This is a genomic window from Pseudomonas koreensis, from assembly GCF_025447595.1.
Taxonomy (GTDB): domain Bacteria; phylum Pseudomonadota; class Gammaproteobacteria; order Pseudomonadales; family Pseudomonadaceae; genus Aquipseudomonas; species Aquipseudomonas koreensis_H.
Map to the genome: position 1 here is coordinate 1 of NZ_JAOEJU010000015.1, position 113,163 is coordinate 113,163.

The 113,163-nt window shown below is 60.9% G+C and carries 106 protein-coding genes and 4 tRNA genes; 56 read left to right on the forward strand and 54 right to left on the reverse strand.

The genetic code is table 11. The features are described from left to right. Positions 1-154 precede the first annotated feature (154 nt). A complete protein-coding gene (locus N8H71_RS18065) occupies positions 155-1,489 on the forward strand; it encodes a phosphate ABC transporter substrate-binding/OmpA family protein (protein ID WP_262195027.1) in 1,335 nt (444 codons plus the stop codon). Positions 1,490-1,627: 138 nt separating this feature from the next. Here N8H71_RS18065 and N8H71_RS18070 read toward each other — a convergent pair whose 3' ends face one another. Further along, the gene (locus N8H71_RS18070) at positions 1,628-2,857 is read right to left on the reverse strand and encodes an acyl-CoA dehydrogenase (protein ID WP_003223710.1); all 1,230 of its coding nucleotides are present in this window, start codon (positions 2,855-2,857) and stop codon (positions 1,628-1,630) included. Between the two features lie 176 nt (positions 2,858-3,033). On the opposite strand from N8H71_RS18070, the gene N8H71_RS18075 reads away from it, so the two are divergent. From N8H71_RS18075 to N8H71_RS18085, 3 genes are all read left to right on the forward strand, one after another. After that, on the forward strand, positions 3,034-3,978 hold the full coding sequence (locus N8H71_RS18075; RefSeq protein ID WP_011334997.1) for a LysR family transcriptional regulator: 945 nt from the start codon (positions 3,034-3,036) through the stop codon (positions 3,976-3,978). A gap of 55 nt (positions 3,979-4,033) precedes the next feature. Next, positions 4,034-4,435, forward strand: a complete 402-nt coding sequence (locus N8H71_RS18080) for a MerR family transcriptional regulator (protein ID WP_007951507.1) — start codon at positions 4,034-4,036, stop codon at positions 4,433-4,435. Positions 4,436-4,582: 147 nt separating this feature from the next. Beyond that, positions 4,583-5,482 (forward strand): hydroxymethylglutaryl-CoA lyase, encoded by a 900-nt coding sequence (locus tag N8H71_RS18085; protein ID WP_262195028.1) that lies wholly within the window; start codon positions 4,583-4,585, stop codon positions 5,480-5,482. 664 nt (positions 5,483-6,146) lie between these two features. Here N8H71_RS18085 and N8H71_RS18090 read toward each other — a convergent pair. Continuing rightward, positions 6,147-7,844, reverse strand: a complete 1,698-nt coding sequence (locus N8H71_RS18090; RefSeq protein WP_262195029.1) for an AMP-binding protein — start codon at positions 7,842-7,844, stop codon at positions 6,147-6,149. A gap of 201 nt (positions 7,845-8,045) precedes the next feature. On the opposite strand from N8H71_RS18090, the gene N8H71_RS18095 reads away from it, so the two are divergent. From N8H71_RS18095 to N8H71_RS18110, 4 genes are read left to right on the forward strand one after another with little or no spacing between them, the layout of a single operon-like run. After that, positions 8,046-9,209: an isovaleryl-CoA dehydrogenase gene (locus tag N8H71_RS18095; RefSeq protein ID WP_085712435.1), complete on the forward strand. Its 1,164-nt coding sequence runs from the start codon at positions 8,046-8,048 to the stop codon at positions 9,207-9,209. Positions 9,210-9,221: 12 nt separating this feature from the next. After that, the gene (locus N8H71_RS18100) at positions 9,222-10,829 is read left to right on the forward strand and encodes a carboxyl transferase domain-containing protein (protein WP_262195030.1); all 1,608 of its coding nucleotides are present in this window, start codon (positions 9,222-9,224) and stop codon (positions 10,827-10,829) included. 13 nt (positions 10,830-10,842) lie between these two features. Beyond that, on the forward strand, positions 10,843-11,658 hold the full coding sequence (locus N8H71_RS18105; RefSeq protein WP_262195031.1) for a gamma-carboxygeranoyl-CoA hydratase: 816 nt from the start codon (positions 10,843-10,845) through the stop codon (positions 11,656-11,658). Further along, the gene (locus tag N8H71_RS18110) at positions 11,658-13,607 is read left to right on the forward strand and encodes an acetyl/propionyl/methylcrotonyl-CoA carboxylase subunit alpha (protein ID WP_262195032.1); all 1,950 of its coding nucleotides are present in this window, start codon (positions 11,658-11,660) and stop codon (positions 13,605-13,607) included. Before N8H71_RS18105 ends, N8H71_RS18110 begins: the two co-directional genes overlap by 1 nt. Before the next feature lie 39 nt (positions 13,608-13,646). Here the strand turns inward: N8H71_RS18110 and N8H71_RS18115 are convergent, their stop codons facing one another. Then, positions 13,647-14,303 (reverse strand): LexA family protein, encoded by a 657-nt coding sequence (locus N8H71_RS18115; RefSeq protein ID WP_262195033.1) that lies wholly within the window; start codon positions 14,301-14,303, stop codon positions 13,647-13,649. 129 nt (positions 14,304-14,432) lie between these two features. Here N8H71_RS18115 and N8H71_RS18120 point away from each other — a divergent pair, with 129 nt between their 5' ends. After that, positions 14,433-14,771, forward strand: a complete 339-nt coding sequence (locus N8H71_RS18120) for a DUF6124 family protein (protein WP_262195035.1) — start codon at positions 14,433-14,435, stop codon at positions 14,769-14,771. 163 nt (positions 14,772-14,934) lie between these two features. Here the strand turns inward: N8H71_RS18120 and N8H71_RS18125 are convergent, their stop codons facing one another. Further along, a complete protein-coding gene (locus N8H71_RS18125; protein ID WP_143492966.1) occupies positions 14,935-15,153 on the reverse strand; it encodes a hypothetical protein in 219 nt (72 codons plus the stop codon). 97 nt (positions 15,154-15,250) lie between these two features. Between N8H71_RS18125 and N8H71_RS18130 the strand changes: the two genes are divergently transcribed. Together N8H71_RS18130 and N8H71_RS18135 are read left to right on the forward strand one after the other, a co-directional pair. Next, positions 15,251-16,402 carry a M14 family metallopeptidase gene (locus N8H71_RS18130; RefSeq protein WP_262195036.1) on the forward strand — a complete coding sequence of 384 codons (1,152 nt, stop codon included), beginning with the start codon at positions 15,251-15,253 and terminating at the stop codon, positions 16,400-16,402. Between the two features lie 145 nt (positions 16,403-16,547). Then, the gene (locus N8H71_RS18135; protein ID WP_262195038.1) at positions 16,548-17,756 is read left to right on the forward strand and encodes an MFS transporter; all 1,209 of its coding nucleotides are present in this window, start codon (positions 16,548-16,550) and stop codon (positions 17,754-17,756) included. 7 nt (positions 17,757-17,763) lie between these two features. Here N8H71_RS18135 and N8H71_RS18140 read toward each other — a convergent pair whose 3' ends face one another. The 5 genes from N8H71_RS18140 to N8H71_RS18160 all read right to left on the reverse strand — a co-directional run bounded on the left by N8H71_RS18140 (position 17,764) and on the right by N8H71_RS18160 (position 23,242). Then, positions 17,764-18,309 carry a cytochrome b gene (locus N8H71_RS18140; RefSeq protein WP_011335009.1) on the reverse strand — a complete coding sequence of 182 codons (546 nt, stop codon included), beginning with the start codon at positions 18,307-18,309 and terminating at the stop codon, positions 17,764-17,766. Continuing rightward, entirely contained in the window at positions 18,306-19,400 is a 1,095-nt protein-coding gene (locus N8H71_RS18145) for a catalase family peroxidase (RefSeq protein ID WP_262195039.1), read from the reverse strand. The genes N8H71_RS18140 and N8H71_RS18145 overlap by 4 nt, the downstream gene beginning before the upstream one ends. 120 nt (positions 19,401-19,520) lie before the next feature. Next, entirely contained in the window at positions 19,521-20,285 is a 765-nt protein-coding gene (locus N8H71_RS18150) for an enoyl-CoA hydratase-related protein (protein WP_262195040.1), read from the reverse strand. Between the two features lie 48 nt (positions 20,286-20,333). Further along, positions 20,334-21,668 (reverse strand): hypothetical protein, encoded by a 1,335-nt coding sequence (locus tag N8H71_RS18155; protein WP_262195041.1) that lies wholly within the window; start codon positions 21,666-21,668, stop codon positions 20,334-20,336. Then, on the reverse strand, positions 21,665-23,242 hold the full coding sequence (locus N8H71_RS18160) for an amino acid adenylation domain-containing protein (protein ID WP_431768315.1): 1,578 nt from the start codon (positions 23,240-23,242) through the stop codon (positions 21,665-21,667). Before N8H71_RS18160 ends, N8H71_RS18155 begins: the two co-directional genes overlap by 4 nt. A 256-nt stretch (positions 23,243-23,498) precedes the next feature. Between N8H71_RS18160 and N8H71_RS18165 the strand changes: the two genes are divergently transcribed. Both N8H71_RS18165 and N8H71_RS18170 read left to right on the forward strand, forming a co-directional pair. Continuing rightward, positions 23,499-24,005 (forward strand): RNA polymerase sigma factor, encoded by a 507-nt coding sequence (locus N8H71_RS18165; RefSeq protein ID WP_262195042.1) that lies wholly within the window; start codon positions 23,499-23,501, stop codon positions 24,003-24,005. Continuing rightward, positions 24,002-24,754, forward strand: a complete 753-nt coding sequence (locus N8H71_RS18170; RefSeq protein ID WP_262195043.1) for an anti-sigma factor family protein — start codon at positions 24,002-24,004, stop codon at positions 24,752-24,754. Before N8H71_RS18165 ends, N8H71_RS18170 begins: the two co-directional genes overlap by 4 nt. Before the next feature lie 5 nt (positions 24,755-24,759). Here N8H71_RS18170 and N8H71_RS18175 read toward each other — a convergent pair whose 3' ends face one another. The 7 genes from N8H71_RS18175 to N8H71_RS18205 form a co-directional block, all read right to left on the reverse strand. Beyond that, positions 24,760-25,731: a Csu type fimbrial protein gene (locus N8H71_RS18175; protein WP_262195044.1), complete on the reverse strand. Its 972-nt coding sequence runs from the start codon at positions 25,729-25,731 to the stop codon at positions 24,760-24,762. Beyond that, entirely contained in the window at positions 25,728-28,085 is a 2,358-nt protein-coding gene (locus N8H71_RS18180; protein WP_262195045.1) for a fimbria/pilus outer membrane usher protein, read from the reverse strand. The genes N8H71_RS18175 and N8H71_RS18180 overlap by 4 nt, the downstream gene beginning before the upstream one ends. An 84-nt stretch (positions 28,086-28,169) precedes the next feature. Then, positions 28,170-28,952, reverse strand: a complete 783-nt coding sequence (locus N8H71_RS18185) for a fimbrial biogenesis chaperone (RefSeq protein ID WP_007951531.1) — start codon at positions 28,950-28,952, stop codon at positions 28,170-28,172. A 24-nt stretch (positions 28,953-28,976) separates the two neighbouring features. Further along, the gene (locus N8H71_RS18190; protein WP_262195046.1) at positions 28,977-29,477 is read right to left on the reverse strand and encodes a Csu type fimbrial protein; all 501 of its coding nucleotides are present in this window, start codon (positions 29,475-29,477) and stop codon (positions 28,977-28,979) included. Positions 29,478-29,481: 4 nt separating this feature from the next. Then, a complete protein-coding gene (locus N8H71_RS18195; protein ID WP_007951533.1) occupies positions 29,482-30,018 on the reverse strand; it encodes a Csu type fimbrial protein in 537 nt (178 codons plus the stop codon). Between the two features lie 20 nt (positions 30,019-30,038). Beyond that, complete coding sequence (locus N8H71_RS18200; protein ID WP_262195047.1) at positions 30,039-30,572, reverse strand: Csu type fimbrial protein; 534 nt, start codon at positions 30,570-30,572, stop codon at positions 30,039-30,041. A gap of 101 nt (positions 30,573-30,673) precedes the next feature. After that, complete coding sequence (locus tag N8H71_RS18205) at positions 30,674-31,183, reverse strand: Csu type fimbrial protein (protein ID WP_262195128.1); 510 nt, start codon at positions 31,181-31,183, stop codon at positions 30,674-30,676. 287 nt (positions 31,184-31,470) lie between these two features. Between N8H71_RS18205 and zapE the strand changes: the two genes are divergently transcribed. Continuing rightward, the gene (gene zapE / locus N8H71_RS18210) at positions 31,471-32,604 is read left to right on the forward strand and encodes a cell division protein ZapE (RefSeq protein ID WP_262195049.1); all 1,134 of its coding nucleotides are present in this window, start codon (positions 31,471-31,473) and stop codon (positions 32,602-32,604) included. 61 nt (positions 32,605-32,665) lie between these two features. Beyond that, positions 32,666-33,979: a leucine-rich repeat-containing protein kinase family protein gene (locus N8H71_RS18215; protein ID WP_262195051.1), complete on the forward strand. Its 1,314-nt coding sequence runs from the start codon at positions 32,666-32,668 to the stop codon at positions 33,977-33,979. A gap of 129 nt (positions 33,980-34,108) precedes the next feature. Here the strand turns inward: N8H71_RS18215 and N8H71_RS18220 are convergent, their stop codons facing one another. After that, positions 34,109-34,813, reverse strand: a complete 705-nt coding sequence (locus N8H71_RS18220; RefSeq protein ID WP_007951538.1) for a YebC/PmpR family DNA-binding transcriptional regulator — start codon at positions 34,811-34,813, stop codon at positions 34,109-34,111. A gap of 220 nt (positions 34,814-35,033) precedes the next feature. Here N8H71_RS18220 and N8H71_RS18225 point away from each other — a divergent pair, with 220 nt between their 5' ends. Beyond that, the gene (locus tag N8H71_RS18225) at positions 35,034-36,440 is read left to right on the forward strand and encodes a type VI secretion system Vgr family protein (RefSeq protein WP_262195053.1); all 1,407 of its coding nucleotides are present in this window, start codon (positions 35,034-35,036) and stop codon (positions 36,438-36,440) included. A gap of 3 nt (positions 36,441-36,443) precedes the next feature. On the opposite strand, the gene N8H71_RS18230 is transcribed toward N8H71_RS18225, so the two are convergent. Further along, complete coding sequence (locus N8H71_RS18230) at positions 36,444-37,841, reverse strand: FAD-dependent oxidoreductase (RefSeq protein ID WP_262195129.1); 1,398 nt, start codon at positions 37,839-37,841, stop codon at positions 36,444-36,446. A 67-nt stretch (positions 37,842-37,908) separates the two neighbouring features. Continuing rightward, positions 37,909-39,234 (reverse strand): MFS transporter, encoded by a 1,326-nt coding sequence (locus N8H71_RS18235; RefSeq protein ID WP_262195054.1) that lies wholly within the window; start codon positions 39,232-39,234, stop codon positions 37,909-37,911. Positions 39,235-39,504: 270 nt separating this feature from the next. Here N8H71_RS18235 and N8H71_RS18240 point away from each other — a divergent pair, with 270 nt between their 5' ends. Continuing rightward, the gene (locus N8H71_RS18240; RefSeq protein WP_064380790.1) at positions 39,505-40,377 is read left to right on the forward strand and encodes a LysR family transcriptional regulator; all 873 of its coding nucleotides are present in this window, start codon (positions 39,505-39,507) and stop codon (positions 40,375-40,377) included. A gap of 104 nt (positions 40,378-40,481) precedes the next feature. Here N8H71_RS18240 and N8H71_RS18245 read toward each other — a convergent pair whose 3' ends face one another. After that, positions 40,482-41,342, reverse strand: coding sequence for a LysR substrate-binding domain-containing protein (locus tag N8H71_RS18245; protein WP_262195055.1), 861 nt, complete (start codon positions 41,340-41,342; stop codon positions 40,482-40,484). Between the two features lie 113 nt (positions 41,343-41,455). Here N8H71_RS18245 and N8H71_RS18250 point away from each other — a divergent pair, with 113 nt between their 5' ends. From N8H71_RS18250 to N8H71_RS18260, 3 genes are all read left to right on the forward strand, one after another. Next, complete coding sequence (locus N8H71_RS18250) at positions 41,456-42,565, forward strand: 2-aminoethylphosphonate--pyruvate transaminase (RefSeq protein ID WP_262195056.1); 1,110 nt, start codon at positions 41,456-41,458, stop codon at positions 42,563-42,565. Positions 42,566-42,710: 145 nt separating this feature from the next. Next, entirely contained in the window at positions 42,711-43,538 is an 828-nt protein-coding gene (gene phnX / locus N8H71_RS18255) for a phosphonoacetaldehyde hydrolase (protein WP_085690094.1), read from the forward strand. Positions 43,539-43,733: 195 nt separating this feature from the next. Beyond that, complete coding sequence (locus N8H71_RS18260; RefSeq protein WP_262195058.1) at positions 43,734-44,288, forward strand: cytochrome b; 555 nt, start codon at positions 43,734-43,736, stop codon at positions 44,286-44,288. On the opposite strand, the gene N8H71_RS18265 is transcribed toward N8H71_RS18260, so the two are convergent. Both N8H71_RS18265 and N8H71_RS18270 read right to left on the reverse strand, forming a co-directional pair. Then, the gene (locus tag N8H71_RS18265; RefSeq protein WP_262195060.1) at positions 44,285-45,193 is read right to left on the reverse strand and encodes a 1-aminocyclopropane-1-carboxylate deaminase/D-cysteine desulfhydrase; all 909 of its coding nucleotides are present in this window, start codon (positions 45,191-45,193) and stop codon (positions 44,285-44,287) included. The genes N8H71_RS18260 and N8H71_RS18265 overlap by 4 nt on opposite strands. A 173-nt stretch (positions 45,194-45,366) precedes the next feature. Then, on the reverse strand, positions 45,367-47,406 hold the full coding sequence (locus tag N8H71_RS18270) for an NADPH-dependent 2,4-dienoyl-CoA reductase (protein ID WP_262195061.1): 2,040 nt from the start codon (positions 47,404-47,406) through the stop codon (positions 45,367-45,369). A 205-nt stretch (positions 47,407-47,611) separates the two neighbouring features. Here N8H71_RS18270 and N8H71_RS18275 point away from each other — a divergent pair, with 205 nt between their 5' ends. Both N8H71_RS18275 and N8H71_RS18280 read left to right on the forward strand, forming a co-directional pair. Further along, entirely contained in the window at positions 47,612-48,742 is a 1,131-nt protein-coding gene (locus N8H71_RS18275) for a nitrilase-related carbon-nitrogen hydrolase (RefSeq protein ID WP_262195062.1), read from the forward strand. Positions 48,743-48,745: 3 nt separating this feature from the next. Beyond that, on the forward strand, positions 48,746-49,786 hold the full coding sequence (locus tag N8H71_RS18280; RefSeq protein ID WP_262195063.1) for an AraC family transcriptional regulator: 1,041 nt from the start codon (positions 48,746-48,748) through the stop codon (positions 49,784-49,786). A 4-nt stretch (positions 49,787-49,790) separates the two neighbouring features. Here N8H71_RS18280 and N8H71_RS18285 read toward each other — a convergent pair whose 3' ends face one another. The 3 genes from N8H71_RS18285 to N8H71_RS18295 form a co-directional block, all read right to left on the reverse strand. Continuing rightward, a complete protein-coding gene (locus N8H71_RS18285) occupies positions 49,791-49,979 on the reverse strand; it encodes a hypothetical protein (protein ID WP_139834508.1) in 189 nt (62 codons plus the stop codon). Between the two features lie 161 nt (positions 49,980-50,140). Continuing rightward, entirely contained in the window at positions 50,141-51,004 is an 864-nt protein-coding gene (locus tag N8H71_RS18290) for a DUF2242 domain-containing protein (RefSeq protein ID WP_262195066.1), read from the reverse strand. Between the two features lie 92 nt (positions 51,005-51,096). Then, entirely contained in the window at positions 51,097-51,996 is a 900-nt protein-coding gene (locus N8H71_RS18295) for a LysR family transcriptional regulator (protein WP_262195067.1), read from the reverse strand. Between the two features lie 122 nt (positions 51,997-52,118). Between N8H71_RS18295 and N8H71_RS18300 the strand changes: the two genes are divergently transcribed. Further along, positions 52,119-53,324: an MFS transporter gene (locus N8H71_RS18300; RefSeq protein ID WP_262195068.1), complete on the forward strand. Its 1,206-nt coding sequence runs from the start codon at positions 52,119-52,121 to the stop codon at positions 53,322-53,324. Positions 53,325-53,384: 60 nt separating this feature from the next. Here N8H71_RS18300 and N8H71_RS18305 read toward each other — a convergent pair whose 3' ends face one another. The 10 genes from N8H71_RS18305 to N8H71_RS18350 form a co-directional block, all read right to left on the reverse strand. Beyond that, positions 53,385-55,256, reverse strand: a complete 1,872-nt coding sequence (locus N8H71_RS18305) for a SurA N-terminal domain-containing protein (protein WP_262195069.1) — start codon at positions 55,254-55,256, stop codon at positions 53,385-53,387. Positions 55,257-55,487: 231 nt separating this feature from the next. Beyond that, entirely contained in the window at positions 55,488-55,760 is a 273-nt protein-coding gene (locus N8H71_RS18310) for an HU family DNA-binding protein (protein ID WP_002552737.1), read from the reverse strand. Positions 55,761-55,908: 148 nt separating this feature from the next. After that, positions 55,909-58,305 carry an endopeptidase La gene (gene lon / locus N8H71_RS18315; RefSeq protein ID WP_262195070.1) on the reverse strand — a complete coding sequence of 799 codons (2,397 nt, stop codon included), beginning with the start codon at positions 58,303-58,305 and terminating at the stop codon, positions 55,909-55,911. 163 nt (positions 58,306-58,468) lie between these two features. After that, entirely contained in the window at positions 58,469-59,752 is a 1,284-nt protein-coding gene (gene clpX / locus N8H71_RS18320; protein WP_085699001.1) for an ATP-dependent Clp protease ATP-binding subunit ClpX, read from the reverse strand. A gap of 113 nt (positions 59,753-59,865) precedes the next feature. Beyond that, entirely contained in the window at positions 59,866-60,501 is a 636-nt protein-coding gene (clpP, locus tag N8H71_RS18325; protein ID WP_007951559.1) for an ATP-dependent Clp endopeptidase proteolytic subunit ClpP, read from the reverse strand. A gap of 92 nt (positions 60,502-60,593) precedes the next feature. Continuing rightward, positions 60,594-61,904, reverse strand: a complete 1,311-nt coding sequence (tig, locus tag N8H71_RS18330; protein WP_262195071.1) for a trigger factor — start codon at positions 61,902-61,904, stop codon at positions 60,594-60,596. 401 nt (positions 61,905-62,305) lie between these two features. Then, positions 62,306-62,381, reverse strand: a tRNA-His gene (locus N8H71_RS18335). 76 nt (positions 62,382-62,457) lie between these two features. Continuing rightward, positions 62,458-62,542 (reverse strand) — tRNA-Leu (locus N8H71_RS18340). Positions 62,543-62,600: 58 nt separating this feature from the next. Next, positions 62,601-62,676: transfer RNA gene (locus tag N8H71_RS18345), tRNA-His, on the reverse strand. A 31-nt stretch (positions 62,677-62,707) separates the two neighbouring features. Further along, positions 62,708-62,784, reverse strand: a tRNA-Arg gene (locus N8H71_RS18350). 274 nt (positions 62,785-63,058) lie between these two features. On the opposite strand from N8H71_RS18350, the gene folD reads away from it, so the two are divergent. The 4 genes from folD (at position 63,059) to pbpG (ending at position 66,879) form a co-directional block, all read left to right on the forward strand. Then, complete coding sequence (gene folD / locus N8H71_RS18355) at positions 63,059-63,913, forward strand: bifunctional methylenetetrahydrofolate dehydrogenase/methenyltetrahydrofolate cyclohydrolase FolD (protein WP_262195072.1); 855 nt, start codon at positions 63,059-63,061, stop codon at positions 63,911-63,913. Between the two features lie 293 nt (positions 63,914-64,206). Further along, positions 64,207-64,782, forward strand: a complete 576-nt coding sequence (locus tag N8H71_RS18360; protein ID WP_262195073.1) for a DUF6932 family protein — start codon at positions 64,207-64,209, stop codon at positions 64,780-64,782. Further along, a complete protein-coding gene (locus N8H71_RS18365) occupies positions 64,769-65,677 on the forward strand; it encodes a hypothetical protein (protein ID WP_262195074.1) in 909 nt (302 codons plus the stop codon). Before N8H71_RS18360 ends, N8H71_RS18365 begins: the two co-directional genes overlap by 14 nt. Positions 65,678-65,742: 65 nt before the next feature. After that, positions 65,743-66,879, forward strand: coding sequence for a D-alanyl-D-alanine endopeptidase (gene pbpG / locus N8H71_RS18370; RefSeq protein ID WP_157222929.1), 1,137 nt, complete (start codon positions 65,743-65,745; stop codon positions 66,877-66,879). Positions 66,880-66,931: 52 nt separating this feature from the next. On the opposite strand, the gene N8H71_RS18375 is transcribed toward pbpG, so the two are convergent. The 3 genes from N8H71_RS18375 to N8H71_RS18385 all read right to left on the reverse strand — a co-directional run bounded on the left by N8H71_RS18375 (position 66,932) and on the right by N8H71_RS18385 (position 68,120). After that, positions 66,932-67,138 carry a hypothetical protein gene (locus N8H71_RS18375; protein ID WP_007951563.1) on the reverse strand — a complete coding sequence of 69 codons (207 nt, stop codon included), beginning with the start codon at positions 67,136-67,138 and terminating at the stop codon, positions 66,932-66,934. Between the two features lie 12 nt (positions 67,139-67,150). Next, positions 67,151-67,357, reverse strand: coding sequence for a DUF6021 family protein (locus tag N8H71_RS18380; protein WP_262195075.1), 207 nt, complete (start codon positions 67,355-67,357; stop codon positions 67,151-67,153). A 91-nt stretch (positions 67,358-67,448) separates the two neighbouring features. Then, positions 67,449-68,120: a peptidase C39 family protein gene (locus N8H71_RS18385; protein WP_262195076.1), complete on the reverse strand. Its 672-nt coding sequence runs from the start codon at positions 68,118-68,120 to the stop codon at positions 67,449-67,451. Between the two features lie 232 nt (positions 68,121-68,352). Between N8H71_RS18385 and N8H71_RS18390 the strand changes: the two genes are divergently transcribed. After that, positions 68,353-68,520, forward strand: a complete 168-nt coding sequence (locus tag N8H71_RS18390; RefSeq protein ID WP_007951566.1) for a hypothetical protein — start codon at positions 68,353-68,355, stop codon at positions 68,518-68,520. Positions 68,521-68,594: 74 nt separating this feature from the next. Here N8H71_RS18390 and N8H71_RS18395 read toward each other — a convergent pair whose 3' ends face one another. Next, positions 68,595-69,344: a TerC family protein gene (locus tag N8H71_RS18395; protein ID WP_085745910.1), complete on the reverse strand. Its 750-nt coding sequence runs from the start codon at positions 69,342-69,344 to the stop codon at positions 68,595-68,597. Positions 69,345-69,373: 29 nt separating this feature from the next. Beyond that, positions 69,374-69,613: a hypothetical protein gene (locus N8H71_RS18400; RefSeq protein ID WP_007951568.1), complete on the reverse strand. Its 240-nt coding sequence runs from the start codon at positions 69,611-69,613 to the stop codon at positions 69,374-69,376. Positions 69,614-69,759: 146 nt separating this feature from the next. Here N8H71_RS18400 and nhaR point away from each other — a divergent pair, with 146 nt between their 5' ends. Then, the gene (gene nhaR / locus N8H71_RS18405) at positions 69,760-70,659 is read left to right on the forward strand and encodes a transcriptional activator NhaR (protein WP_007951569.1); all 900 of its coding nucleotides are present in this window, start codon (positions 69,760-69,762) and stop codon (positions 70,657-70,659) included. On the opposite strand, the gene N8H71_RS18410 is transcribed toward nhaR, so the two are convergent. Then, complete coding sequence (locus tag N8H71_RS18410; RefSeq protein WP_007951570.1) at positions 70,656-71,816, reverse strand: MFS transporter; 1,161 nt, start codon at positions 71,814-71,816, stop codon at positions 70,656-70,658. The two genes, nhaR and N8H71_RS18410, sit on opposite strands and share 4 nt — an antisense overlap. A gap of 338 nt (positions 71,817-72,154) precedes the next feature. Here N8H71_RS18410 and sstT point away from each other — a divergent pair, with 338 nt between their 5' ends. Beyond that, positions 72,155-73,387 (forward strand): serine/threonine transporter SstT, encoded by a 1,233-nt coding sequence (gene sstT / locus N8H71_RS18415; protein ID WP_262195077.1) that lies wholly within the window; start codon positions 72,155-72,157, stop codon positions 73,385-73,387. A 64-nt stretch (positions 73,388-73,451) separates the two neighbouring features. Here sstT and N8H71_RS18420 read toward each other — a convergent pair whose 3' ends face one another. Then, a complete protein-coding gene (locus N8H71_RS18420) occupies positions 73,452-73,961 on the reverse strand; it encodes a DUF1993 domain-containing protein (protein ID WP_007951572.1) in 510 nt (169 codons plus the stop codon). A 126-nt stretch (positions 73,962-74,087) separates the two neighbouring features. Here N8H71_RS18420 and N8H71_RS18425 point away from each other — a divergent pair, with 126 nt between their 5' ends. Continuing rightward, entirely contained in the window at positions 74,088-74,738 is a 651-nt protein-coding gene (locus tag N8H71_RS18425; protein ID WP_262195078.1) for a YceH family protein, read from the forward strand. A gap of 16 nt (positions 74,739-74,754) precedes the next feature. Here the strand turns inward: N8H71_RS18425 and N8H71_RS18430 are convergent, their stop codons facing one another. Next, positions 74,755-75,273 carry a cupin domain-containing protein gene (locus N8H71_RS18430; RefSeq protein WP_262195079.1) on the reverse strand — a complete coding sequence of 173 codons (519 nt, stop codon included), beginning with the start codon at positions 75,271-75,273 and terminating at the stop codon, positions 74,755-74,757. Between the two features lie 188 nt (positions 75,274-75,461). Next, complete coding sequence (locus N8H71_RS18435; protein ID WP_262195080.1) at positions 75,462-76,280, reverse strand: shikimate 5-dehydrogenase; 819 nt, start codon at positions 76,278-76,280, stop codon at positions 75,462-75,464. 254 nt (positions 76,281-76,534) lie between these two features. On the opposite strand from N8H71_RS18435, the gene N8H71_RS18440 reads away from it, so the two are divergent. The 3 genes from N8H71_RS18440 (at position 76,535) to N8H71_RS18450 (ending at position 77,609) form a co-directional block, all read left to right on the forward strand. Next, positions 76,535-76,885 carry a hypothetical protein gene (locus tag N8H71_RS18440; protein WP_007951578.1) on the forward strand — a complete coding sequence of 117 codons (351 nt, stop codon included), beginning with the start codon at positions 76,535-76,537 and terminating at the stop codon, positions 76,883-76,885. A 244-nt stretch (positions 76,886-77,129) separates the two neighbouring features. Next, positions 77,130-77,324: a hypothetical protein gene (locus N8H71_RS18445; protein ID WP_007951579.1), complete on the forward strand. Its 195-nt coding sequence runs from the start codon at positions 77,130-77,132 to the stop codon at positions 77,322-77,324. A gap of 102 nt (positions 77,325-77,426) precedes the next feature. Further along, positions 77,427-77,609, forward strand: coding sequence for a hypothetical protein (locus N8H71_RS18450; RefSeq protein WP_262195081.1), 183 nt, complete (start codon positions 77,427-77,429; stop codon positions 77,607-77,609). On the opposite strand, the gene N8H71_RS18455 is transcribed toward N8H71_RS18450, so the two are convergent. Further along, the gene (locus tag N8H71_RS18455; protein ID WP_262195082.1) at positions 77,606-78,667 is read right to left on the reverse strand and encodes an AI-2E family transporter; all 1,062 of its coding nucleotides are present in this window, start codon (positions 78,665-78,667) and stop codon (positions 77,606-77,608) included. The two genes, N8H71_RS18450 and N8H71_RS18455, sit on opposite strands and share 4 nt — an antisense overlap. Positions 78,668-78,823: 156 nt before the next feature. Between N8H71_RS18455 and yegQ the strand changes: the two genes are divergently transcribed. Next, positions 78,824-80,152 (forward strand): tRNA 5-hydroxyuridine modification protein YegQ, encoded by a 1,329-nt coding sequence (yegQ, locus tag N8H71_RS18460; protein ID WP_262195083.1) that lies wholly within the window; start codon positions 78,824-78,826, stop codon positions 80,150-80,152. Positions 80,153-80,158: 6 nt separating this feature from the next. Here yegQ and N8H71_RS18465 read toward each other — a convergent pair whose 3' ends face one another. Further along, positions 80,159-81,022 (reverse strand): LysR family transcriptional regulator, encoded by an 864-nt coding sequence (locus N8H71_RS18465; protein WP_262195084.1) that lies wholly within the window; start codon positions 81,020-81,022, stop codon positions 80,159-80,161. A gap of 100 nt (positions 81,023-81,122) precedes the next feature. Between N8H71_RS18465 and N8H71_RS18470 the strand changes: the two genes are divergently transcribed. Next, positions 81,123-82,016 carry a DMT family transporter gene (locus N8H71_RS18470; protein WP_262195085.1) on the forward strand — a complete coding sequence of 298 codons (894 nt, stop codon included), beginning with the start codon at positions 81,123-81,125 and terminating at the stop codon, positions 82,014-82,016. A gap of 12 nt (positions 82,017-82,028) precedes the next feature. On the opposite strand, the gene N8H71_RS18475 is transcribed toward N8H71_RS18470, so the two are convergent. Beyond that, entirely contained in the window at positions 82,029-82,745 is a 717-nt protein-coding gene (locus N8H71_RS18475; RefSeq protein WP_102717055.1) for a FadR/GntR family transcriptional regulator, read from the reverse strand. A 364-nt stretch (positions 82,746-83,109) separates the two neighbouring features. Between N8H71_RS18475 and N8H71_RS18480 the strand changes: the two genes are divergently transcribed. Next, complete coding sequence (locus N8H71_RS18480; RefSeq protein ID WP_011335053.1) at positions 83,110-84,456, forward strand: MFS transporter; 1,347 nt, start codon at positions 83,110-83,112, stop codon at positions 84,454-84,456. A gap of 24 nt (positions 84,457-84,480) precedes the next feature. Further along, on the forward strand, positions 84,481-85,824 hold the full coding sequence (gene gudD / locus N8H71_RS18485) for a glucarate dehydratase (protein ID WP_262195086.1): 1,344 nt from the start codon (positions 84,481-84,483) through the stop codon (positions 85,822-85,824). Positions 85,825-85,945: 121 nt separating this feature from the next. On the opposite strand, the gene N8H71_RS18490 is transcribed toward gudD, so the two are convergent. After that, positions 85,946-86,818, reverse strand: a complete 873-nt coding sequence (locus tag N8H71_RS18490; protein ID WP_262195087.1) for a LysR family transcriptional regulator — start codon at positions 86,816-86,818, stop codon at positions 85,946-85,948. Positions 86,819-86,977: 159 nt separating this feature from the next. Here N8H71_RS18490 and ampC point away from each other — a divergent pair, with 159 nt between their 5' ends. Further along, complete coding sequence (ampC, locus tag N8H71_RS18495) at positions 86,978-88,144, forward strand: class C beta-lactamase (protein WP_262195088.1); 1,167 nt, start codon at positions 86,978-86,980, stop codon at positions 88,142-88,144. A 73-nt stretch (positions 88,145-88,217) separates the two neighbouring features. Here the strand turns inward: ampC and N8H71_RS18500 are convergent, their stop codons facing one another. After that, positions 88,218-88,784: a DUF4174 domain-containing protein gene (locus tag N8H71_RS18500; protein ID WP_007951594.1), complete on the reverse strand. Its 567-nt coding sequence runs from the start codon at positions 88,782-88,784 to the stop codon at positions 88,218-88,220. A 210-nt stretch (positions 88,785-88,994) separates the two neighbouring features. On the opposite strand from N8H71_RS18500, the gene N8H71_RS18505 reads away from it, so the two are divergent. Beyond that, positions 88,995-89,471 (forward strand): GNAT family N-acetyltransferase, encoded by a 477-nt coding sequence (locus N8H71_RS18505; RefSeq protein WP_192561696.1) that lies wholly within the window; start codon positions 88,995-88,997, stop codon positions 89,469-89,471. Here the strand turns inward: N8H71_RS18505 and N8H71_RS18510 are convergent. The 3 genes from N8H71_RS18510 to N8H71_RS18520 form a co-directional block, all read right to left on the reverse strand. Continuing rightward, the gene (locus tag N8H71_RS18510) at positions 89,453-90,238 is read right to left on the reverse strand and encodes a sulfite exporter TauE/SafE family protein (RefSeq protein WP_011335062.1); all 786 of its coding nucleotides are present in this window, start codon (positions 90,236-90,238) and stop codon (positions 89,453-89,455) included. The genes N8H71_RS18505 and N8H71_RS18510 overlap by 19 nt on opposite strands. 103 nt (positions 90,239-90,341) lie before the next feature. Further along, positions 90,342-91,556: an MFS transporter gene (locus N8H71_RS18515; RefSeq protein WP_262195089.1), complete on the reverse strand. Its 1,215-nt coding sequence runs from the start codon at positions 91,554-91,556 to the stop codon at positions 90,342-90,344. Positions 91,557-91,637: 81 nt separating this feature from the next. Further along, the gene (locus N8H71_RS18520) at positions 91,638-92,387 is read right to left on the reverse strand and encodes a hypothetical protein (RefSeq protein WP_262195090.1); all 750 of its coding nucleotides are present in this window, start codon (positions 92,385-92,387) and stop codon (positions 91,638-91,640) included. 246 nt (positions 92,388-92,633) lie between these two features. On the opposite strand from N8H71_RS18520, the gene N8H71_RS18525 reads away from it, so the two are divergent. The 3 genes from N8H71_RS18525 to N8H71_RS18535 all read left to right on the forward strand — a co-directional run bounded on the left by N8H71_RS18525 (position 92,634) and on the right by N8H71_RS18535 (position 95,195). Beyond that, entirely contained in the window at positions 92,634-93,782 is a 1,149-nt protein-coding gene (locus N8H71_RS18525) for an aldose epimerase family protein (protein WP_262195091.1), read from the forward strand. Between the two features lie 91 nt (positions 93,783-93,873). Next, positions 93,874-94,695, forward strand: coding sequence for an aldo/keto reductase (locus N8H71_RS18530; protein WP_262195092.1), 822 nt, complete (start codon positions 93,874-93,876; stop codon positions 94,693-94,695). Positions 94,696-94,724: 29 nt separating this feature from the next. Beyond that, on the forward strand, positions 94,725-95,195 hold the full coding sequence (locus tag N8H71_RS18535; RefSeq protein ID WP_262195093.1) for a DUF1810 domain-containing protein: 471 nt from the start codon (positions 94,725-94,727) through the stop codon (positions 95,193-95,195). Here N8H71_RS18535 and N8H71_RS18540 read toward each other — a convergent pair. After that, positions 95,160-97,520: a DNA polymerase II gene (locus N8H71_RS18540; RefSeq protein WP_262195094.1), complete on the reverse strand. Its 2,361-nt coding sequence runs from the start codon at positions 97,518-97,520 to the stop codon at positions 95,160-95,162. The genes N8H71_RS18535 and N8H71_RS18540 overlap by 36 nt on opposite strands. Before the next feature lie 189 nt (positions 97,521-97,709). On the opposite strand from N8H71_RS18540, the gene N8H71_RS18545 reads away from it, so the two are divergent. After that, on the forward strand, positions 97,710-98,150 hold the full coding sequence (locus N8H71_RS18545) for a CBS domain-containing protein (protein ID WP_008084932.1): 441 nt from the start codon (positions 97,710-97,712) through the stop codon (positions 98,148-98,150). A gap of 120 nt (positions 98,151-98,270) precedes the next feature. Here the strand turns inward: N8H71_RS18545 and N8H71_RS18550 are convergent, their stop codons facing one another. Beyond that, complete coding sequence (locus N8H71_RS18550; protein ID WP_262195096.1) at positions 98,271-98,894, reverse strand: glutathione S-transferase N-terminal domain-containing protein; 624 nt, start codon at positions 98,892-98,894, stop codon at positions 98,271-98,273. A gap of 1,078 nt (positions 98,895-99,972) precedes the next feature. Here N8H71_RS18550 and N8H71_RS18555 point away from each other — a divergent pair. The 12 genes from N8H71_RS18555 (at position 99,973) to N8H71_RS18610 (ending at position 113,151) form a co-directional block, all read left to right on the forward strand. Next, on the forward strand, positions 99,973-100,791 hold the full coding sequence (locus N8H71_RS18555; protein ID WP_262195097.1) for a TonB family protein: 819 nt from the start codon (positions 99,973-99,975) through the stop codon (positions 100,789-100,791). 49 nt (positions 100,792-100,840) lie between these two features. Next, positions 100,841-101,545 carry a MotA/TolQ/ExbB proton channel family protein gene (locus N8H71_RS18560; protein WP_085608298.1) on the forward strand — a complete coding sequence of 235 codons (705 nt, stop codon included), beginning with the start codon at positions 100,841-100,843 and terminating at the stop codon, positions 101,543-101,545. After that, complete coding sequence (locus tag N8H71_RS18565; protein ID WP_011335072.1) at positions 101,545-101,946, forward strand: ExbD/TolR family protein; 402 nt, start codon at positions 101,545-101,547, stop codon at positions 101,944-101,946. Before N8H71_RS18560 ends, N8H71_RS18565 begins: the two co-directional genes overlap by 1 nt. A 208-nt stretch (positions 101,947-102,154) precedes the next feature. Next, entirely contained in the window at positions 102,155-104,860 is a 2,706-nt protein-coding gene (locus tag N8H71_RS18570) for a TonB-dependent receptor (RefSeq protein WP_262195098.1), read from the forward strand. A 152-nt stretch (positions 104,861-105,012) separates the two neighbouring features. Next, entirely contained in the window at positions 105,013-106,884 is a 1,872-nt protein-coding gene (locus N8H71_RS18575; protein ID WP_262195099.1) for an extracellular solute-binding protein, read from the forward strand. A 1-nt stretch (position 106,885) separates the two neighbouring features. Next, positions 106,886-107,950 carry a microcin C ABC transporter permease YejB gene (locus N8H71_RS18580; RefSeq protein ID WP_262195100.1) on the forward strand — a complete coding sequence of 355 codons (1,065 nt, stop codon included), beginning with the start codon at positions 106,886-106,888 and terminating at the stop codon, positions 107,948-107,950. Then, the gene (locus N8H71_RS18585) at positions 107,950-108,972 is read left to right on the forward strand and encodes an ABC transporter permease (RefSeq protein WP_262195101.1); all 1,023 of its coding nucleotides are present in this window, start codon (positions 107,950-107,952) and stop codon (positions 108,970-108,972) included. The genes N8H71_RS18580 and N8H71_RS18585 overlap by 1 nt, the downstream gene beginning before the upstream one ends. 14 nt (positions 108,973-108,986) lie before the next feature. Further along, on the forward strand, positions 108,987-110,702 hold the full coding sequence (locus N8H71_RS18590; protein WP_262195102.1) for an ABC transporter ATP-binding protein: 1,716 nt from the start codon (positions 108,987-108,989) through the stop codon (positions 110,700-110,702). 103 nt (positions 110,703-110,805) lie between these two features. Beyond that, on the forward strand, positions 110,806-111,327 hold the full coding sequence (locus tag N8H71_RS18595) for a DUF3455 domain-containing protein (protein ID WP_085686629.1): 522 nt from the start codon (positions 110,806-110,808) through the stop codon (positions 111,325-111,327). Positions 111,328-111,489: 162 nt separating this feature from the next. Then, positions 111,490-112,023 carry a sigma-70 family RNA polymerase sigma factor gene (locus N8H71_RS18600; protein WP_262195103.1) on the forward strand — a complete coding sequence of 178 codons (534 nt, stop codon included), beginning with the start codon at positions 111,490-111,492 and terminating at the stop codon, positions 112,021-112,023. Beyond that, entirely contained in the window at positions 112,020-112,715 is a 696-nt protein-coding gene (locus tag N8H71_RS18605; protein WP_085745884.1) for an anti-sigma factor, read from the forward strand. Before N8H71_RS18600 ends, N8H71_RS18605 begins: the two co-directional genes overlap by 4 nt. Before the next feature lie 112 nt (positions 112,716-112,827). Next, positions 112,828-113,151, forward strand: coding sequence for a hypothetical protein (locus tag N8H71_RS18610; RefSeq protein WP_064597933.1), 324 nt, complete (start codon positions 112,828-112,830; stop codon positions 113,149-113,151). The last annotated feature ends 12 nt before the right edge of the window (positions 113,152-113,163 follow it).

The following is a 113,163-nucleotide window of genomic DNA, read 5'->3' on the forward strand; positions in this document are numbered from 1 at the left end:
TGCGCTGTTGAAGGGGCAAAGCGAATATCAGCCGAAGGCCGGTTGAGGGTTTCCCCTCAACCATAGAATCTCCCACATTGGATCACTGTCATTTTTCAGAAACGTCTTTGACTTAATCTCCCCGGCAATCCCCTTGGCTGCAATCGGTGCCGGCATGACCCTGCGTGTTCTGTTCGTCTTTCTCCTGAGCGCCTGGCTGCAGGTTGGGTTTGCGGCGTTGCCCATTTCCGAGAACGGCCCGGTATTGCGCATCCAGGGTTCCAACACCATTGGCGCGGCGCTTGGCCCGGCGCTGGTTGAAGGCCTGCTGCAAGATCAGGGGCTGTTGAAAGTCCACAGCGAAACCCCGGACACCGCTAACGAGCAACGGGTCGTCGGCCTGACGGCTCAAGGCCAAAGAGTCGTGGTGGAGATCGCCGCCCACGGTTCGAGCACCGGTTTCACTGCACTCAAGAACGCCAGCGCTGATCTGGCCGCCTCCTCGCGCCCGATCAAGGACAGCGAACTGCTGAACCTGCAAGCCCGGGGCGATCTGAAAAGCCCCGACGCCGAGCAAGTCATTGCCATCGATGGCCTGGCGATCATCCTCCATCCCGACAATCCGCTGAATCAACTGAACACCGAACAACTGGCACGGATCTTCAGCGGCGAGGCGAAGACGTGGGAAGACGTCGGCGGCAAGGGTGGGACGATTCATTTATATGCGCGGGATGATCAGTCCGGGACCTACGACACGTTCAAGGAACTTGTCCTCAGCCGTCGTGGGAAATCGCTGAGCTACGCCGCGAAACGGTTTGAATCCAGCGAGCAGTTGTCCGACGCCGTCAGTGCCGACCCGCAGGGCATCGGTTTCATCGGTCTGCCCTATGTGCGTCAGGCCAAAGCCGTGGCGATTGTCGACGGGCAATCCCAGGCGATGCTGCCGCTGGCCAGCCTGATTGCCACCGAAGACTATCCGCTGTCGCGGCGGCTGTTCTTCTATCTGCCGCCCGACAGCAACAATCCCTGGGCCAGGGCCTTGGTGGAGTTTGCGCAGAGCCGTCGGGGCCAGGCGATTGTCGCGGCCAACGGTTTTATCGCCCAGACCGTGCAGGCCATCGCCGTCACGCCGAATGCGCTGATGCCCGAGGGTTATCAATCCCTCAGCCGCCACGCCCAGCGTCTGACGGTAAACTTCCGCTTTGAAGAAGGCAGCGCCAGCCTCGACAACAAGGCTCGCCAGGATCTGGCCCGGGTGTTCGACTATATAAAGCACCACGAAAAGACCGACCGCGCGGTAACACTGGTGGGATTCGGCGACGCCAAGGACGACCCGGCGCGGGCGGATTTGCTGTCGAAACTGCGGGCGATGGCGGTACGTCGGGAGCTGGTGAAAAACGGCGTGGTGTTACGCGAGGTGCGCGGGTTTGGCGCGCTGATGCCGGTGGCGACCAACAGCGGGGATGAAGGCCGGATCAAGAACCGGCGGGTTGAGGTTTGGGTTTACTGAATCTGGTGTTGATGCGTTGCAGGCACTGACGCCTTCGCGGGCAAGCCCGCTCCCACAGGTGTTTCTGGTGTTCACGACAATGCGTTCACCGGAGATCCCTGTGGGAGCGGGCTTGCCCGCGATAGAAGCGCTGCGGTCTTAATGACCACTACGCAGCATTTCCTTCGGCACATACTTGCCGATCTCGAACTTGCCGATCGCCGCGCGGTGCACTTCGTCCGGGCCGTCGGCCAGGCGCAGGGTGCGTTGCATGGCGTACATGTAGGCCAGCGGGAAATCGTTCGACACCCCTGCCCCGCCATGAATCTGGATCGCCCGGTCGATCACCCGCAACGCGACGTTCGGTGCCACGACCTTGATCTGCGCAATCTCGCTCTTGGCGACCTTGTTACCCACGGTGTCCATCATGTACGCCGCCTTCAGGGTCAGCAGGCGCGCCATGTCGATTTCCATCCGCGAGTCGGCGATCTTGTCGACGTTACCGCCCAGACGTGCCAGCGGTTTGCCGAACGCAGTGCGGCTTACCGAACGTTTGCACATCAGTTCCAGCGCGCGCTCGGCCATGCCGATCGAACGCATGCAGTGGTGAATCCGGCCCGGGCCGAGGCGCCCTTGAGCGATTTCGAAGCCGCGTCCTTCACCGAGCAGGACGTTTTCGTACGGCACCCGCACGTTGTCGAACAGCACTTCGGCGTGACCGTGAGGTGCGTCGTCGTAACCGAACACCGGCAGCGGACGGACTATCTTCACACCGGGGGTGTCGACCGGCACCAGAATCATCGAGTGCTGGGCGTGGCGCGGGGCGTCGGGGTTGCTCAGGCCCATGAAGATCAGGATCTTGCAGCGCGGATCGCAGGCGCCGGAGGTCCACCATTTCTTGCCGTTGATGACCCACTCGTCGCCATCGCGCACGGCACGGGCGGCCATGTTGGTGGCATCGGAGGACGCGACGTCAGGCTCGGTCATGGCGAACGCCGAGCGGATCTCGCCGCGCAGCAGCGGCTCGAGCCAGCGTTGTTTCTGCTCTTCGTTGGCGTAACGCACCAGCACTTCCATGTTGCCGGTGTCCGGTGCCGAGCAGTTGAACGGCTCGGGACCCAGCAGCGAACGGCCCATGATTTCAGCCAATGGTGCGTATTCGAGGTTGGTCAGGCCGGCGCCCAGCTCTGACTCAGGCAGAAACAAATTCCACAGCCCTTCGGCTTTCGCCTTGGCCTTGAGTTCTTCCATGATCGCCGTCGGCTGCCAGCGGTCGCCCTCGGCAACCTGCCGTTCGAACACGGCTTCGGCCGGGTAAACGTAAGTGTCCATGAACGCGGTCACGCGCTCACGCAGTTCTTGCACCTTGGGCGAATAAGCGAAATCCATGAGCAATTACCTTTTTTCGGCAGGTTGTTTAAGTCATGCAATCGATGCTAGAACAGCGTTGATAATTTACCTAGCCTATTCTCGGCGTGTATAAACATTCATCACCGATATATGATTGGTTGATTTTCCTGGCCGCCCTGACCCGTGCCATCCACCTATAAGAAGAGAGCCGCGTAATGAATCTGAGCAAGGTCGACCTCAACCTTTTCATCGTCTTCGACGCGATCTACACCGAAGCCAACCTGACCCGCGCCGGGCAGATTGTCGGCATTACCCAGCCGGCGGTGTCCAACGCATTGGCGCGGTTGCGCGAGACCTTCAACGACCCGCTCTTCGTACGCACGGCCCAGGGCATGGTGCCGACGCCCATGGCGCAGAACATCATCGGCCCGGTGCGCAACGCGCTGTCGCTGCTGCGGGTATCGGTTCAGGAAAGCCGCATTTTCAACCCTTCGCAAGCGGTCAAGACCTACCGCATCAGCATGACCGACCTGACCGAAGCGGTGATTCTGCCCCCGCTGTTCCAGCGCCTGCGTCGTCTGGCGCCGACGGTGATCATCGAGAGCTTTCTGTCCAAACGCCGGGAAACCACCAAGGAACTCGCCGCCGGGCGCCTCGACTTTGCCGTGGATGCGCCGCTCAACACCGACCCGCAGGTGCGCCACGTCAAGCTGATGGAAGACCGTTACGTCTGTGCGATGCGCAAGGGCCATCCGCTGGCGACCAAGGAAAAATTCACCCTCGACGATTACCTGTCGCTGACCCACATTCATATTTCCAGCCGCCGCAGTGGCCTGGGCCATGTCGATCTGGCGCTGGGCAAAATGGGCATCCAGCGCAAGATCGCCCTGCGCTCACAGCACTATCTGATGGCGTCCCAGGTGTTGCAGCAGACCGACATGGTGATGACCGTGCCGGAGCGTTTTGCCCGTCGCCATGACCTGCATGCGTTCAATCTGCCGGTCAACGATGTGCCACCCGTGGAAACCCATTTGTACTGGCACGAAAGCACCGATCAGGACCCGGCCAACCGCTGGATGCGCGAGCAGATGATCGAGCTGTGCCAGCAAGTGACAGCCCACGAGAAGAAGCTCGACAAGCTGCAGGCGCCCGCCACTTGACGTAAACGTCAACCTGCCATTAGCTTAGCGCCAAGACCCTTCTTCGAGCGCTTTCATGAGCAGCCAGACCTACAGCATTTCCGACCTCGCCCGCGAGCTGGACATCACCACCCGGGCGATCCGCTTCTATGAAGAACAAGGCCTGCTCAGCCCCGAGCGCCGAGGCCAGGAACGCATCTATTCGCCACGCGACAAGGTCAGCCTGAAGCTGATCCTGCGGGGCAAGCGCATCGGTTTTTCCCTGGCTGAGTGTCGCGAGCTGATCGAGCTCTACGACCCGTCCAGCGGTAACACCAAACAACTCAACAGCATGCTGGCGAAAATCAGCGAGCGTCGTGAACAGCTTGAACAGCAACTGCTGGACATCGAACAGATGAAGCTGGAGCTGGATACCGCTGAAGAGCGCTGCGTGCAGGCGCTGGAGCAGACGCTCAAGAGTCAGCAAGTCGCGCAGTAACAGCCACAATTCAACTCCTGTGGGAGCGAGCTTGCTCGCGATGAGGCCGGAACATCCAGTATTGATGTTGACTGACCCAACGCCATCGCGAGCAAGCTCGCTCCCACAGGGTTCTCGATACAGTCAGATAATGAGCAGGTTCAGCCCATGTCCCTCCCCTCCCAAGTACGCCTGATCGAAGTCGGCCCGCGTGACGGCCTGCAGAACGAAGCCCAGCCCATCAGCGTCGCCGACAAGGTGCAACTGGTCGACGCGCTGAGCGCCGCCGGCCTCGGCTATATAGAAGTCGGCAGTTTCGTTTCGCCCAAATGGGTGCCGCAGATGGCTGGCTCCGCCGAGGTGTTCGCGCAGATCCAGCGCAAGCCCGGCGTGACCTATGGCGCATTGGCACCGAACCTGCGCGGCTTTGAAGATGCGCTGGCAGCCGGGGTCAAGGAAGTCGCGGTGTTTGCCGCTGCGTCCGAAGCGTTTTCGCAACGCAACATCAATTGCTCGATCAGCGAAAGCCTGGCGCGGTTCGCGCCGATCATGGAATCGGCGAAACAGCACGGCGTTACCGTGCGCGGTTACGTGTCCTGCGTGCTGGGCTGCCCTTACGAAGGCGAGGTCGCCCCGGAACAAGTGGCCATGGTGGCCCGCGAGCTGTACGCGATGGGCTGCTACGAAGTGTCGCTGGGTGACACCATCGGCACCGGCACCGCTGGCGCCACTCGCCGGCTGTTCGAAGTGGTCCCGAAGCAGGTGCCGCGAGAGAAACTCGCCGGCCACTTCCACGACACCTACGGCCAGGCCATGGCCAATATCTACGCCAGCCTGCTGGAAGGCATCGCGGTGTTCGACAGCTCGATCGCCGGCCTCGGCGGCTGCCCGTACGCCAAGGGCGCCAGCGGTAACGTCGCCACCGAAGACGTGGTGTACCTGCTCAACGGCCTGGGCATCGAGACCGGTATCGACCTCGACGCCTTGATTGCCGCCGGCCAGCAGATCAGCGCCGTGCTGGGTCGCCCGACCGGTTCGCGCGTGGCCAAGGCTCGCAGCGCACAGTGAGGGGATGGTGTTACCGCCGAGCGCGAAACGTGGGCACAAGCGAGTAACACGGAAACAAATTGTCTGGTTTTGCCTGAAGGAAAAATCCTTCAAAAATCTCAAACCCTTGATTTACAAGGGTTTTGAAAAGTTGGCACGGCTTCTGCTATCTCTATGGCATAACAAGAATAAAAAGCAGCAAACCAATAAAAATAAGACGTACCGACTCTGACATAACAAAAACAACACGGCAGAGACGCAGCTAACAGATTTTTTTGGAGAAGGTGTGCTTTTCAGGGTATTCCTCGGAATGACCCGCAACCGGGCAGAGAACAATAAAACTACCTTCAGGTAGCTCCCGAATCGGTTGGATCGCTAGACGAGAAAGCAGATCAGCGCTCAAAAAAATACGTTTGCTCTTGACCCCGGATGGGGGTCGCCAAAAACAGCGGTAAAGGGCCACGGTTGCCAAAAACAACAACAGACCGCCCCTCAATAATAAAAAAGAGCACGCGACGACAAAATTAAAGGGGAGCTTCGGCTCCCCTTTGTGCTGTCTGTGATTTGAGTTTCCACCGCTGAGCCCCTGTGGGAGCGAGCCTGCTCGCGATGCGGTGATTCAGTCAGCCGATCTTCTGAATGCTAATCCGCTTTCGCGAGCAGGCTCGCTCCCACAGGGGAAGTGTCAGGCCTGCTTTTCTCGCAACTCCTCGATACTGATCTCGCGCATCCGGAATTTCTGGATCTTGCCCGTCACCGTCATCGGAAACTCCTCGACGAATTTAAAGTAACGCGGCGTCTTGAAGTGGGCGATGCGCTCCTTGCACCACGCTTGCAGTTCTTGTTCGGTGGCGCTGTGGCCGGGATGGAATTTGATCCAGGCGACGATTTCCTCGCCGTAACGCGAGCACGGAATGCCGATCACCTGCACGTCCGCCACCGCCAGGTGGGTGAAGAAGAACTCTTCCAGTTCACGCGGGTAAATGTTTTCGCCGCCACGGATAATCATGTCCTTGTTACGGCCGGCGATGCACACGTAACCCTCGTCGTTCATGCTCGCCAGGTCGCCGGTGTGCATCCAGCCGGCCGCGTCGATTGCCTCGGCGGTGGCATTCGGGTTGTTCCAGTAGCCGAGCATCACGCTGTAGCCACGGGTGCACAGTTCGCCGATGGTGCCGCGTGGCACCGGATTGCCGGCCTCGTCGATGATCTTGCTTTCGAGTTGCGGCTGGGTGCGGCCGACGGTGGTGACGCGCAGTTCCAGTTCGTCGGATGGCCCGGTCTGCAGGGACACGGGGCTGGTTTCGGTCATGCCGTAGGCGATCTGCACTTCGCTCATGTGCATTTCGTTGATGACCCGGCGCATCACTTCGATCGGGCAGGTGGCGCCGGCCATGATTCCGGTGCGCAGGGTCGACAGATCGAACTCGGCACGCTGAGGCTGATCGAGCATGGCGATGAACATGGTCGGCACGCCGTACAGCGCGGTGGCCTTTTCTTCGGCGACGGTGCTCAGGGTCAGCAGCGGATCGAAGGCATCGTTGGGATAAATCATGGTGCTGCCGTGGGTAATGCAGCCCAGGTTGCCCATGACCATGCCGAAGCAGTGGTACAGCGGCACCGGGATCACCAGGCGATCGGCGGCGGTCAGGCCGAGGCTTTCGCCGACCATGTAACCGTTGTTGAGGATGTTGTAATGACTGAGGGTCGCGCCCTTGGGGAAACCGGTGGTGCCGGAGGTGTACTGGATGTTGACCGGCTGATCGAAGTGCAGGCTGTCGCTGCGTTCACGCAATTGTTCTGGAGAGACACTGGCGGCCAGATCTGCCAGTTGCGACCACGGGAGAAAACCCGAAGGCGGCTGGGGATCAAGGCTGATCAACCCGCGCAGCTCGGGCAGACGCTCACTGCGCAGTTCGCCGATGGATTGCTCGGCCAGTTCCGGCAGCAAGCCTTGCAACATGCCGTGATAGTTCGAAGATTTGAAGGCGCCGGCGCAAACCAGCCATTGGCAACCGGATTGCTTGAGTACGTATTCGAGTTCGGAGCTGCGGTAGGCCGGGTTGATGTTGACCAGGATCACGCCGATCTTCGCGGTGGCGAACTGTGTGATGCACCATTGCGCGCAGTTCGGCGCCCAGATGCCGAGCCGGTCACCGGCCTGCAAACCCAACGCCAGCAGCGCTCTGGCATGCACGTCCACCGCGTCGGCCAGTTGCCGCCAGGTGTAACGCAGCTGCTGATGACGCACCACCAGCGCCTCGCAGTCCGGGTACTGCGCGACGGTCTCGTCGAACTTCTGCCCGATGGTCATCGCCAGCAAGGCTTTGTCCTGGGAACCACGGGTATAGCTGCGCTGCGGGTTTGCACTGGGTTGATCCATGACGACCCCTATTGTCTTTATTAGTGGGTGTTGGAACGGAGCTACAGCAGCTCCGACCATTCAGAACTGGCTCTACTCTCGCTCAAGTTGACGTTAACGTAAAGGGTGATTGACAGCCATTCGTCACAGGCTTACGTTAACGTAAAGGTGAGAACTGAAACGCCCTTCTCCCCACCCTACAAAAAAGCCAAAAGGTGACCCATGAGCTACCCATCCCTGAACTTTGCCCTCGGTGAAACCATCGACATGCTGCGCGATCAGGTTCAGTCCTTCGTCGCCAAGGAGATCGCCCCGCGTGCCGCGCAGATCGACAGCGACAACCTGTTCCCGGCCGATCTGTGGCGCAAGTTCGGTGACATGGGCCTGCTCGGCATCACCGTCCCGGAAGAGTACGGCGGCGCTGGCCTGGGTTACCTGGCGCACGTCGTGGCGATGGAAGAAATCAGCCGTGGCTCGGCTTCCGTGGCGTTGTCCTACGGCGCCCACTCCAATCTCTGCGTGAACCAGATCAACCGCAACGGCAACCACGAACAGAAATCCAAATACCTGCCGAAGCTGATCAGCGGCGAACACGTCGGCGCTTTGGCGATGAGCGAGCCGAACGCCGGTTCCGATGTGGTTTCGATGAAACTGCGCGCTGATAAACGCGGCGACCGTTTCGTGCTCAACGGCAGCAAAACCTGGATCACCAACGGCCCAGACGCCAACACCTACGTGATATACGCCAAGACCGACCTGGAAAAAGGCCCGCACGGCATCACCGCATTCATCGTCGAGCGTGACTGGAAAGGCTTCAGCCGCAGCAACAAGTTCGACAAGCTCGGCATGCGCGGCTCCAACACCTGCGAGCTGTTCTTCGATGACGTCGAAGTGCCGGAAGAAAACATCCTCGGCGTACTCAACGGCGGCGTGAAAGTGCTGATGAGCGGCCTCGATTACGAGCGCGTCGTGCTGTCCGGTGGCCCGACCGGGATCATGCAGTCGTGCATGGACCTGATCGTGCCGTACATCCACGACCGCAAGCAGTTCGGCCAGAGCATCGGCGAATTCCAGCTGATCCAGGGCAAAGTCGCCGACATGTACACCCAGCTCAACGCCAGCCGTGCCTACCTCTACGCCGTGGCCCAGGCCTGCGAGCGCAACGAAACCACGCGCAAGGACGCCGCCGGCGTGATCCTCTACACCGCCGAACGCGCCACGCAAATGGCCCTGGACGCGATCCAGATTCTCGGCGGCAATGGTTACATCAACGAATTCCCGGCCGGCCGTCTGCTGCGTGACGCCAAGCTGTACGAAATCGGCGCCGGCACCAGTGAGATCCGTCGCATGCTGATCGGTCGCGAACTGTTCAACGAAACCCGCTAAACGGAGCTGTCCATGGCTATCCTGCATACCCAGCTCAACCCCCGTTCAGCGGAGTTCGCCGCCAACAGCGCGGCGATGCTCGAACAAGTCGACGCCCTGCACACCCTGCTAACCCAAGTGGCCCAGGGCGGCGGCGCGAAAGCTCAGGAACGTCACACCTCGCGCGGCAAACTGCTGCCGCGTGAGCGGATCAACCGCTTGCTAGATCCGGGCTCGCCGTTTCTGGAAATCAGCCAGTTGGCTGCCCACGCCGTTTATGGCGAAGACGTGCCGGCCGCTGGCGTGATTGCCGGGATCGGCCGTGTGGAAGGCGTCGAGTGCATGATCGTCGCCAACGATGCGACGGTGAAAGGTGGCTCGTACTACCCGCTGACCGTGAAGAAACACCTGCGCGCCCAGACGATCGCCCAGCAAAATCGCCTGCCGTGCATTTATCTGGTGGACTCGGGCGGCGCCAACCTGCCGCGTCAGGATGAAGTGTTCCCGGATCGCGAGCACTTCGGGCGAATCTTCTTCAACCAGGCGAACATGAGCGCCATGGGCATTCCGCAGATTGCCGTGGTCATGGGTTCCTGCACTGCCGGCGGCGCTTACGTGCCGGCGATGGCTGACGAAGCAATCATGGTGCGTAATCAGGCAACGATTTTCCTCGCTGGCCCGCCGCTGGTGAAAGCCGCGACCGGTGAAGTGGTCAGCGCCGAAGACCTCGGTGGGGCCGATGTGCACTGCAAGACTTCCGGGGTCGCCGACCATTACGCCGAAAGCGACGAGCACGCCCTCGCCCTCGCCCGCCGCAGCGTCGCCAACCTCAACTGGCGCAAGCTCGGCGAAGTGCAGCAGCGCACGCCGATTGCTCCGCTGTACGCCAGCGATGAGTTGTACGGTGTAGTTTCGGCAGACGCCAAGCAGCCGTTCGATGTGCGCGAAGTGATTGCGCGACTGGTCGACGGTTCGGTGTTCGATGAATTCAAAGCCTTGTTCGGCACCACGCTGGTGTGCGGTTTCGCCCATCTGCACGGCTACCCGATCGCGATCCTCGCCAACAACGGCATCCTGTTCGCCGAAGCTGCACAAAAAGGTGCGCACTTCATCGAACTGGCCTGCCAGCGCGGCATCCCGCTGCTGTTCCTGCAGAACATCACCGGCTTCATGGTCGGTCAGAAATACGAGGCCGGCGGCATCGCCAAACACGGCGCGAAACTGGTGACCGCCGTGGCGTGCGCCAAGGTGCCGAAATTCACCGTGATCATCGGTGGGAGCTTCGGTGCCGGTAACTACGGCATGTGCGGGCGGGCCTACGATCCGCGCTTTCTGTGGATGTGGCCGAACGCGCGGATCGGCGTGATGGGCGCCGAGCAGGCGGCCGGCGTACTGGTCCAGGTCAAGCGCGAGCAGGCCGAACGCAGTGGTCAGGCGTTCAGTGCCGAGCAGGAACGCGAAATCAAACAACCGATTCTCGACCAGTACGAAGAGCAGGGTCACCCCTACTATTCCAGCGCACGGCTGTGGGACGACGGCGTCATCGACCCGGCGCAGACCCGCGATGTACTGGCCCTGGCCTTGTCCGCGTCGTTGAACGCGCCTATCGAACCGAGCCGCTTCGGCGTGTTCCGGATGTGATCGGGAGAACCTCATGAGCGACTTCAACACCCTCGAATTGCAGAGCGATCCACGGGGTTTCGCGACCCTGTGGCTCAGCCGCGAAGAAAAGAACAACGCGTTCAACGCCGAGATGATCCGCGAACTGATCCTGGCGCTGGACAGGGTCGCCAGCGATGCCAGCCTGCGCTTTTTGCTGGTACGCGGACGCGGCAAGCACTTCAGCGCCGGCGCCGATCTTGCCTGGATGCAGCAATCGGCCGAACTCGATTACCACACCAACCTCGACGACGCCCGGGAACTGGCGGAGCTGATGTACAACCTCGCCAAACTGAAAATTCCGACCGTGGCCGTGGTGCAAGGCGCGGCGTTCGGCGGCGCGCTGGGTCTGATCAGTTGCTGCGACATGGCGATTGGCGCCGATGACGCGCAGTTCTGCCTGTCGGAAGTGCGCATTGGCCTGGCGCCAGCGGTGATCAGCCCGTTCGTGGTGCAAGCCATCGGCGAGCGCGCGGCGCGGCGTTATGCGCTGACGGCCGAACGTTTCGGCGGGCAGCGGGCGCGGGAAATCGGTTTGTTGTCGGAAAGCTATCCGGCAACCGAGCTTGAACAGAAAGTCGAACAATGGATCGACAACCTGCTGCTCAACAGCCCAGCCGCCATGCGCGCCAGCAAGGATCTGCTGCGTGAAGTCGGCAACGGTGCGCTGACCCCGGCCCTGCGCCGCTACACCGAAAACGCCATCGCCCGCATCCGCGTCAGCCCGGAAGGCCAGGAAGGTCTGCGGGCCTTTTTGCAGAAGCGTCCACCGAGCTGGCAAGCCGCAACCACCACCAAGGAGCCGCGTTGATGAGCGCACCTGTTCTCACCACCCTGCTGGTGGCCAACCGTGGCGAAATCGCGTGCCGGGTCATGCGTACCGCCAAGGCGCTGGGCATGACCACCGTTGCTGTGCACAGCGCCACCGACCGCGAAGCGCGGCACAGTCGTGAAGCGGATATCCGCGTCGATCTGGGCGGCAGCAAAGCGGCCGGCAGCTATTTACAAATCGACAAGCTGATCGCAGCGGCCAAGGCCAGTGGCGCTCAGGCGATTCATCCGGGTTATGGCTTTCTGTCGGAGAACGCAGGTTTTGCGCGCGCCATTGAAGCCGCCGGCCTGATTTTCCTCGGCCCGCCCGCTTCGGCCATCGACGCGATGGGCAGCAAATCCGCCGCCAAGGCATTGATGGAAACTGCCGGCGTGCCGCTGGTGCCGGGTTATCACGGCGAAGCCCAGGATCTGGACACCTTCCGTGACGCGTGCGAGCGAATCGGTTATCCGGTGCTGCTCAAGGCCACGGCCGGCGGTGGTGGCAAGGGCATGAAGGTTGTTGAAGGCGTCAGCCAGTTGGCTGAGGCGTTGGCCTCGGCCCAGCGTGAAGCGCAGTCGTCGTTTGGCGATTCGCGGATGCTGGTGGAGAAGTACCTGCTGAAGCCGCGCCACGTGGAAATCCAGGTGTTTGCCGATCAGCATGGCAATTGCCTGTATTTGAACGAGCGCGACTGCTCGATCCAGCGTCGGCACCAGAAGGTTGTCGAGGAAGCGCCGGCACCGGGCCTGAGTCCGGAACTGCGTCGGGCGATGGGCGAAGCGGCTGTGCGTTCGGCGCAGGCCATCGGTTACGTCGGCGCTGGCACGGTGGAGTTTTTGCTGGATGCTCGCGGCGAGTTCTTCTTCATGGAAATGAACACGCGGCTACAGGTCGAACACCCGGTCACCGAGGCCATTACCGGCCTTGATCTGGTGGCCTGGCAGATTCGCGTCGCCCGTGGCGAAGCGTTGCCGATCACTCAGGATCAGGTGCCGCTGAACGGGCATGCGATTGAAGTTCGGTTGTATGCGGAAGATCCGTCGAATGACTTCCTGCCGGCGACCGGGCGTCTGGATCTGTATCGCGAATCCGCCGCAGGGCCGGGGCGCCGGGTGGACAGTGGCGTTGAGGAAGGCGATGAGATTTCGCCGTTTTATGACCCGATGCTCGGCAAGCTGATTGCCTGGGGCGAGGATCGTGAGCAGGCGCGGTTACGGCTGCTGAGCATGCTCGATGAGTTTGCGATTGGCGGGTTGAAGACCAACATCAACTTCCTGCGGCGGATCATTGGCCATCCGGCGTTTGCGGCGGCAGAGCTGGATACCGGGTTCATTCCTCGCTATCAGGAACAGTTGCTGCCAACGCCCGCTGCGCTGAGTGATGAGTTCTGGGAGGCGGCGGCGCAGGCTTTTGCGCAGAGTCTACCGGGGGCGGCTCGGGCAGATGATCCGGCTTCGCCTTGGGCGCTTCACAGCGGTTTGCGTGCGGGTCTGCCACGTGAAATCACTTTGCATTTGAGCTGCGAGGGGCAGGATCGGGCGTTGACGCTCGGTGCTGACGGCAATGCAAAACTGGTCGGCGAACAACTGGTGGTCGAGCACGATGGACTGCGCCGACAGCTGAGGGCGATTCGTCGTGGTGAGGTTCTGTTTCTGCAATGGGACGGCGAGTTGCGACGTGTTGAAACGTATGACCCGATCAGCGCTGTCGAAGCCAGTCACAGCCATCAGGGCGGTCTGACGGCGCCGATGAACGGCAGCATCGTTCGAGTGTTGGTGGAGGCCGGGCAATCGGTTGAAGCCGGTGCGCAACTGGTGGTGCTGGAAGCGATGAAGATGGAGCACAGCATCCGCGCGCCCCACGCCGGCGTTATCAAGGCGCTGTATTGCCAGGAAGGCGAAATGGTCAGCGAAGGCAGCGCACTGGTCGAACTGGAAGAAGCGTGAAAGGTGGATCGATCCTACGCCTGGCGAGGATCGATCTGACTAGTATTTGGCCGTTGCCTGAACCACGACACCGATAATTCGGCACTCGTCGGTCAACAAGGCTTTCGGCCAGGTCGGGTTGAGCGGTACCAGGTAACGCTGGCCGCCCTCTTCGATCAGCTTGCGGAAAATCGCCTCGTCGCTGTCGGGCCACTGGGCGATCACCAGTTTGCCGGGCTCGGCTTCCTGGGCCGGATCCACCAGAATCATCATCCCTTCGCCGATGCTCTGCCCCGTGGGTGCAGTCATCGCATTCCCCGTCACGGTGAGCCAGAACGCCGGGCCACGGGCGTGGTAATCCGTCAGTTCGAAACGTCGCTTGTCCTTGGCACTCGAATACGCTGGCTGGCTCTCGCGGGCCTCGACCGGCGCATTCCACTCGCTGACCGGATAGCGAAAGTAAGGGTTGTACTTCTGCGCCAGGGGCATTTCGTCATCCGCATCGATCTGCGGTTCACGAATCACCACTGCGACTTCGAGATACTCCATGCCCAGCGCTTTCAGCACGCGGTTCATCTGCGTGATGCCGGGCTCGCGGCGCTTGTTCAGCCAATGGCCGATACCGCCCTGAGACATGCCGACACGCTCGCCGAGCTCGACTTGAGTGACGTTGAGTTCACTCATTTTGGCCTTGACCAACTCAATCCATTTATCCATGTGCGGCACCATACGTGGACGCCTGCGGCCGGCAAAACACATATTGTAGTATTTAAATTCTGGTCACAAATACTGATAGTACTATGCTTGAGTCACGGATTTGAATCGACCAAGGAGTGACCTTTCACCATGAACATCACCAGTAAAGACCTGCCCGACCTGCAAATGGACACCACCTTCACGTCCCCGCAAGGGTGCGCGGCTGCGCAACGGGCGTTGGACTATTACTTGAAACCAGCCGTGTCAGAACCGGAAGTGGATGAGCGCTTTTTCGGCGTGAACAACAACCTGAGTGGCGAAGAATCCCTGGTCCATGCCTCCGATCTGCTGCGATGTGCAGCAGCGACGGCGTTCAAAGCGGCGGACGGCTTGCAGGGCGTGAGTCGGGATCTGGCGTTTTCAGTCGTGCACATGGTGGACATGGCGCGGGCGATGGTTGATCACTCGCTCGATGGCGCGGTTCGCTGAAAACGGGAGTTCGGACGGACGGGAAAGAATTTTCCAATCGCGCAGATAAAAACATTTGACTTGCAAATGATAATGATTATTATTGCAAGCAGCTGATCGCGAGATCAGTCGATGGACCAGAGACCTTAGGTCGGTCTTCTGGACTATCTCCTCATCAGGCTAATCACGGTTTTTGACCCGGCTTTTTGCCGGGTCTTTTTTTTGCCAGTTTTCTGGCTTGTGGCTTCAGGCTAATGAAGTCTTTGGGTGCTGCAAATTCGATGGCGCGGATAATATCAAAAGAATATTGCTTGGCAAGCGGACCCCGGCCACATTGGGGCAAAGTAATGCCAATTAGCACTTGAGAATCAATCGCACAGCCACTAAGCTGCATCCGCGTCATGGAGGACGCCCCCCGCCACAACCCGCAATTTCCCTCGGTTTCACCCCTGTCTTGCGTGTAAAGTAGCCGCCATAAAAATCATATTCAGGAACCGATTATGACCGTGGCCAAATCTTCGTTCGACATCAGCGCCAACTTCGACAGCGGCAACATCCAAGTCATCGACATCAGCAATCCGCTCAACCCGGTTCTGGCAATTCGGCCAGATACCCGCAGCGCCCATTTCCAGTGGTTCCACTTCAAAGCCAGCGGCCTGCATGTTCATCAGGAACACTGGTTCCGCCTGGTCAACGCCAGCCAGTCCTCCTATAACAAGGCCTGGACGGGCTATCAGGCGGTCGCCTCTTACGATCACGTCAACTGGTTCCGCATTCCGACTCAATTCGAAGGCGACAGCCTGCGCTTCTGCCTCGAAGCCGAGCAGACCCACGCCTGGTTCGCCTACTTCGAACCTTACAGCCGTGGCCGTCATGACTGGCTGATCGAGCAAGCGCTGGCCAAGGCCGGCACCGAATTGCTGGCCACCGGTAAAAGCGTCGAAGGCCGCGACATCCAGCTGCTGCGCAAAGGCACCGGCGCCGAAGGACGACGCAAAATCTGGATCATCGCCCAGCAACATCCCGGCGAGCACATGGCCGAGTGGTTCATGGAAGGCGTGATCGAACGCCTGGAACATCATGACGATCCAGTACTGAACAAGCTGCTGGCCAGCGCCGATCTGTATCTCGTGCCGAACATGAACCCGGACGGTGCCTTCCACGGTCACCTGCGCACCAACGCCATGGGGCAGGACCTGAACCGCGCCTGGCAGAACGCCAGTCACGAAGTCAGCCCGGAAGTACTTTTCGTACAACAGCAGATGGAAAAGTACGGCGTCGATCTGTTCCTCGACGTACACGGCGACGAAGAAATTCCCCACGTGTTCACCGCAGGCTGCGAAGGCAATCCGGGCTACACCCCGCGCCTGGAGAAGCTCGAAGAGCACTTCCGCAGCCACCTGAAGCACACCACCAAAGACTTCCAGACCAAGTACGGCTATACCCGCGACGAACCGGGCCAGGCAAACATGACCCTGGCCTGCAACAGCGTCGGCCAGAAATTCGACTGCCTGTCGCTGACCCTGGAAATGCCGTTCAAGGATCACGATGACGCGCCGAACCCGCTCACCGGCTGGTCGGGCAAGCGCTCGAAGCAACTGGGCAAAGACGTGCTGACCACCATCGCGGACATGGTCGACACCCTGCGCTAATCCCCTCGGATTTTCGCTTCACGAAAGATCGCAGCCTGTCTGCGATCTTTTTTTGCACCGACTTTTATCCAATCAGGTTGCAAATCAAAACCGGATTACTTACCGCCAATCAAGTTTCAACTTGAAACCTGAAAGGATCCGGGACATGAACACCGCAACACTCGATCAAGGTGTCGTACTGCTTTTCGCCATCGCTTGCGGCCTCGCGGTGGGTAACGTGTATTACGCCCAGCCGCTGCTGGATGCGATGGCCGACGCCTTCGGCCTGTCGCCGGGCAGCATCGGCATCGTCATGACGCTGACCCAGGTCGGTTACGGCATCGGTCTGTTATTGCTCGTGCCACTCGGCGACCTGCTCAACCGCCGCCGACTGATCGTCACCCAAACGCTGTTGTCCGCCGCAGCCTTGCTGATGATTGCTCTGGCCTCGAACAGCGCCTGGCTGCTGATCGGCGTCACCCTGACCGGCCTGCTTGCCGTGGTCACCCAGGTACTGGTCGCCTACGCAGCAACCCTCGCGCTCCCGGCGCAACGTGGAAAGGTGGTCGGTGTGATCACCAGCGGCATCGTCGTTGGCATTCTGCTCGCGCGCACCGTGGCCGGCGGCATGGCCGATCTGGCCGGCTGGCGCTCGATCTATCTGCTGTCGGCGGGATTGACGCTGGTGATGGCCGCGCTGCTGTTTCGGGTGTTGCCCAAAGATGAAGACGCACGACCGACCACGCGCTACGTGGCACTGATCGCTTCAGTGTTCACTCTGTTCCGTGAGGAGCCGGTGCTGCGCCAACGAGCGATCCTCGCCCTGCTCACCTTCGCCAGCGCCATGGTGCTGTGGACGCCGATGGTGTTGCCGCTGGCCGCCCCGTCGCTGTCGCTTTCCCACAGTGAAATCGGATTGTTCGGACTTGCCGGCGCGGCAGGCGCACTGGCCGCCGCCAGAGCCGGACATCTGGCGGATCGAGGATTGGGGCAATGGGTCAGCGGCCTGTCGCTGCTGCTGATGCTGGGCTCGTGGCTGCCAATCGCACTTACCCAAACTTCGTTATGGGCACTGCTGCTTGGCGTCATCACCCTGGATCTGGGCTTGCAGGCCGTGCACGTCACCAGCCAGAGCATGATCTACAGCGTCCGCCCGGAGGCGCAGAGCCGACTGACCGCCGGCTACATGCTGTTTTACTCCATTGGCAGCGCCTTGGGCTCAATCGCCTCGACGGCCATGTATGCCTGGGCAGGATGGTCGGGCGTGTGCTGGCTGGGTGCAGCAATCAACATGGCCGCGTTGCTGTACTGGTGGCGAACGCTGGCCATACAAAAACGTGGCGAGGCTGCTTGCGCCCTCGCCACGTCGGACTGACACACGATCAACCGCGATTGCGTCCCCGCAGCATGCTGTCGAGCACTTCGTCGCGGCGCACCCAGCCATGGAACAGCGCCGCCGCCAGGTGCAGCAGCACGGTCAGGAACAACAGATACGCCAGATACCCGTGAGCCTTGCGCAGCAACGCAAACACCTGCGCATCCGCCGGCACGATCGACGGCAATTGCAAGGACGTGCCGAGCATCACCGGATCCCCCGCCGCGCTGATCATCGCCCAGCCCAGCAGCGGCAACACCAGCATCAGCGCATACAACAACAGATGAGAAGCCTTGGCCGCCATCACCTGCCAGCCCGGTAGATCCGCCGGCAGCGGCGGCTGACGCGTGCCCAGTCGCACCAGAATGCGCACGATCACCAAAGCGAGTATCGCGATGCCCAACGGTTTGTGCAGATTGATCAGCCATTCATGCCGCGCCGACACCGAGGTCACCATGCCGGCACCGATGAACAACATCGCGATGATCATCAACGCCATCAGCCAGTGCAGCAAGCGGGCCAGCGGATTGAAATGAGTCGGTTGCGTGCTCATGGGCGAGCCTCCTTTTTGCCGGTTGGCAGTTGGCTGACTTCGCTGGTGCGACGCAGGTAGGAATCGGCGTAACCGGCCGAGCGCGCGGCCAGCAACGGGTCGTCGGAACCCTGAATGCCGGCCGGCAGCACCAGCGGATCGTAGTTGATGTCACGGCATTCGCCGCTGAGCTGCGGCTGGGTCTTTTCCAGCACCAGGGTGCCGGCGTTCAGCACCTTGCGGCCGGCGGGCCAGGCCTTGCTCGCATCGTTTACCGGATCGTCGTTGTTGGCCAACGTGATGTTCAACTGAAAGCGCAGCGGCCCTTCGGCCAGGCGTTGCACCAGGTCTTTTTCAAGGAAATCGCTACCTTCAGGCGCGGTAGCACCGGCAGCATCCTGGACCAGAGGCGTCATGCTCCAACGCACCGCCTGCTTCTTGCCGCTGGCATCCACCAGATAGAACGCGTTGACGCTGTTGTAGGTTTCCGTCGCGTAACTGGCCGAAGGTTTGGCGGTTTTTATCCAGGTCAGAAACGGCACGGCTTCCGGGTGCGAGGCAAAAAATGCCGGCACCTTGGTCGGATCCGGTTTACCGGTGACGGGATCCGGTGATTGCGCCTGCTGCAACTGATAGAACGCCTCGGGCGTGCCGACCGGGAACACCGGCATGCTGTTCATCCCCGTGCGCCACTGCTGGCCGTTGGCCTGAGTGAAACGCAGCGCCAGACTGCGGATCGGTACGGCGCTGTCCGGCGCATACGGATTGCCGGCCGGCAACGCAAAGCGCCCGACCACCGGTGTGCGGGGCTCATTGAACACTTGCGCGACAGAATACGAGCGAGCCTCGCCGCTGCTCTCGAAATGTCCGATCACGCAGACACCTTTGGCGTGATTGCGGCGAAAGCCGGGATGCACACCGTTGTTCTTTTCCAGCACATCGACCAATGCTTTCGGCGTCAGGCGTTGTGGGTCAAATGAACCATGAACGTAGGCAAACGCCCCGGCCAGGGCTGCGACCACCACGGCGATTCCGCCAAGACGCAACACCAGGCTCGCGGCACTCAGTGGCGGGCGTTGAGGCCCGCCGGGCGGTGAGCTGCGATCAACCATGAAGAACTCCAGGGCCATCGGCCATAGGGAAAGGTGCTATGAGACGCATGTCTCGTAGGATTATTCCCTCTGAACTGTAGTTTCTTTCATGCAGTGGCGTCGGAGTCCAATCGAGGCCGGTTATATCTGATCGAAACGCGGCTCGCGTTTTTCCAGAAACGCCTGCATGCCTTCTTTCTGTCCGGGTGTCGCGAACAGGCCGTGAAACGAGCGTCGTTCAAACAGAATGCCTTCACGCAATCCCGACTCGGACGCCCGGTCAACTGCTTCCCGGGCCGCCCGTGTCGCGGCGCGGGGAAACCCGCCGATACGCTGTGCAATGCCCATGGCCTGCTTCAACAAGTGATCGACGTCTGTCACCCGCGACACCAACCCCGCCTGCTCGGCTTCACGTGCGGACATCGTTCGACCGGTCAGTATCATGTCCATGGCTTTGGCGCGGCCAATCAACCGGGTCAGGCGTTGCGTGCCACCCATGCCGGGCATCACCCCCAAAGTGATTTCCGGCAGAGCGAACCTCGCGGACTCTGCCGCCACGATCACGTCGCACATCATTGCCAATTCGCACCCGCCACCGAACGCGAATCCCGCCACCGCCGCGACTTTTGGCGTGCGCAGAGCGGCAAACGTATCCCATCCGGCGAAATGGTCTTCCTCGATCATTTCCAGGCAGGATTTTTCGTACATCTCCTTGATGTCGGCTCCGGCAGCAAAATAATCCCGGGTACCGGTGATGAGGAAACATCCGACATCCGGATCACTGTCCAGCGGTTGCAAGGTCTCCAGCAATTCGTGCATCAGTGGTGTATCGAGCGCATTACGCGCCTGCGGGCGGTTGAGGCGGATCAGTACCACCGGGCCCTGTCGTTCAATCAATAGGTTCATCACAATCTCTTTGAATAATGGCGTGAGCGGAACAAAACCGATCCGCCGTCAGGAATCCCAGATCGCGCCGTAGGCCGGAACACCCCGAGATTCCATTTCCTCGACCACTCGTTCGGTCAACCTCTGATTGGAAATACAGATCACCGCTTCCGCACCGTGGGTTCGAACGGCGGCATACGCCAGCGCCACCAGATCCGGTTTGCCCAAGCGGTCGGTGTCCCAGATATGGGCATCGGGTTGTGCCTGCAGGATTTCCTCCACCAGCGCATCCCCATAAGTCTCGCGCGGGCTGCGGGTGGACCAGATCAGATGGATCGGCACTTGCCGCGCCAGCAGATGCGGCAGCACCGGACCAATGCCACTGCCGGTGGCGACGTACACCACAGACTTGAACAGGGTTTCGATGTGGGCGACGCCTGCCGTGGTGATGCCCTTGACCCAGACATGGCTCGGCGGCTGCTCGATCAGTTCACCGGTCCAGTCGCCGGCCCGGGAAATGATCAGGCGAAAACCGTGTTCGTCCGGTGCAGGAATGTTGGCAAACGAGTGCCATTCCCACAGCGGATGGCGACTGATTGCGGTGGCAGACCCGGCGAACGGCGTGTGGTGCTCGAACCGGGCAATCACCGCATGCGATGACGGCTTGACCAGCGTCACCGGCACCTTGCGCAGGCGCAGCCAAGGCAACGCAATACTGAGTGTCAGGAGTGGCAGCATCCAGAACGATACGGACGTCAACAGGACCTGCGCCAGGTCCGCCGAGGGATTTCGGTCCCGGGCAAACACCAGCGTCATGGCCCAGAACAGCAAGAGCGCCGCCCAACCGGCAAACCGGTGCGTGCGTTCGAAAGCGTTGTGAAACCGTGAACGGATCCCCGGCAACGCCATGATCGCCATCGCCAGCAGCAACCCCAGCAGTCCGGAACTGATGGCCAGCAACGTCAGCGAAACCCCACCTGCCCCCTCGGTCCTTTGCCAGATCATCGAGCCGAGCAACGCAACGAACCAGACAATCGCGGCCATCGCCCCGCCACTGTGCAAGCCACCGAAATGGTAGACCTTGGCCAGCGAACGACGAATCGCCAGCGGCCAACTCGTGGGAGCACGCGTCGCCAGCCAGAACAGCAGATTGATCAGGTATTGCTGACGAATCAGGATCGCCATCGACAGGTTCGTCAACACCAGCTGCGACAATGCCTCCAACGCAATCCCCGAGGCCGACCACCACTGTCCGACGGTGATCCCGTACACCAGAGCCCCGAGGTTCGCCAGCAACACCAACGCAACCAGGCGGTTGTAATGTGAAAACAGCGGCAGCGTTCCCAGACGCCGCCAGAGCGGCCGTCGAGGTGGCAGGGTAAAAGCGTCGTCGACGTGACTCATTGCACCGCCTCCTGCGTGGCGGCAACGAGCTGTGTCTGATACGCCTGTGCCCACTCAAGCAGCAAGCGTTTGTCGACCTTGCCCCTTGAGGTCAGCGGGATGTCGTCCACCGGCAGAATCATCGAAGGCACGCAGTAATAGGCCAGACGCTCCTCGCAACGGTGTCGCGCCACGTCAGTGTCCGTGGAAGCGGGATAGACGAAAGCGACCAGATGACGGTTATCGAATTTCAAGGTCACCGCGCGCTCGCAGCCCGGTGCAGACTCCAGCGCGGCTGACACCGAGTCCAGTTCGACGCGAAAGCCCCGGACTTTCACCTGATCGTCCACCCGACCCAGGTGCTCCAGTTCGCCGTCAGCGGTCCAGCGCCCCAGATCACGGGTGCGAAACATCAGGCGACCTTGTCCCAGAAACGGATCGAGACGGTAACGTTCGGCAGTCAGGGCAGGATTGCCCAGATACCCGGCCGTCACACAATCGCCACCGGCCCACATTTCGCCCTGCTCACCCGGCGCGCACAGTTGGCCCGTTTCATCCAGTACATACACGGTGTTGTTGGGCGTTGGCGTGCCGATCGTCAACGGCCCCGTACCTCGGTAATGCTGCATGGTGTTGACGATGGTGGTTTCTGTGGGGCCGCAAGCATTGTAGAAATCGCAAAAGGACGCCCAACGATCAGCCAGGGGCTGCGGGCAGGGTTCGCCGGCCAGGGCCACGACCTTCACCTGGCTGCAGCGCGCCGGATCCAGCGTGGCGAGAATCGATGGCGTCGCGATCAGCACGTCACACTGCTCGGCGGTTTCGGCAATGTCCTTGCCCCGGACCAGCAGCGTCGCGCCATGGGCCAGACAACCGAGGATTTCCCAGGCGGCCATGTCGAAGGCGATATTGAGAATCTGCCCGACGTTCATGCCCGGCCCCATGCCAAGATTGCCGGGGCCGGTCAGCAGAATGTTGCAGACATTGCGTTGAGTCACCCTGACACCGTTGGGCTGACCGGTCGTCCCGGACGTAAACAACACAAAACACAGAGCATCCGGTGACGAAACCTCCTCCCCAACGTTCACGTCATCGGCGGCCAAGCTCGGCGAGTCGATGAACGTATCCAGATGAATGCAATGCTGTCCGGCCGTGAGCGGAATCCCGTGAGCCAGTGTTGAAAGCGTCAACACCACCTGCGTCGAAGCAACCGACATGATGTGGCTCAACTGGGTGGCCGGGGTGATGCCGACATGCTGGGGAATATAGGCAGCGCCCACCTTCAGGGTCGCGAACATGCCCACCAGCATCGGGATCGAACGCTCGACAAACAGCGCCACGTGATCGCCCGGCGCTACGCCATGGCTTAACAACAATCTGGCCAACCGGTTGGCCTGGCGGTTCAACTCGCCATAGGTAAGGATCTGCCCCTGAAAACGCGCGGCCACATGCTGCGGATGAGTCGCCGCCCGCGCTTCGATCGCACGGTGGATCAACGAGTACTCAGGCTCGACCACCGGGCCGCAGCCGAATGCACGCCAGGAGTCAGGTCCGGCACTCGGTGTGGCCGGGGTATTCATAACGATTGCATGCATCTCAAAATTCCCTTTTGCTCAAATCATCGTTTCAGCCGCTTCGGCCACCGATTGCCTGTTGGCGACATCGGTGGCTGCTGCGCTTGTCGGACGGGTTGAGCCGGGAAATTTGAATCCATTACACGCACTACAGAACGCGACGAACTTTCTTACGTCGAAAGGAATGAAATCTTTCAACTCCTGGAATGGAATAAGCTGTTTCGAGAAGCGTCTTTCCTATCACTACCGCGCTTCTGGCCCAGAGCATGTCCTTGTCATGAATACACTCGACGAGCAATTACGCGATCTGATTCCCAGATTGCGCCGCTTCGCGCTTTCGCTGACACGCAACAGCAGCAGCGCCGACGACCTGGTACAGGCCAGTCTGGAGCGAGCGCTGTCGGCTTGGGGCGACAAACGTGCCGACGGCGATCTGCGCGCCTGGCTGTTTTCGATCCTGTACCGGCAGTTCCTCGATGCGCATCGGCGTTCACGGCGTTATGCGCGGATGCTCGAATTCTTCACCGGCCGCGATGACGCCGAGCCCTCGGTGGAACGTACCGTCATTGCCCGATCGACCTTGCAGGCTTTCGATCGATTGCCCACCGAACAGCGCGCGCTGCTGCTGATGGTGTCGGTGGAAGGCCTGACTTATAAGGAGGTCGCCGAGATTCTCGACGTCCCCACCGGCACCGTGATGTCGCGCCTGTCCCGCGCTCGCCAGGCCTTGCGCCAGCTCAGCGACGGGGAAATCAGCAGCCCTTCCTTGCGGATACTCAAATGATCAGTCTGCCCCCCAACGAACGTGACCTGCACGCCTACGTCGACCACCAGCTCAGCGAGGCCGACCGGCATGTGCTGGAAACCTGGCTCGCCAGCCATCCGGACGAAGCGGCGCAGGTTCGCGCCTGGCAACAGGACGCCCAGCACCTGCGAGCCGCCCTCGGCGGCGCCTTGCAGCAACCGGCCAATCCGGATCTCGATCCGGCGCTGATTCGCCAGCGCCTCAAACGCCAGTCGCGCCGCCAATGGGCCAGCGCTGCGGTGCTTTTGATTGCGGTCAGCCTCGGCGGTGTTGGTGGCTGGAAAGCCCGGGACATGACCGTGTTTCATCCCCCGGCACCGATGACGGACGCCTTGCAGGCGTACCGCTTGATCGCCCAGCAAGGGCTTCTGCCGGCGGATTACAAGGTTGATGGCGACGGCGATATCCAGCGCTGGCTCGACCGCTATTTCACTCAGGCCAATCGCCTGCCGGACCTGACGGCGGCCGGGTTTTCACCGGTCAGTGGCCGCTTGCTGAGCACCGATGAAGGCCCGGCGGCGATGGTGATGTATGAAGACCAGAGCGGGCACAAGGTCAGTTTCTACGTGCGTCCACCGGGACCGAAAAATACCTTCCTGCCCCGGGGCAGCCGCCAGGACGGGGATCTGCAGGCCGAGTACTGGTCCGGCAAGGGCTACAATTACGCAATGGTCAGCCCAACCGATACCCCGGCGGCGAAAATGCTCAAGCAATCCGTGAGTTTCTAGCCGCTTCAGAACCCCACATCCAGCACCACATTGTCCAGGTAGGTTCCAGCGGGCGGTGTGGTCTGGTCGGTGTAGATTTTCGCGTTGTAATTGAAGATCTGGCTGCCGGTGCCCACCCCGTTGCCGGGGTTGACCTCGGCATCACTGCTGGCCCGACGAGCCGCGCCGACACTGCCCCAACGGGTGGTCCCGGCGCTCTTGAAAATGTCGTAAGCCAGATAGTTGCTGCCGGAAATCATCCGTCGCCGCCCGCCGACACTCAGCGCATTCTGCCCGTCGTTCAGCCCCACGGTGTAGGCACTGCCCTTGGTGCAGGCGAGGTTGATGGTCTGCCCGGTTACCGGGGTGAACGCGCTGACCACTGGCGCGCTGCCGAAAGCGATGTTTGGTGCAGTGATGGTGCAATCGTTGGACACCGTCAGGTTGACCGTCAGTGTCGTGGTACCGCTGTTGATGTCCCGCCCCAGGCAAATGCCGCCGATGCCGATCCCGGAGCAGTAGTTCCAGTTCCAGAAGATGCTGAGGGTCTCGGTATACACTCCGGCCGCAACATTGCTGCCGATGGTGGTTCCCAGATACAGCGGCACGGTTCTTGGTACGGTTCCTCCCAATAACCCCAAGGCATCGATGATCCCGTTGCGGGCGAAGTCATAGGCGGTGCCGCGCGTCAGCGGGTAACTGGTGCTGTTGTTGGCGTAGATCGTGTAACCGATCACGTCGCCGGTGGGCCCGAGCAAACCGCTTTGGGTCGAGGTGACGGTGGCCCAGAAATGGTCATTGTTGGTCAACAGCGACAGCAGCGAACCGGTGCAACTCAAGCCTCCATTCAAAGTGGAACTGGGTTGCGAGGTGGTGCGCACGGCGATCGAACTGATGTTCCCGAACCCGGCCGGTGTGGTGGTGACCACCGAACACAGTGCCTGCGCCAGCCCCGGCAGCAGCAACAACAGCCACAGAGCAAGCCGCACCCGGATCATTGGCACACCAGCGGGCCGATCAACGGCACTTCATCCTGCTGCAGATCGACGCTGAATTGCGCCTGGCAGGTCTTGCCGTCCGCGAGGGTGACCCACAGCGAATTCTGCGCCTGAAGATTTTCCAGATAGACCAGCCCGTCCCAACCGACCACCGTTCGCGTGCCGCTCTGTTCGTGCAGCACGCCACTGCCCAGCGGCAACTCCTTCTGCTGCGCATCCACCAGCACGATGCTCGCGGCGATCACCCGGCTCAGCGGAAACTCCAGCAGATAGCCACTGCCCCGGCGTACGGCGACACGCTGTTCGACATTCGGGCTGCGCACGTTGGCCGGCAGGTTCAGCGGATCGATTTCGTACTTGCCGCGGTAATAGGCGCTGCTCCACGGCACCAGCAAGTGGCCGTTGCGGTCGGTCTGGCCGACCTGCTGGTTCTCGTAACGCACCGGAATGTCCGCGTAGCCATCGGTGCTGACCACCACGAACGCATCGTCGATGCGGTTGGCGGCGAACACTTGATCATCCATCCACACCAGCGAACCGCTGGCATCGGCCCAACGGGTTTCGGCGTCGGACGTCCCGTAGACGCCGGCCTGCAATTGCACCGATTGCAGACGCCAGGTCACGTCGGCCTGGCGGTAATCAGCGCCGTCGCCCTTGGCGTAGCCGAGATTGAAGCCCACCCCGCCCTCGGACGGCACGGCGCGACTGTAGTTGACGCGCTGCTGCGTCTGCCCGGTCTTGCTGCGTTCGCTGCTGATGGCCAGGCTGCCGCGCAGATCGAACGGAATCACCAGTTGCGCCTGCACCGCCCAGTTGCTGTCGCCGATTTCGCGGTTGGCCGACAGGTAGAAACTGCTGTTGCGCCAAAGCGGTTTGCTCCAGCTCAGGTTGAGCAACCGCGTACGAGTCTCGTCTGCCGCACGAATGTCGAAATACCCGACGCCGAGACTGCCCCAGCGTTCGAGGTTGAGGCTCAGGGTCGCCTGCTCACTGCGCTTGCTGAGTGTGGTGTAAGGGCTGTCGACCACGGTCAGGTCGGCGTAACGGTCGCGGCGTTGCAGACGCTGATAGGAAAAGCTGTAGCGCTGGCCGCTGTATTGATAGCCGAGGCTCAGTTGCTGACCGCCGTCGCCGTCGAAACGACTCTGGCTGATCGCACTGTTGAAGACCCCGAAGTTGCCCAGCCGCAGGTTGCCGCCCAACCCTCCGAGGGTCAGGGTATCGGCAGCTTCAGCATGACTCTCCAGGGTAAACGTGTCGCTGACGCCATAACGCAGGCTGCCCGAGGTCACGCCCGGCCCATAGCTGAAATCCTTGAGGCCGTAATCCCGGCGCAACGTACCGGCGGCGACAGAGAAGTCGCTCAGGCCCTTTTGCAACAGGCTGCTGGTGACATAGAACGGCACCGTGGTCGACACCTGCCGGCCCAACGCATCGGTCGTGACTACCACCGCCTCACCCGCGCCGTTGATGAACGGAATATTGGTCAGGGTGTACGGCCCCGGTTGCAGGTCGGTGCTGCTGGATTTGTAGCCGTTGATAAACAGATCCACCGAGGACGGCACCGCCGCTTCCCCGGCGAACTGCGGCAGCGGATAGGTCACCAGATCCGGGCGCACTGCAAAATCCCGCGAAAACTGCACGCCGCCCAGCCGCACCGAACTGCTCCAGGGCAAGGCGCCGCTGACCACGTCCCCCGCCTCGTAGGTCAGCATCCGCTCGTCATCGGAGTAGCGCCAGGTGGTGTCGTAACGCAGATAGCCGTTGTCCAGCGTGCTGGCCGCATCCCCCGACAAGGTGCGGCGATATTGCCCGGTGTTCGACAACGTGCCCCAACTGTCGAACACCCGCACCTCGTTCCACGCCGCCAGATAGGTGCCGGCGTCGTCGGTGTCATTGAGGTACAGGTCATAGTTGAACAACGCGCCGAAACTGCTCAGCGCCGGGGTGCGCGGATAGACTTCACGGTTGCCGATGAACTGCTCCGGCAGCCAGTCCGGTGGCACGTCGAGCAGCAGTCGCTGGCTGACGCTGTCGTAATCGCTGTGCAGGCCCGGCAGGCCGTCGAGATCGACTTCGGCACCGGCCTCTTCCGGCAGCTTCATGCCGGTGTCGCGCAATACGCTGGCCGGCAGGAACAGGCGCCCGCCGCGCTGCTCCACCGCCACCACCCGGCCGGTATTCATCTGGTTGACCACCAGTTCCAGAAACAACTGTGCATCGCTGACGGCCTCCATGCCGCTGGGAGGCGGCGGCAGTTCGCCGGCCCCGGATGGATGAATGAACATCAGGCACCACGCGCCGGTCATGAGCCACAACGGACGCTGAATACGTCGAGCCCATCCCGGACTCATTAGCGTGTTACGTCCGTCAATGGACTGATTCCTCCTGAAACCGCTGGTGCCGCAGCCTAAGCACTTCGACATGACTCGCTACGGCTATCGCGCCGGCGGAATGCTCTGCACCTTTGCCGCGCCATTGATCCGCCCGGCCAATTCTCCCGCCACCGGTCCCGGTGCCGGCCAGCGCATCACCGCGCCGGGCAATACGTAGCCGAGCAATCCCTCGGCCAGCGGTTTGCTTTGACCGCCCTGTGTGACGGCCACATCGGTCAGCCGCGCATGCACCGCGCCCTGATTGCGCACTTCCACATAAGGACGACCCTCCACCGCCACCGTGCGCCAGCTCAGTTGCGGCAGACCGATGCCCTTGGGGTCACGCTGACGGGCGCTGTCTTCCTTGCTCCACAGCCCAGCGCCATAGGCGAACAGAGGCACCGAGTAGCGCATCTGGAAGCGGATCGCCGCAGCGGTCTTGCCGTCTTCGGCGACGGGCGGTTGGGCCGAAGGGATTTCATCGATGATGATCCGGTACGCCAGCTCCTGACCTGGCGGCACATCTTTGGTACGGGTCAGTCGCACCAGTTGCTTCTGACCCGGCTCGATCTTCGCCACCGGCGGGCTGCCGATCACCTCGCGTTGATTGCGGTATTGCTCTTCGAAACCGCTCTGACTCCAGCCGAACACGCGGATCTGCAGGTTGGCGGTTTCCGTGCCGCGATTTTCCAGCCACAGCGCACTGGCCTGCTGATCGGCCTCCAGTACCGGATCGATCGGCCAGATCAGCACCGAACTGGCGGCCTGGGCCTTGAGCGTCCCGAACATGACCAGCGCCAGCACGGCGCAACACACGGACGAATAGCGTGACGTGAAAAACCCCATAAACCCACTCCTTGTCATTTCACATCACCACGACAGTTGCACCTGCAACACATCGCTGTATGTCCCCCCGGGCTGATTACCCGGCAATAGCACCTGACCGTAGATCGGCAGACTGATGTTGTTCGCGTCGCTGTAGGCCACCGCCACACTCTGGCCGATACCCAGGCTCTGGCTGTACGCCGCATCGCGAAACAACGCATACGCCACCTTCGCGCTGCCTCCGCTGATCTGCATGCGTCGCCCGCCGCTGTTGTACTGGCCGCCATCGACCGTCATGTTCAGCGCCACCCCAGGCGTGCATTGCAGCGTGACGCCACCGGTCAACGCGACCTGCACCGTGCCGGTGGCCAGCGCTGAACGCGAACCGAAATTCAGCCCGCCATAGTTCGATGCGCCCCCCACCACCAGACAACCCGGCGTCACCGTGGCACTGACCTGAAAACTCTGGCTGGTCACCGCCGCCAACGGCAGCGGCAAGCTGCCCGCACACAGCAGGAGCAGCGCCGCACAGCCATGCCGGCCCATGGCACTAGAACGTCAGTTCAACGGAAATCGTGTCGGTGTAAGTGCCCGCCGGCAGCCCGGCCTTGCCCACCGCCTGACCGTAGATGTTCACGGTCTGCGCCACACCGGTGCTGGCAGCGAGGTTGATCACCCCGTCGATGGCCAGTAATTGCGAGTGCCCGGCGTCGGTGTACAGGTCGTACGGCACGTAGTTGGCGACCCCGTCGTACAGCGCGCGAGTACCGCCCGGCGAGAGCCCGTCATGGGCGCCGGCCCGGACCTTGACCGTCGGGGTGGTGCCGGCCGAGCACAGGATCGACAGCGCCCCGCCCCCGCCGCCCAGCACCTGCCCGGTTGCCGTGGTGAACAGGCTGTTGGCGGTGCCGAAGTTCAACGCACCGAAGTTCAACCCGGTAGAACCGCCGGAACCGTTGACCTGGCAACTGCTGATCAGGATCAGGCTCGAGGTGATCTGACCGGTGACCGTGGTGGCGGCATTGACGCTGGAAGCCAGCGTCAGGCCGAGCAACGACAAACCTATCCTTGATGCAATCGTACGCATGGTGTCCGTCCTCTACGGGGTTACCAGTCGAGCGTCACCGTCAGGGTGTCGGTATAGACACCGGCCGGTACCGCACGGGTGTTCGCCACCACCGAGCCAAATACCGGGATGGGTATCTGTGCGCCGCTGGTGACAGCGAAATTGTGTTGTTGACCGATGCTGTAGCTCTGGCTGCCGGAGGCATCGAGAAACAACTGGTAGGGGAGTGTCTGGCGCCCGTTGCTCAGGCGGCGTGTGGTGCCGTCGCCATGGGTGCCGCCGTCGATGGTCACGGTGAACCCGGTGACCGAGGGGTTGCAGGCGACATTCAGCTGGCCACTGCCCGATTCGCTGAGGCTGGCCTTGATCGGTGCGTTCCAGGTCGGGCCCTGCTGGCCGAAATCGAGAGAGCCCAGCCCGTCCACCGGGCTGGCGGGGCTAGAGGTGTTAGTCACTTCGCAGCCGGCAATCAGCGTCAGCCGCGCAAGGATCTGCCCACTGACCGCCGCCGACGCGACCTCGGTGAACAACAGCAATGTGGCTGTGGCGATTACCCGCCCGTGTCTGCCCATCATTGAGCCCCTACTCCTTCAGGATCACTCGACCACTGCGCTCGTCAATGAACGCCCTTCCCTGCGCCACCCGGTTCCACCGAATGGCTGAAAAAACTCTACGATCACCAGGTGACCGTCACCTTCACCAGATCCGAATACCGGCTGACCCGTGGCACTTCGGCCATCCGCTCGATGCGCCCGTATAACGGCAAGTCCACTGTGCCGCTGTCCGGTACCCGGCCGCTGACCGGCACATCCACCACCAGCGGTACCCGCCGCGCGGCGTCCTGATAGAGGCGATAGGGAATCGGCTTGCTGCCGGCCTCCCCCGCCATATAACGCACTTCGCCGACGCCACCGTGCAGACCGCCATCGACGCGCAACTGGTACGGGGTGTCCGGGTTGCATTCCAGACGTGGCAGACGCGAACTCGTCAGCGCCGCGCCGAGTGGCCCGCCCCGGTCGCCGAGCCGCGCTGTAGTGCCGAAATCGAGCACGCCCAGTTGCTCGATACCGGCCTCGCGTTGCTGGCCGATCAACTGGCAACCGCGCTGCACATCGACCCGCACCTCGACCTGAAGGTCGGCGGCGTGGACCGGTATCGCGATCCAGCCCAGCAATGTCCAGACCATCCCTGCATTCACCGCCTGTTCCTTGATGGCGACAGCATCTGTGTCGTTACAGTGTTTCAGGTTAGCAACGGACGCCGATTGCGCCAGTCGATTGGATCCAGTCACCCGCCGGGATTTGTTTCGAAAGGTTGGTAACACGTCGATTTATAGTGTTGAAAAATCCTGTACACGCCGCGGATTGCTCTACGGAAAAACGATAAAGCGCAGTGGAAGCAAAACTACCCGCCTGGTTAAACTACGCCGCCGCGCTCGGGGGGAGCCGGCCCGATGATGACGGAGTGATTGCAGTGCCCGCCCGACCGCCCGAACGTTCGCGTCTGACTCAACGCTGGTCAGCCTTGCGCCATTTCTTCGGCAAACGCTCCGTTACAAACGCGGGCCAGTGCGCCGCCAGCGCGCAATCGGTGCGTGACTATTTCCGGGACAAGGCTCATGGCCAGGGCTACACCCTCAGCCACAGCCAGCAGCGAGTTATCGATCGCATGGCGCAGCAGGCCGGCCAGTTGTTCGGACCCGCTGCACAAACGCCTCCCAGTCTGTATTTGCACGGTGCAGTCGGACGCGGCAAGAGCTGGCTGCTCGACGGATTCTTCCAGGCGCTGCCGATCCAGCAGAAGCGCCGCCTGCACTTCCACGGGTTCTTCGCCCAATTGCACCAGGGCATGTTCGAGCACCGCGACCGCGATGACGCCCTCGCCGTCACTCTGGACGCGTTGCTGACGGACTGTCGGGTGCTGTGTTTCGATGAGTTTCATGTGCATGACATCGGCGATGCGATGCTCATCACCCGCCTGTTCAAGGCGCTGTTCAAGCGCGGAATCCTGTTGCTGGTGACCTCCAACTACCCGCCCGAAGGCTTGCTGCCCAACCCGCTGTACCACGCGCGGTTCAAACCGGTGATCGATCTGATCAATGCGCGCATGCAGGTGATGGAAGTCGGCGGCCCGCACGATTACCGCAGCCAGGCACGCCGACATGCTCATCAGGTGTTCACCCAGGGCCATTACGTCTGGCCGGCTACTGCGGCACAGCGCCAGGCCTTGAACCTGCCGCTGCTCGACGCCGGAGCGTTGCCTTTGGCGGTCGGCAGCCGGCATTTGCAAGCTCGGCTGTGCGAAGACCGGCGCGTCGGTTTCACCTTCAACGACCTCTGCGAACAGCCCACGGCCGTGATGGATTATCTGGAACTGTGTCGACGCTTCGACCACTGGATCATCGACGAACTGCCGGAACTGGGCGAATGTTCGATCGCCGCCCAGCAGCGCTTCATCAACCTGATCGACGTGCTCTACGACCAGGACAAACACCTGACTTTGCTCGGCCAACGCCCCTTGCACGAAAGCCTCGGCGGCCAGGCGATCGATCTGGCCCGAACCCGCAGCCGGCTCGGGCAGTTGCGCGAAGTGCACGAACCGGGCTGATTTGCCGTTATCATGCGGCCCATTTCCGGCGCCCTGCGCCTTCTCGATAGCGATCCTTTTCATGCACACCCTTGCACAACTGCGCGCCGGCGAACTGTCGGGCATCACCCGGCTGGATCTGGCTGAAGGCCTGACTGAATTTCCGCCGGAGATTTTCAACCTGGCCGACTCGCTGGAAGTGCTCAACCTCAGCGGCAATGCCCTGAGCAGCCTGCCGGATGACTTGCACCGTCTGACGCACCTGCGCGTGCTGTTCTGCTCCGACAATCGGTTCACGCAATTGCCGGCGTGCCTGGGCCAGTGCCAAGCGCTGACGATGATCGGTTTCAAGGCCAACCGCATCAATCAAGTGCCCGGCACGGCGCTGCCGCCAAATCTGCGCTGGCTGATCCTGACCGACAACGCCATCGAAACCCTGCCCACGGAACTGGGCGAGCGCCCGTTGTTGCAAAAACTCATGCTCGCCGGCAATCACCTGCGCACCCTGCCGCCGTCACTGAGCCAGTGCCATCGGCTGGAGCTGATCCGCATCGCCGCCAACCAGCTGACCGAGTTGCCGCAATGGCTGCTGACGTTGCCGAGACTGACCTGGCTGGCCTACGCCGGCAATCCGCTGGAAACCGAAGCCGATGCCGCCGCCCTCGATGCCGCGCCACTGATCGACTGGTCGGCGCTGCAATTGGACCAACGGCTGGGCGAAGGCGCTTCCGGAGTCATTTACCGGGCGCAGTGGCAGTCTGCGAATCAGCCGGCTACGCCCGTGGCGGTCAAGTTGTACAAGGGCGAAATGACCAGCGACGGTTCGCCGCTGCATGAAATGAACGCGTGCATCACTGCCGGTCTGCACCTGAACCTGATCCGCGTCGAGGGCCGCATCGACCAGCATCCCGATGGCCAGCAAGGCCTGGTGATGCAGTTGATCGATCCGAGCTACCGCAACCTGGCCGGATTGCCGAGCCTGGCATCCTGCTCACGTGACGTATATGCCGATGATTGCCGCTTCCGTGCCGATGTTGCCCTGCGCATTGCCCGGGGCATCGCCTCGGTCGCCGGGCATCTGCACCGTCACGGCATCACCCATGGCGATCTCTACGGACACAACATTCTGTTGAACGATCGGGGCGATTGTCTGCTGGGGGATTTTGGCGCGGCATCGTTCCATGCCATGGCGGACACGCCTGAAACACGCGCGCTGCAACGCCTCGAAGTGCGTGCGTTCGGGATTTTGCTGGGGGAACTGCTGGCGCGCATCGACTCGGGGTTGAGCGATGAACAGCGTCAGGCGCTGGAAGCCCTGGAGCAGCGCTGCTGTCAGCCGGAGGTGCTGGCGCGGCCAGGGTTTGCTGAAATCGTTGAGGTGCTACAACCGTATTGACCGCTGCGCGGTCAATCGCGAGCAGGCTCGCTCCCACAATCGACTTGTATCACCCCTGTAAAGGGGGACAACACTGATCAAATGTGGGAGCGAGCCTGCTCGCGATGGCGGTGTTACCGACGCGATAAATCAGCCGGCCAGACCGACAAACATGTCCTGCACGTCGTCATGGTTGTCCAGGCCTTCGAGGAACGCCTCGACTTCAGCCATCTGCTCGTCGCTCAGGCCGCTGACCGGATTCTTCGGCTGGTAGCCCAGTTTGGCGGACAGCACGGTGAAGCCTTGCTCCGGCAGGGCTTTCTGCACCGAGTCCAGGTCAGTCGGGTCGGTCAGGAACAGGGTCGCGCCCTCTTCGCCCGGCTCGAAATCCTGGGCTCCGGCTTCGATCGCGGCCATTTCCGGATCGGCGTCCGGGGTGTCCGGCGACGCTTCGATCATGCCGACATGGTTGAAGTCCCAGGCAACGGAACCGGAAGCACCCAGTTGGCCCTTGCGGAACGCCACGCGGATTTCCGCCACGGTGCGGTTGATGTTGTCGGTGACGCACTCGACGATCAGCGGCACCTGGTGCGGTGCGAAACCCTCGTAGGTCACGCGATGGTACTGAACGGTTTCGCCCAGCAGGCCAGCACCCTTCTTGATGGCGCGGTCCAGGGTTTCCTTGGGCATCGAGGCTTTCTTGGCCTGTTCGACCACCAGACGCAGGTGTGCGTTGGTGGCGGTATCGGCACCGTTGCGCGCAGCAATGGTGATTTCCTTCACCAGTTTGCCGAAGATCTTGCCCTTGGCGTTGGCTGCCGCTTCTTTGTGTTTAACCTTCCACTGTGCGCCCATTACTCACTCTCTTGATCTGTGGCGCCGAGACATCTATTGGCCGACGCATGGCGCCAAGTTTATACGGCCTAAAGTCGGCAATCGACCAAAAATTCCGATGCGCATCGACATCTTCTACGCGCCTTGTAGGGCGATTCTGAAAAACCGGTTTGCCACGTCCATTCAACGTCGCGTTTTCGTACCCTCTGTGGCCCGTATTGCCTGAACAGAGCCCGCCCAAATGCTCAATGACAAGGAAAGTCCGTTTTCGCTGACCCTGGCCGAAGGCGGGATAAGTCTGCCGGTCCTGCGCTTCAGTGGCCACGAAGCGCTGAATCAGCCCTATCGGTTCGAGATCGAAGTCATGGGCCTGGCACCTGCCTGGTCACCCGGCACGCTGTTGCATCAGGCAGCTTTTTTGCACCTGGATGATGACCACGGGATTCACGGCATCATCCAAAGTGCCAGTTGTGAACACCGCGCAACGCACCGGATCGCCTACCAACTGGTACTGGTGCCGCATCTGCAAGCGCTGGAGCACCACCCCGTACGCCGGGTCTTCACGCAACTGAGCGTGCCGGCCATCCTTGAGCAACTGCTCATCGAACATCAACTGCCCGCCCACAGCTACCGGATCGAGATGACCGCCGGCCACTATCCGCAGCGCCCGTTCTGCATTCAGTACGAAGAAACCGATCTGGCTCTGTTGCACCGGCTTTGCGAGGAGGAAGGCATTCACTATCACTTCGAACATCAACCGGACGGCCATGTGGTGGTATTCGCCGATGACAGCCTGAGCCTGCCGCAGCAACCGACAGCGATTCCTTTCAACACGCAGATCGATGCGCCGGCAACCGGCCTCAGCAGCCTGTTCCAGCGCCACGAGGCGGTTCTGCCTCAGATGCCCGCCGGCGTGCGTGAGCGAGGGCAATCGATCGAGGGCCATGAGGCTGCCAATCACACGCTGGGAAGTGCTGTCGCCCCACAAGGATTTTTACCGACTGCGCAACGTCACGTCGCCCAGCGCACTCGCCGCCTGCTGGAGCGTCAACGCTGCCGGTCGCGCTCGATCCAGGGCCGCAGCGATTGCCCGCGGCTGCTCAGCGGGCGCCTGTTGCAAGTCATGGAGCACCCGGTGAGCACTTTCAACGAGCAGTGGCTGATCACAGACTTGCGTCATCAGGGACGCCAACCTTCGATTCTTGAACCTGTGCCCACGGTTCGCCGTTATCACAATGACTTCACGGCGCTGCCTTGGTCGACTCCGTTTCGTCCGCCGCCGAAACAACCGCGCCCGGGCATTCCCGGGTATCACCCCGCGCACGTACTCGGCGTGCCGGGGCAACCGGCGCACGTGGACGAACAGGGGCGGATCGCCGTCCGGTTATGGCCTGACCACCCTGATGCCAATGCAAGTGAAGGACTTTGGTTACCGGTGGTCATGCCTCATGCCGCCGGCCGCCTGCCTCGGGAAAATCTTCCCTGCGCCGGCAGCGAGGTCTGGGTGAGTTTTCTCGACAGCGATCCCGACCGACCGATCCTCTGCCTAGACGCCTGCCAGCCCCGACCGGCACAGCCGAAAGAAACCGAGCCCGACGACGACCTCTTGCTCGACTGGCTGCTCAATCGCTCCGCCCCGCCGCGCTGACGCTCAAGCCTTGTCGGCCTTGCCCGCCGCCGCTGCGAATTTCGCCAGACGCACGTCAAGGTGCCGGGGCCGCCGACCGTGATCCTCGGCGCGCTCCTTGCGGCGAATGGCGTTGCGCACCATCAGCGAGCCGAGATAACGGATCGGTTCGGGTGGAAAGTAACCCAGCGGTCCGTTGACCAGCGGCGAGCGCGTCCAAGGGTTGTCGAGGCCTTGCACCAGCGAAGCGAGAATCTGCCCGCCCATGTGGCACGGCCCGACACCGCTGCCGGAATAACCGAAACCGTAAAAGACGTTGCCGCTGGCACTCATCTGGCCGAAGAACGGCAGGCCGGTGACCGAGCGATCCGAGGGACCGTTCCAGGTTGCGTCGACTTTCACATCGGCGAACGCCGGGAAAAAGTCGTCGAGGCTGCGCTTGAGCAATCCGGTATAGGGCGATGGCTGGTCGAACACCGGCAGCATCCGCCCGCCGTAAGCGAAGGTGTTGCCGCCCTTGCCGAGCATGATCCGACCATCCGGGGTGTTGTGGTAGTAGTGCACGAAAATCCGCGAATCGAGCACGGTGACGCCGCTGGTCAAACCGATTTCCTGCAACAGATCCGGACGCGGTTCGGTGATCAGCATGTCGCTGGAAACGATCGCCACGCTGCGCTCGAACTGCGGGAAAGCACGGGCCATCCACGCGTTCATCGCCAGCACCACGCGGTCGGCGGTCACCCGGCCGTTCGCCGTGTGAAGGCGCGCCGGACGGCCCTCTTCCAGCCCCGTCATCGCCGTGCCTTCATGAATCCGCACGCCGAGTTGTAACGCTACCCGGCGCAAGCCGCGCACCAGTTTGCCCGGCTGCACGCTGGCGGCGGCCGGCGAGAACCAGCCCTCCAGGTGTTTTTCCGAACCGGCCATGCGCTGTACATCGGCGACCGGCCGCTGGGTAAACGAGTTGATGCCGGTGCGCTCCAGCGCCGCAATCACCGCATCGGTCGAGCCGCATTGTGCGCGGTTGGTGGCGGTGTAAAGCGTGCCGTCCAACCGGTAATCGGCATCGATGCCGTACTGCTCGCAGAACTCACCGATGGCGTGGATGCTGCGCTCCGATTCCTTGACCAGCCGCACCGCTTCCTCGACGCCGAACAGCCGCTCAAGGGTGAAATACTTCGCCGACCACGACAGCGCACAACCGCCATTGCGCCCACTGGCGCCGGCGCCGCAGATATCGGCTTCGATCAGCAACACGTCGAGCTCGGGGTTCTGCTGCTTGAGCATGATCGCCGTCCACAACCCGGTGTAACCGCCGCCGACGATGCACACGTCGGTGCGCACATCGCCTTGCAGCGGCGGGCAAGGTTCGGACGTGTCGAGCTGCAGAGCCTGCTCCAGCCAAAACGGTCTCATGGGAATTCTCCAGTCAGTCGGCCACGGCACAGCCTGCCGCGAATGCCGCAGCAGGCCGCGAGGCAGGGTTTATTCAGTTACGCAGGGGTTTGATGGTCAGGGCGCGATTGGGTACGTAGGCACGTGGCTCCATGACGCCGACCGGGCGGCTGTTCCAGTGCGGAATCAGCACCAGCGCCGAGAACAGCGCGCAACCGGCGAACACGATGAACACCGTCACCGAGTCGAAGTAGCCCGGCAGCAAACCACCGAGCACCGCACCGACCGAGCCGCAGCCGTTGACGAATCCCGCCGCCGTGGCGCCGGCCTTGGCCTTGCCGAAGTCGATGGCGGCCGCGCCGCTGATCATCGAGTCCGGGCCGTACAGGGTCAGGCCCATCACGAACAACAGTGCGACCACCAATATCACGCTGCCGGTGTGCAAGGCGCCCATGAACAGCGCGAGGGTCACGGTCAGCGCCAGCAGGCTCAACACGCAGGCCGGCATGCGTCGGGCACCGAACAGTTTGTCCGAGGCCAGGCCGATCATGATCGGGCCCAGCAGCCCGGCCAGTTCAAACGCGGTGGGAATGATTGCCGCGCCGACCTTGCCGACCGAGGGCATCTGCTCGAACACGATCACCGGGCCCCACAGCAGAATCGCGTAACGCGCCGGTTTCAGCAGGAAATACGCCAGACCCAGCACCAATACCGTGCGGTTGCGCAGGATCTCCTTGAGCGGTTCCCAGACACTGAGTTTGCTGTTGGCTTCGGCCTCTTCGGCGCTGATGACCGGTTCCGGCTCCACCGCGGGCAGGCCGACGTCTTCCGGTTTGTCGCGCTGGAAGATGAAGAACAACACCGCCACCACCGCGACCACCGCAGCGCTGGAAATGAACGCCGCGTGCCACGAACCGATCAGCGTGTAAGCCCACCAGCCCGCGAACGGCGACGCCACCAGACCGCCGAATGCATAACAGGAACTCCACAACCCGAGCACTCGACCGCGCTGTTCGGAAGGGAAGAAACTGCCGAGGTTCTTGCACAGCCCTGACCAGCCGGTGGACTGCGCCAAGCCTTGAATCAGCATGCAGGTGGCGAAGATCGGCAAGGTTGCGAAGCTGCCCATCACCAGCGCCGCAGCAGCGGAAATCAGCAGGCCGCCGAGTACCACGACCCGTGGGCCAAAACGGTCGGCAAGCATGCCCCAGGTGAACTGGCCGATGGCGTAGGCCGCCAGGTAAATCGCGTCGAGGTTGGCCATGGCCATTTTGTCGAGGGTAAAGCTTGGGTCTTCGGCGATGCCCAGTTTGGCCACCGAAAAGGCTTTGCGGGTGAAATAGAACGCGGCGTAAGCAAGCCAGGTAATTGCAAAAATCTGCATGCGCCAACGCGCAAGGGTGCCGATGTGCTTGTTCATTGTGGTTCTGACCTCAGGGTGTGAGTGTGCCGGCAGAATCGATGAGTAAACGCCTGTGTTTTTTATTGTTGAGCACTGCGATATCACCCCGTCCCTTCGGCGATATCGGTCAGATGAGTCCTGGTGTTGCACGCACAGGCTCATGGCCAGCGTCGCTGCCCGACCGGGCAGTCAGCGTTGGCGTGAGCCGATCAAAGCAATTACTGTTTAATAAATAAAATCGATTTATCGTATTTCACACATAAGCTCAGCTTGTTACTGGAGTCAGAAATGTCGGTTTCACACGCACAGCTCAAAGCCTTTCATGCCGTGGCCGTGCACGGAAGCTTCACCAAAGCCGCCGAGCGGCTTTATCTGACGCAACCGGCGATTTCCGACCAGGTGCGCAAACTCGAAGAACGCTTTGGTGTGTTGCTGTTTCATCGCAACAAGCGATCGGTACGCCTGACGGATCTCGGCGAGCGCTTGCTGGCAATCACCCAGCGTCTGTTCGTGGTCGAGGCTGAAGCCCAGGAGTTGCTGCAGGAATCCCAGGCCTTGCAGACCGGCAGCCTGATTCTGGCGGTGGATGCCCCGGTGCATGTGCTGCCACAGATCGCACGATTCTGTGAGCGTTATCCGGGGATCAGCGTGAAGATCGAAACCGGTAACACCGATGAATCGCTGTTTCGACTGTTCAACTATCAGGCTGATCTGGCGTTGCTTGGGCGCGATGTCAGCGATGAACGTTTGTTGTGCGTGCCATTGCGCAACGACCCGATGGTGGCGTTCGTATCACGCCATCATCCATGGGCCGAGCGCGAGTCGATCTGTCTGGAGGATCTGGACGACACGCCGCTGGTGCTGCGCGAGCACGGCTCGGTGACCCGCCAGACCCTGGAAGAAGAAATGGCTCGCGCCGGTTTCCGTATTCGCCCGGCGATCCAGGTCGAAGGCCGGGAAGCGGCGCGTGAGGCAGTGGTGGTGGGAATTGGCGTGGGCGTGGTGTCGGCGGCGGAGTTTGGTGCGGACTCACGGGTCTGCGCGCTACCGATCACCGATTGCACCCGGCGGTTGACCGAAACGCTGGTGTGCCTGCGTGAGCAGAGTTCGCGGCGGGTGGTGGCGACGTTTCTCGAGATGGTCCGCGAAAGCCTTGTGTAGTCAGCTCCGGCCCCTTCCCGAGCAAGCTCGGTCCCACACTGGAGCCGCGGCGTGCACAAACCCTGTGGGAGCGAGCTTGCTCGCGAATGGCCGCGATACGGTTATCAGTTGGGGGCCAATCCGAAAAACGCCTGAATCAACCGCAACTCCCGCCGCCGCTCCACGCAGCCGATCATGTGCCGATTGACCAGCCCCTCTCCCGCAATGGGAATCGCGACGACACGGGGATCGTGGCTGACCTCCACCGACGACACCACCCCAACCCCCAGTTCAGCCGCCACCGCTTCCGTCACCGCCTCACGACTGTCCAGTTCCAGCAACACCCGTGGGCTGACCGACGCCTGGGCACAGGCCTGATCAAACGTGCGCCGGGTGATCGAACTCGGTTCGCGCAACACCATGATCACCTGATCCAGTTCCTTGAGCCTGACCTCACCGCTGCGAGTCGTCCACGGATGCCCCGCCGGCACCAGCGCGCAGATCCGCGATTCGCTCAGCGCTTGCAGGTGCAGCCCCTTGCGCGATTCGACTTCGGTCAGCACCGCCACATCAGCATGCTCGGACAACAACGCTGCCAACGTTTCCTGAGCATTGCCCAATCGCAGATTCACCGTGATCCCCGGATAACGTGCCCGCAGGCTCGCAAGCATCGGCATGACCATGTGCGGGCCGTCCGCCGCCACCTCAAGACGTCCGGTCAGCAACTGCCGATTGGCCTCAAGCAACGCCTGCGCCTCTTCGGCCATGCCGAACATCGCCCGGGTGATCGCCGCCAGTTTGGTGCCCTCCTCTGTCAGCTCGACCCGGCGCGCCGTCCGTCGCAAGAGCGTGATCTGGTAATGCTCCTCCAGCGCCTTGATGTGCCCGGTGACCGCCGGCTGGCTGATGAACAACCGCGCGGCGGCACGGGTGAAGCTGCCTTCCCGGGCCACGGCGTCGAAGGCGCGGAGCTGGAACAGGTTCATGGATAACCCTCACTGATGGCTGGCATAACAACAAACAATTTGATTGATGATCCGCCGAATTGCAACGTATGCCCCGTAGCTTCATCCCACAGCGCTATCGCGAGGACACACGAATGAGTACTGCCGCACCCATCCTGCTCACTCCCGGCCCGTTGACCACCTCGGCCCGCACCCGCCAGGCGATGATGGTCGACTGGGGTTCATGGGATGACCGCTTCAATCAACTGACCGCAAGCCTGTGCGAGCAACTGCTGGCGATCCTCAACGGCGCCGACAGCCATCACTGCGTGCCTTTGCAGGGCAGCGGCACCTTCGCCGTCGAAGCCGCGATCGGCACCCTCGTCCCCCGCGACGGCAAGGTGCTGGTGCTGATCAACGGCGCTTACGGCAAGCGTCTGGCGAAAATCTGCGAAGTGCTCGGCCGCTCGTTCAGCACCTTTGAAACCGCTGAAGACGAACCGACCACCGCCGCCGACGTCGACCGTCTGCTGCGCGCCAACAGCGACATTACCCACGTCGCGCTGATCCATTGCGAAACCAGCACCGGCATCCTCAATCCGCTGCCGGAGATCGCCCAGGTCGTCGAGCAACACGGCAAACGCCTGATCATCGATGCCATGAGTTCCTTCGGCGCCTTGCCGGTGGATGCGCAAAAAGTCCCGTTCGATGCGCTGATCGCCGCATCGGGTAAATGCCTGGAAGGCGTGCCGGGCATGGGCTTCGTGTTTGCCCGCAAGGAATCCCTGGCCGCAGCTGCCGGCAACTCCCATTCGTTGGCGATGGACCTGTTCGACCAGCACAGCTACATGAAGAAGACCGGTCAGTGGCGCTTCACCCCGCCGACCCACGTGGTCGCCGCGCTGCACGAAGCGCTGCTGCAATACAACGAAGAAGGCGGCCTTCCGGCCCGGCATGCGCGTTATGCCGCCAACTGCCAGGCGCTGATGGAAGAGATGGGCAAACTCGGCTTGCGCAGTTTCCTGCCCGCCGCGATCCAGGCGCCGATCATCGCGACCTTCCACGCACCGAAAGATCCGCGCTACCAGTTCAAGGACTTCTACGAACGGGTCAAGGCCAAGGGTTACATCCTCTACCCCGGCAAGCTGACACAGGTCGAAACCTTCCGCGTCGGCTGCATCGGCCACGTCACCCCGGCGCAGATGCGCGAAGCCGTCGCGGCGGTGGGTGAAGTGCTGCGCGAGATGGAAGTGCTCGACATTTAAGCCACCCACTGTGGGAGCGAGCTTGCTCGCGAATGCGGTCACACATTCAACCTAGATGCCAACTGACACGACGCCTTCGCGAGCAAGCTCGCTCCCACAAGATCACCAAACTTTCGAATTGCGTGTTATCACAGGAATTTTTGCCATGAACTACAACAACCCAACCCAGCTGCAAGCCGCCATCCTCGACTGGGCCGGCACCGTGGTCGACTTCGGTTCCTTCGCACCGACCCAGATCTTCGTCGAAGCCTTCGCCGAGTTCGACGTCCAGGTCTCCATCGAAGAAGCCCGTGGCCCGATGGGCATGGGCAAGTGGGATCACATCCGTACCCTGTGCGATCAGCCGCAGGTTGCCGAGCGCTATCGCAAGGTGTTCGGCCGCACCCCGACCGACGATGACGTCACCGCGATCTACAACCGCTTCATGCCGCTGCAGATCGAGAAAATCGCCGAGCATTCGGCGCTGATTCCCGGCGCGCTGGAGACCATTGCCAACCTGCGCCAGCAAGGGATCAAGATCGGCTCCTGCTCGGGTTATCCGAAGCAGGTGATGGACAAGGTCGTGGCACTGGCCGCCACCAACGGCTACATCGCCGACCACGTGGTGGCCACCGACGAAGTGCCGAACGGCCGCCCATGGCCTGCGCAAGCGCTGGCCAACGTGATTGCGCTGGGCATCGACGATGTCGCCGCCTGCGTGAAAATCGACGACACCGTACCGGGCATTCTCGAAGGCCGTCGCGCCGGGATGTGGACTGTGGCGCTGATTTGCTCCGGCAACGCCTTGGGTCTGGACTACGAGGGCTATCGCGCACTGGGCAGCGACGCGCTGGCCAGCGAACGCAAGCGCATTCACGCGCTGTTCGAAGGCTCGCGCCCGCACTACATGATCGACACCATCAGCGATCTGCCGGAAGTGATCGCCGACATCAACAAGCGCCTGGCCAACGGCGAGATGCCGCAAAGCAGCTGATTGCGTCCATCGCGGCAAACAAAAACGCCAGTGTCTGCCCGACACTGGCGTTTTTTATGGGCGTTTTCAGTCAAATCGCTGACTCAGCTCAGTGAAAGCTTTTTTAGCCACGGGCAAACGCGCCAAAGGGGATTACAGTTAAGGCATGCCGTCGCAGAACGGCACGCTTGAGCCCTGAACCGTGAGGAACGCCGTATGCCGTGGACAAATTCCGAATCCCGTTACAGCACCGTGTCGATCCTGTTGCACTGGCTGATGCTGGTGCTGTTGGTACTGGTGTACGCCAGCATGGAATTACGCGGGCTGTTTCCCAAGGGCAGCGGCGGTCGCACGCTGATCCGCGAAGTGCATTACATGCTCGGGCTGACCGTGTTTGTGCTGGTCTGGTTTCGCCTGTTCACCCGCAGTCTGGGCCCGGCGCCAAAAATCTTCCCGGCCTCGCCACAATGGCAAACCGCCCTCGCACGCTTGATGCATTGGGCCTTGTACCTCTTCATGATCAGCATGCCGATCCTCGGCTGGCTGATCACCAGCGCCGAAGGTCATCAGGTGATGTTCTACGGTTTCGACCTGCCGTTGCTGGTGAGTGAAGACAAGGTGTTCGCCAAAGACGTCGAGCACTGGCATGTGCTGATCAGCACCATCGGCTACTGGCTGATCGGCCTGCATGCGCTGGCGGGGATTTATCACCATTACGTGGTGCGCGATAACACGCTGCTGCGGATGATGCCCAAGCGCAGCCAGGGTTAACCGTCGAGTCCGCGCCGGCCCTGCAAGCCGCCGGTGTGGATGAAGATCAAGCGTGAACCCCGGGCAAAGCGGCCCGTCTCGATCTGTTGTTTGAGCGCCAGCAAGGCTTTGCCGGTGTACAGCGGTTCGAGGGGAATGCCGCTGGCCTGTCCGGTTTGCGCGATGAATTCAAGCAGCGCCGGATCGACCTTGGCGAAACCTCCACGGCTGGCGTCGATCAGCTCGTAGCGCCCAGCCTCACCGACAATTGCCTCGACATTGGCCGCGACGCCGTGATCGTCGGGCACAGCCATTGCGCCGTACACCGCATGTTGTCCTGCTTCCGCCAAAACCAATCCCGCGAGCGTGGTGCCCGTGCCACAAGCCAGCCACCAACCGTGATAGTCGTCCCAGCCAAGCTTGCCGAGTTGTTGACTGACCTGATCCTTCAATGCCGCGCAACCCTGCGCACCCGGCAACCCGCCGCCACCTTCGGGCACCGGATGCAACGTCGGATATTGCGCCAGCCACGGCTGCCAGAACCCCGGCTCGTGCCGCGCCCGATAACCGCCAAACCCGAGCCAGTGCAGTTGCATGCCGAAATCCTGCAGATCCCTCACCGTCGGCGTGTCCTGCGGATGCCCGCGCAACAGCCCGACCGTTGCGAATCCCAGGCGTTTGCCAGCAGCCGCCAGTGCATGCAGATGATTGGAATGCGCACCGCCCAGGCTGATGATGCCTTCGGCGCCCGCACGGTCGGCGGCTTTGAGATGTTCGACGAGTTTGAACCACTTGTTGCCGCTGATCAGCGGATCGATGCGGTCGAGACGCAGGATCGCCACTTCAATTCCGGCGGCAGTGAGCCAGTCCAGATCAAGCGGTTCGAGGGGGGCTTGAGGTAGCCAGTCAGCGGGGGGAAGAAGCATGGCGACTTTTCATTCTGGACAGAGCCAGCATTCTAGTCGCTCAGAGGACGCCATCGCGAGCAAGCTCGCTCCCACAAGGTTCAGCAGAGCTCACAACATCTGTGAACGACGCAAAACCTGTGGGAGCGAGCTTGCTCGCGATGGTCATCGGCACGCTGAACCTGGTTGCCGCGTTACAGCTCGGCGGCCAGACGCGAACCCTGATTGATCGCGCGTTTTGCATCCAGCTCCGCAGCCACATCGGCGCCGCCGATCAGGTGCACGTTCTGCCCGGCTTCGACCAGACCGTCGTGCAGCTCGCGCAGCGGATCCTGGCCGGCGCAGATGACGATGTTGTCCACCGGCAGCACTTGCGGCTCGCCTGTTTCGCCGATGCGGATGTGCAGGCCTTCGTCGTCGATCTTCAGGTATTCGACGCTGTTGAGCATCTGCACCTGCTTGTTCTTCAGACCGGTACGGTGAATCCAGCCGGTGGTCTTGCCCAGACCGTCGCCGACCTTGGACTTCTTGCGTTGCAGCAGGAACACGTCGCGCGCCGGTGCGTGCGGTGCAGCCTTGATCCCGGCCACGCCACCACGGGCTTCCAGATTCGTGTCGATGCCCCACTCTTTCCAGAACGCGGCGCGATCCTGACTGGTGGCCACGCCTTCATGCACGAGGAATTCCGAGACGTCGAAACCGATACCGCCGGCACCGATCACCGCCACACGCTTGCCGACCGGTTTGCGCTCGAGCAATACATCCAGATAACTCAGCACTTTGGCGTTCTCGACACCCGGAATCGCCGGCAGACGCGGCGCAATACCGGTCGCCAGAATGACTTCGTCGTAACCGCCCTCGACCAGTTTTGCCACGTCAACGCGGGTGTTGAGGCACACCTCAACATTGGTGGTCTGCAGTTTGCGTTTGAAGTAACGCAGGGTTTCGTAGAACTCTTCCTTGCCCGGCACGCGTTTGGCGACGTTGAACTGCCCACCGATCTCGCTGGCCGAATCAAACAAGGTCACCTGATGCCCGCGCTCGGCGGCCACGGTGGCGGCGGACAGACCGGCAGGACCGGCACCGACCACGGCGATCTTCTTGATCTGCTTGACCGGCAGGTAGTTGAGTTCGGTTTCGTGGCAGGCACGCGGGTTGACCAGGCAGCTGGTGAGCTTGCCGCCGAAGGTGTGATCGAGGCAGGCCTGGTTGCAACCGATGCAGGTGTTGATTTCGTCGGCGCGGCCTTCAGCAGCCTTGTTGACGAAGTCCGGGTCGGCGAGGAACGGCCGCGCCATCGAAACCATGTCGGCATCGCCTTCGGCGAGAATCTGCTCGGCGACTTCCGGGGTGTTGATGCGGTTAGTGGTGATCAACGGAATATTCACCGAACCACGCAGCTTGGCCGTGACCTTGCTGAACGCCGCACGCGGCACTTTGGTGGCGATAGTCGGGATCCGTGCCTCGTGCCAGCCGATACCGGTGTTGATGATGGTCGCGCCGGCCTGCTCGATGGCTTTGGCCAAGGTGACGATTTCTTCCCAGGTGCTACCGCCCTCGACCAGATCGAGCATCGACAGACGGAAGATGATGATGAAGTTCGGGCCCACCGCTTCACGCACCCGGCGAACGATTTCCACCGGCAGGCGCATGCGGTTTTCGTAGCTGCCGCCCCAACGGTCGGTGCGATGGTTGGTGTGGGCCGCGAGGAACTGGTTAATGAAATAACCTTCCGAGCCCATGATTTCCACACCGTCGTACTCGGCGGTCTGGGCCAGTACCGAGCAGGTGACGAAATCGCTGATCTGCTTCTCGATGCCTTCCTCGCCCAGCTCTTTGGGCTTGAACGGGTTGATCGGCGCCTGAATGGCGCTCGGCGCGACCTGTTTCGGGCTGTAGGCATAACGGCCGGCGTGGAGGATCTGCATGCAGATCTTGCCGCCCGCATCATGCACAGCGCGCGTGACGATGCGGTGCTTGAGCGCTTCTTCCTCGGTGGTCAGTTTGGCCGCACCGGAATACACGCCGCCCTCGTCGTTCGGACCGATACCGCCGGTGACCATCAGGCCGACACCGCCACGGGCACGCTCGGCAAAATACGCCGCCATGCGTTCGAAACCACCCGGCTTCTCTTCAAGGCCGGTGTGCATGGAGCCCATCAGGGTGCGGTTGCGCAACGTGGTGAATCCCAGGTCCAGCGGGGCCAACAGGTGCGGGTATTGAGTGGCGGTCATCGTTAACTCCACAGCGAGCGATCACGGAAAATGCGGGAGCTCTGCGTCCCCCGTCAGTCATGTTCGACAGATTAGGAGTCGCATCGCTGTCACTCAATGACCGTAACTGACAAGTTATTGATCCAAATGCGCAGCGCCCCTTGGCAAGCCGGGGCTGGCGCCCTACCCTGTCCGCACACCCTGTACCCGGTTGTTGTTGGATTTCATGCGCAAACTTCTGTACCTGACCTTTTCCATGGCGCTCATCGCTGCGCTCACCTTCTACGCCATGTGGGCGGCTGACCGTCCGGCCGGTCATTACCTGTCGGACCTGCGGATCAAACTCGCGGTCGATCAGGGCACGCCCGCCGACCGTGGCAACCTGCTGGGCATCCAGCCCGAGCTGTTCCCCACCGACTACCAAAGCCCCGAACGCCTGCACCGCAAGCTCGCCGCCTATTTGCAGCAGGCGCAGGATCAGGGTCTTTTGAATGAAAAAACCGTGGTTATCCTGCCGGAGCATGTCGGCACCTGGCTGATGATCAGCGGCGAAAAAGACGAGCTGTACCAGGCCGCCACCCTCGCCGAGGCGATGAACTGGCTGGCGGCGAGCAACCCGGTGCAATTTGCTCGCGCCTGGCTCACCGCCAAGGGCAGCAGCCGTCTGGATGACGCGCACCTGCGCATGAAGTCCCGGGACATGGCCAAGGACTATCAGGCGCTGTTCGGTGGCCTGGCCAGGGAATTCCACATCACCCTGGTGGCCGGCTCGATCGTATTGCCTGAACCGAACATCACCGATGGCCGGCTCAAGGCCGGCAGTGGCGCGCTGTACAACAGCACCGTAGTGTTTGGTCGAGACGGCGCCCCGCTTGGTCAGCCACAGCGGCAGATGCGCCCGATCTTCGATCAGGACGAGCCATCCGGCACCCGCGAAGCTTCCCGGATCAATGTGGTCGATACCCCGGCCGGACGCCTCGGCGTGTTGATCGGCAACGACAGTTGGTATCCGGACAACTACCGCAAACTCGACGAACAAGGCGCACAACTGATCGCGGTGCCTGCGTTTGTCGTCGGTCATGGCGTTTGGGATCAACCGTGGAAGGGTTACAAAGGCTTGAGCGTGCCGGACTCGGTCAGCCTGAAACCGGGAGCCGTCAGTGAAGGCCAGGCCTGGCACCAACTGACCCTGACGGCGCAACCGCCGTCCAGCAAGGCAATGGCCGGCATGAGTGTGTTTCTGCGCGGGCAGTTCTGGGACAAGCCGAGTTCCGGGCAAAGTTTCCTCAGCAGCAACGGCCAGCAATTCGCCGACAGCGAAGCCCGTGGCGCGCGCCTGCTGAACCTCTGGTTGTAAACCATGAGACCGCTGCCGATGCGCCTCGGGGATCTGTCGGTGGGCTTTGTCCACAGCCTGGCCGATGCCGTGCGCAGCCATGACGTCGACCCGTTGCCATTGCTTGAACAGTACGGCCTGGATGCCGCACGACTGGCCGAGGCCGGGGCGCGCCTGTCGATCCCGCGCTACATGCGCCTGGGGCATGGCGCGATCCAGCTGACCGGCGATCCGGCACTGGGCTTGCGCATGGGCCGGCTCAGCCGATTGAGTCAGGCCGGGCTGGCCGGCGTGACCGCCGCGCAGGCGCCGACCGTGCGCGAAGCCGCCCGCTGCCTGACTCGCTTCGAACCGTTGTACGGCTCCAACTATCGCGGTCAGTCGAGTTTCCACGAAGACGCCAGCGGTGCGTGGCTGCGCTTCTACTCGATCAGCCCGTACAACGCCTACAACCGCTTTGTGGTGGATTCGATCATCGCCGGCTGGCTGCAGCAGTTGTCCAGCGTCAGCCCCGAGCCCCTACGCGCCGAGCGGATCGAGATCGAGTTCGACAGCCCGGATTATCGCGACGCCTATGCGGTGCTCGGTGAATGCCCGATCCAGTTCGGCGCCGAACACAATCAGTTGCGCCTGAGCCTCACCAGCCTGGCCCAGCGCAACCCGGAGCATTGCCCCAGCACCTGGAAACACTTGCTCGGTTTGTGTGAACGGGAACTTGAACAATTGACCCGCACCCGCAGCCTGCGTGAACGCATCACGCAATTGCTCGGGCCGTTACTCAATGGTGGCCGGGAGCCCGACCTGGAAGAAGTGGCGGCACGCCTGAAGCTGCCGACCTGGACGTTACGCCGAAAGCTGGCCGAGGAAGGCACGCAGTTTCGCGCGATCCTCAATGACACTCGCCGTGATCTGGCGATGACCTACATCCGCGACACCGAACTGGCATTCGGTGAAATCGCCTACCTGCTGGGGTTTGCCTCAGCCGAAGCTTTTCAGCGCGCCTTCAAGCGCTGGAACGGCCAGACACCGGGCGAATTTCGCCGCAGTCACCGCAAGACAGGCTGACGCCTCACAGCTCGGTGGCGTCTTCCGCAGGCTCTGGTGAATCCAGTTCGTAAGCCTGGAATTCGAGCAGTTCTTCTTGATAGTCATCCATTGCGTAATCCCCCTGACGCTTGCTTGAAATGGCCTGGAACAAATGACCAGTGCCTCGAGCATAAAGTGCCCGTGTGAAGGAAAAATGAAACGCGTCCTTCATGAAATAAACGTAGCAGGCGGTCAGGAATTTATCGCGGGATATTTTGAGAAGGACTCATCCACATAGCACTGTGGGAGCGAGTCTGCTCGCGATAGCGAACTTCCCGACACATTGATATTGATTGTGCCGAGGCTATCGCGAGCAGGCTCGCTCCCACAGGTTCACTGCCCGGAGGCAGGCATGGCCGGAATCGGCTCGGACGGCGGCGGCATGTCTGTCGGGTTGGCCGGCGGCGTGATGGTTTCCGTCGCCGGCGCAGGCTCGGCAACCGGTGCCGGGGTAATCGGCGCGGCTTCGGCCGGTGGTGCTACCGGCTCGGAACTGGCCGGGGTCGCTTCTGCAGGCGCTGGCGTCGGTGCCGCCGCGGGCTCGGCGGCCGGCGCTGGGGCCGGGGTCGGTTCAGCCGCAGTGGCTGGAGCCAGCGGAGCCGGCGCCGCCTTGGCTTCCGGCACACCCAGATCGGTCTTCGGTTTTTCGGTGATGTGTGCGGCTTTCTTCGCATCGGCCGGCAGGAACAGCTCGACCAGTGTGAAGAAGCGCTCGTAAAACTTCTGCGACGACACGGTTTCGCTGGCCACTTTGACCATCGAATCGTCAGACGAGCCAATCGGCATCGAGACCGAGCCCAACACACCAACACCGAGGCTGGCCGAGTTGTTGGTCTTCTTCAGCGCGTAGCGATCCTGCAGGGCGTTGGCAAACACCGTGGCATGGTGGCCGGCACTGCCATCATCGGCGCATACCACGTTGAAACTGATCTCCAGGTGGGTTTCGCCAGTCTGCTGGAAACTCTTGTGGCCGCTGACCAGTTTCGGGTCGCTGCTGGTAATGATGTAGCCCTGGCTGAGCAGTGCACGGCGGGCCGCTTCGCAACTGGCGGTATCGGTGACCGGGTAATTGCGCGAGAAAGTGCCGGAATCGTCGAAATTCTCATGCTCGTAGATGGGCTTGTCCTTGGAACAGCCGGCAGCGGCGGTCAGCAACAACGCCAACCCGATGAAACGCACGGGAATAGAATTCAACATTAAACATCCTGAGGGAAAACGGTCCGGCGCGTATTGTGCAACAGATCGTTACCCAGTGGCGCACGGATTAGTGTCTTGAAACAGTTACAACTCTACTGACCATCGGCGACAGGAAAAAGTCGCGCCGACAAATGATCGACGAACACCCGCAATTTGGCGGTTGCATGGCGACTTGATGGCCACAACACCCAGAACTGTCCGACGTGTTCCAGATACTCATCCAGCACGCGCTGCAGACGACCCTGCTGCTGCGCTTCAAAGATCATGAAGTCCGGCAGACAGGCGATGCCCAGCCCTGCCAGCGCTGCATGCCGCACGGCTTCGATCGAGGTACTGACCAGACGTGTCGGCAAGGTCGGCTCGGGCGCGCCCTCCTCACGCTTCAGCGGCCAGGGCTCAAGCTTACCGGTCGCGTGAAACGTATGGCGCAGGCAGGCGTGCTCCGCCAGATCGGCCGGGGTCAGCGGCTCGCCGCGCTCGCGCAGGTACGCGGGACTCGCCACCAACACCATATGAAACTCGCCCAACGGTCGTGCCATCAGTCGCGAATCTCGCGGTTTACCCGTTCGAATCACCGCGTCGAAACCCTCTTCAACCACATCCACCATGCGATCCGTCAGGTCCAGATCCAGTTCGATCTGCGGGTACAGCGCCATGAATTCATACATGACCGGCATCACCAGGTCATGCACCTGCGGCAGACTGACCCGCAACTTGCCGTGAGGCGCCGCTGCCGCGTCGCACAGTTCAAATTCCGCCGCTTCCACTTCGGCCAGAATCTTGCGGCAGCGTTCAAGAAACAGCGCGCCTTCGCTGGTCAGCGTGATGCTGCGGGTGGTGCGGTGAAACAACCGTACATTGAGTCGTGCCTCCAGCCGGGCAATGCTCTTGCCCACCGCTGAAGAAGACACTCCGAGCAAGCGGCCCGCCTCAGTAAAACTGCGGGTTTCCGCCACCTGCACGAACACCGAAATACTGCCCAAGCTGTCCATTCATCCCTCCCTGATTCACGACATTCTTGTCCGAGATGTTCGGAACCCTAACCTGTTTTTCCCGAATGTGCAGCGCCCTACCCTAAGGCCTTCGTCTCCTTTGGCAAAATGGAAACCCGCCCATGAACGATGTGCCACTCACTTCCCCCTCCCTCGCCGGCACCTTCGAGCCCGCAGAACGATTACCGCTGGGCGCACTACTCGCGCTGGCCACCGCCGGATTTATCACCGTGTTGACCGAGGCGATGCCCGCCGGCCTGCTGCCACAGATGAGCGCTGGGCTTGATGTCTCTCAGGCACTGATCGGGCAACTGGTCACGCTGTACGCCATCGGCTCGATGCTGGCAGCGATTCCGCTCACCATTGCCACACGGGGTTGGCGTCGGCGCCCGCTCCTGCTGTCGGCCATTGGTGGGTTTGCCATCGCAAACAGCATCACTGCGCTGTCGGAGCTGTACTGGCTGACCCTGATTGCGCGCTTGATAGCAGGCGTGTTCGCCGGGCTGCTGTGGGCTTTGCTGGCCGGGTACGCGAGCCGGATGGTCGCACCTCACCTACAAGGCCGGGCGATTACGGTGGCCATGCTCGGGGCGCCCCTTGCACTGTCGCTGGGCATTCCGGCCGGCACCTTGTTGGGCACCGCAGTCGGTTGGCGCTTGAGCTTTGCGATCATGACCGGGCTGACCGTGCTGCTGGTGATCTGGGTGCGTTGGCAAGTGCCGGATTTCGCCGGTGAACGCGCCGGAAAACGCCTGCCACTGCGTCAGGTGTTTACCTTGCCGGGCGTGCGATCCGTGTTGTTTGTAACCCTGTCCTACGTCGTCGCGCACAACCTTCTGTACACCTACATCGCGCCATTTCTGGAGCCATCGGGACTTGGCGCAGAAATCGACCGGGTGTTGCTGGTATTCGGTCTGGCGTCGGTACTGAGCCTGTGGATCGTCGGCAGCCTGATTGATCGCTGGCTGCGTCAATTGGTTCTGGTCAGTGCCGCGCTATTCCTGCTGTCGGCGATTGCCCTGGGTCTGTGGCGCGACTCGCCGGGCGTGGTCTACACCGCCACCGCCGTCTGGGGTCTGGCGTTCGGCGCGATGCCCTCGCTGTTGCAGACGGCTTTGGCAAAAACCGCCAAAGAGGCTGCCGATACCGCGCAATCGATGCTGGTGACCCTGTGGAATGTCGGCATTGCCGGCGGCGGGCTTGCGGGCGGGCTGTTGCTGAACAACCTGGGCGTCGGGAGTTACCCGTGGATTGTCGCGGGTCTGTTGCTGCTGACCCTATATGCGACCGTCAATGCCCGAAGCCATGGTTTTCCGAACGCCGGATAACGCGCATAAAAAAGCCCCGGATTTTCATCCGGGGCTCGGGTCTTGCGGCTCAGCCAGGCATCAGAAACGCTTGATGTCGGCTTCGGCTTCCAGCTGTTTGCGGTACGCCGCGAAGTCTTGCTGGCCCACACGCGATGCGAGGAAGCGACGGTATTGCGCTTTCTCTTCATCGGTCGGAGCCGCTGCTTCGTTCACACCGTTCAGGCGCACGATGGTCAGGCTGCCATCCGCCAGCGTCACGCTGGTGAAGGTCGGCTTGTCCTTGGCGGCCGGTTTCGGCATGCGGAACAGCGCTTGCAGCACCGCTGGATCAACGCCTTCCTGAGCGCGGTTCGCCGCTTCAGTAACTTTCCAGCTCTGACCGTCAACCGCCTTGTCCAGCGGCGTCTTGCCATCACGCAGACTGGCGATCAGTTGCTCCGCCTTGGTCTTGGCAGCAGCGCTGGCGTGCTCTTTGGTCAACTGGGTGCGAATGGCAGCGGCCACGCTTTCCAGCGGCAATTGAGCAGGCTTCAGGTGCTCCTTCGCGCGCAGCACGATCACGGTTTCCGGATCCAGTTCGATGGCGGTGCTGTTGGCACCCTCTTCCAGCACTTCGGTGCTGAACGCGGCAGTTACTACAGCACGGTTGGCTGCAACGCCTTCGCCACCTTCACGGCCGAACGGCTTGGAGGTGTGCACGGTCAGCTTCAGATCCTGCGCTGGCTGGGCCAGGTCGGATGCTTCGAACGAAGAGTCTTCCAGTTGCTTGGTCGCTTCGACGAAACGCTGCTCGACTTGCTGGGTTTTCAGCTCGCGGGTCAGCTTGTCTTTCAGGCTGGCCAGAGTCGGCACTTCAGGCGCCTCGACACCCAGCAGCTTGATCAGGTGGAAACCGAAGTCGGTGCGAACCGGCTCGGAAACCTGATCCTTGTTCAGCGAGTACAGGGCTTTCTCGAAGGCTGGGTCGTAAACGCCAGGACCGGCATAACCAAGGTCACCGCCGTTGTTGGCCGAACCCGGATCCTGCGAGAACTCCTTGGCCAGCGCTTCGAATTTCTCGCCCTTGGCCAGACGCGCCTGGACTTCTTCGATCTTGGCCTTGGCCTGAGCTTCGGTGGTCTTGTCGTTGACTTCGATCAGAATGTGCGCCGCACGACGCTGTTCCGACAGGTTGGCGATCTCTTTCTGATACGCCGCCTGCAGGTCTTCGTCCTTGACGGCGACCTGATCGAAGAACGAAGCCTTCTTCAGCTCCAAGTAATCGATGACCACTTGATCCGGGGTCATGAATTCCTTGGCGTGCTCGTCGTAGTAAGCCTTGACCTCGTCATCGGTCAGCTTCACGACCGAAGGGTCAGCCTTGAGGTTCAGCGTGGCGAAGTCGCGGGTCTGTTTTTCCAGACGGGCGAAGGCCAGCACTTGAGCGTCGGTCACGAAACCGCTGCCCGCCACACCGGCGCGCAGTTGGCCGATCAGCATTTCCTGAGCCAGCATCTGGCGGAACTGCATACGGCTGTAGCCCAGTTGACGGATCACCTGATCGAAACGGTCGGAGCTGAACTTGCCGTCGACCTGGAATTCAGGCGTCTGCAGGATCACTTGGTCCAGGGCCGCTTCGGAGAAAGCGAATTTCGATTGTTCTGCACCTTGCAGCAGCAGCTTGCGATCGATCAGACCCTTGAGGGCCGATTCGCGCAGCATTTTTTCATCCAGCAAGGAAGCGTCGAAGTCCTTGCCCAGTTGTTGCATCAGCTGACGGCGTTGCATATCCACCGCCTGGCTCAGCTCGTTCTGGCTGATTTCTTCACCGTTGACCTTGGCCGCCTCATTCTTGTGAGTCGTGGCCTGGAAAATGGCGTCGAAACCGGTCAGAGCCATCAGTGCAACGATGACTCCGATAATGGTCTTGGCAATCCAGCCTTGTGAATTGTCCCTGATATTCTGCAGCATGCGTCCCCCAGAAACGGTTGAACTTCAAAATTAGGCAACCGTGGAGCGTGGGTAGAATCCGGATAGAAGAAAGGCGCATCCGAGGATGCGCCTTCTCGTAACTGGCGGAGCGGACAGGGCTCGAACCCTCGATCCCGGTGTGACAGGCAGCTATTCCAACCGCCTGCTCTACCGCTCCGCTGCCAAGTCAGGCATGACCCCGACCCGGATGGGTAAAAACCTGAATCTGACTTAGTTGACAGCTTCTTTCAGGGCTTTACCGGCTTTGAAACCTGGCTTTTTGGCTGCCGCGATTTCCAGAGTCTTGCCGGTCTGTGGGTTACGACCGATGCGAGCTGGACGATCAGTTACGGAGAAAGTACCGAAGCCCACCAGAACAACGGAGTCGCCAGCCTTGAGAGCGCCAGTGACGGATTCGATTACAGCGTCCAGCGCACGGCCAGCAGCAGCTTTCGGGATATCAGCGGATGCAGCGATAGCATCAATCAGTTCCGACTTGTTCACTCTAAGTCCCCTTATATCTATTTGAGTATGATTCTAAGTTTTTTGGTGAAAGCAAAAACGAGTGCTGAATGGCCTACAGACACTTAAGAGCCGCTTTATAACAAGGGCTCTAAAAAGCTGTCAAGGAAGCCCCCCAGGCAAAAGCGTATTAATGCGTGCTAATTCTTTCCTTAGAGTCAGACTCACGTTTTTCGTCCTTGGCAACTATCTCCGGAGCCACATCCGGCAAGGGCTCCGGCGCGTATTGCAGCGCAATTTGCAGGACCTCGTCAATCCATTTAACCGGTTTGATCTGCAGATCCTGCTTGATATTGTCAGGAATCTCCTTCAGATCGCGCACGTTCTCTTCCGGAATAATCACTGTCTTGATTCCGCCACGGTGAGCGGCCAGCAGTTTTTCCTTCAGACCACCAATGGCGAGCACTTGACCACGCAAGGTGATTTCACCGGTCATGGCCACATCGGCACGCACCGGGATGCTCGTAAGCGCGGAGACAAGCGCCGTGCACATGCCCACACCGGCGCTCGGGCCGTCTTTCGGGGTCGCCCCTTCCGGCATGTGGATGTGGGTGTCGCGCTTCTCGTGGAAGTCCAGAGGAATGCCCAGGCTCTTGGCACGGCTGCGCACCACTGTCAGGGCCGCAGTGATCGATTCGACCATTACATCGCCCAGCGAACCGGTCTTGATCAGTTGACCTTTACCCGGCACAACCGCGGCCTCGATGGTCAGCAATTCGCCGCCAACCTGAGTCCAGGCCAGGCCGGTCACCTGACCGATCTGATCCTGCTGCTCGGCCAGACCGTAGCGGAACTTGCGAACGCCAAGGAAATGCTCCAGCAGATCAGCTGTCACTTTTACCGAGAAGCGTTTTTCCAGCGCATGCTCTTTGACCGCCTTGCGGCAGACCTTGGCAATCTGCCGCTCGAGGCCGCGCACACCGGCTTCGCGGGTGTAGTAACGGATGATGTCGCGGATCGCTTCCTCGTCGAACTCCAGCTCGCCCTTCTTCAGACCGTTGGCAGTAATCTGTTTTGGCGACAGGTACTTGACCGCGATGTTGATCTTCTCGTCCTCGGTGTAGCCCGGCAGACGGATGACTTCCATCCGGTCCAGCAGCGCCGGCGGAATGTTCATCGAGTTCGAGGTGCACAGGAACATCACGTCAGAGAGGTCGTAATCGACTTCCAGATAGTGATCGTTGAAGTTGTGGTTTTGCTCCGGATCGAGCACTTCCAGCAACGCCGACGCCGGGTCGCCACGCATGTCGCTGCCCATTTTGTCGATTTCATCGAGCAGGAACAGCGGGTTGCGCACACCCACCTTTGTCATCTTTTGAATCAATCTTCCTGGCATCGAACCGATGTAAGTCCGACGGTGACCACGGATTTCCGCTTCGTCACGCACGCCACCGAGGGCCATGCGCACGAATTTGCGGTTGGTGGCATGGGCGATCGACTCGGCCAGCGAGGTTTTACCCACGCCCGGAGGACCGACCAGGCACAACACCGGGCCACGGATTTTCTTCACGCGTTTCTGCACGGCGAGGTATTCAAGGATGCGTTCCTTGACCTCTTCGAGGCCGTAGTGATCGGCGTCGAGAATGTCTTCGGCACGGGCCAGGTCCAGACGCACCTTGCTCTGGGCCTTCCACGGCACCTGAACCAGCCAGTCGATGTACGAGCGCACCACGGTGGCTTCGGCGGACATCGGCGACATTTGCTTGAGCTTGTTCAGCTCCGCAGTGGCCTTGGCCAGCGCGTCTTTCGGCAGGCCTGCAGCGTCAATACGCTTTTTCAGGTCTTCGATTTCGTTGTGACCTTCGTCGCTGTCGCCGAGCTCTTTCTGAATAGCCTTCATCTGCTCATTCAGGTAGTACTCGCGCTGGCTGCGCTCCATTTGCTTTTTGACGCGGCCACGAATGCGTTTTTCGACTTGCAGCAGGTCGATCTCGGCGTCCAGCAAGGCCAGAACGTGCTCGACCCGGGCCGACAAATCGATGATTTCGAGGATTTCCTGCTTCTGCTCGATCTTCAGCGCCATGTGCGCGGCCATGGTGTCTACCAGGCGGCCAGGCTCGTCGATGCTGTTGAGCGACGACAGGACTTCAGCCGGGACTTTCTTGCCCAGCTGCACATATTGCTCGAACTGCGACAGCAGGCTGCGCACGAACACTTCGGATTCGCGCTCGGCGGCGTCGACTTCGTCGATCAACGACACTTCGGCACGGCAGTGGCCATCGACTTCGCTGAAGCGCTCGACAGCACCACGCTGCTCGCCCTCCACCAAAACCTTGACGGTGCCGTCCGGCAGTTTCAGCAGTTGAAGAACAGTGGCAATGGTGCCTACGCGATAGAGAGCCTCTTCACCGGGATCGTCGTCAGCCGGATTTCTCTGGGCCAGCAGCAAGATCTGCTTGTCGCCCGTCATCGCGGCCTCGAGGGCTTCGATGGATTTCTCGCGCCCCACGAACAGCGGGATAACCATGTGCGGATACACAACGACATCACGCAATGGCAGGAGAGGCAATTCGATGGTGGTCTTCATGATTTCGCCTCTACGGCGGCCATATGGCCGTAATCAGATGGAATTGAGCTTGAAACCAAGATGGGGGCTGACTTGAAAAAAAACAAGCGCAAAGCGGATGTAAAAAACGACATAAAAAAAAAGAGGCCCGAAGGCCCCTTCTTTGTTCCGGCAGACCGGGCGCTTACGCGTCCGGTGCAGCCTTGGCAGCCGGCTCACTGTTTTCGTAGATATACAGTGGCTTGGACTTGCCTTCGATCACGCTTTCATCGATCACGACTTTGCTCACCTCGGACTGCGAGGGGATTTCATACATCGTGTCGAGCAGCACACCTTCGAGAATCGAACGCAGGCCACGGGCACCGGTTTTACGCTCCAGGGCACGTTTGGCGACTGCTTTCAGCGCGTCGGAACGGAATTCCAGATCCACGCCTTCCATCTCGAACAGCTTGGCATACTGTTTGGTCAGGGCATTTTTCGGCTCCGTGAGAATCTGCATCAAAGCAGCCTCATCCAGCTCGTCCAGTGTCGCAAGAACCGGCAGACGACCGACGAATTCCGGGATCAGACCGAACTTGACCAGATCGTCAGGCTCGACTTCACGCAGGGATTCACCAACCTTCTTGCCTTCTTCCTTACTGCGCACTTCTGCGTTGAAACCGATGCCACCCTTGGTGGAACGGTTCTGAATGACCTTCTCCAGACCGGAGAATGCGCCACCGCAGATGAACAGGATGTTACGGGTATCAACCTGAAGGAATTCCTGCTGCGGATGCTTGCGGCCACCTTGCGGCGGAACGGAAGCGACCGTGCCTTCGATCAGCTTGAGCAAGGCCTGCTGCACGCCTTCACCGGAAACGTCCCGGGTGATCGACGGGTTGTCGGACTTGCGCGAAATCTTGTCGATTTCGTCGATGTAGACAATACCCATCTGGGCTTTCTCTACGTCGTAATCGCACTTCTGCAACAGCTTCTGAATGATGTTCTCGACGTCTTCACCCACATAACCCGCCTCGGTGAGGGTGGTTGCGTCGGCGATGGTGAACGGAACGTTCAGCAAGCGAGCCAGGGTTTCGGCCAGCAGGGTTTTACCGGAGCCTGTCGGGCCGATCAGCAGGATGTTGCTCTTGCCGAGTTCGACGTCGTCAGCCTTTTTGTCACGCTGGTTCAGACGCTTGTAGTGGTTGTACACCGCTACTGCCAGAACCTTCTTGGCACGTTCCTGACCAATTACATACTGGTCAAGGATGCCGCTGATTTCTTTAGGCGAAGGCAATTTATGCGCGCTGCTTTCGGCCTGTGCTTCCTGCACCTCCTCGCGGATGATGTCATTGCACAGGTCGACGCACTCGTCGCAGATAAAGACCGAGGGGCCGGCAATCAATTTGCGCACTTCATGCTGGCTTTTGCCACAGAAGGAGCAATAGAGCAGCTTGCCGTTGTCCTCGCCGTTGCGGGTGTCAGTCATTCGTTCGATCCAAATCCGATAGGCTTGCAACACAAGATGAAGGCTAACGCGGGCTTTTTCAAGCCCGCCGCTGATCGGACCAGCCGACCAGGCCTTTTTTGAGCTGCTTGTTTTTAAGCTGGGCGCTGGTTGATCACTTCATCGATCAAGCCATATTCCTTCGCAGCTTCTGCACTCATGAAGTTGTCGCGGTTGGTATCACGCTCGATTTCTTCAAGCGTACGCCCGCTGTGCTTGGCCATCAGCGTGTTCAGGCGCTCACGGATGAAGAGGATTTCCTTGGCATGGATTTCAATATCCGATGCCTGGCCCTGGAAACCACCCAGTGGCTGGTGAATCATCACACGGGAGTTCGGCAGGCAGAAACGCTTGCCCGGAGCACCGGCCGTCAGCAGGAAAGCACCCATGCTGCATGCCTGACCAATACAGGTCGTGGATACGTTCGGCTTGATGAACTGCATGGTGTCGTAGATCGACATGCCCGCTGTCACCGAACCACCTGGGGAGTTGATATAAAGATGGATGTCCTTGTCCGGGTTTTCCGCTTCAAGGAACAGCAATTGCGCGCAAATCAGGTTGGCCATGTAGTCCTCTACCGGACCCACCAGAAAGATCACTCGTTCTTTAAGAAGACGCGAGTAGATGTCATAGGCGCGCTCGCCACGAGCAGATTGCTCGACAACCATCGGGACCAGGCCGCCGGCGGCCTGGATATCAGAGTTCTGCTGAATATAGGAATTACGGAACATGCTCTGCAGTCACTCCCAAATAGTCATGTCTTGAATACGCATAAGCCAGCTCGAAGGCTGGCTTATGGTGTGTGCTTCTAACGCAAAAACAATCAGTCGGCTTTTGGAGCTTCTACCGGCTTGACCGCTTCTTCGTAAGAGACCGATTTGTCGGTCACGCTAGCTTTCTGCAGAACAGTATCCACAACTTGTTCTTCCAGCACAACCGAACGAACTTCGTTCAGTTGCTGCTCGTTCTTGTAGTACCAGGACACGACCTGCTCAGGCTCTTGGTAAGCCGAAGCCATTTCCTGAATCATTTCGCGAACGCGGGCTTCGTCTGGCTTCAGGTCGAATTGCTTGACCACTTCAGCCACGATCAGACCCAGTACAACGCGACGCCTGGCTTGTTCTTCGAACAGCTCGGCCGGCAATTGGTCAGGCTTGATGTTGCCACCGAACTGCTGAACAGCCTGCACGCGCAGACGGTCAACTTCGTTGGACAGCAGAGCCTTAGGCACTTCGATCGGGTTGGTGGCCAGCAGACCGTCCATTACCTGATTCTTGACCTTGGATTTGATCGCCTGACGCAGTTCACGCTCCATGTTCTTGCGAACTTCGGTGCGGAAACCGTCGATGCCGCTTTCCTTGATGCCGAATTGAGCGAAGAACTCTTCGTTCAGCTCAGGCAGTTTTGGCTCGGAAACGGTGTTTACAGTCACGGTGAACTCGGCGGTTTTACCAGCCAGGTCCAGGTTCTGATAGTCCTCTGGGAAGGTCAGGTTCAGAACGCGCTCTTCGCCGGCTTTAGCGCCGACCAGGCCCTCTTCGAAGCCAGGGATCATGCGGCCGGAACCCAGTACCAGCTGAGTGCCCTTGGCGGAACCGCCAGCGAATACTTCGCCGTCAACCTTGCCAACGAAATCGATGTTCAGCTGGTCTTCGTTCTGGGCAGCGCGATCGGCCACTTCAAAACGAGTGTTCTGCTTGCGCAGGATGTCCAGCATTTTGTCCAGATCGGCGTCAGCCACGTCAGCGCTCAGGCGCTCGACGGTGATGCCTTCGAAGCCGGCAACGGTGAACTCAGGGAACACTTCGAATACGGCTACGTATTCCAGGTCCTTGCCAGCTTCGAGCGACTTAGGCTCGATCGACGGCGAACCGGCCGGGTTCAGCTTCTGCTCAACCACAGCTTCGTAGAAAGAGGACTGGATCACGTCGCCGATCGCTTCCTGGCGCGCATCAGCACCGAAACGGCGCTTGATTTCACTCATTGGCACTTTGCCTGGACGGAAGCCAGCAATCTTGGCCTTTTGGGCAGTCTGCTGCAGACGCTTGTTGACCTGAGTCTCGATGCGCTCAGCCGGCACGGTGATGCTCATGCGGCGCTCAAGAGCAGTAGTATTTTCAACAGAAACTTGCATGGATATTCCTCGTTGCACAGACGTTAGCCGGCCGTTTCCGACCCAAGAATCAAGGGCAAGCATTCTAGTAGGTCAAACTCAAGAAGTCACCCTACTGAAAACGGGTAAAAAAACAGCAGGCAAATTGAAGACGGGGACAAACGGTTGCGCCTCGCCCTGTTAGCAAATACAGCCAATTCAAGCCAGGGCTCTGCACCAACCTCTTCTATATATAGAGGCGGTTGAATCATCGCCCTGACAGCCGACCCCGCAAAGCAAGGTTGGCGGACAGCGCAGCATCATCGAGCAACATTGATACGACGAAGCGCCCTGCCCTGCGACCCGAAATCTGCGGCCGCCAAAATCAAAAACCGTAAAACAAAAAAGGCGCCAGACTGTTAAATCTGGCGCCTTTCGGAATATGGGGTGGACGATGGGGATCGAACCCACGACAACGGGAGTCACAATCCCGTGCTCTACCAACTGAGCTACGCCCACCATATTGCGTGCCAAAGAAGCCAAACAACTTCTTTGTAGGACTTCACCCGGCCAACGGCATGAATGAAGCTTTGATTGGTGCGGATGAAGAGACTCGAACTCTTACGCCTCGCGGCGCTGGAACCTAAATCCAGTGTGTCTACCAATTCCACCACATCCGCGGATGAAGCTTTTTAAAGCAAAGGCGCCAGACTGTTACATCTGGCGCCTTTCGAAATATGGGGTGGACGATGGGGATCGAACCCACGACAACGGGAGTCACAATCCCGTGCTCTACCAACTGAGCTACGCCCACCATATCGCGCTACTTGTGCCAATGTGCCTAATGGCGCACCCGGCAGGACTCGAACCTGCGACCATCCGCTTAGAAGGCGGATGCTCTATCCAGCTGAGCTACGGGCGCCTTGTTAGCTGTACCCTTGGAGGACTACAAACTAAGTGCTTTCCAGTCTCGCAAAACGTTGATTTCGCTCGACCTTCTTAACCAGTGCTAGGCTGTGCCCGACAAGTGCGACGAATAGTATAGAGCGACCCGAAGGTCGTCAAATCCTTTTTAAAAAAAATTCATTTAATTAAAGGGCTTAGGGGAATTTGCTGACCAAGCGCCTTTGCCCTCACCGTTTGACATGCGAGAATGCGTTCTCTTTTTTTCCCCTCTCGATGGTTAATCACGCGCAATGACTGCACAACTAATCGACGGCAAATCAATCGCCGCCAGCCTGCGCCAGCAGATCGCCCAACGGGTAGCCGAACGTCGCGAGCAAGGCTTGCGCACTCCCGGCCTCGCGGTGATCCTGGTCGGCAGCGATCCTGCCTCTCAGGTTTATGTCTCGCACAAGCGTAAAGACTGTGAAGAGGTCGGTTTCCTCTCTCAAGCCTACGACCTGCCTTCCGAAACCACTCAGCAAGCGCTGACCGATCTGATTGATCGACTGAACGACGACCCGGCAATCGACGGCGTTCTGCTTCAACTTCCTCTGCCAGAGCACCTGGACGCCTCAAAATTGCTGGAGCGCATCCGCCCGGACAAGGACGTCGACGGTTTCCATCCTTATAACGTCGGCCGTCTGGCCCAGCGCATTCCGCTGCTGCGTCCGTGCACCCCGAAGGGCATTATGACCCTGCTGGAAAGCACCGGTGCCGATCTGTACGGGATGGACGCCGTGGTTGTCGGCGCGTCCAACATCGTCGGTCGCCCGATGGCAATGGAACTGTTGCTAGCCGGTTGCACCGTGACCGTCACCCACCGCTTCACCAAGGATCTGGCCGGTCACGTCGGCCGTGCCGATCTGGTGGTCGTGGCCGCCGGCAAGCCGGGCCTGGTCAAGGGCGAGTGGATCAAAGAAGGCGCGATCGTGATCGACGTCGGCATCAACCGTCAGGACGACGGCAAACTGGTCGGTGACGTTGTGTACGAAACCGCCCTGCCTCGTGCCGGCTGGATCACTCCGGTCCCGGGCGGCGTCGGTCCGATGACCCGCGCCTGCCTGCTGGAAAACACCCTCTACGCGGCAGAAACCCTGCACGCCTGAGTCCCGTTTTCCACGCTCCGCGAACCCCGCCTTGTGCGGGGTTTTTCATGTCCTCGAAAAACTCTCCACACTTATCAAAAAATCCCACGACAAGACCAGCAGGCATTATGAGACGAGGTGCATTTGAGCTAACACGCTGAAGCATCTCTATCATAGGATGTTGAGATGACTGGGCGTATCGTGGCCAATCTGAAGAAGGATTGGCTTTTTTGACCAAGCCAATCCCACCCGGCGCGACAGCATCACGCTGCCACGCCGGGTAGCTTGGAATAACGAAATGCTTGGAGGCTGACTTGATACCAGAATGGAATGCTGAAGGAGTTCTGCCTCCTGTTAACGAGGATGACCCTGCCGGGCTCATCAGAGCACCTTATGAGGTAAGCCTTGGGCAGGTCGTAGATCGGTTCGCGACCAGCCCGGAACGATGTGATATTTTGGCCGGATACCTTGCTCACAGAGCAGAACTGCACAAGATGGGCATCGATTGCGGTTTTCAGTGGCTGGACGGCAGCTTTACTGAGGACATCGAGATGCTGGAGCACCGCCCTCCCCGAGATATCGATGTGGTGACCTTCACTCCTGCTGGTGATGTATTTTTTGACGGCCTCGACGATCGCGAAATCAAACTTCTTGGCGGCGATCGGGCAAATCTCAAGAAAGAGTTCAAGATCGACTTCTACATCCAGTCATTGAGCGACCCTGCCGAAACTTTGGTTGCCATGACAACCTATTGGTACAGCATGTGGTCACATCGGCGTACCGGCCAGTGGAAAGGTTTTTTGAAAATTGACCTTTCTCCTGTTCACGATGCAGATGCAGAAGGCTTGCTCGTGGTACGCCGGCAGGAGCTTGAACATGAACAGATCTGAATACACTCATAAGGCTGCGGAGCTCAGCTTTCTTGAAAAGCAGGCTGCCGCTCCAGGTATAAGCAAACTCACCCTCATGTCTATTCAGGCAAGAATTGAACAGGCTCGGGCCTGTCTTGTCGACAACGGCAAGCATGCCTATCGGCCAGCAAAGGTTCGACTGACTTATCGTGGCGTTCCTGTTTGGGGGACACACGGTGTGCTAGCCGAATTTGGAACTAATGCGACCCGGGCATTCAGCGTCGCGATAACGGCAATTGCAGCGTCGGTTTCCGGATCACTGGCAGACAAGGGCCCCATCCCGAACCGCCTGAGCAACCAGCTTTTAATTACTGGTCCAGCTCGCGGATCCTTTGGATTCGAGCTCGAAGAAATACCTGCGGACAAGCAGCTTGATATCGAGGGCACCACTCCGGTATCGCAAGCTATCGACATTCTCACCGAGCTGCTTGAGGCCACGACCAAAAGTGATGAAGAGTTGTCCGAGCCAGTCTCCCGCCTGGCCGATAGAGCGATAGCTGCCGTCTCGGACTTCCTCAACGAGCTATCTGAAAATGACGCGTCCTGTGCGCTAACGACGAACTCCCGCAGATTCCAGTTCTCTGACGTTGAGCAAGTTCGCCGCAGTAAAGCGCGGTTAAGCCGAGACAACATCAAAGAGGATGATGAGACCTTCACCGGGGCCTTTATCGGAGTCTTGCCCGAGAAGAGGGTCTTTGAATTCAAAACCAACAGCGGCGAGATTATTCACGGAAGGATTCCCACGGAAATCACGACTCCGAATGACATCAACGGCCACCTTTACACGCAACTGACCATTCAAGTTACCGCGAGGAGAATTGGATCGAGCAATCCGAGATACAGGCTCAAAGCTTTACCTTGGGCCCAACATTAAACCCATGCCAGGCCCGAAAACCCTGCACGCCTGAGTCCCGTTTTCCACGCTCCGCGAACCCCGCCTTGTGCGGGGTTTTTCATGCCCTCGAAAAAACCTTTACCGTTCGCCGGAAACCCCTATTTTTACAGGGCTTTTCACGACTTTTTCATGCCTTGCGGACAACCATCGACAGTTCTTCAACCATACTCCTACAATGCGTCGTTTTTACGACACAGCCCGTTACAAAGAACGGCATTTCCAACCTTCATGAGTTCGCCCGCGTGAATATTCGTCTGTCCATCCTGAGCCTGGTTTTTGCATTTTCAGGCACGCTCCTCACGCCAACGGTCAACGCCGCCGAAACTACCGCTGCCCCTCGAGACGCTTCGCAATTGAAGATTGCCTCCGGCAGCGCCCTGCTGATGGATCTGCAGACCAACAAAGTCATTTATTCCAGCAACCCGGACGTGGTGGTGCCCATCGCGTCCGTGAGCAAATTGATGACCGGTTTGGTAGTGGTCGAAGCGCACCAGAACATGGACGAATGGATTGACGTCGACATCAGCCGTACACCCGAAATGAAAGGCGTGTTTTCCCGCGTCAAACTGCGAAGTGAACTACCCCGCCGAGAGATGCTGCTGATTGCCCTGATGTCCTCGGAAAACCGCGCCGCCGCCAGTCTGGCTCACCACTACCCGGGCGGTTACGCGGCATTCATCGCAGCGATGAACGCCAAGGCCAAGGCGCTGGGCATGACCAGCACGCACTTTGTGGAGCCCACCGGCCTGTCGGAGCGCAACGTTTCCACCGCCCGCGACCTGAGCAAGTTGCTGGTGGCCGCGCACAAGCAGCCGCTGCTCATCGAGCTGACCACCACCAAGGAAAAGACCGTCTCGTTCCGCAAACCCAATTACACCCTGGGTTTCCGTAACACCGACCACCTGGTTAACAAGGCCGACTGGGATATCCGCATCACCAAGACCGGTTTCACCAACCCGGCCGGCCACTGCCTGGTGCTGGTGACCCGCATGGCCAACCGTCCCGTCGCCCTGGTGATTCTCGACGCGTTCGGCAAATACACCCATTTCGCCGATGCCAGCCGCATCCGCAGCTGGGTGGAAACCGGCAAGAGCGCCAATGTTCCAGCGGTGGCTCAGCAATACAAGGCCGACAAAAACCTCAAGAGTCGCCAAAGTGGCGTGATCGAAGCCTCCAAGTAATCCGTCACCCATGAAAAAGCCCCGAATCGTCGGGGCTTTTTCATTTATGCACTCAGTCGTTGGGCAACGGCATCTTGTCGTCATCGGGAATGCCGTCACCGGCGCTCGGGTCGCGCGAATGCTCTGGCGTGACCACCGCCGGACGCGCCAACGGATCGCGCAGAGGGCTCTCCGGATCCAGCACCGGATCAACTTCCGGCTCAGGGGTGGTTGGCACACTGTCAGGTTTGTGGTCGTCGAAACTCGAATCGGTACTCATACGCACCTCGCTTCAAGGCTTGAGATCAGCCAAGGGATCGTAAGGCTTGGCCGGACGCTTGGGATCTTCGCCCGGCCGCACATCCTTCGGCGCCTTCGCCGGGCCGACGGGATCGACTTGCGGGTCCTCAAGATCCGGCGAGTCCGGATCGAAGCCCAAGTCGTCACCACTGCCGTGCTCGGACGAATGCGGCCCGCTGGGTGAAGGTGGAATTGCCATGTTCGCCTCCTGAACCGGCCGGAAAATACCGGACGCTACAATTCAGAAACGCGCGATCCACGAGGGTGCCCGACAAGCGACGAACGGAACCTCAGTGCGCCGCCAGCGCCTTCCTCGCCTGCGCCGCTTCCCGCTCCTGCCCGGCCTGGGCCAGTGCGTCGGCCGCCTTGAGCCAGCGTTGTTGATCGACCGCTGCCGGAATCTGCGTCGGTTTCTGGATCAACACAGCCCAGCCGCCGGACTTTTCGAGGGCCGACTCAAACGAGCTGAAGCTCATCAATTCACGGCGATTCATCCCGGCACGCAGCAGCACCTTCTGCTTCAAACGATCGTAGCCGGACAGAATCGCGTAACGCGGCTCCGCCCAAAACGCCGAACCCTCGCTGAAATGCACCATCACCGGATACCCGGCCGCCACTTGAGTCAGCAGCGCTGGCAGATTGCTGTCCAGCGGATACACGACCATCCCGTACTCACGCGCAAGGCTCTGCAGATTCTGCTGCAACTTGTCCTCGGCGCCCGGCAAGTGCAGCGGTTTTTCCAGCAAACCCGGCGTGATCACGATGCCCTGCTGCGACAGCAGGCTGGCCAGCACTTGCGGCCCGCTTTGATAGGCCTCGCCGCGATAGAACGTGCCGCTGAGCTCGACCCGCTCCGGCAGGCGCTTGACCTCCGGCGCCACACTGCCTGCACACCCCACCAATGCTGTTACGCAACCGGCCACCAGCAGCGCCGTGCGAATCCGGGAAAATAGCTGCACCATCGTCACTCTCTTGATCAATTACCGGTCATCGTGTTCCGGCTTGGTCGAGGATCATAGGACGGCACAACGTTGCGGTATAGCCCAAAGCGGCAGATGCATCGGCTGCATAGAGCGAACTGATTGGTCACCACCGACCTTTGGTCAATAGCCTGAAACACGCCAGCGACTAGACTGTCACTTAAGACAAGAGCCAAAGAGCGAGCGCCCGACGCAGGGCGAAGAGGAGGCACAGATGAGCCTGACCATGACCATCGTAATGCTGATTGCCGGCTGGCTGGCCGTTGCCGCCGCCATGCTGTGGGGCGTGTTGCGGATTTCCCGCCGCCATCACCACCCGGTACAACCTGCACCGACCAGGAAGATCGAGAAACACGACGCCCGTCACGCCACCGCGCACTGACTTTCCGTAACCGACACAAACAAAAAGGCCGCCTGGACTCTCGCGAGTTCAGGCGGCCTTTGGTTTTCCAGCGATTACGCTTCGGCAGTCAGTTTCTTCTGCTTGGCGCGGCGCGACATCATGTTCAGCACTTCAATCGCAGCCGAGAACGCCATGGCGGCATACACATAACCTTTCGGTACGTGGGCGCCGAAGCCTTCGGCGATCAGCGTCATACCGATCATGATCAGGAAGCCCAGAGCCAGCATCACCACCGTCGGGTTGTCGTTGATGAACTTGGCCAGCGGGTCGGCTGCGAACAGCATCACCAGCACCGAGACAACAACCGCGATCACCATGATTGGCAAGTGTTCGGTCATGCCGACCGCCGTAATGATGCTGTCGATCGAGAACACCATGTCCAGCATCAGGATCTGCCCGATGGCGGCAGCGAAGCCCAAGGTCACTTTAGACGTAGCGGTCTTCGGATCTTCCGGTGCCGGGTCCATGCTGTGATGGATCTCCGTGGTGGCTTTCCACAACAGGAACAGGCCGCCGGCGATCAGGATCATGTCCTTCCAGGAGAACGCGTGGCCGAGGATCTCGATAACCGGCGCGGTCAGCTGAACGATGAACGCGATGGTGCTCAACAAGGCCAGACGCATGATCAGCGCCATGCCGATCCCCAGACGACGGGCTTTCTGCCGGTACTGCTCGGGCAGTTTGTTGGTCAGGATCGAGATAAAGATCAGGTTATCGATGCCGAGCACGATTTCCATCACTACCAGCGTGGCCAAGGCAATCCAGGCGGTCGGGCTGGCGGCGAGTTCTAACAGATATTCCATGGGTCAGTCCTGACTCTGTGTAAGACGGTTTAGATTTCCTGGGAGGACGATTCGGATTTTTCTTCGTCGTCTTTCGGTTCTTTCTTGCTGATCAAATTGCCGGTGGCATCGCTGAGGGCCTCTTCGGCAGCCTTGTGCGTGTCGTCGATGGCTTGCTTGGCCGCTTCAGCCGCCTGCCCCATCAGTTGCTGGGCGCTCTTTTCGGCCTGGTCGCAACCGGCCAATACCAGTAAAGACGCGATCAGTAACGCCGTAGTTTTTAGTTTCATGATGCTTCCCTCGATAGAACTGACAGCGCCGTACAGACCGGCCGTCGATGGCTGGGCATTCTAGGGAGACAAATACTTCAGGAAAATTCGTATTTTTAGCGGCTATACTTCGATTTATACGAACTGTATTTGACGGACCGAACCCCATGCTCAATTACCGACAACTGCACTACTTTTGGGTGGTGGCCAAGACCGGCAGCATCGTGCGCGCCTGCGAGCAACTGAACCTGACGCCGCAGACCATCAGCGGGCAGATTTCCCTGCTCGAACAGACCTACGGCATCGAGTTGTTTCAACGGGTCGGCCGCCAGCTTGAGCTCACCGAAGCCGGGCGTCAGGCCCTGCCCTATGCCGAGCAGATGTTCCAGCTCGGCGGCGAACTGGAGCTGATGCTGCGCGCCCAGCCCAATGAACAGCAGATCCTGTTCCGGGTCGGCGTGGCGGACGTGGTGCCCAAATCCATCGTCTATCGCCTGATCGCGCCGACCATGGAGTTGAGCGAACCACTGCGCATCACCTGCCGCGAAGACAAACTCGAGCGCCTGCTGGCGGATCTGGCGATCCAGCGCCTGGACCTGGTGATCTCCGACAGCCCGATGCCCTCGCACCTGGACATCAAGGGCTACAGCCAGAAACTCGGCGAATGCGGAATCAGTTTTTTCGCCACCGCCGAACTGGCAGCGCAATACGGTCAGGATTTCCCGCGCAGCCTGCACGGTGCGCCGCTGTTGATCCCCGGCGCGGAAACCGTAGTACGCAGCCGCTTGCAGCGCTGGTTCGCCGAACAGCAGATTCAGCCGAGGATTGTCGGGGAGTTCGATGACAGCGCCTTGATGCAGGCGTTCGGCCAGTCCGGCAGCGGGATTTTCATCGGCCCGAGCGTGATTGCCGATGAGGTGAAACGCCAGTACGGCGTCGAGTTGATCGGCCAGACCGATGCGGTGAGCGAGTCGTTCTACGCGATCTCGGTGGAGCGCAAGGTCAAGCACCCCGGCATCAAAGCGATTACCGAAGGTGCCCGACGCGAGCTGTTTACAGCGTTTTAAGCCGGCGCGCAGACGTCGCGCGGCTTGAGCACCATCAGCACCATGGCGAGGAAGATCGACAGCAGAATGAACCCGGCCGCGGCGAAGCCCACAAAGCCCAGACCGGCACTGTCGATCACTCGACCGCCAATGATCGCGCCCAGACCAATCCCGAGGTTGGCCCCGGCTATGTTCAGCGACGCGGCGAAGGCCGGCGCCTCAGGAGCTGCCTTCATCAAGCGCACGTGGCTGACCAGGAATAACGCCGCCTGGGTCACGCCCCAGATACCCATCGCCGCCGCCAGACCCAGCGACGAGTTGATGTTCGGCACCAGCGCCACCATCCCGGGGATCATGAACGCGCAGAACATCACCGAAGCCATCAGCGGATGGCGATCCACCGCACGACCGCCCAGCGAGTTACCGATCAGACCGACCGCGCCAAAGCCCATCAGACACCAGCCGACCACGGTGCCATTGAAGCCGGCCAGACGCTCAAGGATGTCCGCCAGATAGGTGTAGGCGGTGAACATGCCGCTGAACACCAGGATCGACAGCAGCACATGGCCGAGCATCAGCGGGCTGCGCAGGATCTTGAACTGCGAAGCGAAACTGACCTGATGCTGGTGCAGGCTGGTTTTCGGCAGATAGACAAACAGCAGCAGCGCCTTGGCGAACGCGATCACCGCCAGAATGGCAAAAGCACTGCGCCAGCCGAACGCATCGGAAATCAGCGTGCCGACCGGAATCCCGAACACGGTGGCGCAGACAATGCCGAAGCCGATCTTGGCGATTGCGCGACCGGCGAAGTCCGGGCCGACGATGTCCACCGCCGTTTCACTGGCCAGCGCCCAGAACACCGGCAGCCCCAGCGCCGGGATCAGCCGGGCAATCGCCATGACCCAGATGTTCGGCGCCAGTGCCGCCACGGTATTGGCCAGACCGAACATGATCAGGATGGTGATGAACAGTTTGCGGCGCTCGAAGCGGGCGAAATATGCGGTCAAGAATGGGCCGAACATCGCCACGGTGAAAGCGAATAGAGTCACCAGCAGCCCGGCCTGCGGGATGGTGACGGCCAGGTCGCGAGCAATCGCCGGCAGCAGGCCGACGATGACGAACTCCGTGGTCAGCACCGTGAACCCGGCGGCAGACAACAGAAGGATGGGCAACAGCATGAGGAACTCCAGCAAAACGACGACACCAGCGCTGACCCGAGGGCCCGCCGGCAGAACTTGAAAATAAGGATGCGCAATCTTAACAGAGTGTTTCCCGAGTGACTTGCACAAACCTGTCTAAGTTGCAGAGGGATCCGGTGGCAGATCGTCACAGGTCTGAAGGATCCGGACGACGCTGTGATAAAGTCCGCGCCCTGCAAAACGTACACCCTGTTCAGCCACCCGTTTAACGGTGTGACTGTCGCGTCAGTCCTTTCGGTTCGTGTCTGTGGCCTGCCCCCGATTCATCGCCCGGATCACGCAACCTTGCACCCTATAAAAAAACCAGAGATGCCGTTATGACCGCTTCATCCCCTTCTCTATTGCAACGTCTTAAAAGCCTCAGCCTGGTCACGCAGATCCTGATCGGCCTGATTGCCGGCATCGCCCTCGCGCTGTTCGCGCCGGAGGCGGCCAAAGGCACGGCCTTCATCGGCAAGGTGTTCGTCTCGGCCCTGAAAGCCGTGGCACCGATCCTGGTGTTCGTGCTGGTCATGGCGTCGATTGCCAACCACAAGCACGGCCAGGAAACCCACATCCGGCCGATCCTGTTCCTGTATCTGCTGGGCACCTTCGCCGCTGCCGTGGTCGCGGTGATTGCCAGCATGATGTTCCCGTCGCATCTGGTGCTGTCCACCGACAACATCGCGGTAAGCGCCCCGGGCGGCATCAGTGAAGTGCTGCAAAGCCTGTTGCTGAGCGTGGTCGACAACCCGGTGAGCGCACTGATGAATGCCAACTTCATCGGCATTCTGGCCTGGGCCATCGGCATGGGCGTGGCGATCCGGCACGCCGGCGACACCACCCGCGAAGTGGTCAGCGACCTGTCCAACGGCGTGACCCTGATCGTGCGCGTGGTGATTCGCTTCGCGCCGCTGGGGATTTTCGGTCTGGTGGCCTCGACCCTGGCCACCTCCGGTTTCGGCGCGCTGGTCGGTTACGCGCACCTGCTGGCGGTTTTGCTGGGTTGCATGCTGTTCGTCGCGCTGGTGATGAACCCGTTGATCGTGTTCTGGAAGCTGCGTCGCAACCCGTACCCGCTGACGCTCCAGTGCCTGCGTGAAAGCGGTATCACCGCGTTCTTCACCCGCAGCTCGGCGGCGAACATTCCGGTCAACCTGGAATTGAGCAAGCGCCTGGGCCTGCATGAAGACACCTACTCGGTATCGATTCCGCTCGGCGCCACCATCAACATGGCCGGTGCGTCGATCACCATCACCGTGCTGACCCTCGCGGCCGTGCACACCCTGGGCATTGCCGTGGACATCCCGACTGCGATCCTGCTCAGCGTCGTCGCCGCGATCTGCGCCTGCGGTGCGTCGGGCGTGGCCGGTGGCTCGCTGCTGCTGATTCCGCTGGCGTGCAGCCTGTTCGGCATCCCGAGCGAAATCGCCATGCAGGTGGTGGCAGTCGGTTTCATCATCGGCGTGCTGCAGGATTCGGCCGAGACGGCGCTGAATTCCTCCACCGACGTGCTGTTCACCGCCGCCGCGTGCCTGGGCGAAGGGCAAAAAAACCAGCGTCCGGCGTAAAAAACCGGCGCAACAAAAAGCCCGCCAAGGCGCAAACCTTGGCGGGCTTTTTGTTGCGGAACGTTTAGAACGCGCCCATGTAATCGCGCTTGCCCACTTCCACACCGTTATGACGCAGCAGTGCGTAGGTGGTGGTGACGTGGAAGAAGAACTGCGGCAGGCCGTAGCTCAGCAGGTAAGCCTGACCACTGAAGCGCTTCTCTTTCGGAGTGCCCGGACGAGTCACGATCTCGATGCCTTCCTTGCCATTGATCTGCTCTGGCTTGATCTCGCCGATGAAGGCCAGAACCTTGGCGATCAGCGCTTGCAGCTCGGCGAAGGTGGTTTCGGTGTCGTCATATTTCGGAATTTCGATTTCGGCCAGACGCGAGGACACGCCTTTGGCGAAGTCCACGGCGATCTGCACCTGACGCACCAGCGGGAACATGTCCGGGTACAGACGCGCTTGCAGGAAGGCGTTCGGGTCGATGTTTTTCTCGGTGGCGTGGGCTTCAGCTTTTTTCAGCACATCGCTCACGGCGTTGAGCATTTGTTGGAAAACCGGGACGGATGCGGCGTACAGGGAAATGGTCATGGCAGTCTCACGTGGTGGCTGGGTGAATCGTGGGGGCGATTATAGCCATGCTCGCATGGCGGCGCGGCTTGTCTTTTATCCAGCAAGGATTAGGCTAGGCGCCTTCGACTGCAGAGGGAACGCGCGATGACCACAGAATTTGAAACCAGCTCCGACGAACCACGGCTCAACGCCACGGAAATCCGCATTCTGGGCTCGTTGATCGAGAAACAGGCCACCAGCCCGGAAACCTACCCGTTGACCCTCAACGCGCTGGTGCTGGCCTGCAACCAGAAAACCAGCCGGGAACCGGTGATGAACCTGACCCAGGGCCAGGTCGGCCAGAGCCTGCGCGCCCTCGAAAGCCGCGGGTTCGCCAAACTGGTGATGGGCAGTCGCGCCGACCGCTGGGAGCACAAGGTCGACAAGACGCTGGAGCTGGTGCCGGCGCAATTGATCCTGACCGGCTTGATGTTCCTGCGCGGCCCGCAGACCGTCAACGAACTGCTGACCCGCAGCGGTCGCATGCATGAGTTCGAAGATGCCGAGCAAGTGGTGCATCAGCTGGAACGCCTGATCGCACGGGAACTGGCGGTGTTGATTCCGCGTCAGGCCGGCCAGCGCGAAGATCGCTACACCCACGCGCTGGGCGATCCGGCGGACATCGAGGCGATTATCGCGGCGCGGCAGAACCCGAGTGATCGCGGGGCTGCCAGCGGCGTGTCAGTGGAGCGCATCGAAGAGCTGGAAGCGCGGATTGCTGCGCTGGAAGAGCGTCTGGCCCGCCTCGAAGAATAAGCGCACCGGGGCGGCGTTATTCGCCGTCCCAGTAATCCACGCCGTCCGCTTGCCGCGCTACCGCGACAAATCCCGAGGCATTGCCTTCGGCATCGATGCTGAAGTTGTCCATCACCGCGTATTTGTTCGAGTCCGGGTACTCGCAGATTTCCGGTTGCTGCTGGGTGCTGACTGCCAGATAGCGCAGCTCCGCAGCACTGGTGTTGATGATCTGATGCGCCGCTTCCGGGCCGCCCGGTGGGCAGGCAATAACGTCGCCGGCGCGGATCGGGAAACGTTCGGCGCCCAAGCGCACCTCCCCTTCCCCGGCCACCACGTAGAACATTTCCTCATTGACCCGATGACTGTGAAACGGACTGCCGCGCATGCCCGGCGGCAGCGCATAAAGTCGATAACCCAGCTTCTGTGCACCCAGTTGCTGGCCGACCCGGGCCAGACGCTGGTGATAGCGCCCGGCGGTTTCGCCTTCGGGAGACAGGGCTTCGGGGAGTGGTTCGAGTTCGACGTCATTCAGGTTGAGAATGGGCGGATGCATGCAAACCTCGGTTTTTTGTGATGGGCAAGTCTGTGCTTGCTGATCCGGCAGTATAGGCAAACTGTTCGGATCAAAAACCATGTCGCGGCCTTCGCGAGCAAGCTCGCTCCCACATTGAAATGCATTTCCACTGTGGGAGCGAGCTTGCTCGCGAAAAAGACCGATCAGGCACCGCCTCTCCAAGCCTTTTAGCTACGGGCAAACGCCACCGCTGCATCGAACTGCTCAACCGTCGGCCGCACGCCGGTGTACAGCACGAACTGCTCCAGCGCCTGGATCGCGATCACTTCCAGCCCGGTGATCACCTTTTTACCTTCTGCTCGGCCGCGCACAATCAGCGGGGTTTCCGAGGGGATCGCCACCACATCGAAAACGGTGTCGGCAGACTTGATCACATCCACCTCAAAAGAAAGCTGACCCGCTTCAGGGCCGCCGTCCATCCCGACCGGAGTCACGTTGATCAGCATCTGCGGACGCTCGCCGCCCAGTTCCGCCTGCCATCGATAGCCCAGGGAATCCGCCAGCGCACGGCCGGAGCGCTCGTTGCGAGCGATGATCAAACCGTTTTTGTAACCGCCATCGCGCAAGGCACTGGCCACAGCCTTGGCCATGCCGCCGCTGCCGCGCAGGGCAAAAGTCGTGTCCTTCGGCACCGCGTGGGTTTCCAGCAACTGAGCGATGGCAATGTAATCGGTGTTGTAGGCCTTGAGATGGCCGTTGGTGTTGACGATGGTGTTGATCGACTGGATCGCCGCCGCCGAGGCATCCAGCTCATCGACCAGCGCAATGCTGGCTTCCTTGAACGGCATCGACACCCCGCAACCGCGAATCCCCAGCGCGCGGATCCCACCGACGGCACCCGGCAGATCCTGGCTGCTGAATGCCTTGTAGTAGAAATTCAGGCCCAGTTGTTCATACAAATGGTTATGAAAACGCAGACCGAAATTCCCGGGACGCCCAGACAGGGACATGCACAATTGGGTGTCTTTGTTGGGGTTCATCTGCATGGGAGGCTCCTTCGAATGCACTTTCGGATGGACGGGATTAGCCAGCCCATCGGGTTCTGAACGATCATGAGTCGGTCTGTTCCGGGCATCACAGCCGATGCCGGAAATCCGGTAAACAAACCGGTACAGACCTTACACAAAATTTACCTAGCGGCCGTGCTGTTTTTCAAAATGTTGCTGTCTTAGAAGTATCCCCGCGCCATCCCGAGCCTGTTGCAGGCCCGGACGCCGGGTCGAAGAACCGAGGAATTATCATGATTCGTAAACTCCCCATCGTGGCCTTGTTGATTGGTGCATTCGCGATCACGGGTCAGGCAGAAGCCCACGGCGGTGGCTGGCAGGGCCCGGCGGTATTTGGTGCGATCGTCGGCTCGGCCATCATCGGCTCGGCGCTCATCAACCAGGATCGGCCGGTGTACGTCCAACAGCCTGTTTACGCTCAACCGGCACCGGTCTACGTGCAGCAACCGCCGCCACCGGTCTACTACCAGCCGGCCCCGGTCTATGTGCAGCAACCGGTCTACGTCCAACCGGCCCCGGTCTATTACGGCCCGCCGCGCGGTTATTACGGCCGGCCACACTATTACGGTGGCCCGCGCTGGTAACCGGCAAACGAAGCCCCGCTTGATAGCGGGGCTTTTTATTGTCTGCGGGAAAGCCAACCGTCCGTCGGCCAAGGTCTGAAAAAATCTCGCCAAGGTCGCTATGGAGACAGTTCGAAACGTTAAAGTCGGCATGATGGACTCGACCGTCGGGGGCAAAACACAAACGGTCATCTATTTGTCATGACGGAACCGCACTCTGAATCCGTCCGCATACAACAGGTTGATAACAACAAGGACGACTTGAATGCCTACACAGAATCCGCACCGCATCGTCGGTTTATGCACCTCGAGCAAGGTCTACAACGCCCTGACCGAACTCAAGCACCTGGAAGGCCACCGCACCGCGAAGTTTCTCTCGCTGCTGGCGGAAAACCTGGTGCGCAAGGGGTTTCTCAACGAACACGAGATCGTGCACATGCTCGATCAAGTGGTGGATTGAGCCAGCCCTCACTGGCATCAATGACCACTATCGAAAGCGTTGATTGTCCCTGAAACGGACGAGTCCTTAAGGTAGCTCCATAGATTGATGGAGGTACTTCTCATGGCTCAGGTTCAAATCATGTCCGTAATCGGCAGCGCCGTTCCCGCTCAACTCCGAGAGCTGGGATTGCTCGCCTGCTGGTATCTGGTGCGCGACGGCGAACCGGTCAGTGGGCCGCTCACTTCGTTGCCCGCCGCCCAGGCACTGTCACAGCAGATCGGCAAGACCCCCTTCAATGCCTAAGGGAGTTGCACCTTCGGCCTGGTTTCGACGAACAGCGCCCAGCTCGACATGAACAACGCCGCGATCAGCGGCCCGATCACAAAACCGTTCAGACCGAACACCGCCATGCCACCCAGGGTCGATATCAGGATCATGTAGTCCGGCATCCTGGTGTCCTTGCCCACCAGGATCGGTCGCAGCAAGTTATCGACCAGCCCGATCACAAACACCCCGAACAACCCCAGCACCACGCCTTGCCAGATCATGGAGCTGAGCAGGAAGTACACCGCTACCGGCGCCCAGACGATCCCCGCACCCACCGCCGGCAACAGCGACAGAAACGCCATCAGCACCGCCCAGAGCAACGCGCTGGGAATGTCGAGAAACCAGAATATCGCCCCGCCCAATGCACCTTGCGTGATCGCGACCACCAAATTGCCCTTTACCGTCGCGCGCACCACCCGGTTGAATTTCAGCTGTAGACGACGCTTGTGATGCTCCTCCAGCGGCACCGCCGTGCGCACTTTACGCGCCAGCTCGGGGCCGTCGCGCAAGAAGAAAAACAGCAGGTACAGCATGATGAAAAAACTCACCACAAATTCAAACGTACCCTGGCCGAAACTGAAAGCCTGCGTTGCCAATACCTGACTGCCCTGCATCGCAGCCTTGACGATTTTCTCGCGCAAGGCATCGAGTTCGCCCACACCGAAACGATCGAGCAAGTGCTGAAAATAAGGCGGGAGGCTGTGTTTGAACTGGTTCAGATACGCGGCGATATCGAGTTTGCCGCTTTCGATGTTGTTGTAGACCGTTGCACCTTCCTGCACCAGCAACACGCTAATGACGATCACCGGCAAAATCGCGATGACCAGACAGACGCTCAACGTGCACAAAGAGGTCAGGTTGCGTTGCCAGCCGAACTTCAGCTGCAACCGGCGTTGCATCGGTGCAAACAGAATGCCGAGAATAACTGCCCAGAACACCGCGCCGTAGAACGGCAGCAGGATCCAGATAAAGGCCACCGTCACCAGAAACAGCAGCACGGTGAGGGATTTGAACTGCAGACTCTTTTGGTTCATGTCCGATCCAGGTCAGTCGGGCGCCACCCGCGCCCGTCTCGTTTAGTCAGCTTGCGCCCGCGCGAGTGCCCTGTTTCTTCATGGAGCATAGATCCAGATCAATAAACCCTCGGCGCAACTGCTCTACCCTGCCGCGCTTTTGCGACCGACGCCGCCATGACGACCTCCTTCACCCCCGAACTGCTCGCCCCCGCCGGCACCCTGAAAAACATGCGTTACGCCTTCGCCTACGGGGCCGATGCGGTGTATGCCGGCCAGCCGCGCTACAGCCTGCGGGTGCGCAACAACGAGTTCGATCACGCCAACCTGGCGCTCGGAATTCGTGAAGCCCAGGCCCAGGGCAAGCGCTTCTACGTGGTGGTCAACATTGCGCCGCACAACGCCAAGCTCAAGACCTTCCTCAAGGACCTGGCACCAGTGATCGAAATGGCGCCGGACGCACTGATCATGTCCGACCCCGGCCTGATCATGCTGGTGCGCCGCCACTTCCCGCAGATGCCGATTCACTTGTCGGTGCAGGCCAACACGGTGAACTGGGCAAGCGTCGAATTCTGGCAGCAACAAGGGCTGAGCCGGATAATCCTGTCCCGTGAACTGTCGCTGGAAGAGATCGGCGAAATCCGCGAGCAAGTGCCGGGCATGGAACTGGAAGTGTTCGTTCACGGCGCACTGTGCATGGCCTATTCCGGTCGCTGTCTGCTCTCCGGTTACATGAACAAACGCGACGCCAATCAGGGCACCTGCACCAACGCCTGCCGCTGGAAATACTCGGCGCAGGAAGCCAGCGAAAACCAGCTCGGCGAAATCGTGCAGACCTTTGAGCCGCAACCGACCCTCGGTCTTGGTGCACCGACCGATCAGGTGTTCCTGCTGCAGGAAGCCAACCGTCCCGGCGAGCTGATGCCGGCATTCGAAGACGAGCACGGCACCTACATCATGAACGCCAAGGACCTGCGCGCGGTGCAGCACGTCGAGCGTCTGACCCGCATGGGCGTTCATTCACTGAAGATTGAAGGCCGGACCAAATCGCACTTCTATTGCGCGCGCACCACCCAGGTCTATCGCCGTGCCATTGACGACGCGGTGGCCGGCCGCGAATTCGACCGCAGCCTGATGACCGATCTGGAATCCCTCGCCCAGCGCGGCTACACCGAAGGCTTCCTGCGCCGCCATGTGCATGACGAATACCAGAACTATCAGAACGGCAGCTCGGTGTCGGAGCGTCAGCAGTTTGTGGGCGAACTGACCGGCGAACGTCGGGATCGGTTGGCCGAGGTGAAAGTGAAGAACCGCTTTGCGCTGGGCGATCACCTGGAACTGATGACGCCCAAGGGCAATTTCCATTTTGATCTGCATGAATTGCAGAACCTGAAAGGCGAAGCCATCGACGTGGCGCCGGGGGACGGGCACACGGTTTACTTACCGATTCCGGATGCGGTGGATCTGCGCTTCGGGTTGTTGATGCGCGACTTGAGCGGCGCCTGATCCGACTCAGACAAACTCCTCGCGCAACATCGCCACAAACGCCTCACGCGCCGGGTGCACCCCGGCGTTTTCATGCCAGTAGAACAAGTTGTCGATGGCCGTCAGCTCCGGGAATTCGTAACCCGCACACCCCGCGCCTTTGGCGTATTGCTCGAATACGCCTTTGGGCACCAGCGCCACACCAGCGCCGGCACTCACGCAACCGACAATCGCCCCATAACTGGCCAGGCTGACAATCGGTAGTGCCAGCCCCTGACGCAACAACCAGTGCTCCAGCGCAGCGCGATACGGACAGCCCTGCGGCCACATGAACACGGTTTTGTCCTGCAAATCGTCGAGGTTGCGCACCGGCCCGAACGAGGTCGATGCAATCAGCAGCAATTCTTCGCGATACATCGGCGTGCGCTTGAGCTGCGAGCGCTCGACGTCCACCGCAACGATCGCGCCGTCGAGTCGATGGCTGACGGTATCGTCCAGCAATTGCCCCCAGGTGCCGGTGGTCAATTCGAGCGCCACGTTCGGGTAGCGCTTGTGAAATTTCGCCAGCAGGCGCGGCAGTCGCCCGGTCGCCGAAGATTCAATGGCGCCGATGCGCAGCGGCCCGGACGGCTCGGCGGCAGGATCGACCGCGCGTTTGGCTTCAGCTGTCAGCGCCAGAATCTTCTCCGCGTAAGCCAGAAAGGTCTGCCCCGCCGGACTGATCCGCAGCCCGCGCCCTTCGCGCAGAAACAGCGCCACACCCAGTTCCGCTTCCAGGGATTTGATCCGCGCCGTGATGTTCGACGGCACGCAAAACAGCTTTTCAGCGGCTTTGGCGATGCTACCGACCTCGGCCACGGTCTTGAACATGCGGATCTGCGCCAGCTCCATAATCATCACTCTGAGTGAACGGTTCGCGCAGTATAAGTCAGTTGTGGCGAATGATTGGCCGCCCGGATACTCGGCACATCAATCACAGAGTGCCTCGCTCATGCCTTCCACTTCGCCTTTGAAAATCCTGTTGGCCATGGCTTTCGTGGTCGGCTGCTGGGCCTATTCGCCGACCGGTATCCACATCGGCCTGCAAGCCTACGACCCTGGTCATCTGGCCTTGCTGCGATTTCTGCTGGCGTCGCTGTTCATGGCAGTGATTGCAGGCTTCAAGGGTATTGATCTGCCGCGCCTGCAGGATTTGCCGCTGTTGCTTGCCTTGGGCTTCTTTGCCGTCAGCCTGCATCACGTCGTGCTGAACATCGGCCAACAAAGTGTCAGCGCCGGCGCGTCGAGTGTGCTGGCGCAATCGACACCGCTGTTCAGCACGTTGCTGGCGCGGTTTCTGTTCAAGGATCGGGTCAGCCTCTGGCGCTGGGGTTGTGTGCTGCTGGGATTCGTTGGCGTGGTGATCGTGGTCAGCGGCGATCGCGGCCTCGGCAGCATCGACGCCCACGGTTTGCTGATTCTGCTGGCCGCCGTTTCGTGGAGCGTTTACTTCGCTCTGCAAAAACACCACGCCCGGCGCTACGACGGACTGACGCTGGTGTGCTACACGGTGTGGTCCGGCACGCTGTTGCTGTTGATCTACTTGCCGGGACTGGCCGACAGCGTGGCCAGTGCGCCGCTGCGGGTGCAATGGGCGGTGCTGGGTCTGGGTGTGTTCCCCAGCGCACTCGCCTATCTGGCATGGGCGTTCGTGCTCAAGCACGTGGACCTGAGCCGGGCGACGATGACGCTGTACCTGATTCCGCCGACTGCGATGGGGATTGCTTCGGTGGGATTGGGTGAACGACCGACGCTGATGGTGCTGGTTGGATCGGCAGTGGTGTTGATCAGCGTGCTGGCGTTGAATCTGGAACGGCCGGCGATGGTGCGGGCCATTGAGACTTGAGTCGCGGCGGCGTTACGCGCCGCCTGCTGAAAAGCGGTCACGACTGTTGGTCAGGTGCAGCCACATCGCCGCACGCGCCGCGTCCGGGTCCTGACGCTTGATCGCGTTGAGGATCGCCTCATGCTCAAGATTCGCCAGTTGCCCGAGCTTGCTCAAATCCACCGCCCCGCGTTCGGCAGCATTGACCCGGGTGCGCGGAATCATCGCGCTGCCCAGGTGCTGCATGATTTCGGTGAAGCAGACATTGCCGGTGGCTTCGGCAATCAACAGGTGGAAGCGCCGGTCGGCTTCGACGCAACTGTCGTTGTTGGCCAATAGACGCTGATAGTCGTCCAGCGCCTGACGCATCTGCGCCAACTGTTGCTCGGTACGGCGCTGCGCCGCCAGTGCAGCCGCTTGAGTCTCCAGGCCCATGCGCAATTCGAGAATGCTGCGCACGCCCAGCGCGGTGTCGACATTCAGTCGCAATCCCTGCTCCGGCGCGCGCTCTATCACGAAGGTGCCGATGCCGTGCCGCGTCTCCACCAGCCCTGACGCCTGCAATTTGGAAATCGCCTCGCGCACCACGGTTCGGCTGACCCCGTGCTCCTGAACGATCGAGTTTTCCGAGGGCAACTTGTCACCGGGCAACATCTGGCCGAGCAGGATGCTCTGGGTGAGTTTTTCCACCAGGTCATGGGCCAGGTTGTGCGCGCGTTTGCGGGCGGGAGCGTCGAGGTCTTCTTGCATGGTCGGTTCCGGTGATCGGGGCAAGCCGATCGTAGCACTGGCGGCGATGACTTGTATGAGCTCCTATGAATTCTGAAACCTAACTTGTATGACAACACTCGATTTTAGGTAGAAAATCTTCCACTGCGCCGAACAATCGCCCCACGATCACTGACATGGAATGCTCTGCCATATCTGATAAAACGCTTACAGAAGCCAACAAACACGGCACTTAAAATCTTAAAAAGCATAAAAAACGCCTCCCGTAGTCAAATTTGATTGAGCACTCCCGCTTGTAGGACAAAAAAATCTAGTTGTATGATGTCTATCAACAACGCAACACCAGACACACCCCGCATAAAAATAACGAGTGGGAGAAAACCAAGTGAAATCATCCATTGCCGGGATGAACGAGGGCGCCGATTCCGTGCTGTCCTCCGCCATTGCCAAAGTCAAACGCCACGTCCTGCCGCTGTTCGTCATCATGTTCATCGTCAATTACATTGACCGGGTGAACATCGGCTTCGTCCGCACCCACATGGAACACGACCTCGGCATCGGTGCCGCGGCCTACGGTTTCGGTGCCGGACTGTTCTTCATCGGTTACGCGCTGTTCGAAGTCCCTTCCAACATGTTGCTGCAAAAGGTCGGCGCGCGAATCTGGCTGACCCGCATCATGCTCACCTGGGGTCTGGTAGCCGCCGGCATGGCGTTCATCCAGAACGAAACCCACTTTTACATCCTGCGATTTCTGCTCGGCGTGGCCGAGGCCGGGTTCTTTCCCGGGGTGATCTACTACTTCACTCGTTGGTTGCCGGGAGCCGAGCGCGGCAAGGCGATTGCGATCTTCCTCAGCGGTTCGGCCGTGGCCTCGCTGATTTCCGGCCCGTTGTCCGGCCTGCTGTTGCAGATCGAAGGTCTGGGCATGCACGGCTGGCAGTGGATGTATTTCATTGAGGGAATGTTCTCGGTTGGCCTGTGCGTATTTGTGTGGTTCTGGCTCGACGCCAAGCCCCACGATGCGAAATGGCTGACCCGCGCCGAGCAGGACGCGCTGGTCAAGGCCATCGACGATGAACAGAAAGCCCGCGAAGCCGCGACCCCGATCCGGCCGTCGCTGGGCAAACTGCTCAAGGATCGCCAGATCATCCTGTTCTGCCTGATCTACTTCTTCATTCAATTGACCATCTACGCGGCGACGTTCTGGCTGCCGAGCATCATCAAGAAAATGGGCGAGATGAGCGACTTCCAGGTCGGCCTCTTCAACTCGATTCCGTGGCTGCTGTCGATCATCGGCATGTACGCATTCGCCTCGTTCTCGGCGAAGTGGAAACACCAGCAGGCGTGGGTGGCCACTGCATTGCTGATCGCCGCTGCGGGGATGTTCATGTCCACCACCGGTGGGCCGATTTTTGCCTTCGTCGCGATCTGCTTTGCCGCACTGGGTTTCAAATCCGCGTCGTCGCTGTTCTGGCCGATTCCGCAGGCCTACCTCGATGCACGGATCGCCGCTGCCGTCATCGCGCTGATCAACTCGGTGGGCAACCTCGGCGGCTTCGTCGCCCCCACCACCTTCGGCCTGCTGGAACAACACACCGGTTCGATCCAGGGCGGCCTCTATGGTCTGGCCGCGACCTCGATCATCGCCGCGATCATCGTGTTCGCCGCCCGCATGACACCCAAATCCGCACCTGACGTCGCCGTGGCCGATGCCGCGCCGAAACACGCCTGAATCTGTTTGAAAGGACAACGCCAAATGACCGCACACGACATCGCCAAAGCCCCGATCATCACCGAGATGCAAGTCATCCCGGTGGCCGGCCACGACGGCATGCTGCTCAACCTGAGCGGCGCCCACGGGCCGTTTTTCACCCGCAACATCGTCATCCTCAAGGACAACGCCGGCCACACCGGCGTCGGTGAAGTGCCCGGCGGCGACCGCATCCGCCAGACGCTCGAAGACGCCCGCAGCCTGGTGGTCGGCAGCCCGATCGGCACGTATCAGAAGATCCTCAACCAGGTGCGCCAGACCTTCGCTGACCGCGATGCCGGCGGCCGTGGCCTGCAAACCTTCGACCTGCGCATCACCATCCACGCGGTCACCGGCCTGGAAGCAGCCCTGCTCGACCTGCTCGGCCAGCATCTCGACGTGCCGGTGGCCGCATTGCTCGGTGAAGGTCAGCAGCGCGATGAAGTGAATATGCTCGGTTATCTGTTCTACGTGGGCGATCGCCGGGAGACCGACCTCGCCTACCGCAGCGAACCGGATGCCGACAACGACTGGTTCCGCGTGCGTCACGAGACAGCCATGACCGCCGACGCCGTGGTGCGTCTCGCCGAGGCTGCCCATGCGCGTTACGGCTTCAAGGACTTCAAGCTCAAGGGCGGCGTGCTCAGCGGCGATGCCGAAATCGAAGCGGTGACCGCACTGGCGGAACGCTTCCCTGACGCCCGCATCACCCTCGATCCGAACGGCGCGTGGTCATTGAAAGAAGCGATCCGTCTGTGCCGCGACCAGCATCATGTGCTGGCCTACGCTGAAGACCCGTGCGGTGCGGAAAACGGTTATTCGGGACGTGAAGTGATGGCCGAATTCCGCCGCGCCACCGGGCTGAAAACCGCCACCAACATGATCGCCACCGACTGGCGCGAAATGGGCCACGCGATTCAGTTGCAGTCGGTGGACATCCCGTTGGCCGACCCGCATTTCTGGACCATGCAGGGTTCGGTGCGGGTGGCGCAGATGTGTCATGAATGGGGCCTGACCTGGGGCTCGCACTCCAACAACCACTTCGACATTTCCCTGGCGATGTTCACCCACGTCGCGGCCGCCGCGCCGGGCGACATCACCGCCATCGACACCCACTGGATCTGGCAGGACGGCCAGCGCCTGACCAAGGCGCCGCTGCAAATCGTCGACGGCTGCGTGCAGGTGCCGAAGAAACCGGGGCTGGGTGTGGAACTGGACATGGACCAGGTGGCCAAAGCCCACGAACTCTATAAAGGCATGGGTCTCGGCGCGCGGGATGACAGCGTGGCAATGCAGTTTCTGATTCCGGGCTGGACGTTCGATAACAAGCGTCCTTGCCTGGTGCGCTGACCCGGATTCAACGCAATTTCCTGTGGGAGCGAGCTTGCTCGCGATGGCGGAGTGTCAGTCGATAATTTTTTCGAATTTGAGGCCGTCTTCGCGAGCAAGCTCGCTCCCACAAGGACTTTCACTAGCCTGAAATTTCCAGCAACCAGTGTTTGAACGCCGCCATCGCCGACGTCTCCGGCCGTGACTGCAACCGCGTCAGCCAATAGCTGCCGGTGGTGATTTCGATGGCAAAGGGTTGGCGGATCAGGTCCGCCGCCAGTTGCCGGGCAAACATCAATGGCGGCGCCAACGCCACCCCGCCGCCCTGCAACGCCGCCTCCATCATCGCCAGCGACGAGTCGAACACGATGCTCTGGGGCGGCGCGGCATGGGTCGCCAGCCCCGCCGCATGAAACCATTCCGGCCACTCATCGGTGCGATAGGAACGCAACAAACGCTGCTGCAAAAGATCCCCCGGCTTATGCAATTGCCGGGCGATTTCCGGCACGCAAAGCACCGACAACGGCGCCTCCAGCAAACGGGTCGCCTCGATGCCGTGCCACGCCCCGGCGCCAAACCGGATCGCGTAATCCAGCCCTTCGGCGGCGACGTCCACCCGATTGTTGTTGGTCGACAGCCGCAAATCTATGAGCGGATGTTTCGCCTGAAAGTCCGCCAGCCTCGGCAACAACCAGCCCACGGCGAAGGTGCCCACCGCGCCGACCGTGAGCATTTCCCGATATTGCCCGCCCGCCAGACGCTCGAGCATCTGCGCGATATGATCGAACGAGGTGGTCAGCACCGGCAGCAGGGTTTCGCCCTCGCCGGTCAGCATCAGCCCACGGGGCAAGCGTTTGAACAGGATCACGCCGAGTTGCGCCTCGAGGCTTTTGACCTGATGGCTGACGGCCGCCTGGGTCACGCACAACTCCACGGCCGCACGGGTGAAGCTCAGGTGGCGCGCAGAAGCTTCAAAGGCGCGCAATGCATTCAAGGGCAATTGAGGTCGAATCATGCCAGGTCCCAAATTTTTCTAATGGCTCGTCCGAGTTTTCATCGTTTGTCGAATACCGTCGGAGTGCCTAGATTTGCGGCGCTGATCAGCAACCCGATGAAAAAACGCTCGCAGTGTAGCGGGATAACACCATCAACACTCATGGAGAGTGGTTCAAGCATGTCTTCGATCAACCTGAACAAACTCACGTCCTTCAGCGCTTTCGGACTTTTCTTCAGCGCCGCCACCTGCCTGGCCGCCCCGCAAACCGACGATCAGTTGCAGGCGCTGGTCAAGACCACCGTGACCCCGGTCATGCAGCAACAGGACATCGCGGGTCTGGCCGTGGCCGTGACAGTCGATGGCAAGACGCATTATTTTAACTACGGTGTCGCCGACAAGAGCACCGGGCAAGCGGTGAGCGAAAACACCCTGTTCGAAATCGGCTCGGTGAGCAAAACCTTCACCGCGACCCTCGCCGCCTACGCCCAGGCCAGCGACAAACTGGAATTCTCCGACAAGGCCAGCCAGCACTGGCCCGAACTCAAAGGCAGCGCTTTTGACCACATCAGTCTGCTGCAACTGGGCACCTACAGCGCCGGTGGCCTGCCGCTGCAATTCCCGGATACCGCGGATTCTTCCGACAAGATGCTCGGCTATTACCAACGGTGGAAACCGACTTATCCGGCCGGCAGCCAGCGCCTGTACTCCAACCCGAGCATCGGCCTGTTCGGCTACCTTGCGGCGAAAAGCCTCGGCCAACCGTTCAATCAGGTCATGACTGAAACTCTGCTGCCGAAACTCGGGCTCAAGCACACCTTCCTGTCAGTGCCGGCCTCTGAAGAGAAGCTCTACGCCCAGGGCTACGACAAGAACAACAAACCGGTTCGCGTCAGCCCCGGCGCCCTCGACTCCGAAGCCTACGGCGTGAAAACCAGCGCCGCCGACCTGCTGCAATACGTCCAGACCAACCTCGACACCGCCAAACTCGAAACACCTCTGCAAAAAGCCATCGCCCTCACCCACACCGGTTACTACACCGTCGGCGACATGACCCAGGGCCTGGGCTGGGAACGCTACACCTACCCGATCAGCCTCGACCGCCTGCTGGACGGCAACTCGACGCCAATGGCCATGGAACCGCACAAGGTCAAATGGCTGAATCCGCCACAGCCTGAACCGGCGAACGTGCTGCTGAACAAGACTGGCTCCACCGCTGGCTACGGCGCGTATGTCGCGTTCGTGCCATCGAAGAAAGTCGGGATCGTGATTCTGGCGAACCGCAACTATCCAAATGGAGAACGGGTGAAGATTGCGCACAGGATTCTGGGTGAATTGACCCGGTAATCACGCCATAAAAAACGGGCGACCTTCTCAGGTCGCCCGTTTTTTCTTTTCTGATCACCCCTGAATCAGAACATCAATCATCCGGCATTTCCGGCGGCTTGGCCGGTTTGGTTGGCTTGGCCGGCTTAGTCCCTTTCGCGCCCTTGGCCGGCGCCGGTTCTGCAGCGGCCGGGGCAGTAACCACGGTGGAGGTGGTCTCTTTCTCGGCGGCCGGCAGCGCATCAATAGTGTCGAAGATTTTCTTCAAATCGACCGCCGCCGCTTCATCCCCCGAAGCCGTCAGTTTGGTCTCGCCATCCTTGCCCACCAGAAAGACCTTCGGATACGCCCCGGCGCCCAGCTTCAGCGAGCGCAGCAGCGCCATGGTTTGCTGCTGCTCCAGGCTTTTGCCATCGACCTGACCGCTCATGCTCAGGATGGTGTAAACCTTGATCTTGCGGTCGGCGATGCCTTGTTTGTTGGCCGGGTCGTCCAGCGCTTTTTTCAGGCTGACCCAATAAGAATCGACCGTACTGGAAGCGATCACGATCACCGGGCGGTTAATGCCCTTGTCGACGTCCAGAGGGGAATCGCCGTCGGCGGCGAACAGGGGGCCGGCAATCGCCAGCAAGAGTGTCAGGGTCAGTGACCTGATGAGCATGCGCATCTCCTTTTGATATCCACGCTCTAATGATTGCGCATCGCGGCGATTGTTCCGGGGGGTGCCCGGCAAAAGTGTTTCGCCTTGCCCAAAGCTTAGGTCAGCACCGATTTTGCGCAACCGGTTGGGCGCGATCATGTCGCGCATTTGATTACCTTTTATGACCGCATTAGGGTGACAGCTCTGCCTATGAAATGGAGTTCAACGCGCATGCACATCGACTATCTCTGCCATCACCCGCAACTGATCGAGGAACTGGCCGAACTCAACTTCAAGGAATGGGGCCAGTACAGCCCTGAAGACACCCTCGCCAGCCGCACCGAACGTATGCGCGCTGCCTGCGGTAAAGGCGCGATCCCCAGCGTGGTGGTGGCGATCGAAGACGGAAAACTGCTCGGCGGTGCGCTGCTGATCGACAGCGACATGGACACGCGCCCGCAATTGACGCCGTGGCTGGCCGGGGTCTACGTGAAGGCCGAACAGCGTGGCCGCGGGATCGCCTCGCAACTGGTCAACCGCATCGTAGAGGAAGCTGCCGCACTGGGTGTGCCGCAGTTGTACCTGTACACCGATGCCGCGCAATCGCTGTATGCGCGGCTGGGTTGGGAGGTGCTGGAGGAAACGGAATACGACGGTTTGCCGGTAACCGTGATGAAGCGGGCGCTCGATCAGAACGCCAGCTTGTAACCGATCAACACCAGCATCGTTGCCAGGCACGGGCGCAGCAGTTCATCGGAGACCCGACCGGTCAGGTGACTGCCGAGCCAGATGCCCGGCAACGAGCCGACCAGCAGAAAGCCCAGCACGCCCCAGTCCATGTTGCCCATGCTCGCGTGGCCGAGGCCGGCGACCAGGGTCAGTGGTACGGCGTGGGCGATTTCGGTGCCGACCAGACGGCGAGTCGGCAGCAGCGGGTAGAGGATGAACAGCGCGACGGTGCCGAGGGCGCCGGCGCCGATGGAGGTCAGGGCAACCATGGTGCCGAGGATCAGACCGGTGATCACGGTCATGACATTCAGGCGCGCGCCGCTGGGGTTGTAGTTGCCGCCGGCCCGTTTGTGGGCGAACTCCAGCAGGCGTTTCTTGAACAGAATCGCCAGCGCCGTGGCGAACAGTACGAAGCCCAGCGCCTGCTTGATGATGGCGTTCATCGCGTCCGGCGCGGTGTGCAGGGTGCTGAGGAACCACAAGGTCATCGCCACCGCCGGAACACTGCCCAGGGTCAGCCAGCCAGTGATCGCCCAGTCGATGTTCTTGTTCTTCCTGTGGACCAGCACGCCGCTGGATTTGGTGATGGCCGCGTACAGCAAATCCGTGCCCACCGCCGTGGCCGGATTGATGCCGAACCACAGCAGGATCGGCGTCATCAACGAACCGCCGCCGACACCGGTCATGCCAACGATGAACCCCACGACCAGCCCGGCAATCACCAGGCCGAAATTTGCCAATTCCATTAAGACGTCCAGACAAACCACAGGAAAAATCCGGCCCGCAGCATAACCAGTTTTCTTATAACGACCTATATCGATCGGATCTATCGTTATGCAATTTTAAGTGTCAGTGCTGTCGCCGGCCCGGTTTGAAACTGTGGGTGCTGTTGATCCAGACCGTGGCGAGTGCGATCAGCGACAGGATCAGCAACGCCCACGGAAACGACATCGCCCCTGCCCGGCCCAGCAGCAAGCCGCCAAACAATCCGCCGCCGGCAATCGCCACGTTCCATGAAGTGGTGAGCATCGCCTGCACCACATCCACGTGTTCCCCGGCGGAGTCCGCTGCGGCGGTGAGCAGCAACGTCGCCGAGCCGCCGAACGACAGGCCCCACACCGCCATGCACGCATAAATCAGCCAAGGCGACGGCGCGACCAGTGCCAGCACCAGTGCGGTCACGGCAAACACTGCGAGACTGATCAGCGCCAGCCCGCGCAGCCAGCGATCCACCAACAGACCGATGATCCAGATCCCCAGCAACGAAAAAAGACCGAAGACCAGTAACACCAGATCGACCCGCTCGCCAAGACCGGCCTGCGTCAGAAACGGCGCGATGTAGGTGTAGAGAATGTTGTGGCCGAGCATCCACGTCAGCACCACAAACAGCACGGGGCGCACGCCGGGCAGACGCAGCGACTGCATCAACGGCAACCGTTCGGCGTGGGCCTGGCCCGGACGATCCGGCACCGCGATAACGATCCACGCCGCCAGTACCAGCGCCAGTGCCGACATGATCCCGAACGAGGCGCGCCAGCCGATCACATTGCCCAGCCAGGTACCGGCCGGCGTGCCCAGCGACAGCGCCACCGGAGTGCCGAGCATGGCAATCGCCAGCGCCCGGCCCTGCTGATGCACCGGCACGATCCCGCGCGCGTAACCGGCCATGATCCCCCACGAAAGCCCCGCTGCCATTCCGGCCAGAAACCGCGACGTCAGGGTCAGTCCGTAATGACTGGAGAACGTGGTGATGGTGTTGAACAGCAGAAACCCGCCGACCGTCATCAACAACACCCGCTTGCGCCCCCAGCCTCGGGTGGCGACCGTCAGCGGAATCGCCGCGACAATCGAGCCCAGCGCATACAGCGTCACCAGTTGCCCGGCCAATACTTCGCTGACGTTCAGGCCGGTGCCGATCTGCGGCAACAAACCGGCCGGCAGGGTCTCGGTGAGGATGGCAATGAAGCCGGTCATGGCAAACGCCAGCAGCGCAGCGTAAGGCAGTTTTTCCGTGCGAGTGGCACGTTCCAGGCGGGTGTATTCGGCGCTTGCGGGGTCGGTCATGACGGGTGCAGCTCCCTTTGAGTCAAATCGGACGGCGGATTGTATACAAATCTCATCGTCCGCCACTCTAACCGACCTGGCTCACTGCACGGGCAAAAAATTCAAAAACAGCAGGCTCTGGGCGTAATTCAGGCCGATGCGCCGATAGCGCTCGTCGAGCATCTGGGTCAGCAGATCCAGACGCGCCACGACTTTGCCGAACTCCGTGGCGAAGCTCAGGTTGCTGCCCTCCTCGGAAATCTCGTTGGAAAACAGCAGCGGCTGGCCTTCCTTGTTCTGCCGCTGGGCGAGGATCCACGTGGCTTTCTCGATGTTGCGCGCGGCGTTGTTGACGAAGGTCGGGTTGATCGCATCGGTCATGTAGAACTCGGTGCGATTGCCGTGGGCGGTGACCAACATGCTGCCGATCGCATAGATAAACGCGCCGACCCGGTCGCCGAGGAATTCAGGGCTCATGGCATAGCTCAGCGCTGCAAGATCCTTCTTGCCGCCGAGGGTGGGCAACGGTTGCTGTTGTTCGATGGCTAGCCGCACCTGTTTGACGGCGGTTCTGATATCGAGGAAGCCGGATTTGCGTAGCTCGTCCGGGTTACGCAAATACAACTTGCCCATCAGTCGATAGAGGCTGTCGAGGTTGTCACGCATCGCCAGCGTGGCCATGCGATCGACGCTGGTCTGGAGAAACTCCTGAGGCCGGCCCTCGCGCATCTGAGTGATGAAATTGTCGCCGTCCTGATGGCTGCAACCGCCGAGCAACAGCGTCGACAGGCAGGCCAGCAGCAGGCATGGGCGATGAATGAATGCAGCGATGGGGTGCAAAACTCTCGGCATGAATTCTTTGACGGACACGTTCCTGTGCGGCGGAAGTCACCGCACCCTGGCCATGGATAGAGCCGGGGATTTCGCAAAAGTGCAGTGCCGGCGTGGATTCCCGACCTTCGGCGCACGCTGCCCAATGAATTTAGTCCGACTTTATTTTTGCATTAACCGTTTCATCCGCTATAAATCTTCACTCAAACATTAATTAGCATGACTATTTAGAGATTTTTAAAACAACAACAAAAAGGAAGGTCAACCATGCTTCAATCCCGACACTCACTTTGCGGCCTCGGACTGTCCCTGATGATCGCCACTCTCTCCGCCCAGGCCGCCGGCCTGTCCAGCGAGCACAAAGCCTTCGGCAAAACCAATGACGGCACGCCCGTCGAGCAATACATCCTGCGCAACAGCCACGGCATGCAGGCCACGGTCATCACCTACGGTGCGACCTTGCAGGCGCTGCACGTCCCGGACAAACACGGCAAGCTCGACGACATCGTCCTCGGCTTCGACGATGTGCAGGGTTACCAGAAAGGCACCGCGTACTTCGGCGCGACCATCGGCCGCTTCGGCAATCGCCTGGCCGATGGCGCCTTCGAGCTCGACGGCAAACGCTATCAAGTGCCGCAGAACGACAAGACCAACGCCTTGCACGGCGGCACTCAGGGCTTCGACAAAAAGGTCTGGAAAGCGAAGGAAACCAAGGACCAGGATTCGGTCGGCGTGACCCTGACGTATTTGTCGGCGGATGGCGAGATGGGTTTCCCCGGCAACCTCACCACCGAAGTGACCTACCGACTCACCGACTCCAACGAGCTGCGCATCGACTACAAGGCCAGCACCGACAAACCGACGGTGCTCAACCTGACCAACCACAGCTACTTCAACCTCGCCGGCGCCGGCAATGGCGACATCCTCAAGCAAGTCGCCACCCTTCACGCCAGCCATTACACCCCGGTCACCGCCAAGCTGATCCCGACCGGCGAACTGGCCCCCGTGGCCGGCGCACCAATGGACTTCACCAAACCCACCGCCATCGGCCAGCACATCAAGGCCGATCACCCGCAATTGAAATTCGCCGAAGAAAAACACGGCGGCTTCGATTTCAACTGGGCGCTGGACACCAAAGGGGACGCGAGCAAACTCGCCGCCGAAGTCAGCGACCCGCAATCCGGTCGCCACTTGCAACTGTTCACCAACGAACCGGGCGTGCAGTTCTACACCAGCAACTTCCTCGACGGCACGGTCAAGGGCAAGGGTGGCAAAGTCTATCCGCACTGGGGCGCGTTCACCCTGGAGACCCAGCACTACCCGGACTCGCCGAACCAGCCGAACTTCCCGAGCACTCGCCTCGATCCCGGCCAGACCTACACCCAGAGCGTGGTGTTGAAGTTTTCCGCGAAGTAGCGACCCTCGCCTCCTTTCTGGAACCGGACGGAACCCGTGGGCTATCCTGCTGCCCACTCAAGGTATCGACCGTTTCAGAAAGGAGGTTTGAATGCGTACCCTCGAATTGGCTGGCGTGCAGGTTCCGGTGATTGGCCAGGGCACCTGGCGCATGGGCGAAGACCGCTCGGCGCACAAGCGTGAAGTCGCAGCCCTGCGCAGCGGCATCGAATTGGGCATGCCCCTGATCGACACCGCCGAAATGTACGCCGAGGGCGGTGCCGAAACAGTGGTTGGCGAAGCCATTGCCGGCCTGCGCGATCAAGTATTCCTGGTCAGCAAGGTTTACCCGCACAACGCCAGCCGCAAAGGCATTCCCCAGGCTTGCGAGCGCAGTCTGCGCCGGCTCGACACCGATTACATCGACCTCTATCTGCTGCATTGGCGCGGCCAGTATCCGCTGGAAGAAACCGTCGAAGCCTTCGAGCGTCTGCGCGAGGACGGCAAGATCGGTCGCTGGGGCGTGTCGAACTTCGATGTCGACGATCTTGAGGAACTGTCGAATTCGGCCTGCGCGACCAATCAGGTGCTGTACAACCTGGAAGAGCGCGGCATCGAATTCGACCTGCTGCCGTGGTGCCAGCAACAGCGTATGCCGCTGATGGCGTACTGCCCGATCGGCCAGGGCGGCGCGATGCTTGCCGAGCCGGTGCTGAAACAGATTGCCGCTCGTCACGGCGTGACCCCGGCACAGGTTTCGCTGGCGTGGATTCTGCGTCAGGATGGGGTGATTGCGATTCCCAAGGCCGTGCGCCCGGAACACGTGCAGCTCAATGCACAAGCGGCGCAGCTGCAACTCGAAGCCGGGGATCTGGCGGCGCTGGACCAGGCGTTTCACGCGCCACAACGCAAGCAGCGGCTGGCCATGGTCTGAGCCACCGCCGACTGACAGAGGGCTTCGCCATGAGAAGCACTGATCAGGACGATCCATTCAACCTGCAACGCTTCGTGCTCGCCCAGGACCCGGTGTTCGAACGGGTCCAGCGCGAGCTCGGCGAGGGCCGCAAGCGCAGCCACTGGATGTGGTTCGTGTTCCCGCAGTTCGCCGGGCTCGGCGGCAGCGAGATGTCGCGGCGGTTCGCAATCAGCTCGGCCGGTGAGGCCAAGGCCTATCTGGCCCATGAGCTGCTCGGCGCCCGACTGCGCACGTGTACGCAGCTGGTGCTGAACGTACAGCAACGTTCGATTGCCGAGATTTTCGGCCATCCGGACGACCTGAAATTCCACTCATCGATGACCCTGTTCGCCCAGTTCGCTGACGACGACAGCCTCTGGCATCAGGCGCTGGAGCGTTACTTCCACGGCATTCAGGACGAATGGACCCTGCAGCTGCTGGATTCAAAACAGGCCCAGTTGCCCCCCGATCAGGGTTGAGAAATCGTCGTCGACAAACGGCAGAATCGCATCCGCCACCGGTTGCAGCTGGCGGGTGATGTAGTGGTCGTAGTCGATGGCCGCGCGGCGCACTTCCAGCGGCTCGGGCCCGGCCAGGGTGATGACGTAGCTGATCCAGCCGCCGCTTTGGTACTGGCGCGGGCGACCGTGCTGCGCGTTGTAATCGTCGGCCAGCCGTGCGGCGCGCACGTGGGGCGGCACGTTGCGTTCATAGTCGTCGAGGGTGCGGCGCAGACGCTTGCGGTAGACCAGTCGCTCGTCGAACTCGCCGGCCAGGGTCTTGCGCACGTACGCGCGCACATAATCCTGATACGGCTTGCGCTGGAAAATCCGCTCGTACAGTTCCTGCTGGAATTGCCGGGCCAGCAGCGACCAGTCGGTGCGCACGGTTTCCAGGCCTTTGTAGATCATTTCTTCGCTGCCGTCGGCGCGGGTCACCAGGCCTGCGTAGCGCTTTTTGCTGCCCTCTTCCGCGCCACGAATGGTCGGCATCAGGAAGCGTTTGTAGTGGGTTTCGAACTGCAATTCGAGGGCGCTTTCCAGCCCGAACTGCTCGCGCACATGCTCGCGCCACCAGTCGTTGACGTGCTGCACCAGCGCCCGGCCGATGGTCGCCGCTTCTTCCTGACCGTGGGGGCGACGCAGCCAGACGAACGTCGAGTCGGTGTCGCCATAAATCACCGCATGCCCCTGAGCCTCGATCAACTGCCGGGTGCGCAACATGATTTCGTGGCCGCGCAAGGTGATCGATGATGCCAGCCGCGTATCGAAAAACCGGCAACCGCTGGAACCGAGCACACCGTAAAAGGCGTTCATGATGATCTTCAACGCCTGGGACAAGGGCGCGTTGTGTTCGCGCTTGGCGGTCTCCCGGCCCTCGGCGACCCGGGCGACGATGGACGGCAGGCAATGCCGGGTGCGAGAGAAACGAGCGCCGCGAAAACCCGGCACCGAATCGCTGTCGTCAGGATGCTGCAAGCCTTCGATCAACCCCACCGGGTCAATCAGAAATGTGCGAATGATCGATGGATAAAGACTCTTGTAATCGAGCACCAGCACCGATTCGTACAACCCCGGTTGCGAGTCCATGACAAATCCGCCGGGACTGGCCTGCGGGGGATTGGTGCCAAGGTTCGGCGCCACAAAACCCTGACGGTGCATCAGCGGCATGTACAAATGAGTGAATGCCGCCACCGAGCCGCCGCTGCGATCCGCCGGCAGGCCGGTGACGCTGGCGCGCTCCAGCAAAAACTTCAGCAGCTCGGTCTTGGCGAAAATCCGCGTGACCAGCTCACAGTCCTTGAGGTTGTACTTGGCCAGTGCCGGTTTGTCCTCGGCGAACATTCGGTTGATCTCGTCCATGCGCTGGTAGGGGTTGTCGATCGACTTACCTTCGCCGAGCAACGTCTGGGCGACGTTCTCCAGACTGAACGAAGGAAAGCTCCAGGTCGCCGAACGCAGGGATTCGATGCCATCGATAATCAGCCTTCCTGCCGCTGCCGCGAAGTAATGATCGCGGCTGCCGTGTTCGCGCCACTGCATTTCCTCGCCGCCGCGCCCGAGCTTGAGCGGCACGCCGAGGCGTCGGGCGTGTTCGTGGAGGATGCGCAAATCGAACTGCACGAGGTTCCAGCCGATGATCGCGTCAGGGTCGTGGCGGGCGAACCAGTCGTTGAGCTTCTTCAAAATCAGGGTGCGCGATTCGCAGTACTCGAGGTCGAAATCGACGATGCTGTCATCACCGTTCGGCGCGCCAAGCATGTACACCTGGCGCTCGCCGCAGCCTTCCAAAGCGATGGAATACAACTCGCCCTGCTCGGTGGTTTCGATGTCCAGCGAGACCAGTCGCAGTTGCGGACGATAGTCGGGCGCAGGCTTGAGGTGAGCGTCGAGCAGCAAACCATCGGCATCAGACGTGCCGCTGAACCACACCGGCGCGGTGATGAAACGCTCCATCAGATAGCGCTCAGGCGGTCGCACATCGGCTTCGAAGACATCGACACTGTGACGGTTGAGCGCGGTTTCCAGGCGCATCAACTGACCGTGTTGCTGGCAATACAGGCCGAGCACCGGGCGATGCTCGAAATCCTGCAAAGCCAGGGGGCGCAGTTCGACGTTCTTTTCGTCCGCCAGCACCCGCTCGGCCTGCTCGCGCTGTGCCGCCGGGATGAACGCCACCGACGGCTGATGCGGCAGGCGCACGCGGCGCGGCCCGGCGTCGGTCGCCAGCCAGAACTCGACTTCGGTGCCGGCCGGGGTGTCGCGCCAATGCCGGGTCAGAACGAAGCCCTGCTGTAAATCCACCACTGCGACCTCAAGAATTGATTCAGACGGGCATTCTACGCGGCATTGCCGTAACCCGTGACAAAGCCCTCGCCATGAAAAACCCCGTCAAATGACGTTTTTTGCGTGTTATCTGCCGTTTTGCGGCCTTGCTCTGTGCGCCTGCGTCTACGATGCTTGGAGAACAACGACAACACCTGAGTAACCGCCATGAAAACCGTCGCCCAGCTGCTCAAGCTCAAAGATCAGAAAAATCAGGAAGTGCACCAGATCAAGCCCGATCACATGGTGCTCGAAGCGCTGATGAAAATGGCCGAGAAGAACGTCGGCGCCTTGCTCGTGGTGGAAGACGACAAAGTGGTGGGCATCATCAGCGAGCGCGATTACGCGCGCAAACTGGTGCTGCATGGGCGCTCCTCGGTGGGCACGCCGGTACGCGACATCATGGTGGCGAACGTGATCACGGTGGACACCCACCAGACGGTCGACACCTGCCTGGGCATCATGTCCGACAAACGCCTGCGTCACTTGCCCGTGGTGGAGAACGGCAAACTGATCGGCCTGCTGTCGATCGGCGACTTGGTCAAGGAAGCGATTGCCGAACAGGCCGAGCTGATCAAACAGCTGGAGCAGTACATTCGCGGGGAATAGTCCCAGACTTCACACGCCCCCCTGTGGGAGCGAGCTTGCTCGCGATAGCGGTGTATCAGGTAAAAAGTATCTGCCTGACAGACCGCCATCGCGAGCAAGCTCGCTCCCACAGTTTTTTGTTCAGGCAGGCCAATGCCGCGCAAAGACCGGCGCCAGCACCGGGTGTCGGTCGATGCGTTGCAGCCACGCATGGAAACCGGGGCGGGCCTGGCGCAGGTGTTCGCGGGCACCGGCCCAGCGCGTGACGACCGCTGCCAGCACATCCAGCGCCCCCGGCGTTTCATCGTCCAGATACAGCTCGGCGGAGAACTGGTCGGCAAACACCTCCCAAGTCCAGTGCAGTCGCTCCCGCGCACCCGCCATCAGATTCTGCCGCGAGGCCTCGTCCGGCATCACCAGCCAGCGCTCGGGGTAATCGATGACACCGATGGCCGCGTAACAATTGCTGACGATGTACACCAGCCCGCGAATCGCCTGATCCCGGTCAGCCCCCTTGGCAGGCAACAGACCGGATTGGGGGAAGCTCAGCCCCAGATGAATCAGGATCGCCGCACTTTCGGTGATTGCACTGCCGTCCGGTAGTTGCAGGGTCGGGATCTGTTTGAGCGGATTGAGCCGCGCCAGCTCCTGCGCCGCTTCCGCGCTGGCCTCGATATCGATGAAGCGGTAAGCCACCTGGCACAGCTCCAGCGCCGCCTCGATGGCCGCGGCCCCTGAATTGCGATGTCCGTAGAGCTGATACATATCCCCTCCTCCACTGCGAAAGGCATCCTGCCTGGCCCTATTTATAGCTGTTGTATCGAATTTGGCACGGATTGCGCATTCATCGGCAGCTTGCGAATCCCTGATCTCGCAAAACAGCGCTGGCGGTGCCCATCCCGCACCAAGAGCAATCAGCGAACGCTATCCGCGTTCTTGTAAGGTGCGATACCGAACCAAAAGTTCGCGTATCCGAGCTGGCAACAAGGAGTTCACCGCGTGAATCTTCATCTGCTGCGCCACACTCTTCTCTCCGTGCCCCTGTACCTGCGCCGTGTTCGTCCTGCGAACAGTCCGTGCACTCCTTTTATTACCTGAACGCCTGCACTATTTATTTTTTAAATAGCACGCAAGAAGTCATTGCGTGCGCGCTGCATTAATGAACATTGCAAACTAATTGTTCGACAATAACTTCAGCACAGCACATACCTACAACTTTTGCTGACCGAACATAACTTCGCAAACGCACCAAAATCGCTCTTGCAGTTACAACTTCAGCGACTTGCAACGACCGACTTTACTTTGACAAAAACAAGGAACACCGCCTGTGACCCGCTAAAACATTGAACCGCACCAAATCAGTCCGCCACGCACCATCACGCGCCTTGGCCGACACGAGATCAGCCGCTCTATTTCGCTGAACAGCGCGATACCGAGTCGGAGTTGTCTCGACTTGAAAAAAGCCCTTCCAAAGAGGCTGCCGGGAAGCTATGCGCGATGAAAAGCTGCACAGTTAACGAAACTTATATAAATGCGACACCGGTATCACCCGAGCAATCTCCGCTACACAATTTGTCATCATTTGGCACAGCGGTTGCTATGTATCAAGAATGAGACAGCGCCACTCGATGGCGGGCTCTCCTATAAAAGAACAGCCACGGACCGGATCAATGAACCATCGAAGTCGACATTACTGAAGCCATAAGCTGCACAAGCCCTGTTCAATAGATAGTTCAACTATCGGCTTCTGCACACCCGTATGAAAGTTGCGACCACTCACTCGAACAACGCTGTGTTGTTCGAACGGCACCTTATTGCCCTTCATCCACCCGAGGGAGCTTTAATGAACGATGCGGTAAAGCACAGAACGCCGCCGGGGCCAGTACCGAACGCAGCGCTTGCGTCGGTGGCGGGCCGGCCCGTCTACAAGGCCAACACTTCGCAGCCCGGCGGCCTGAACAAACGGCAGATGCTGTTGCTGGTGGCGGTGTCGGCGCTGATACACGGCGGCGCCTGGTGGTTTTTCCAACAGGCGCGGGCCGAGCCGCTGCCCACGCCACCGGAAATTCCGGAAATGACCGTCGAGCTGACCAGCCCGACACCTCCGGCCCCGCCGACACCGGAGCCGCCGCCCCCACCGCCGCCACCGCCCGAACCGGAACAACCGGTGGAAGACGAGGACGCGGTCAAGCCGCCGCCCAAACCGGTGGAGAAACCCAAGCCGATCGAAAAGCCTAAACCGGTCGAGAAACCCAAACCGGTGAAAAAGCTCGAGCCGCCGAAAGCGCCGCCCGCCCCTGCGCAACCGGCCGCGCCTGCCGCTCCGGCCACCCCGAGCGCGCCACCGGCACCTGCGGCGGCACCGGGCCCGGAGAAAGAGTCGGCGGCGATTTCCGGTCTCGCCAGCCTCGGCAACCCGCCGCCGGAATACCCGTCGCTGGCCCTGCGGCGCAACTGGGAAGGCAGCGTGGTGCTGCGGATTCAGGTGCTGGCCAACGGTCGCGCAGGCTCGGTGACAGTGACCAAATCCAGCGGCAAGCCGCAACTGGATGACGCGGCGGTTGCGGCGGTGAAGGCCTGGAAGTTTATTCCGGCCAAACGCGGCGACACACCGATCGACGGCTTCGCCACCCAGACCATCGATTTCAAATTGCCGCAATGACGGCGCGACAACCGAACTCACAACCGATTAACGCAAGCGAGGTGTAGCCATGAACGATTCTTTGTCTTCGATGATTGTCCCCGGCGTGCTCTGGGGGCTGGTGCTGTTTTCCGTGGTCAGCTGGGCGATCCTGCTGGTCAAGTCGGCGCAATACCTGCGCCAGAAAACCCAGAACAAGCAATTCAGCAAAGCCTTCTGGGGTGCGCCGGACTTGCTGACCGCCGCCGAACACGCCAGCCAGTATCCGGGCTCGCTGGCGCGGATCGCCAGCAGCGGTTTCGAAGCCTTGCTGGTGGAAGAATCCCCTCGCACCACCCAGCAACTGGCGCACACCATCAACCGTTCCGATCGACTGGAACGCAACCTGCGCCAGCAGATCCAGAAGGAACGTCGCTCGCTGGAGAACGGCCAGGCGATCCTCGCCAGCATCGGCAGCACCGCGCCGTTCATTGGTTTGTTCGGCACCGTGTGGGGAATCATGGAAGCCCTGCAAAGCATCGGCGCCAGCGGTTCGGCCAGCCTGGAAACCGTGGCCGGGCCCATCGGCCATGCGCTGATCGCCACCGGCGTGGGCATTGCCGTCGCAGTGCCGGCGGTGCTGATTTACAACTTCTTCCTGCGGCGCCTGAAGCTGGCCTCGGCGGACATGGATGACTTCGCCCACGACTTCGACGCCCTCGCCTCGCGCAGCGCGTTTTCCATCAGCCGTCAGGCCATCGCCAAATCCACGGCCGCCGTGCGGGAGGCCAGCTGATGTCCTTTTCCACTCAAGACAGCGATGAAGTGCTCAGCGAAATGAACGTCACGCCGCTGGTGGACGTGATGCTCGTGCTGCTGGTGGTGTTCATCGTCACCGCGCCGCTGATGACCAACGCGATCAAGGTCAACCTGCCAAAAACCGACGCCGTCGCTCCCGCCGAAAAGAAAGACCCGGTGGTGGTCAGCGTCGACCAGGACGGCAAGTTCTTCCTGGCCAAGACCGAGCTGGCGCCGGAATCACTGGAGGCCAGCCTCAAGGAGGTCAAGGCCAAGGACGCCGACGTGCGCGTGCAGCTGCAGGCCGACTCCGCCGTTAATTACGGCCAGGTTGCCAAAGCCATGGCGTCCATCGAGCGCTCGGGCATCACCAAAATATCGGTGATGACCACCCGCTGACGGCGGTGCCGGGCACGCAGTGAGGGACGCGCCCGACACCGTTCGTTGAATCCCGTCGCAATCGGCCGACCGAAAAAACGCAGCGCGTCTTCGGAGGGGATCGGCTTGCTTGAAGAAAGTGGTTTTCGCGGCGCGGCACCACCGTGCTCCGTGCAAAGAGGGCTCACAAGGCCATTTCGATAAACGTCTAACAAAGTCGGAAACAACCATGCTGATGAACACTCCACGCTTCACGCTCAAACCCTTGGTGGCGACGATTTCCCGCCACCGTTTCGTTCCGTTGTACCTGGTGGCCATGGGGATGGGCGCCGGGGTTCAGGCCGCCGAGGACGACAACAACGTCCCGGCCGCTGCTGCGGTGGTCGCGCCGACCACGCAACTGCAACGGGTCGAAGTGACCGGTTCGGCGATCCGTCGGGTCGACGCGGAAACGGCGGTGCCGATCACCGTGCTCAAGGCCGACGAGCTGCGCAAACAAGGCGTGACCACCACCGCCGAACTGGTGCAGCGCATCACCGGCAGCCAGTCGATCAACAACAGCGCAGGCTCGGTCGGCGCGGCCACCGGCGGCGCCTCGTTCGCCGACATGCGCGGCATCGGCGCGAACAAGACGCTGGTGCTGCTCAATGGTCGCCGACTGGCGAACAACGCCCTGTCGGGCACCAACTCGGCCGGCGGCGCGGTGGATCTGAACATGATCCCGTTTGCCGCAATCGAGCGCGTGGAAGTGCTGCGCGACGGCGCCTCGGCCCTGTACGGCACCGACGCCATCGGCGGCGTGATCAACTTCATCACCAAGAAATCCATGACCGACGGCCAGCTCACCCTCGGTGGCGAAACCCCGACGCACAGCGGCGGCGGTGCGACCAAGGACATGAGCGCCAGTTGGGGTTACGGCGACCTGGAGCAGGACCGTTTCAACGTGCTCGGTGTGTTCAACTACAACAAGCAGCAGAACCTCGACGCCAACGACCGCTCCTTCGCCCGCGACTACGTGCCCGGCCGTGGCCTGGACCAGACCTCCGGCACCGCGTTCCCCGGCAACTACAGCCAGAACGGCAACGCCACAAACCCGCTGGCCAACAGCAATTGCAACGGCCCCAACCTGGTGGCCCGCGACGGCCTCTGCCGCTTCAGCACTCGCGAATACATCGACCTGGTGCCGCAAACCGAGAAGACTTCGTTCTTCGGCAAGACCACCGGCAAACTGGCCGACGACCACAACGTCAATCTTGAATACTTCTGGTCGCGCAACAACAACGCCACCGCCGTGGGACCTGCACCATTGACCGGCCTGAGCCTGGATTCGTCCTCGCCCTACTACCCCGGCAACGGCATCACCCCGGCGCCCACCGGCTTCGCCCTCGACCCGACGCAACCGGTGGACGTGAACTGGCGCGAAACCGCCGCCGGCCCGCGCGAATCGAAAGACCAGAACACCAGCCAGCGCTTTTTGCTGAGCTTCGACGGTCTGGTGGGCGGCTGGGACTACAACGTCGGCGCCTCGTACAACCAGAACAAGATCGTCTCCAGCGTCACCAGCGGCTACGTCAGCGATCAGGCGATGATCGACGGTCTGGCCAGCGGCTTGCTCAACCCGTTCGGGCCGCAGACCAGCGCCGGTCAGCAATACATCGATCAGGCCGCTTACCACGGCGCCTACTCCACGGCGGTCGGTCGGGTCGCCGGTTTCGACGGGCGGATCAGCCGCGAGATCGGTGACTGGTTCGGTGCCGGCCCATCGGGTCTGGCGCTGGGCGGCGAGTACCGCAAAGAGAAATTCCACCAGGATTTCGAAGCCTTCGCCGGCGACATCCAGAGCCTGGGCATCGACCCGGCCGGCAGTGTCGAGGGCGACCGCAGCGTGAAAGCCGCCTACGCGGAAATCAACGTGCCGGTGCTCGACAGCCTGGAACTGTCCGCCGCCGTGCGTCACGACAAATACAGCGACTTCGGCAGCACCACCAACCCGAAATATTCGTTCCGTTATCAGCCGCTCAAGGAGCTGGTGGTGCGCGGCGCCTACAGCGAAGGCTTCCGCGCGCCGTCGCTGTATGAGTTGTATTCGCCGCGCAGCATCACCTACACCCAGGGCTACTACAACGATCCGGTGCTGTGTACCGGCGGCGTGGTGCAACCGGGCGGCAACGGCGGGCGCGATTGCGGTCAGCAGTTCCTCAACCAGATCGGCGGCAACGAAGACCTGGCCCCGGAGAAAGCCCGCAACGTGACGCTGGGCTTCGTCTATCAGCCGGTCAGCAATCTGTCCGTGGGCCTGGATTTCTGGTGGATTCACATCTCCAACCAGATCCAGCCGTTCCCGGAATCCACCGTGTTCGATCAGGCCGGCAGCTACCCTGACCGCTTCGTGCGCAACGCCGACGGCACGCTCAATTACATCGTCACCGGCAACGCCAACCTCGGCATCGTCGAAACCAATGGCGTCGATGTGTCGCTGGACTATCGCTTCCCGAACACGCCGTACGGTCAGTTCGGTCTGGGTCTGCAAGGCACCTATGTCGACGAGTACGACTTCCAGAGCACCATCAAGGGACCGTTCACCGACAAGGTCGGCGACTTCAAGGGTGACGGGGTGATTGCCCGCTGGAAACACAACCTGACCGGTTCCTGGACCTTCGGCGCAGCCCGCGCGGCGCTGACCAACCGCTTCACCACCGGCTACAACGACTACGACCGCGAGACCAACGCGCGGGTCGCGTCGTATTCGGTGTGGGACCTGTCGGCCGGCTACACCTTCGACAAAGTGCTGGACGTGGATGCCGGGGTGAAGAACCTGTTCGACCGCGATCCGCCGTTCTCCAACCAGGCCTACAACTTCCAGAGCGGTTATGACCCGCGCTACACCGACCCGTTGGGCCGCACGCTGTTTGCGCGCATGACGTACCACTTCTAACCCGAAATAAAACCCCTCCCCTCTGTGGGAGGGAGCTTGCTCGCGATAGCGGTGGAGCAGCGAGAGAGATGTCGGCTGACAAGACGCCTTCGCGAGCAAGCTCGCTCCCACAGGGGGCTCGGGTTCTTTCAAAGATTTTCAGGGGTGATCTCATGAGCTTTTTGCGCAACATGGCCGGCCTGCTGCTCGGCAGCGCGCTGCTGTGCAACGGGGCATCTGCGCTGGCCGGCGGCAGCTACGCGATGACGGTGTACGGCGAGGCGCCGAAATACCCCGCCGGTTTCCAGCACTTCGACTTCGTCAATCCCGACGCCCCGAAGGGCGGCTCGCTCAGCCGCGCTTCGATGGAGATCGGTCAGTACAACTACATCACCCCGTATGCTGATCAGGGCATTTCCGTGGTGCAGGTCAACGACTGGGTGTATTCACCGCTGGCGTTCCGCTCGCTGGACGAGCCCTACACCGTCTACGGTCTGGTGGCGCAATCCATGGAGCGCGATCCCGGCGGTCTGTGGGTGCGTTTCAAACTGAATCCCGAGGCGCGCTTCGCCGACGGCACACCGATCACTGCCGAGGACGTGCGCTACACCTTCGAACTGTTGATGACCAAGGGCAGCCTGAGTTATCGCCAGCAATACGCCGATGTACAGGACGTGCTGATCGAAGGCCCGCGACAGATTCGCTTCACCTTCAAGAACAACCTCAACCGCACCCTGGCGCTGGATCTGGCGTCGCTGCGACCGGTGCCCGAGCACTGGTGGAAAACCCGCGACTTCGCCAACGGCGGCGGCTTCGAACCTCCGCTGGGCAGTGGCCCGTACCGGGTGAGCAAGGTCGACGCCGGGCGCAGCATCGGTTTCCAGCGCGATCCGCACTGGTGGGGCAAGGACCTGCCGGTCAGTCGCGGGCTGTACAACTTCGACAGCCTGACCGTGAACTTCTACGGCGACACCGACGTCGCCCGACAACTGCTGCAAGCTGGCGCGTTCGACTACAACCGCGAGTTTTCCTCGTCCGGCTACGTGGTCGGCTACGACAGCCCGGCCCTGCGCGACGGTCGCCTGCAACAAGCGATTCTCGCCCCGGACAAACCGACCAGCGCCCAGGGTTTTGTGTTCAACCTGCAGAACCCGTTGTTCAAGGATCGCCGCGTGCGTCAGGCGCTGAGCCTGCTGTGGGATTTCGAGTGGACCAACAAGCAGATGATGCGCGGCTTCTACGTGCGCCAGAACAGCTACTGGCCTAAGAGTGAAATGGCCGCCACCGCGCTGCCCGACGCCGGGGAGCTGGCGATCCTCGAACCGCTGCGCGGACAGATTCCGGACGAAGTTTTCAGTCGGGTCTATCAAGCGCCGAAAACCGATGGCAGCGGCTACATCCGCGACAAGCAGTTGCAAGCCCTGAAGCTGTTGGCCGAAGCCGGGTGGACGCCGAAAAACAACCGGCTGGTGAACGCCGCCGGCGAGCCATTCGAATTTACCTTCCTCGACGGCCAGGGTGGCTTCGACCGCATGCTGCTGCCGTACAAGCGCACCCTGGCGCAGATCGGCATCACCCTGAATCTGCGGCGCATCGATTCGGCGCAGTACATCAACCGGCTCAACGCCCGGGACTACGACATGATCGTCACCAGCTTCCCCCGCAGCGGAGATCCGATCGTCTCGCCGGGCCGCGAGCTATACAGCCTGTATGCCTCACAAAGCGCGACCCAGGTCGGCAGCTCCAATTCGATGGTGCTGGCCGACCCGGCCGTGGACCGGCTGATCGACGGCCTGGTCCAGGCCAATACCCGCGACGCCATGGTGCGTTACGCCCGCGCCCTCGATCGGGTGCTGCAATGGGGTGACTACATGATTCCCAACTACTACTCCAAAGGCACGCCGACGGTGTATCAGAACCGTTTCGGCAGGCCGCCGGTGCAGCCGATCTACAGCGAAGGCCTCGACACCTGGTGGGAGGTCTCGACCAAGCCGCTGACCAATCAGCAAATGAGTGCCCTGCACCAACTCGCGGGGGGCCAGTGACATGTGGCGTTATCTGAGTCGACGTCTGTTGCTGATCATCCCGACGCTGCTGTGCATTCTGGTGGTCAACTTCGTCATCGTGCAGGCCGCGCCCGGCGGCCCAGTGGAACAGGCCATCGCCCGCCTGCAAGGCTTCGGCGGGCACAGCATGGGCGGCGCCAGCGAGGTCACCGCGATCGGCGGTGCCGGGCGCAGCAGCCGTGGCCTGGACCCGGCGCTGATCGAAGATATCAAGCACCACTACGGTTTCGACAAGCCGATGCACGAACGCCTGTGGCTGATGCTCAAGAACTACGCGCAACTGGATCTGGGCAGCAGTTTCTTTCGCGGTGCCAAGGTCACCGACCTGATCGTGCAGAAGCTGCCAGTGTCGCTGTCCCTCGGTCTCTGGGCCACGCTGATCACCTACCTGATCTCGATCCCGCTGGGCATTCGCAAGGCAATCAAAAACGGCAGCGCATTCGATGTCTGGAGCAGCACGGCGATCATCGTCGGTTATGCGATGCCGGCGTTTCTGTTCGCGATCCTGTTGATCGTGGTGTTCGCCGGGGGCAGCTACGTCAACTGGTTTCCGGTGCAAGGTCTTGTCTCCGACAACTTCGACAGCCTGAGCCTGTGGGGCAAGGTCGGCGACTACCTCTGGCACCTGGTGTTGCCGGTGACAGCGCTGGTGATCGGCGGTTTTGCGACGTTGACGATCCTGACCAAGAACAGCTTCCTCAACGAGATCAGCCGCCAGTACGTGATCACCGCGCGCGCCAAGGGGCTGACCGAAAGACGTGTGCTCTACGGCCATGTGTTTCGCAACGCGATGCTGCTGGTGGTGGCCGGTGTGCCGTCGGCGTTGATCGAGGTGTTTTTCGCCGGCTCGCTGCTGATCGAAACCATCTTCAACCTCGATGGCCTCGGGCGCATGAGCTACGAAGCGGCGGTGTCGCGGGACTACCCGGTGGTGTTTGGCACGCTGTTTCTGTTCACCCTGTTCGGCCTGTTGATCAAGCTGATCGGCGACCTCTGCTACACCCTGCTCGACCCGCGCATCGACTTCTCGGCGAGGACTGCCTGATGTTCACACTCTCCCCTCTGGGCCGGCGGCGTATCGCGCAATTCAAGGCCAACCGTCGCGGGCGCTGGTCGCTGTGGCTGTTCATCGGGTTGTGCCTGATCTGCCTCGGCGGCGAACTGATCGCCAACGACAAGCCGCTGGTGATCCGCTACCACGACGCCTTCTACTTTCCGATCCTCAGCGATTATCAGGAAACCGATTTCGGCGGCGAACTGCCGTTCCAGCCGGATTACGCCAGCAGTTACGTACACAAACTGATCGAGGATCAGGGCGGCTGGATGCTGTTTCCGCCGATCCCGTTCAGCTACGACACGGTCAATTACGACCTCACGGAACCGGCGCCAAGCCCGCCGTCCTCCAGCAACTGGCTGGGCACCGATGATCAGGCGCGGGACGTGTTGGCGCGGGTGATTTTTGGCACGCGGATTTCGATTCTGTTCGCGCTGATCCTCACTGCCGTCAGTGCGCTGGTCGGCATCGTCGCCGGAGCGTTGCAGGGTTATTACGGCGGCTGGGTCGACTTGCTCGGGCAACGGGTGCTGGAGATCTGGTCGGGGCTGCCGGTGCTGTACCTGCTGATCATTTTGTCGGGGTTCGTCTCGCCGAGTTTCTGGTGGCTGCTGGGGATCATGGCGCTGTTTTCCTGGCTGGCACTGGTGGACGTGGTGCGCGCCGAGTTCCTGCGCGGGCGCAGCCTGGAATACGTCAAGGCCGCGCGGGCCCTGGGCCTGACGGACAGCGAGCTGATGCGCCGGCACATTCTGCCCAACGCCATGACCTCCACCCTGACCTACCTGCCGTTCATTCTGACCGGCGCCATCGCCACCCTCACCGCGCTGGATTTTCTCGGCTTCGGCATGCCCGCCGGCACCGCGTCGCTGGGTGAACTGATCGGCCAGGCCAAGCGCAATCTGCAAGCGCCGTGGCTGGGGCTGACGGCGTTTTTTGCCTTGGCGCTGATTCTGTCCCTGCTGGTGTTTATCGGCGAAGCTTGCCGTGACGCGTTCGATCCGCGATCCTGATCCCCGGAGCTGAAATGACCGACAACCTGATTGAAATCCGCGACCTGCGCGTCGCCTTCGCCGGGCACGAAGTGGTGCACGGCGTAAATCTCGACATCCGCCGTGGCGAGTGCCTGGCACTGGTCGGCGAGTCCGGCTCGGGCAAGTCGGTGACGGCCCATTCGATCCTGCGCTTACTGCCGGCCAAGACCGTCAGCAGCACGGGCAGCATCCGCTACAACGGCGTGGACTTGCTGCACGCCAGCGAGCAGCAGATGCGCGGCTTGCGCGGCAATCGCATCGCGATGATTTTCCAGGAGCCGATGACCTCGCTGAACCCGCTGCACACGGTGGAAAAACAGATCAGCGAAGTGCTCGAGATCCACAAGGGGCTCAAGGGCCGTGCCGCGCGCCAGCGCACGCTGGAGTTGTTGGAACTGGTGGGCATTCGCCAACCGTTGCAGCGCTTGAAGGCCTATCCGCACCAGCTCTCCGGCGGCCAGCGGCAACGGGTGATGATCGCCATGGCGCTGGCCAACGAACCGGAATTGCTGATTGCCGACGAACCGACCACAGCGCTCGACGTGACCGTGCAGCAGAAAATTCTCGAACTGCTGATCGAGTTGCAGCAACGCCTCGGCATGTCGCTGCTGCTGATCAGTCACGACCTCAATCTGGTGCGGCGCATCGCCCAACGGGTGTGCGTGATGCGCCACGGGGAAATCGTCGAACAGGCCGATTGCGCAACGCTGTTCCGCGCACCGCAGCATGCTTACAGCCGCCTGCTGATCGAGGCGGAACCGACTGGCGCGCCGGTGCCGAGTCGCTACGATCACAACCTGCTGGAGGTGGATGATCTGAAAGTCTGGTTCCCGCTGCCCAAGGCGTTGTTCAGCCGCACCCAGGAGTACATCAAGGCCGTGGACGGCGTGAGTTTTCGTCTGCAACGGGGCAAGACCCTGGGGATTGTCGGCGAGTCCGGCTCGGGCAAGTCGACGCTGGGCCAGGCGATTCTGCGGCTGGTGGAATCCGAGGGCGATATTCGCTTCGGCAACAAGCAACTGACCCTGCTCAATCAGCGCTTGATGCGCCCGTTGCGCCGGCAGATCCAGGTGGTGTTCCAGGACCCGTTCGGCAGCCTCAGCCCACGGATGTCGGTGCAACAGATCATCGCCGAAGGCCTGCTGACCCACAGCATCGGCACGGCCGAGGAGCGTGAGGCAGCGGTGATCCGCGTACTGGAGGAAGTCGGCCTCGACCCGCAGAGCCGCCATCGTTATCCCCACGAGTTCTCCGGCGGCCAGCGCCAGCGCATTTCCATCGCCCGGGCGCTGGTGCTGGAACCAGCGCTGATTCTGCTCGACGAGCCGACCTCGGCGCTGGATCGCACGGTACAGAAACAGGTGGTGGAATTGCTCCGGCAGTTGCAGATCCGCCATGGGCTGACGTACCTGTTCATCAGCCATGACCTGGCGGTGGTGCATGCGCTGGCGCACGATTTGATGGTGATCAAGGACGGCAAGGTGGTGGAACAGGGAGCGTCGCGCCAGATTTTTGCGGCGCCGCAGCATGCGTATACCCAGGAACTCCTGAAAGCCTCCGGCCTGAAACCTGACAAAGATCCCTGTGGGAGCGAGCTTGCTCCGGGCGGCGATCCGACGAAGGCGTCGGATCAGTCAGCATTTTATGTGGCTGACACACCGTATTCGCGAGCAAGCTCGCTCCCACAGGGGGAAATCGGTGGGGCTTGAAGTTTATTTTCCGGCCACTGCATCCAAACGCCTCCGTCACGGGTAGTCCCTGTAACAGCCCTCTTTCGGCTGTCAGCCGTTTACCCTTTTCGGAGAAGCACTGATGAACATCACCCAACTGATCGGCCTCACCGGTTTGCTCGCCGTCGCCTCGACGAGCTTTGCCCAAAGCAGTTATCCCGACGCGATCAAGGTGCCGGACGGCCACAAGATCGCGATGGAAACCACCGGGGTCGGCGAGATCACCTACGAATGCCGGGACAAGGCCAATGTCGCCGGCCAGACCGAGTGGGTGTTCGTCGGCCCGAAAGCGGTGCTCAACGATCGCAGCGGCAAACAGGTCGGCACCTACTTCGGCCCGCCCGCCACCTGGCAGGCGCAGGACGGTTCGAAAGTCACCGGCACGCAACTGGCCGTAGCGCCGTCGAGCCCCGGCAACCTGCCCTATCAACTGGTCAAGGCCAACCCCGCCGAGGGCAAAGGCGCCATGAGCGGCGTGAGCTACATCCAGCGCGTCGCGCTCAAGGGCGGCGTGGCGCCGGGCAGCGAATGCACGGCGGCGAACAAGGGCAAACAGGAAGTGGTGAAGTACCAGGCCGACTACATTTTCTGGGCGGCGAACTGAACCCGGCCCGTGGGAGCGAGCCTGCTCGCGAGGCGTCACGTCAGTCAGCATCAACTTCAATGAGGTAACGCTTTCGTCGGATCGCCACCCGGATCAAGCTCCCTCCCATGCGGATCGCGGTGTTGCCTGGATGTTTTGGTGAGGTTTGCTAGATTGCAGGACATGCCATTGCCCGAAACCGCGTTCGATTACGAAGCCCGCCTCGCCGCCTGTGCCCGCGGCGAGCGCGGGGCCCTGCGCGAATTGTATGTGCAGGAAAGTCCGCGCCTGCTCGGTGTGGCCCGCCGTCTGGTGCGTGATACGGCGCTGGCCGAAGACATCGTTCACGATGCATTCATCAAGATCTGGGCCGGTGCGGCGGGGTTCGATCCGGCGCGCGGTTCGGCCAGGGGCTGGATGTTCAGCGTGACCCGGCATCTGGCGCTGAATGCGCTGCGCAATCACGACCGGGAAACGCCGTTGAACGACAGCAACGAATCACCCGCGATTGATGACGACTTCGACACCCTGGCGCAATCGACCCGCATCCATCGCTGCCTGCATCAACTGGAACCGCAACGCCGCCGCTGCATCCTTCACGCCTACGTCGACGGTTACAGCCACGCGCAGATCGCCCAACGCCTCGACACGCCGCTGGGCACCGTCAAAGCCTGGATCAAACGCAGCCTCAATGCGTTGCGGGAGTGCATGGGATGACCACCGAATCGGCGCAGGAACGCGATGAACTGGCCAGCGAATACGTGCTCGGCACCCTCTCGGCCGAAGCGCGCGCCGAAGTGCAACGGCGCTTGCCCAACGAGCCCGAGCTGCAAGCGGCGGTGGATGCCTGGGAGCGGCGTCTGCTGGAACTGACCGACCTCGCCCCGGCGCATCAGCCCTCGTCGCAGCTGTGGCAACGCATCGAACGCAGTGTCGGGCAACTCACCCATAAAGTGGCGCCCGAGATTTCCTGGTGGAACCGTCTGTCGCTGTGGCGCGGATTGAGCGCTGCCGGGCTGGCCGCGACTCTGTTGCTGGGTTCGATCCTGTTGACCCAAACCACACCGAAACCGAGCTTTCTGGTGGTGCTGGTCGCCCCGCAGGACAAGGCGCCGGGCTGGGTGATCCAGGCCAGCAGCCCACGGGAGATTCAGTTGATTCCGCTGGGCGTGGTCGAGGTGCCGGCCGACAAGGCTCTGGAGTTCTGGACCAAGGCCGACGGCTGGCAGGGTCCGGTGTCGCTGGGGCTGGTCAAACCGGGCCAGGCGCTGTCGATCCCGCTGGACAAGCTGCCGCCGCTGCAACCGAACCAGTTGTTCGAGCTGACGCTGGAAGGCGCCACCGGCTCGCCGATCGGCAAACCCACCGGGCCGATCCAGGCGATTGGCCGCGCAGTGAAGGTGCTGTGACAAACCATCATCGGCGTCGATGTTCACCATCACGTCAATGAAGTTCTCTTAAAAAATCCCGGGCGTAACATCGGCTCCATACCAAACAAACAACACCCCCGGAGCAAAAATCATGAAACGCCAAGTCATCCTCAGCATTGCCCTTTCGGTTCTGGCCTTCAACGCATTTGCCGCCAAACCGGCCCACACCATGATCGCCGAAGGTGGTTCGGATCGTCTGATCGAACGTCGCGTTGCCGAAGGTGGTTCGGATCGTCTGATCGAACGTCGCGTTGCCGAAGGCGGTTCGGATCGTCTGATCGAACGTCGCGTTGCTGAAGGTGGTTCGGATCGCCTGATCGAACGCCGCGTTGCTGAAGGTGGCTCGGATCGTCTGATTGAACGTCGCGTCGCTGAAGGTGGCTCGGATCGTCTGATCGAACGCCGCGTTGCCTGAATGAATGGCTTG

Excerpts from the sequence above, each read along its gene's own strand:
- N8H71_RS18065 (WP_262195027.1), top strand. The coding sequence starts at position 155 with ATGACCCTGCGTGTTCTGTTCGTCTTTCTCCTGAGCGCCTGGCTGCAG.
- N8H71_RS18070 (WP_003223710.1), bottom strand. The coding sequence starts at position 2,857 with ATGGATTTCGCTTATTCGCCCAAGGTGCAAGAACTGCGTGAGCGCGTG.
- N8H71_RS18075 (WP_011334997.1), top strand. The coding sequence starts at position 3,034 with ATGAATCTGAGCAAGGTCGACCTCAACCTTTTCATCGTCTTCGACGCG.
- N8H71_RS18080 (WP_007951507.1), top strand. The coding sequence starts at position 4,034 with ATGAGCAGCCAGACCTACAGCATTTCCGACCTCGCCCGCGAGCTGGAC.
- N8H71_RS18085 (WP_262195028.1), top strand. The coding sequence starts at position 4,583 with ATGTCCCTCCCCTCCCAAGTACGCCTGATCGAAGTCGGCCCGCGTGAC.
- N8H71_RS18090 (WP_262195029.1), bottom strand. The coding sequence starts at position 7,844 with ATGGATCAACCCAGTGCAAACCCGCAGCGCAGCTATACCCGTGGTTCC.
- N8H71_RS18095 (WP_085712435.1), top strand. The coding sequence starts at position 8,046 with ATGAGCTACCCATCCCTGAACTTTGCCCTCGGTGAAACCATCGACATG.
- N8H71_RS18100 (WP_262195030.1), top strand. The coding sequence starts at position 9,222 with ATGGCTATCCTGCATACCCAGCTCAACCCCCGTTCAGCGGAGTTCGCC.
- N8H71_RS18105 (WP_262195031.1), top strand. The coding sequence starts at position 10,843 with ATGAGCGACTTCAACACCCTCGAATTGCAGAGCGATCCACGGGGTTTC.
- N8H71_RS18110 (WP_262195032.1), top strand. The coding sequence starts at position 11,658 with ATGAGCGCACCTGTTCTCACCACCCTGCTGGTGGCCAACCGTGGCGAA.
- N8H71_RS18115 (WP_262195033.1), bottom strand. The coding sequence starts at position 14,303 with ATGGATAAATGGATTGAGTTGGTCAAGGCCAAAATGAGTGAACTCAAC.
- N8H71_RS18120 (WP_262195035.1), top strand. The coding sequence starts at position 14,433 with ATGAACATCACCAGTAAAGACCTGCCCGACCTGCAAATGGACACCACC.
- N8H71_RS18125 (WP_143492966.1), bottom strand. The coding sequence starts at position 15,153 with ATGACGCGGATGCAGCTTAGTGGCTGTGCGATTGATTCTCAAGTGCTA.
- N8H71_RS18130 (WP_262195036.1), top strand. The coding sequence starts at position 15,251 with ATGACCGTGGCCAAATCTTCGTTCGACATCAGCGCCAACTTCGACAGC.
- N8H71_RS18135 (WP_262195038.1), top strand. The coding sequence starts at position 16,548 with ATGAACACCGCAACACTCGATCAAGGTGTCGTACTGCTTTTCGCCATC.
- N8H71_RS18140 (WP_011335009.1), bottom strand. The coding sequence starts at position 18,309 with ATGAGCACGCAACCGACTCATTTCAATCCGCTGGCCCGCTTGCTGCAC.
- N8H71_RS18145 (WP_262195039.1), bottom strand. The coding sequence starts at position 19,400 with ATGGTTGATCGCAGCTCACCGCCCGGCGGGCCTCAACGCCCGCCACTG.
- N8H71_RS18150 (WP_262195040.1), bottom strand. The coding sequence starts at position 20,285 with ATGAACCTATTGATTGAACGACAGGGCCCGGTGGTACTGATCCGCCTC.
- N8H71_RS18155 (WP_262195041.1), bottom strand. The coding sequence starts at position 21,668 with ATGAGTCACGTCGACGACGCTTTTACCCTGCCACCTCGACGGCCGCTC.
- N8H71_RS18160 (WP_431768315.1), bottom strand. The coding sequence starts at position 23,242 with ATGCATGCAATCGTTATGAATACCCCGGCCACACCGAGTGCCGGACCT.
- N8H71_RS18165 (WP_262195042.1), top strand. The coding sequence starts at position 23,499 with ATGAATACACTCGACGAGCAATTACGCGATCTGATTCCCAGATTGCGC.
- N8H71_RS18170 (WP_262195043.1), top strand. The coding sequence starts at position 24,002 with ATGATCAGTCTGCCCCCCAACGAACGTGACCTGCACGCCTACGTCGAC.
- N8H71_RS18175 (WP_262195044.1), bottom strand. The coding sequence starts at position 25,731 with ATGATCCGGGTGCGGCTTGCTCTGTGGCTGTTGTTGCTGCTGCCGGGG.
- N8H71_RS18180 (WP_262195045.1), bottom strand. The coding sequence starts at position 28,085 with ATGAGTCCGGGATGGGCTCGACGTATTCAGCGTCCGTTGTGGCTCATG.
- N8H71_RS18185 (WP_007951531.1), bottom strand. The coding sequence starts at position 28,952 with ATGGGGTTTTTCACGTCACGCTATTCGTCCGTGTGTTGCGCCGTGCTG.
- N8H71_RS18190 (WP_262195046.1), bottom strand. The coding sequence starts at position 29,477 with ATGGGCCGGCATGGCTGTGCGGCGCTGCTCCTGCTGTGTGCGGGCAGC.
- N8H71_RS18195 (WP_007951533.1), bottom strand. The coding sequence starts at position 30,018 with ATGCGTACGATTGCATCAAGGATAGGTTTGTCGTTGCTCGGCCTGACG.
- N8H71_RS18200 (WP_262195047.1), bottom strand. The coding sequence starts at position 30,572 with ATGATGGGCAGACACGGGCGGGTAATCGCCACAGCCACATTGCTGTTG.
- N8H71_RS18205 (WP_262195128.1), bottom strand. The coding sequence starts at position 31,183 with ATGGTCTGGACATTGCTGGGCTGGATCGCGATACCGGTCCACGCCGCC.
- N8H71_RS18215 (WP_262195051.1), top strand. The coding sequence starts at position 32,666 with ATGCACACCCTTGCACAACTGCGCGCCGGCGAACTGTCGGGCATCACC.
- N8H71_RS18220 (WP_007951538.1), bottom strand. The coding sequence starts at position 34,813 with ATGGGCGCACAGTGGAAGGTTAAACACAAAGAAGCGGCAGCCAACGCC.
- N8H71_RS18225 (WP_262195053.1), top strand. The coding sequence starts at position 35,034 with ATGCTCAATGACAAGGAAAGTCCGTTTTCGCTGACCCTGGCCGAAGGC.
- N8H71_RS18235 (WP_262195054.1), bottom strand. The coding sequence starts at position 39,234 with ATGAACAAGCACATCGGCACCCTTGCGCGTTGGCGCATGCAGATTTTT.
- N8H71_RS18240 (WP_064380790.1), top strand. The coding sequence starts at position 39,505 with ATGTCGGTTTCACACGCACAGCTCAAAGCCTTTCATGCCGTGGCCGTG.
- N8H71_RS18245 (WP_262195055.1), bottom strand. The coding sequence starts at position 41,342 with ATGAACCTGTTCCAGCTCCGCGCCTTCGACGCCGTGGCCCGGGAAGGC.
- N8H71_RS18250 (WP_262195056.1), top strand. The coding sequence starts at position 41,456 with ATGAGTACTGCCGCACCCATCCTGCTCACTCCCGGCCCGTTGACCACC.
- phnX (WP_085690094.1), top strand. The coding sequence starts at position 42,711 with ATGAACTACAACAACCCAACCCAGCTGCAAGCCGCCATCCTCGACTGG.
- N8H71_RS18260 (WP_262195058.1), top strand. The coding sequence starts at position 43,734 with ATGCCGTGGACAAATTCCGAATCCCGTTACAGCACCGTGTCGATCCTG.
- N8H71_RS18265 (WP_262195060.1), bottom strand. The coding sequence starts at position 45,193 with ATGCTTCTTCCCCCCGCTGACTGGCTACCTCAAGCCCCCCTCGAACCG.
- N8H71_RS18270 (WP_262195061.1), bottom strand. The coding sequence starts at position 47,406 with ATGACCGCCACTCAATACCCGCACCTGTTGGCCCCGCTGGACCTGGGA.
- N8H71_RS18275 (WP_262195062.1), top strand. The coding sequence starts at position 47,612 with ATGCGCAAACTTCTGTACCTGACCTTTTCCATGGCGCTCATCGCTGCG.
- N8H71_RS18280 (WP_262195063.1), top strand. The coding sequence starts at position 48,746 with ATGAGACCGCTGCCGATGCGCCTCGGGGATCTGTCGGTGGGCTTTGTC.
- N8H71_RS18285 (WP_139834508.1), bottom strand. The coding sequence starts at position 49,979 with ATGAAGGACGCGTTTCATTTTTCCTTCACACGGGCACTTTATGCTCGA.
- N8H71_RS18290 (WP_262195066.1), bottom strand. The coding sequence starts at position 51,004 with ATGTTGAATTCTATTCCCGTGCGTTTCATCGGGTTGGCGTTGTTGCTG.
- N8H71_RS18295 (WP_262195067.1), bottom strand. The coding sequence starts at position 51,996 with ATGGACAGCTTGGGCAGTATTTCGGTGTTCGTGCAGGTGGCGGAAACC.
- N8H71_RS18300 (WP_262195068.1), top strand. The coding sequence starts at position 52,119 with ATGAACGATGTGCCACTCACTTCCCCCTCCCTCGCCGGCACCTTCGAG.
- N8H71_RS18305 (WP_262195069.1), bottom strand. The coding sequence starts at position 55,256 with ATGCTGCAGAATATCAGGGACAATTCACAAGGCTGGATTGCCAAGACC.
- lon (WP_262195070.1), bottom strand. The coding sequence starts at position 58,305 with ATGAAGACCACCATCGAATTGCCTCTCCTGCCATTGCGTGATGTCGTT.
- clpX (WP_085699001.1), bottom strand. The coding sequence starts at position 59,752 with ATGACTGACACCCGCAACGGCGAGGACAACGGCAAGCTGCTCTATTGC.
- clpP (WP_007951559.1), bottom strand. The coding sequence starts at position 60,501 with ATGTTCCGTAATTCCTATATTCAGCAGAACTCTGATATCCAGGCCGCC.
- tig (WP_262195071.1), bottom strand. The coding sequence starts at position 61,904 with ATGCAAGTTTCTGTTGAAAATACTACTGCTCTTGAGCGCCGCATGAGC.
- folD (WP_262195072.1), top strand. The coding sequence starts at position 63,059 with ATGACTGCACAACTAATCGACGGCAAATCAATCGCCGCCAGCCTGCGC.
- N8H71_RS18365 (WP_262195074.1), top strand. The coding sequence starts at position 64,769 with ATGAACAGATCTGAATACACTCATAAGGCTGCGGAGCTCAGCTTTCTT.
- N8H71_RS18375 (WP_007951563.1), bottom strand. The coding sequence starts at position 67,138 with ATGAGTACCGATTCGAGTTTCGACGACCACAAACCTGACAGTGTGCCA.
- N8H71_RS18380 (WP_262195075.1), bottom strand. The coding sequence starts at position 67,357 with ATGGCAATTCCACCTTCACCCAGCGGGCCGCATTCGTCCGAGCACGGC.
- N8H71_RS18385 (WP_262195076.1), bottom strand. The coding sequence starts at position 68,120 with ATGGTGCAGCTATTTTCCCGGATTCGCACGGCGCTGCTGGTGGCCGGT.
- N8H71_RS18390 (WP_007951566.1), top strand. The coding sequence starts at position 68,353 with ATGAGCCTGACCATGACCATCGTAATGCTGATTGCCGGCTGGCTGGCC.
- N8H71_RS18395 (WP_085745910.1), bottom strand. The coding sequence starts at position 69,344 with ATGGAATATCTGTTAGAACTCGCCGCCAGCCCGACCGCCTGGATTGCC.
- N8H71_RS18400 (WP_007951568.1), bottom strand. The coding sequence starts at position 69,613 with ATGAAACTAAAAACTACGGCGTTACTGATCGCGTCTTTACTGGTATTG.
- nhaR (WP_007951569.1), top strand. The coding sequence starts at position 69,760 with ATGCTCAATTACCGACAACTGCACTACTTTTGGGTGGTGGCCAAGACC.
- N8H71_RS18410 (WP_007951570.1), bottom strand. The coding sequence starts at position 71,816 with ATGCTGTTGCCCATCCTTCTGTTGTCTGCCGCCGGGTTCACGGTGCTG.
- sstT (WP_262195077.1), top strand. The coding sequence starts at position 72,155 with ATGACCGCTTCATCCCCTTCTCTATTGCAACGTCTTAAAAGCCTCAGC.
- N8H71_RS18420 (WP_007951572.1), bottom strand. The coding sequence starts at position 73,961 with ATGACCATTTCCCTGTACGCCGCATCCGTCCCGGTTTTCCAACAAATG.
- N8H71_RS18425 (WP_262195078.1), top strand. The coding sequence starts at position 74,088 with ATGACCACAGAATTTGAAACCAGCTCCGACGAACCACGGCTCAACGCC.
- N8H71_RS18430 (WP_262195079.1), bottom strand. The coding sequence starts at position 75,273 with ATGCATCCGCCCATTCTCAACCTGAATGACGTCGAACTCGAACCACTC.
- N8H71_RS18435 (WP_262195080.1), bottom strand. The coding sequence starts at position 76,280 with ATGCAGATGAACCCCAACAAAGACACCCAATTGTGCATGTCCCTGTCT.
- N8H71_RS18440 (WP_007951578.1), top strand. The coding sequence starts at position 76,535 with ATGATTCGTAAACTCCCCATCGTGGCCTTGTTGATTGGTGCATTCGCG.
- N8H71_RS18445 (WP_007951579.1), top strand. The coding sequence starts at position 77,130 with ATGCCTACACAGAATCCGCACCGCATCGTCGGTTTATGCACCTCGAGC.
- N8H71_RS18450 (WP_262195081.1), top strand. The coding sequence starts at position 77,427 with ATGGCTCAGGTTCAAATCATGTCCGTAATCGGCAGCGCCGTTCCCGCT.
- N8H71_RS18455 (WP_262195082.1), bottom strand. The coding sequence starts at position 78,667 with ATGAACCAAAAGAGTCTGCAGTTCAAATCCCTCACCGTGCTGCTGTTT.
- yegQ (WP_262195083.1), top strand. The coding sequence starts at position 78,824 with ATGACGACCTCCTTCACCCCCGAACTGCTCGCCCCCGCCGGCACCCTG.
- N8H71_RS18465 (WP_262195084.1), bottom strand. The coding sequence starts at position 81,022 with ATGGAGCTGGCGCAGATCCGCATGTTCAAGACCGTGGCCGAGGTCGGT.
- N8H71_RS18470 (WP_262195085.1), top strand. The coding sequence starts at position 81,123 with ATGCCTTCCACTTCGCCTTTGAAAATCCTGTTGGCCATGGCTTTCGTG.
- N8H71_RS18475 (WP_102717055.1), bottom strand. The coding sequence starts at position 82,745 with ATGCAAGAAGACCTCGACGCTCCCGCCCGCAAACGCGCGCACAACCTG.
- gudD (WP_262195086.1), top strand. The coding sequence starts at position 84,481 with ATGACCGCACACGACATCGCCAAAGCCCCGATCATCACCGAGATGCAA.
- N8H71_RS18490 (WP_262195087.1), bottom strand. The coding sequence starts at position 86,818 with ATGATTCGACCTCAATTGCCCTTGAATGCATTGCGCGCCTTTGAAGCT.
- ampC (WP_262195088.1), top strand. The coding sequence starts at position 86,978 with ATGTCTTCGATCAACCTGAACAAACTCACGTCCTTCAGCGCTTTCGGA.
- N8H71_RS18500 (WP_007951594.1), bottom strand. The coding sequence starts at position 88,784 with ATGCTCATCAGGTCACTGACCCTGACACTCTTGCTGGCGATTGCCGGC.
- N8H71_RS18505 (WP_192561696.1), top strand. The coding sequence starts at position 88,995 with ATGCACATCGACTATCTCTGCCATCACCCGCAACTGATCGAGGAACTG.
- N8H71_RS18510 (WP_011335062.1), bottom strand. The coding sequence starts at position 90,238 with ATGGAATTGGCAAATTTCGGCCTGGTGATTGCCGGGCTGGTCGTGGGG.
- N8H71_RS18515 (WP_262195089.1), bottom strand. The coding sequence starts at position 91,556 with ATGACCGACCCCGCAAGCGCCGAATACACCCGCCTGGAACGTGCCACT.
- N8H71_RS18520 (WP_262195090.1), bottom strand. The coding sequence starts at position 92,387 with ATGCCGAGAGTTTTGCACCCCATCGCTGCATTCATTCATCGCCCATGC.
- N8H71_RS18525 (WP_262195091.1), top strand. The coding sequence starts at position 92,634 with ATGCTTCAATCCCGACACTCACTTTGCGGCCTCGGACTGTCCCTGATG.
- N8H71_RS18530 (WP_262195092.1), top strand. The coding sequence starts at position 93,874 with ATGCGTACCCTCGAATTGGCTGGCGTGCAGGTTCCGGTGATTGGCCAG.
- N8H71_RS18535 (WP_262195093.1), top strand. The coding sequence starts at position 94,725 with ATGAGAAGCACTGATCAGGACGATCCATTCAACCTGCAACGCTTCGTG.
- N8H71_RS18545 (WP_008084932.1), top strand. The coding sequence starts at position 97,710 with ATGAAAACCGTCGCCCAGCTGCTCAAGCTCAAAGATCAGAAAAATCAG.
- N8H71_RS18550 (WP_262195096.1), bottom strand. The coding sequence starts at position 98,894 with ATGTATCAGCTCTACGGACATCGCAATTCAGGGGCCGCGGCCATCGAG.
- N8H71_RS18555 (WP_262195097.1), top strand. The coding sequence starts at position 99,973 with ATGAACGATGCGGTAAAGCACAGAACGCCGCCGGGGCCAGTACCGAAC.
- N8H71_RS18560 (WP_085608298.1), top strand. The coding sequence starts at position 100,841 with ATGAACGATTCTTTGTCTTCGATGATTGTCCCCGGCGTGCTCTGGGGG.
- N8H71_RS18565 (WP_011335072.1), top strand. The coding sequence starts at position 101,545 with ATGTCCTTTTCCACTCAAGACAGCGATGAAGTGCTCAGCGAAATGAAC.
- N8H71_RS18570 (WP_262195098.1), top strand. The coding sequence starts at position 102,155 with ATGCTGATGAACACTCCACGCTTCACGCTCAAACCCTTGGTGGCGACG.
- N8H71_RS18575 (WP_262195099.1), top strand. The coding sequence starts at position 105,013 with ATGAGCTTTTTGCGCAACATGGCCGGCCTGCTGCTCGGCAGCGCGCTG.
- N8H71_RS18580 (WP_262195100.1), top strand. The coding sequence starts at position 106,886 with ATGTGGCGTTATCTGAGTCGACGTCTGTTGCTGATCATCCCGACGCTG.
- N8H71_RS18585 (WP_262195101.1), top strand. The coding sequence starts at position 107,950 with ATGTTCACACTCTCCCCTCTGGGCCGGCGGCGTATCGCGCAATTCAAG.
- N8H71_RS18590 (WP_262195102.1), top strand. The coding sequence starts at position 108,987 with ATGACCGACAACCTGATTGAAATCCGCGACCTGCGCGTCGCCTTCGCC.
- N8H71_RS18595 (WP_085686629.1), top strand. The coding sequence starts at position 110,806 with ATGAACATCACCCAACTGATCGGCCTCACCGGTTTGCTCGCCGTCGCC.
- N8H71_RS18600 (WP_262195103.1), top strand. The coding sequence starts at position 111,490 with ATGCCATTGCCCGAAACCGCGTTCGATTACGAAGCCCGCCTCGCCGCC.
- N8H71_RS18605 (WP_085745884.1), top strand. The coding sequence starts at position 112,020 with ATGACCACCGAATCGGCGCAGGAACGCGATGAACTGGCCAGCGAATAC.
- N8H71_RS18610 (WP_064597933.1), top strand. The coding sequence starts at position 112,828 with ATGAAACGCCAAGTCATCCTCAGCATTGCCCTTTCGGTTCTGGCCTTC.